General features: G+C 71.7%; 97 protein-coding genes and 1 pseudogene (2 of these 98 running past the window's edge). 47 read left to right on the plus strand and 51 right to left on the minus strand.

Annotated features, from left to right (window positions below; translation table 11 throughout):
• Window positions 1-1,469, plus strand: the 3' portion of a protein-coding gene (locus QI633_RS23800; RefSeq protein WP_282427265.1) for an FAD-binding protein. Its footprint begins 16 nt before the window's first position; the window shows 1,469 of its 1,485 coding nt (coding positions 17-1,485); its start codon lies beyond the left edge, outside the window; it ends in the stop codon at window positions 1,467-1,469.
• 243 nt (window positions 1,470-1,712) lie between these two features.
• Window positions 1,713-4,535, plus strand: coding sequence for an FAD-binding and (Fe-S)-binding domain-containing protein (locus tag QI633_RS23805; protein ID WP_282427266.1), 2,823 nt, complete (start codon window positions 1,713-1,715; stop codon window positions 4,533-4,535).
• A 15-nt stretch (window positions 4,536-4,550) separates the two neighbouring features.
• On the opposite strand, the gene QI633_RS23810 is transcribed toward QI633_RS23805, so the two are convergent.
• Window positions 4,551-5,342: a hypothetical protein gene (locus QI633_RS23810; RefSeq protein ID WP_141797056.1), complete on the minus strand. Its 792-nt coding sequence runs from the start codon at window positions 5,340-5,342 to the stop codon at window positions 4,551-4,553.
• A 90-nt stretch (window positions 5,343-5,432) separates the two neighbouring features.
• Between QI633_RS23810 and QI633_RS23815 the strand changes: the two genes are divergently transcribed.
• Genes QI633_RS23815 through QI633_RS23825 form a run of 3 tightly spaced genes read left to right on the plus strand, consistent with a single transcriptional unit; the run spans window position 5,433 to window position 7,900 of the window.
• Window positions 5,433-6,281, plus strand: a complete 849-nt coding sequence (locus QI633_RS23815; RefSeq protein ID WP_282427267.1) for a TIGR03619 family F420-dependent LLM class oxidoreductase — start codon at window positions 5,433-5,435, stop codon at window positions 6,279-6,281.
• A gap of 10 nt (window positions 6,282-6,291) precedes the next feature.
• Complete coding sequence (locus QI633_RS23820; protein WP_141797054.1) at window positions 6,292-7,053, plus strand: tetratricopeptide repeat protein; 762 nt, start codon at window positions 6,292-6,294, stop codon at window positions 7,051-7,053.
• Window positions 7,040-7,900 carry an alpha/beta hydrolase-fold protein gene (locus tag QI633_RS23825; protein ID WP_282427268.1) on the plus strand — a complete coding sequence of 287 codons (861 nt, stop codon included), beginning with the start codon at window positions 7,040-7,042 and terminating at the stop codon, window positions 7,898-7,900. Before QI633_RS23820 ends, QI633_RS23825 begins: the two co-directional genes overlap by 14 nt.
• Here QI633_RS23825 and QI633_RS23830 read toward each other — a convergent pair.
• The 4 genes from QI633_RS23830 to QI633_RS23845 form a co-directional block, all read right to left on the minus strand.
• Window positions 7,890-8,690: an SDR family NAD(P)-dependent oxidoreductase gene (locus QI633_RS23830; protein WP_282427269.1), complete on the minus strand. Its 801-nt coding sequence runs from the start codon at window positions 8,688-8,690 to the stop codon at window positions 7,890-7,892. The two genes, QI633_RS23825 and QI633_RS23830, sit on opposite strands and share 11 nt — an antisense overlap.
• Window positions 8,687-9,424: an SDR family oxidoreductase gene (locus QI633_RS23835; protein WP_282427270.1), complete on the minus strand. Its 738-nt coding sequence runs from the start codon at window positions 9,422-9,424 to the stop codon at window positions 8,687-8,689. The genes QI633_RS23830 and QI633_RS23835 overlap by 4 nt, the downstream gene beginning before the upstream one ends.
• 127 nt (window positions 9,425-9,551) lie before the next feature.
• A complete protein-coding gene (locus tag QI633_RS23840) occupies window positions 9,552-15,527 on the minus strand; it encodes a sortase (RefSeq protein ID WP_282427271.1) in 5,976 nt (1,991 codons plus the stop codon).
• A gap of 138 nt (window positions 15,528-15,665) precedes the next feature.
• On the minus strand, window positions 15,666-16,961 hold the full coding sequence (locus QI633_RS23845; RefSeq protein WP_282427272.1) for an MFS transporter: 1,296 nt from the start codon (window positions 16,959-16,961) through the stop codon (window positions 15,666-15,668).
• Between the two features lie 120 nt (window positions 16,962-17,081).
• On the opposite strand from QI633_RS23845, the gene QI633_RS23850 reads away from it, so the two are divergent.
• The gene (locus QI633_RS23850; RefSeq protein ID WP_282427273.1) at window positions 17,082-18,914 is read left to right on the plus strand and encodes a LuxR C-terminal-related transcriptional regulator; all 1,833 of its coding nucleotides are present in this window, start codon (window positions 17,082-17,084) and stop codon (window positions 18,912-18,914) included.
• A 31-nt stretch (window positions 18,915-18,945) separates the two neighbouring features.
• Here the strand turns inward: QI633_RS23850 and QI633_RS23855 are convergent, their stop codons facing one another.
• Window positions 18,946-19,137, minus strand: coding sequence for a hypothetical protein (locus QI633_RS23855; RefSeq protein WP_282427274.1), 192 nt, complete (start codon window positions 19,135-19,137; stop codon window positions 18,946-18,948).
• Window positions 19,138-19,201: 64 nt separating this feature from the next.
• On the minus strand, window positions 19,202-19,831 hold the full coding sequence (locus tag QI633_RS23860; protein ID WP_260805739.1) for a GTP pyrophosphokinase family protein: 630 nt from the start codon (window positions 19,829-19,831) through the stop codon (window positions 19,202-19,204).
• A 126-nt stretch (window positions 19,832-19,957) separates the two neighbouring features.
• Here QI633_RS23860 and QI633_RS23865 point away from each other — a divergent pair, with 126 nt between their 5' ends.
• Together QI633_RS23865 and QI633_RS23870 are read left to right on the plus strand one after the other, a co-directional pair.
• On the plus strand, window positions 19,958-20,473 hold the full coding sequence (locus QI633_RS23865; protein ID WP_141797046.1) for a helix-turn-helix transcriptional regulator: 516 nt from the start codon (window positions 19,958-19,960) through the stop codon (window positions 20,471-20,473).
• A gap of 77 nt (window positions 20,474-20,550) precedes the next feature.
• The gene (locus QI633_RS23870) at window positions 20,551-21,360 is read left to right on the plus strand and encodes a helix-turn-helix transcriptional regulator (RefSeq protein ID WP_282427275.1); all 810 of its coding nucleotides are present in this window, start codon (window positions 20,551-20,553) and stop codon (window positions 21,358-21,360) included.
• Between the two features lie 25 nt (window positions 21,361-21,385).
• Here QI633_RS23870 and QI633_RS23875 read toward each other — a convergent pair whose 3' ends face one another.
• Window positions 21,386-22,918, minus strand: a complete 1,533-nt coding sequence (locus QI633_RS23875) for a S8 family serine peptidase (protein WP_141797044.1) — start codon at window positions 22,916-22,918, stop codon at window positions 21,386-21,388.
• Window positions 22,919-23,103: 185 nt separating this feature from the next.
• On the opposite strand from QI633_RS23875, the gene QI633_RS23880 reads away from it, so the two are divergent.
• Window positions 23,104-23,688 carry a phosphatase PAP2 family protein gene (locus QI633_RS23880; RefSeq protein WP_282427276.1) on the plus strand — a complete coding sequence of 195 codons (585 nt, stop codon included), beginning with the start codon at window positions 23,104-23,106 and terminating at the stop codon, window positions 23,686-23,688.
• Window positions 23,689-23,700: 12 nt separating this feature from the next.
• Here the strand turns inward: QI633_RS23880 and QI633_RS23885 are convergent, their stop codons facing one another.
• Window positions 23,701-24,132, minus strand: coding sequence for an SRPBCC family protein (locus QI633_RS23885; RefSeq protein ID WP_141797042.1), 432 nt, complete (start codon window positions 24,130-24,132; stop codon window positions 23,701-23,703).
• 207 nt (window positions 24,133-24,339) lie between these two features.
• Window positions 24,340-25,029: a TetR/AcrR family transcriptional regulator gene (locus tag QI633_RS23890; RefSeq protein WP_282427277.1), complete on the minus strand. Its 690-nt coding sequence runs from the start codon at window positions 25,027-25,029 to the stop codon at window positions 24,340-24,342.
• Between the two features lie 49 nt (window positions 25,030-25,078).
• On the opposite strand from QI633_RS23890, the gene QI633_RS23895 reads away from it, so the two are divergent.
• From QI633_RS23895 to QI633_RS23905, 3 genes are read left to right on the plus strand one after another with little or no spacing between them, the layout of a single operon-like run.
• The gene (locus tag QI633_RS23895; protein WP_141797041.1) at window positions 25,079-26,665 is read left to right on the plus strand and encodes an acyl-CoA carboxylase subunit beta; all 1,587 of its coding nucleotides are present in this window, start codon (window positions 25,079-25,081) and stop codon (window positions 26,663-26,665) included.
• Window positions 26,662-26,916, plus strand: coding sequence for an acyl-CoA carboxylase subunit epsilon (locus tag QI633_RS23900; protein WP_222117723.1), 255 nt, complete (start codon window positions 26,662-26,664; stop codon window positions 26,914-26,916). Before QI633_RS23895 ends, QI633_RS23900 begins: the two co-directional genes overlap by 4 nt.
• A gap of 16 nt (window positions 26,917-26,932) precedes the next feature.
• Window positions 26,933-28,717, plus strand: coding sequence for a biotin carboxylase N-terminal domain-containing protein (locus QI633_RS23905; RefSeq protein WP_282427278.1), 1,785 nt, complete (start codon window positions 26,933-26,935; stop codon window positions 28,715-28,717).
• A gap of 133 nt (window positions 28,718-28,850) precedes the next feature.
• Here QI633_RS23905 and QI633_RS23910 read toward each other — a convergent pair whose 3' ends face one another.
• Window positions 28,851-30,161 carry an MFS transporter gene (locus QI633_RS23910; RefSeq protein WP_282427279.1) on the minus strand — a complete coding sequence of 437 codons (1,311 nt, stop codon included), beginning with the start codon at window positions 30,159-30,161 and terminating at the stop codon, window positions 28,851-28,853.
• 45 nt (window positions 30,162-30,206) lie between these two features.
• Between QI633_RS23910 and QI633_RS23915 the strand changes: the two genes are divergently transcribed.
• The 5 genes from QI633_RS23915 (at window position 30,207) to QI633_RS23935 (ending at window position 33,694) form a co-directional block, all read left to right on the plus strand.
• Window positions 30,207-30,695 carry a helix-turn-helix domain-containing protein gene (locus QI633_RS23915; RefSeq protein WP_141797038.1) on the plus strand — a complete coding sequence of 163 codons (489 nt, stop codon included), beginning with the start codon at window positions 30,207-30,209 and terminating at the stop codon, window positions 30,693-30,695.
• A 16-nt stretch (window positions 30,696-30,711) separates the two neighbouring features.
• The gene (locus tag QI633_RS23920; RefSeq protein WP_282427280.1) at window positions 30,712-31,248 is read left to right on the plus strand and encodes a gamma carbonic anhydrase family protein; all 537 of its coding nucleotides are present in this window, start codon (window positions 30,712-30,714) and stop codon (window positions 31,246-31,248) included.
• 92 nt (window positions 31,249-31,340) lie between these two features.
• The gene (locus tag QI633_RS23925) at window positions 31,341-31,721 is read left to right on the plus strand and encodes a helix-turn-helix domain-containing protein (protein WP_141797036.1); all 381 of its coding nucleotides are present in this window, start codon (window positions 31,341-31,343) and stop codon (window positions 31,719-31,721) included.
• Window positions 31,714-32,979: a type II toxin-antitoxin system HipA family toxin gene (locus QI633_RS23930; protein WP_282427281.1), complete on the plus strand. Its 1,266-nt coding sequence runs from the start codon at window positions 31,714-31,716 to the stop codon at window positions 32,977-32,979. Before QI633_RS23925 ends, QI633_RS23930 begins: the two co-directional genes overlap by 8 nt.
• Before the next feature lie 247 nt (window positions 32,980-33,226).
• On the plus strand, window positions 33,227-33,694 hold the full coding sequence (locus tag QI633_RS23935; protein ID WP_282427282.1) for an OsmC family protein: 468 nt from the start codon (window positions 33,227-33,229) through the stop codon (window positions 33,692-33,694).
• A 17-nt stretch (window positions 33,695-33,711) separates the two neighbouring features.
• On the opposite strand, the gene QI633_RS23940 is transcribed toward QI633_RS23935, so the two are convergent.
• Window positions 33,712-34,929, minus strand: a complete 1,218-nt coding sequence (locus tag QI633_RS23940) for an IS110 family transposase (RefSeq protein ID WP_282426105.1) — start codon at window positions 34,927-34,929, stop codon at window positions 33,712-33,714.
• A gap of 251 nt (window positions 34,930-35,180) precedes the next feature.
• On the opposite strand from QI633_RS23940, the gene QI633_RS23945 reads away from it, so the two are divergent.
• Window positions 35,181-36,419 carry an amidohydrolase family protein gene (locus tag QI633_RS23945; RefSeq protein WP_282427283.1) on the plus strand — a complete coding sequence of 413 codons (1,239 nt, stop codon included), beginning with the start codon at window positions 35,181-35,183 and terminating at the stop codon, window positions 36,417-36,419.
• Between the two features lie 13 nt (window positions 36,420-36,432).
• On the opposite strand, the gene QI633_RS23950 is transcribed toward QI633_RS23945, so the two are convergent.
• Window positions 36,433-37,152 (minus strand): GntR family transcriptional regulator, encoded by a 720-nt coding sequence (locus tag QI633_RS23950; protein WP_282427284.1) that lies wholly within the window; start codon window positions 37,150-37,152, stop codon window positions 36,433-36,435.
• Between the two features lie 37 nt (window positions 37,153-37,189).
• Here QI633_RS23950 and QI633_RS23955 point away from each other — a divergent pair, with 37 nt between their 5' ends.
• Window positions 37,190-37,852 (plus strand): hypothetical protein, encoded by a 663-nt coding sequence (locus QI633_RS23955; protein WP_282427285.1) that lies wholly within the window; start codon window positions 37,190-37,192, stop codon window positions 37,850-37,852.
• Here the strand turns inward: QI633_RS23955 and QI633_RS23960 are convergent.
• Window positions 37,845-39,026 (minus strand): acyl-CoA dehydrogenase family protein, encoded by a 1,182-nt coding sequence (locus QI633_RS23960; protein WP_141797030.1) that lies wholly within the window; start codon window positions 39,024-39,026, stop codon window positions 37,845-37,847. The two genes, QI633_RS23955 and QI633_RS23960, sit on opposite strands and share 8 nt — an antisense overlap.
• A 79-nt stretch (window positions 39,027-39,105) precedes the next feature.
• Between QI633_RS23960 and QI633_RS23965 the strand changes: the two genes are divergently transcribed.
• The 3 genes from QI633_RS23965 to QI633_RS23975 are packed head-to-tail and all read left to right on the plus strand — an operon-like array spanning window position 39,106 to window position 41,867.
• The gene (locus QI633_RS23965) at window positions 39,106-39,708 is read left to right on the plus strand and encodes a TetR/AcrR family transcriptional regulator (protein WP_141797029.1); all 603 of its coding nucleotides are present in this window, start codon (window positions 39,106-39,108) and stop codon (window positions 39,706-39,708) included.
• Window positions 39,709-39,759: 51 nt separating this feature from the next.
• Window positions 39,760-40,620 (plus strand): hypothetical protein, encoded by an 861-nt coding sequence (locus tag QI633_RS23970; protein ID WP_282427286.1) that lies wholly within the window; start codon window positions 39,760-39,762, stop codon window positions 40,618-40,620.
• A 41-nt stretch (window positions 40,621-40,661) separates the two neighbouring features.
• The gene (locus tag QI633_RS23975; RefSeq protein ID WP_222117722.1) at window positions 40,662-41,867 is read left to right on the plus strand and encodes a PLP-dependent aminotransferase family protein; all 1,206 of its coding nucleotides are present in this window, start codon (window positions 40,662-40,664) and stop codon (window positions 41,865-41,867) included.
• Between the two features lie 34 nt (window positions 41,868-41,901).
• Here QI633_RS23975 and QI633_RS23980 read toward each other — a convergent pair whose 3' ends face one another.
• The gene (locus QI633_RS23980; protein ID WP_282427287.1) at window positions 41,902-42,156 is read right to left on the minus strand and encodes a hypothetical protein; all 255 of its coding nucleotides are present in this window, start codon (window positions 42,154-42,156) and stop codon (window positions 41,902-41,904) included.
• A 107-nt stretch (window positions 42,157-42,263) separates the two neighbouring features.
• Between QI633_RS23980 and QI633_RS23985 the strand changes: the two genes are divergently transcribed.
• Together QI633_RS23985 and QI633_RS23990 are read left to right on the plus strand one after the other, a co-directional pair.
• Window positions 42,264-42,599, plus strand: coding sequence for a metalloregulator ArsR/SmtB family transcription factor (locus QI633_RS23985; RefSeq protein ID WP_141797026.1), 336 nt, complete (start codon window positions 42,264-42,266; stop codon window positions 42,597-42,599).
• Window positions 42,600-42,639: 40 nt separating this feature from the next.
• Window positions 42,640-44,325 carry a SulP family inorganic anion transporter gene (locus tag QI633_RS23990; RefSeq protein WP_282427288.1) on the plus strand — a complete coding sequence of 562 codons (1,686 nt, stop codon included), beginning with the start codon at window positions 42,640-42,642 and terminating at the stop codon, window positions 44,323-44,325.
• Between the two features lie 10 nt (window positions 44,326-44,335).
• Here QI633_RS23990 and QI633_RS23995 read toward each other — a convergent pair whose 3' ends face one another.
• Window positions 44,336-45,028, minus strand: coding sequence for an NAD-dependent deacylase (locus QI633_RS23995; RefSeq protein WP_141797024.1), 693 nt, complete (start codon window positions 45,026-45,028; stop codon window positions 44,336-44,338).
• A gap of 34 nt (window positions 45,029-45,062) precedes the next feature.
• A complete protein-coding gene (locus tag QI633_RS24000) occupies window positions 45,063-45,725 on the minus strand; it encodes a TetR/AcrR family transcriptional regulator (protein ID WP_141797023.1) in 663 nt (220 codons plus the stop codon).
• A 58-nt stretch (window positions 45,726-45,783) separates the two neighbouring features.
• Between QI633_RS24000 and QI633_RS24005 the strand changes: the two genes are divergently transcribed.
• Complete coding sequence (locus QI633_RS24005; RefSeq protein WP_282427289.1) at window positions 45,784-47,094, plus strand: FAD-dependent oxidoreductase; 1,311 nt, start codon at window positions 45,784-45,786, stop codon at window positions 47,092-47,094.
• Window positions 47,095-47,103: 9 nt separating this feature from the next.
• On the opposite strand, the gene QI633_RS24010 is transcribed toward QI633_RS24005, so the two are convergent.
• Together QI633_RS24010 and QI633_RS24015 are read right to left on the minus strand one after the other, a co-directional pair.
• Complete coding sequence (locus QI633_RS24010) at window positions 47,104-47,445, minus strand: cupin domain-containing protein (protein ID WP_282427290.1); 342 nt, start codon at window positions 47,443-47,445, stop codon at window positions 47,104-47,106.
• The gene (locus QI633_RS24015; protein ID WP_282427291.1) at window positions 47,442-48,869 is read right to left on the minus strand and encodes an FAD-dependent oxidoreductase; all 1,428 of its coding nucleotides are present in this window, start codon (window positions 48,867-48,869) and stop codon (window positions 47,442-47,444) included. Before QI633_RS24015 ends, QI633_RS24010 begins: the two co-directional genes overlap by 4 nt.
• Window positions 48,870-48,917: 48 nt before the next feature.
• Between QI633_RS24015 and QI633_RS24020 the strand changes: the two genes are divergently transcribed.
• Complete coding sequence (locus QI633_RS24020) at window positions 48,918-49,928, plus strand: LacI family DNA-binding transcriptional regulator (protein ID WP_282427292.1); 1,011 nt, start codon at window positions 48,918-48,920, stop codon at window positions 49,926-49,928.
• Here the strand turns inward: QI633_RS24020 and QI633_RS24025 are convergent.
• A complete protein-coding gene (locus QI633_RS24025; protein ID WP_282427293.1) occupies window positions 49,896-51,470 on the minus strand; it encodes an FMN-binding glutamate synthase family protein in 1,575 nt (524 codons plus the stop codon). The two genes, QI633_RS24020 and QI633_RS24025, sit on opposite strands and share 33 nt — an antisense overlap.
• A 53-nt stretch (window positions 51,471-51,523) precedes the next feature.
• On the opposite strand from QI633_RS24025, the gene QI633_RS24030 reads away from it, so the two are divergent.
• The 6 genes from QI633_RS24030 to QI633_RS24055 all read left to right on the plus strand — a co-directional run bounded on the left by QI633_RS24030 (window position 51,524) and on the right by QI633_RS24055 (window position 62,096).
• Complete coding sequence (locus QI633_RS24030; RefSeq protein ID WP_282427294.1) at window positions 51,524-52,180, plus strand: hypothetical protein; 657 nt, start codon at window positions 51,524-51,526, stop codon at window positions 52,178-52,180.
• Between the two features lie 137 nt (window positions 52,181-52,317).
• A complete protein-coding gene (locus tag QI633_RS24035; protein WP_282427295.1) occupies window positions 52,318-53,214 on the plus strand; it encodes a LysR family transcriptional regulator in 897 nt (298 codons plus the stop codon).
• A gap of 84 nt (window positions 53,215-53,298) precedes the next feature.
• A complete protein-coding gene (aceE, locus tag QI633_RS24040) occupies window positions 53,299-55,944 on the plus strand; it encodes a pyruvate dehydrogenase (acetyl-transferring), homodimeric type (protein WP_282427296.1) in 2,646 nt (881 codons plus the stop codon).
• Window positions 55,945-55,955: 11 nt separating this feature from the next.
• On the plus strand, window positions 55,956-57,236 hold the full coding sequence (aceF, locus tag QI633_RS24045) for a dihydrolipoyllysine-residue acetyltransferase (RefSeq protein WP_282427297.1): 1,281 nt from the start codon (window positions 55,956-55,958) through the stop codon (window positions 57,234-57,236).
• 17 nt (window positions 57,237-57,253) lie between these two features.
• Entirely contained in the window at window positions 57,254-60,664 is a 3,411-nt protein-coding gene (locus tag QI633_RS24050; protein ID WP_282427298.1) for a pyruvate carboxylase, read from the plus strand.
• Between the two features lie 52 nt (window positions 60,665-60,716).
• Window positions 60,717-62,096: an NAD(P)/FAD-dependent oxidoreductase gene (locus QI633_RS24055; RefSeq protein WP_282427299.1), complete on the plus strand. Its 1,380-nt coding sequence runs from the start codon at window positions 60,717-60,719 to the stop codon at window positions 62,094-62,096.
• On the opposite strand, the gene QI633_RS24060 is transcribed toward QI633_RS24055, so the two are convergent.
• From QI633_RS24060 to QI633_RS24075, 4 genes are all read right to left on the minus strand, one after another.
• Window positions 62,077-63,585: an aldehyde dehydrogenase family protein gene (locus QI633_RS24060; protein ID WP_141797012.1), complete on the minus strand. Its 1,509-nt coding sequence runs from the start codon at window positions 63,583-63,585 to the stop codon at window positions 62,077-62,079. The genes QI633_RS24055 and QI633_RS24060 overlap by 20 nt on opposite strands.
• Window positions 63,586-63,695: 110 nt before the next feature.
• Window positions 63,696-64,502, minus strand: a complete 807-nt coding sequence (locus QI633_RS24065; protein ID WP_282427300.1) for a vWA domain-containing protein — start codon at window positions 64,500-64,502, stop codon at window positions 63,696-63,698.
• A gap of 143 nt (window positions 64,503-64,645) precedes the next feature.
• Window positions 64,646-65,551 (minus strand): MoxR family ATPase, encoded by a 906-nt coding sequence (locus QI633_RS24070; RefSeq protein ID WP_141797011.1) that lies wholly within the window; start codon window positions 65,549-65,551, stop codon window positions 64,646-64,648.
• A 9-nt stretch (window positions 65,552-65,560) separates the two neighbouring features.
• Window positions 65,561-66,673, minus strand: coding sequence for an NDMA-dependent alcohol dehydrogenase (locus QI633_RS24075; RefSeq protein WP_141797010.1), 1,113 nt, complete (start codon window positions 66,671-66,673; stop codon window positions 65,561-65,563).
• Between the two features lie 176 nt (window positions 66,674-66,849).
• Between QI633_RS24075 and QI633_RS24080 the strand changes: the two genes are divergently transcribed.
• Complete coding sequence (locus tag QI633_RS24080; RefSeq protein WP_282427301.1) at window positions 66,850-68,460, plus strand: helix-turn-helix domain-containing protein; 1,611 nt, start codon at window positions 66,850-66,852, stop codon at window positions 68,458-68,460.
• Here QI633_RS24080 and mftF read toward each other — a convergent pair.
• From mftF to mftA, 7 genes are read right to left on the minus strand one after another with little or no spacing between them, the layout of a single operon-like run.
• Complete coding sequence (mftF, locus tag QI633_RS24085; RefSeq protein ID WP_141797009.1) at window positions 68,454-69,881, minus strand: mycofactocin biosynthesis glycosyltransferase MftF; 1,428 nt, start codon at window positions 69,879-69,881, stop codon at window positions 68,454-68,456. The genes QI633_RS24080 and mftF overlap by 7 nt on opposite strands.
• Complete coding sequence (locus QI633_RS24090) at window positions 69,878-70,606, minus strand: mycofactocin-coupled SDR family oxidoreductase (RefSeq protein WP_282427302.1); 729 nt, start codon at window positions 70,604-70,606, stop codon at window positions 69,878-69,880. The genes mftF and QI633_RS24090 overlap by 4 nt, the downstream gene beginning before the upstream one ends.
• Window positions 70,603-71,280 carry a mycofactocin biosynthesis peptidyl-dipeptidase MftE gene (gene mftE / locus QI633_RS24095; protein ID WP_141797007.1) on the minus strand — a complete coding sequence of 226 codons (678 nt, stop codon included), beginning with the start codon at window positions 71,278-71,280 and terminating at the stop codon, window positions 70,603-70,605. Before mftE ends, QI633_RS24090 begins: the two co-directional genes overlap by 4 nt.
• A 2-nt stretch (window positions 71,281-71,282) precedes the next feature.
• Entirely contained in the window at window positions 71,283-72,536 is a 1,254-nt protein-coding gene (gene mftD / locus QI633_RS24100; RefSeq protein ID WP_282427303.1) for a pre-mycofactocin synthase MftD, read from the minus strand.
• Window positions 72,533-73,840, minus strand: a complete 1,308-nt coding sequence (gene mftC, locus QI633_RS24105) for a mycofactocin radical SAM maturase (protein WP_282427304.1) — start codon at window positions 73,838-73,840, stop codon at window positions 72,533-72,535. The genes mftD and mftC overlap by 4 nt, the downstream gene beginning before the upstream one ends.
• A complete protein-coding gene (gene mftB / locus QI633_RS24110) occupies window positions 73,840-74,133 on the minus strand; it encodes a mycofactocin biosynthesis chaperone MftB (protein WP_141797004.1) in 294 nt (97 codons plus the stop codon). The genes mftC and mftB overlap by 1 nt, the downstream gene beginning before the upstream one ends.
• Window positions 74,133-74,228, minus strand: a complete 96-nt coding sequence (mftA, locus tag QI633_RS24115; protein WP_282427305.1) for a mycofactocin precursor MftA — start codon at window positions 74,226-74,228, stop codon at window positions 74,133-74,135. Before mftA ends, mftB begins: the two co-directional genes overlap by 1 nt.
• A gap of 121 nt (window positions 74,229-74,349) precedes the next feature.
• Here mftA and mftR point away from each other — a divergent pair, with 121 nt between their 5' ends.
• Window positions 74,350-74,973 carry a mycofactocin system transcriptional regulator gene (gene mftR, locus QI633_RS24120; protein WP_282427306.1) on the plus strand — a complete coding sequence of 208 codons (624 nt, stop codon included), beginning with the start codon at window positions 74,350-74,352 and terminating at the stop codon, window positions 74,971-74,973.
• Here mftR and QI633_RS24125 read toward each other — a convergent pair.
• The gene (locus tag QI633_RS24125) at window positions 74,970-75,551 is read right to left on the minus strand and encodes an adenylate kinase (protein WP_282427307.1); all 582 of its coding nucleotides are present in this window, start codon (window positions 75,549-75,551) and stop codon (window positions 74,970-74,972) included. The two genes, mftR and QI633_RS24125, sit on opposite strands and share 4 nt — an antisense overlap.
• Before the next feature lie 231 nt (window positions 75,552-75,782).
• On the opposite strand from QI633_RS24125, the gene QI633_RS24130 reads away from it, so the two are divergent.
• The 5 genes from QI633_RS24130 (at window position 75,783) to mftM (ending at window position 81,669) form a co-directional block, all read left to right on the plus strand.
• Window positions 75,783-76,376, plus strand: coding sequence for a GPR1/FUN34/YaaH family transporter (locus tag QI633_RS24130; RefSeq protein ID WP_282427308.1), 594 nt, complete (start codon window positions 75,783-75,785; stop codon window positions 76,374-76,376).
• Window positions 76,377-76,621: 245 nt separating this feature from the next.
• A complete protein-coding gene (gene mdo, locus QI633_RS24135) occupies window positions 76,622-77,914 on the plus strand; it encodes an NDMA-dependent methanol dehydrogenase (protein WP_282427309.1) in 1,293 nt (430 codons plus the stop codon).
• 101 nt (window positions 77,915-78,015) lie between these two features.
• Window positions 78,016-79,212 (plus strand): MoxR family ATPase, encoded by a 1,197-nt coding sequence (locus QI633_RS24140; RefSeq protein WP_282427310.1) that lies wholly within the window; start codon window positions 78,016-78,018, stop codon window positions 79,210-79,212.
• Between the two features lie 40 nt (window positions 79,213-79,252).
• A complete protein-coding gene (locus QI633_RS24145) occupies window positions 79,253-80,764 on the plus strand; it encodes a VWA domain-containing protein (protein ID WP_282427311.1) in 1,512 nt (503 codons plus the stop codon).
• Window positions 80,761-81,669: a mycofactocin oligosaccharide methyltransferase MftM gene (mftM, locus tag QI633_RS24150; protein ID WP_141796996.1), complete on the plus strand. Its 909-nt coding sequence runs from the start codon at window positions 80,761-80,763 to the stop codon at window positions 81,667-81,669. The genes QI633_RS24145 and mftM overlap by 4 nt, the downstream gene beginning before the upstream one ends.
• A gap of 37 nt (window positions 81,670-81,706) precedes the next feature.
• Here mftM and QI633_RS24155 read toward each other — a convergent pair whose 3' ends face one another.
• The 3 genes from QI633_RS24155 to QI633_RS24165 are packed head-to-tail and all read right to left on the minus strand — an operon-like array spanning window position 81,707 to window position 85,007.
• The gene (locus QI633_RS24155; RefSeq protein ID WP_141796995.1) at window positions 81,707-82,390 is read right to left on the minus strand and encodes a response regulator transcription factor; all 684 of its coding nucleotides are present in this window, start codon (window positions 82,388-82,390) and stop codon (window positions 81,707-81,709) included.
• Window positions 82,387-83,799, minus strand: coding sequence for a histidine kinase (locus QI633_RS24160; RefSeq protein ID WP_282427312.1), 1,413 nt, complete (start codon window positions 83,797-83,799; stop codon window positions 82,387-82,389). The genes QI633_RS24155 and QI633_RS24160 overlap by 4 nt, the downstream gene beginning before the upstream one ends.
• 14 nt (window positions 83,800-83,813) lie before the next feature.
• On the minus strand, window positions 83,814-85,007 hold the full coding sequence (locus QI633_RS24165) for an iron-containing alcohol dehydrogenase (protein ID WP_282427313.1): 1,194 nt from the start codon (window positions 85,005-85,007) through the stop codon (window positions 83,814-83,816).
• A 248-nt stretch (window positions 85,008-85,255) separates the two neighbouring features.
• On the opposite strand from QI633_RS24165, the gene QI633_RS24170 reads away from it, so the two are divergent.
• The 4 genes and pseudogenes from QI633_RS24170 to acs all read left to right on the plus strand — a co-directional run bounded on the left by QI633_RS24170 (window position 85,256) and on the right by acs (window position 90,502).
• Window positions 85,256-86,392 carry a GAF domain-containing protein gene (locus tag QI633_RS24170; protein ID WP_260805731.1) on the plus strand — a complete coding sequence of 379 codons (1,137 nt, stop codon included), beginning with the start codon at window positions 85,256-85,258 and terminating at the stop codon, window positions 86,390-86,392.
• A gap of 126 nt (window positions 86,393-86,518) precedes the next feature.
• On the plus strand, window positions 86,519-88,042 hold the full coding sequence (locus QI633_RS24175) for an aldehyde dehydrogenase family protein (RefSeq protein ID WP_141796992.1): 1,524 nt from the start codon (window positions 86,519-86,521) through the stop codon (window positions 88,040-88,042).
• 17 nt (window positions 88,043-88,059) lie between these two features.
• A complete protein-coding gene (locus QI633_RS24180; RefSeq protein WP_141796991.1) occupies window positions 88,060-88,455 on the plus strand; it encodes a DUF779 domain-containing protein in 396 nt (131 codons plus the stop codon).
• Between the two features lie 47 nt (window positions 88,456-88,502).
• Window positions 88,503-90,502, plus strand: a pseudogene (gene acs, locus QI633_RS24185) (acetate--CoA ligase).
• A gap of 26 nt (window positions 90,503-90,528) precedes the next feature.
• Here the strand turns inward: acs and QI633_RS24190 are convergent.
• From QI633_RS24190 to QI633_RS24205, 4 genes are all read right to left on the minus strand, one after another.
• Window positions 90,529-91,452 (minus strand): biotin-dependent carboxyltransferase family protein, encoded by a 924-nt coding sequence (locus tag QI633_RS24190; RefSeq protein ID WP_282427314.1) that lies wholly within the window; start codon window positions 91,450-91,452, stop codon window positions 90,529-90,531.
• Window positions 91,449-92,060 carry an allophanate hydrolase subunit 1 gene (locus tag QI633_RS24195; RefSeq protein ID WP_282427315.1) on the minus strand — a complete coding sequence of 204 codons (612 nt, stop codon included), beginning with the start codon at window positions 92,058-92,060 and terminating at the stop codon, window positions 91,449-91,451. Before QI633_RS24195 ends, QI633_RS24190 begins: the two co-directional genes overlap by 4 nt.
• A gap of 105 nt (window positions 92,061-92,165) precedes the next feature.
• Window positions 92,166-92,492, minus strand: coding sequence for a nuclear transport factor 2 family protein (locus QI633_RS24200; protein WP_141796987.1), 327 nt, complete (start codon window positions 92,490-92,492; stop codon window positions 92,166-92,168).
• Between the two features lie 94 nt (window positions 92,493-92,586).
• The gene (locus QI633_RS24205; protein ID WP_141796986.1) at window positions 92,587-93,342 is read right to left on the minus strand and encodes an SDR family oxidoreductase; all 756 of its coding nucleotides are present in this window, start codon (window positions 93,340-93,342) and stop codon (window positions 92,587-92,589) included.
• A gap of 68 nt (window positions 93,343-93,410) precedes the next feature.
• On the opposite strand from QI633_RS24205, the gene QI633_RS24210 reads away from it, so the two are divergent.
• Entirely contained in the window at window positions 93,411-94,130 is a 720-nt protein-coding gene (locus QI633_RS24210; protein WP_282429325.1) for a TetR/AcrR family transcriptional regulator, read from the plus strand.
• Between the two features lie 9 nt (window positions 94,131-94,139).
• On the opposite strand, the gene QI633_RS24215 is transcribed toward QI633_RS24210, so the two are convergent.
• Genes QI633_RS24215 through QI633_RS24245 form a run of 7 tightly spaced genes read right to left on the minus strand, consistent with a single transcriptional unit; the run spans window position 94,140 to window position 104,088 of the window.
• Window positions 94,140-94,856 carry a class II aldolase/adducin family protein gene (locus QI633_RS24215; protein WP_282427316.1) on the minus strand — a complete coding sequence of 239 codons (717 nt, stop codon included), beginning with the start codon at window positions 94,854-94,856 and terminating at the stop codon, window positions 94,140-94,142.
• Window positions 94,853-95,998 (minus strand): iron-containing alcohol dehydrogenase, encoded by a 1,146-nt coding sequence (locus QI633_RS24220; protein ID WP_160158153.1) that lies wholly within the window; start codon window positions 95,996-95,998, stop codon window positions 94,853-94,855. The genes QI633_RS24215 and QI633_RS24220 overlap by 4 nt, the downstream gene beginning before the upstream one ends.
• Window positions 95,995-98,139 (minus strand): hydantoinase B/oxoprolinase family protein, encoded by a 2,145-nt coding sequence (locus tag QI633_RS24225; protein WP_282427317.1) that lies wholly within the window; start codon window positions 98,137-98,139, stop codon window positions 95,995-95,997. The genes QI633_RS24220 and QI633_RS24225 overlap by 4 nt, the downstream gene beginning before the upstream one ends.
• Window positions 98,136-100,292 carry a hydantoinase/oxoprolinase family protein gene (locus QI633_RS24230; protein ID WP_141796982.1) on the minus strand — a complete coding sequence of 719 codons (2,157 nt, stop codon included), beginning with the start codon at window positions 100,290-100,292 and terminating at the stop codon, window positions 98,136-98,138. Before QI633_RS24230 ends, QI633_RS24225 begins: the two co-directional genes overlap by 4 nt.
• 33 nt (window positions 100,293-100,325) lie before the next feature.
• Window positions 100,326-101,873, minus strand: coding sequence for a sugar ABC transporter ATP-binding protein (locus tag QI633_RS24235; protein ID WP_282427318.1), 1,548 nt, complete (start codon window positions 101,871-101,873; stop codon window positions 100,326-100,328).
• A gap of 5 nt (window positions 101,874-101,878) precedes the next feature.
• Entirely contained in the window at window positions 101,879-103,021 is a 1,143-nt protein-coding gene (locus tag QI633_RS24240; protein ID WP_282427319.1) for a substrate-binding domain-containing protein, read from the minus strand.
• 41 nt (window positions 103,022-103,062) lie between these two features.
• On the minus strand, window positions 103,063-104,088 hold the full coding sequence (locus QI633_RS24245) for an ABC transporter permease (protein ID WP_282427320.1): 1,026 nt from the start codon (window positions 104,086-104,088) through the stop codon (window positions 103,063-103,065).
• Between the two features lie 176 nt (window positions 104,089-104,264).
• Between QI633_RS24245 and QI633_RS24250 the strand changes: the two genes are divergently transcribed.
• Window positions 104,265-105,056, plus strand: a complete 792-nt coding sequence (locus QI633_RS24250) for an IclR family transcriptional regulator (RefSeq protein WP_141796978.1) — start codon at window positions 104,265-104,267, stop codon at window positions 105,054-105,056.
• Window positions 105,057-105,087: 31 nt separating this feature from the next.
• On the opposite strand, the gene QI633_RS24255 is transcribed toward QI633_RS24250, so the two are convergent.
• Window positions 105,088-106,602: an aldehyde dehydrogenase family protein gene (locus QI633_RS24255; protein ID WP_282427321.1), complete on the minus strand. Its 1,515-nt coding sequence runs from the start codon at window positions 106,600-106,602 to the stop codon at window positions 105,088-105,090.
• A 294-nt stretch (window positions 106,603-106,896) separates the two neighbouring features.
• Here QI633_RS24255 and QI633_RS24260 point away from each other — a divergent pair, with 294 nt between their 5' ends.
• Window positions 106,897-107,895 carry a calcium-binding protein gene (locus tag QI633_RS24260; RefSeq protein WP_282427322.1) on the plus strand — a complete coding sequence of 333 codons (999 nt, stop codon included), beginning with the start codon at window positions 106,897-106,899 and terminating at the stop codon, window positions 107,893-107,895.
• Window positions 107,896-108,170: 275 nt separating this feature from the next.
• Here the strand turns inward: QI633_RS24260 and QI633_RS24265 are convergent, their stop codons facing one another.
• Together QI633_RS24265 and QI633_RS24270 are read right to left on the minus strand one after the other, a co-directional pair.
• Entirely contained in the window at window positions 108,171-110,189 is a 2,019-nt protein-coding gene (locus QI633_RS24265; protein WP_282427323.1) for an MFS transporter, read from the minus strand.
• A 3-nt stretch (window positions 110,190-110,192) separates the two neighbouring features.
• Window positions 110,193-111,614 (minus strand): aldehyde dehydrogenase family protein, encoded by a 1,422-nt coding sequence (locus tag QI633_RS24270; RefSeq protein ID WP_282427324.1) that lies wholly within the window; start codon window positions 111,612-111,614, stop codon window positions 110,193-110,195.
• Between QI633_RS24270 and QI633_RS24275 the strand changes: the two genes are divergently transcribed.
• Window positions 111,592-112,194 (plus strand): hypothetical protein, encoded by a 603-nt coding sequence (locus QI633_RS24275; RefSeq protein ID WP_282427325.1) that lies wholly within the window; start codon window positions 111,592-111,594, stop codon window positions 112,192-112,194. The genes QI633_RS24270 and QI633_RS24275 overlap by 23 nt on opposite strands.
• A 93-nt stretch (window positions 112,195-112,287) precedes the next feature.
• On the opposite strand, the gene QI633_RS24280 is transcribed toward QI633_RS24275, so the two are convergent.
• Both QI633_RS24280 and QI633_RS24285 read right to left on the minus strand, forming a co-directional pair.
• Window positions 112,288-114,249: an acetoacetate--CoA ligase gene (locus QI633_RS24280; protein WP_282427326.1), complete on the minus strand. Its 1,962-nt coding sequence runs from the start codon at window positions 114,247-114,249 to the stop codon at window positions 112,288-112,290.
• A gap of 525 nt (window positions 114,250-114,774) precedes the next feature.
• Window positions 114,775-115,343, minus strand: partial view of an NAD(P)/FAD-dependent oxidoreductase gene (locus QI633_RS24285; protein ID WP_282427327.1) — the final stretch only. 1,375 nt of this gene lie beyond the right edge of the window; only the last 569 of its 1,944 coding nucleotides appear in the window; its start codon lies beyond the right edge, outside the window; its stop codon occupies window positions 114,775-114,777.

A 115,343-nucleotide genomic window follows, 5' to 3' on the forward strand; every position in this document is an offset into this window, starting at 1 on the left:
CCAACGCTCCGGCCGGCCTGACCCTTCCCGACGTCCTCCCGGCCACCGTGCTGGCCGACGCCGAGCACTACGACGTCGTCGTGGTGGGCTTCGGCATCGCCGGCGGCTGCGCCGCACTCGAGGCCGCCCGCGCCGGCGCCCGGGTGCTGCTGCTCGAGCGGGCCGCGGTGCACGGCGGCACGTCGTCCATGTCGGGCGGGCACTTCTACCTCGGCGGCGGTACGGCGGTCCAGCGCGCCACCGGCCACGACGACTCGGTCGAGGCGATGGTCGGCTACCTGATGGCCTCGACCAAGGACCCGGACGAGGTCAAGATCCGTGCCTACTGCGAGGGATCGGTCGCGCACTTCGACTGGCTGGAGTCCCTGGGTTTTGAGTTCGAGCGCTCGTACTTCCCCGGCAAGGCCGTGATCCAGCCCGGCACCCAGGGACTGATGTTCACCGGCAACGAGAAGGTGTGGCCCTTCCGCGACCAGGTCGCGCCCGCGCCGCGCGGCCACAAGGTGCCGGTGCCGGGCGACACCGAGGGCACCAGGATCGTGATGGACCTGCTGCGCACCGCGGTCGAGGAGGCCGGCGTCGAGGTCCGCTACGAGACCGGCGCGAGCAACCTCGTCGTCGACGGCTCGCCCACGTCGGGGCGCGTCGTCGGCGTGGGCTGGCGCTCCTTCGACCAGCACGGCGTGGTCTCCGCCGGCGGCGTGGTCATCGCGGCCGGCGGGTTCGTGATGAACCCCGACATGGTCGCCCGCTACACGCCCGCGCTGGGCTCGAAGCTGTTCACCCTCGGCTCGACGTACGACGACGGGCTCGGCATCCGCCTCGGCGAGTCCGTCGGCGCGGCGCTGGAGAACATGGAGGAGCCGTTCATCACCGCGCCCTTCTACCCGCCGTCGTCGCGCTGCAAGGGGATCATCGTCAACAAGGACGGCGAGCGCTTCGTGGCGGAGGACAGCTACCACGCGCGGACGTCGTACCACGTGCTCCAGCAGCCGGATGCCATCGCGTACCTCATCGTCGACAGTGAGCACCTCGGCGAGGACCACATGCCGCTGGTGCCGCTCAAGGACGGCTTCGAGACCCTCGAGGAGATGGAGTCCGGCCTCGGCATGCCCGCCGGCACGCTGGTCAAGACGATCGAGACCTACAACGAGAACGCCGCCCACGGCAAGGACCCCGACTTCCACAAGCACCCCGACTGGATCGCCCCGCAGACCGCCGGCCCCTGGGCCGTGCTGGACCTCTCGCTGGGCGTCGCGCTGTACGCCGGCTTCACCATCGGCGGGATGGCGACCACCGTCGACGGCGAGGTACGTCGTACCGACGGCTCGGTCGTCCCCGGCCTGTACGCCGCCGGCGCCTGCGCGTCGAACATCGCCCAGGACGGCGCCGGCTACTGCTCCGGCACCCAGCTCGGCGAGGGGTCGTTCTTCGGCCGCCGGGCTGGGCGGCACGCCGCCACCCGCTGACCCGGCTCGAACGGGCTCCTGAGATCCGCCGACCCGGCTCGAAATAGCTCGCAGATCACGTCGACCCGGCAGAAAGTGTGCGCACGCCCGAACACTTTCTGCCGGGTCGGCGCGGTTCGGAGGACACTTTCTGCCGGGTCGGCGCGATTCGGAGGACACTTTGTGCCGGGTCGGCGCAAGCGAGAGGTCCAAGCCCGGCCCGCGCCGCCTCGACCGTGCCGCCCGCCCGATAGATTGCAGCCCGTGTCCGGCATCGCTCAGCAGCTCCAGCGCCACGGAGCGGGCGACGTCAGCGACGACGCCGCGGTCCTCGGCGCATACTCCTCCGACGCCTCGCTCTACCGCATCCCGCCCGTCGCCGTCGCGTTCCCGCGCTCGGCCGACGAGGTGGCCGCAGTACTGGCAGCGGCGCGCGCGGAGGGGCTGACGGTCACGGCCCGCGGCGCGGGTACGTCGGTCGCGGGCAACGCGATCGGGCCCGGCGTGGTCGTGGACTTCAGCCGGCACATGGACCAGATCGTGTCGATCGACGCCGAGGCCGAGACCGCGGTGGTGCAGCCGGGCGTGGTCCAGGCGGTGCTGCAGAGGGCGGCGGCGCCGTACGGCCTGAAGTTCGGGCCGGACCCCTCGACCAGCACCCGCTGCACCATCGGCGGGATGATCGGCAACGATGCGTGCGGGGCGCGGTCGCTGGCGTACGGCCGGACGTCGCACAACGTGCGCGCGGTGCAGGCGCTGCTCGCGGACGGGTCCGGGCTGACGACGGGGTACGACGCCGCCGGCGCGCCGGTGGCGACGGCGGACGGGAGCGACGTCGTCGAGCGGCTGCGGAAGGTCGTCGCGGGCGACCTGGCGACCGTGCGGACCGAGTTCGGCACCTTCGGGCGGCACGTGTCCGGCATCGCGCTCGACCACCTCGCGCCGGAGCGCGGCTTCGACCTCACCCGCACCCTGGTCGGCTCCGAGGGCACGCTGGCCGTGCTCACCGAGGCGACGGTGCGGCTGGTCCGGGCGCCCGAGGCCGCGATCATGGTGGTGCTCGGCTTCCCCGACTTCCCGACGGCGGGCTTCGCGACGCCGGAGGTGCTCGCCTTCGAGCCATCCGCCTGCGAGGGCCTGGACCGGCGCATCGTCGAGGTGATCCGCGAGCGGCGCGGCGAGAACGCGGTGCCCCCGCTGCCGGCCGGTGACGCGTGGATGTTCGTCGAGCTGTCGGGCACCGACCCCGACGACGTACGGCGCCGCGCGGACCTCCTGGCCGCCGCCGGCCTCGGCGTCTCGGCGCAGGTGATCGACGACCCCCGGACGGCCGACCGGCTCTGGAAGATCCGCGCCGACGGCGCCGGTCTCGCCGGGCGCGCGCCCTCGGGCAAGCCCGCATGGGCCGGCTGGGAGGACGCCGCCGTACCGCCGGACCGGCTCGGCACCTACCTGACCTCGTTCGAGGACCTGCTCGCGCGGCACGAGCTGACCGCGATGCCCTTCGGGCACTTCGGCGAGGGCTGCATCCACGTGCGGATGGACTTCCCGTTCGACCGGCCCGACGGGGCCGAGGCGTTCCACGCGTTCCTCGAGGACGCCGCCGACCTGGTCACCTCGCTCGGCGGCTCGCTGTCCGGCGAGCACGGCGACGGACGCGCGCGCAGTGACCTGCTGCCGCGGATGTACTCCCCCGCCGCGCTATCCCTGATGGCCGCCGTCAAGGACGTCTTCGACCCGACCCGCATGCTCAACCCGGGCATCCTCGTCGAGGCCGCCTCGAGCGCGGCCGACCTTCGCTACTCGGCCTCGTCCAGACTCACCAAGGGGCTGGCGCTCGCGTACTCCTCCGACGGCGGCGACTTCGGCCAGGCCGTGCACCGCTGCACCGGCGTGGGCAAGTGCCGCGCCGACAACAGCGGCTCGGGCGGCGTGATGTGTCCGTCGTACCAGGCGACGCGCGAGGAGATCCACTCCACCCGCGGCCGGGCACGGCTGCTGCAGGAGATCGTCAACGGGTCGAGTACGACGACGTGGAGCTCGCCCGAGGTGCACGAGGCGCTCGACCTGTGCCTGTCGTGCAAGGGATGCGCGTCGGACTGCCCGACCGGGACCGACATGGCGTCGTACAAGGCCGAGGTGCTGCACCAGACCTACAAGCGCAAGCTGCGCCCGCGGTCGCACTACTCCGTCGGCTGGCTGCCCAGGTGGGCCAAGGTCGGCTCCGCGATGCCGCGCTTCGCGAACAGGTCGATGGACCTCGCGCCACTGCGGAAGATCGCGCTGAAGGCGGCCGGGGTCGACACGCGTCGGCGGATGCCGGCGTTCGCGCGACGGACCTTCCGGCGCTCGTTCGCGGGCGCGGCGGGGACGGGTACGCCGGTCGTGCTCTTCGTCGACTCGTTCACCAACCACTTCGCGCCGCGCGTCGCCGAGGCGGCGGTCGCGGTGCTGCGCGACGCCGGCTACGACCCGAGGATCACCCGCCAGCAGGAGTGCTGCGGCCTGCCGTGGATCAGCACCGGCCAGCTCGACGGCGCCGCCCGCCGGCTGGGCGGGATGGTCGCCGCCCTGGCCGCGGACGCGCGGGCCGGCGTACCGATCGTCGGACTGGAGCCCTCCTGCACGGCGGTGCTGCGCCACGAGCTGCGCGAGCTGGTGCCGGGCGAGGACGCGGCGGCGGTGGCTGCGGCGACCACCACCCTGGCCGAGCTGCTCTCGCGTACGCCGGGCTGGACCCCGCCCTCGCTCGCCGGAGTGCGCATCGTCGCCCAGCCGCACTGCCACCACCACGCGGTGATGGGTTGGTCGACCGACCAGGCGCTGCTGGAGCGGGCCGGGGCCAGTGTCGAGACGGTGCCCGGGTGTTGCGGCATGGCCGGCAACTTCGGCGTCGAGCAGGGGCACTACGAGGTCTCGGTCGCGGTCGCCGAGGCGAACCTGCTGCCGGCAGTCCGGTCGTCGGCCGACGAGCCGGGGCGCGTCGTCCTGGCCGACGGGTTCTCGTGCCGCACCCAGCTCGACGAGCTGGCTCCCGACGCGGAGCCGGTCCATCTCGCCGAGCTGCTGGCGCGCGGGCTCAGCTGATCCCGCTCGGCGTGCTCACCAGTCCTGCCACGGGATGATCGTGCGCAGCGGCGTGCTGAGCAGGACCTCCTCGGAGGCGACGGCCTCCTCGCTGAGCTCGGCGGTCAGCTCGGCGGTGGTCTTCTCGATGGCCTCGGTGGTCGGCAGCGGGTCCTGGTCGAGGTAGACGAGCCGGATCCGCAGTGACCCCGGCGCGTCCGCGGTCTCGGTGGCGAGCGGCAGCGACGGGTGCGCCTGGTGGCGGGCGAAGGAGAAGGTCCACGCGCCCGCGACGCCGTCGAGGTCGAGCAGCGCGGGGATCAGGCTGCGGTCCTGCCAGGTGAAGTGCTCGTGGGTGGCGCCGCTGTGGTGCTCGGCGTGCCGTGACAGCGTGAGGTGGAGACCGCGGTTGGGGCGGTACGGGATCACCTCGGGCGACACCAGCGCCGACGCGGCGGCGTACCCCTTGACGGGTCGGTAGAACGACAGCAGCTTGCGCCGCACGCCCGGGATGAGCGGCCCGCGGCCCCACTGGAACGAGTCCTCGCCGAGGTCGGACCACTCCTGGAGACCGCGCTCGACGGGGTCGTTGAACCAGTACATGGCGATGTAGTCGGTCGGCGCGTGCTCGTCGGACGCGACGCCGCCGCGGTACTCGACGGGGCGGGCCCAGCGGTCGCCCCACGCGACGCCGGGCAGGGCGAGGTTCTCGGGGCGGTGGTCGAGCTGGTGCCACTCGTTGTAGGCGTGATGCTCCTCGGGCCCGGCTCCCTCGAGGGTGACGAAGGAGAAGAAGACGAGGGGGCTGTCGTTGAGCGGGCTGGTCACGGCGGGCTCCTGCGTGATGGGGGTAGGGTTCGGATAACCAAGCAAGCACTTGGTCTATCAGACGGACGCGGACGAGGAAAGAGGCGTGACGTGAGGATCGGCATCAACAGCCCCGTGGTGGTGCAGCTGCCGGGGTCGTTCTCCCCGTGGGAGGCCGACGCCGGCATCGCCGAGCTCGGCGCGATCGCCGAGGCCGCGGACACCCTCGGCTTCGACTTCCTCACCTGCAGCGAGCACGTGATGGTCCCCGCCGACATCGCCACCCAGCGCGGCGGCACGTACTGGGACCCGCTCGCCACGTTGGGCTACCTCGCCGCCCGCACCTCCCGGATCCGGCTCGCCACCCAGGTCCTCGTCCTCGGCTACCACCACCCGCTCGCCATCGCCAAGCGCTACGGCACGCTCGACCTGGTCAGCGGCGGCCGGCTGGTCCTCGGCCTGGGCGTCGGCTCGCTCGAGGAGGAGTTCGCGCTGCTCGGCGCGCGGTTCGAGGGGCGTGGTGCCGCCGCCGACGACGCGTTGCGGGCGCTGCGGGCCGCGCTGTCGACCCGGGCGCCGTCGTACGACGGGCCGCACTTCTCCTTCTCCGACGTGGTCGTCTCGCCCCATGCCGTGCAGCCGCACGTCCCGTTCTGGATCGGAGGCCGCACCCCGCGCTCCCTGCGCCGGGCGGTCGAGCTCGCCGACGGCTGGGTGCCCTTCGGCCTCGCGCCGGCCGAGCTGGCGGCCATGCTGGCTCGGGCCGACGTACCGGAGGGGTTCGAGGTCGTGCTCACTCCCGACATCGCCCTCGACCCGTCCTCCGCTCCGGACGCTGCGGCCGCTGCGCTCGGGGTGCTGGAGGAGGTCGGCGCGACCGCTGCCTCGGTGCGGATCACCGCGGACTCGGCGGGTCACTATGTCGAGCAGTTGCACGCGCTGGCGGAGCTGCGGCGCTAGATTCCGGGGCATGCCACCCAGCGTCGACCCCTCCGACGAGGAGGCGCTGATCGAGACCGGGTGCGAGCTGGCGGAGATGGGGCGTACCGAGGCGGCCATCGACTGCTTCCGGATGGCCGATGAGCTCGGCTCGGCGCTGGGCTCCTACAACCTGGGCAACGCGCTGTCCGAGCTCGGCCACTGGCCGGAGGCGTTGGCCGCGTTCGAACGCGCGGAGGCGGCCGGCGACGAGGACGCGATCTTGCAGGTCGCATTCGCGCTGCGCGAGCTGGACCGGCGGGACGAGGCGCTGGAGACGGCCGAACGGGCGGCCGCGGCCGGCGACACGACCGCCGCGGCGGTCGTGGCCTGCTGGCGGTGGTGCACCTCGTGGGACCCGTCCCTGGAGGACGACCTGCGCGCCGGCGCCGAGCTGTACGCCTCGGCCCGAAGCGATCTCGGCAGTCTGCTCATCCGGTCCGGGCGCGTCGAGGAGGGCCGGGCGGTGCTGGAGCGCGGAATGCTGATGGGCGAGGTCGAGAGCATGCTCCCGCTCGGCAACCTGTACGCCGACGCGCTCGGGGACCCGATCGCGGCGGAGGCGGCGTACCGGGCCGGGGCCGAGCTCGGCGACGCGCATGCCCACCACAATCTCGCCGTCCTGCTCGACGAGCAGGGCGACATCGAGGGCGCGATCGAGCACTTCCGGCTCGCTGCGGCCGGTGGCGACACCCTGGCCGCGCAGGCACTGCGCGACCTCGAGCAGGAGCTGCGCGACGATGACGACGAGTGACCGCGGACCTCGCCGCCTCTCCCGCCGCGGACTGCTCTTCGCCGGCGGTGGCGCGGTGACCCTCGGCGGTGCGGGAGCAGCGGCGTACCGGTACCGGACCGACGACGGACCCGCTGGCCCGGTGCCGGACGTCCGGGGCACGGAGGTCACCTCGGGCAGCTTCGTGTCGCAGGCCCGGAAGGGCGCGCAGTGCGGGTGGTCGATCGCCGCGCCGGCGGACGGGCTTCCGGTCGTGGTGGTGCTGCACGGGAGGCGCAACGACCACCGGTCGGCGTTCGCGCGCTCGCACCTGGCGCTCGACCGGTTCCTGGCGGCCGGGATGGCCGACGGGATGCCGGCGTTCGCGATCGCCAGCGTCGACGGAGGCGACACCTACTGGCACGAGCGGAGCAGCGGCGAGGATGCCGGAGCGATGGTGGTCGAGGAGTTCCTGCCACTGATCGCGAAGCGTGGCCTCGACACCAGCCGGGTCGCGTTGCTGGGCTGGTCGATGGGCGGGTTCGGCGCGCTCCACCTGGTGCCGGCGCTGGGCAGCGCGCTCCAGGGCGTGGGGGTGATGAGCCCCGCGCTCTGGCACCGGTACGCCGACACCAGTCCCGGCTCGTACGACGACGCCGCCGACTTCGCGCGGGTGACGATCTTCGGTCGCGAGGAGACGCTCGCCGGCGTACCGCTGCGGGTGGACTGCGGCAAGGGCGACCCGTTCTACCCGGCGACCCGCGACCTGGTCGCCGACCTGGCTCCGCGGCCGGCCGGCGGGTTCAGTCGGGGTGGACACGACGTCGGGTACTGGCGGCGGGTGGTGCCCGGCCAGCTGCGATTCCTGGCCGACGCCCTCACCGCCTAGCGGCCAGCCACGCCTCCGTCGTCGCGGCGAGCTCGGCCCGCGCCTCGAGGTCGCCGGCGGCCGGGGCCGGGTCGAGGGGCCGGCTCTTGCGGTAGTAGCCCGATGCGGCCGACGGATCGGTCGCGATCCGGACCAGGTGAGCGGCCGACTCCTCGGGCGTCATCAGGGTGCGCCGCTCGAGGGGCAGGGCGAGGCTGCGCAGCCGGCGCAGCAGCGGGCGGGTCTCGAGGCCCCGGTCGGCGATGTTCGTCGACACCGCGCCGGGGTGCACGGACAGGGCGCGGAGCCCCCGGTCGCCGTACCGCTCGGCGAGGAGGGCGGCGTGGTGGACCAGGCCCAGCTTGGAGGTGCCGTACGACGCCCACGAGTCGTAGTCGACCGGCCGGCCGAGCAGCTGGTCGGTGGTGCCACGCTCGTGCAGCTGGGAGACGACGTGCACCACGGTGCCACCGCCAGCGGCGAGGAGCAGTGGGAGCAGCGCCGTCGTCAGGTCGACGGTGCCGAGGTAGTTCGTGCGCCAGTGGATCTCGTGCCCTTCGAGCAGCTGCGGCTCGGTCCACCGCGAGCCGAGGTCGAGGTGGATGCCGGCGCTGTTGACCAGCAGGTCGAGGCGGTCGGCCTGCTCGGCGTACGACGCAGCGAAGGCCGCGACCGACGCCCGGTCGGCGAGGTCGAGGGTGTCGCGGCGGGTGACCGTGACGTCCCAGCCGTCGGCGAGCAGCGCGTCGGCGACGGCACGACCGATCGAGCGCGGCCCCGCACCGGTGACGACGGCCCGGCGAGTACTCACCAGACGACGCCGCGGTCGACGACGAGGTTGGCACCGGTGACCGACGCGGCGGCGTCGGAGGCGAGGTAGAGCAGCGCTTCGGCGACGTCGGCGGGCGGCATGAAGCCGGGGATGACCGAGGTGCTGCGGGCGACCAGGTCCCAGTTGGTGTCGGCGGGCAGCCCGGCGGCCGCGGCCTCGACCATCGGCGTCGCGATGCCGCCCGGGGACACGCAGTTGACCCGCACGCCCTTCGTGCCGAACTCGACGGCAAGGGCCCGCATGCCGAGCAGGAGCGCGGCCTTCGAGGAGCAGTACGGCGCGTTGTAGGGCTGGCCCATCACGGCCGAGATCGAGGCGACCGAGACGACATTGCCCTTGCTCGCGACGAGCGCGTCGGCGCAGGCCTGGGCGAGCATGATCGGCGCGAGGGCGTTGACGTCGAAGTGCTTGCGCAGCAGGTCGGCGGTGATCGCGCCGACCTCGGCGAACTTCTGGATCCCGGCGACGTTGCACAGCACGTCGAGGCCGCCGAGCTCGGCGAGGGCGTCGGCCACGAACGCGTCGCGGGCGGCGTCGTCGGACAGGTCGCAGGCCACGACACCGTCGGCGGCGACCACGTCGGTGGCGACCACGGTCGCGCCCTCGGCGCGGAACAGCCCGGCGACGACCTGCCCGAGGCCGCCGGCGGCACCCGTGACGACGACCCGGCGGCCGGTGAAGCGCTGGGGGCGGTGAGCGGGCTGGTCGGTCATGGGTCCTCCTGGAGTTCGCGGCAGCATGCCGAGGACACCATAGAACCTGTTCTAGATCTGCGTACGGCAGTCGACGTCTGGACCCGGTCCCGTCGGTGAGGACGGGACCGGGTCGCGACGCGCTCCGCTACCCGATCGGGGTCGCGACGACGACGAGGTTCTTCGTGTAGTGGTAGCGGCCGTTGGGATAGGTGACCTTGCCGGTGCAGGTGACCAGGGTGAGCTGGTGGGGGCCCGTGGTGCTGACCGGATCGCCGGTGAAGCCCCTCGTGCGCAGCTGCGTGTAGATCCGCGCGATGCGGTACCTCTGCACCGTGCCGTCCGCGCCGCGCACGGTGATCACCTGTCCCTTGCGCGCCTTCGTCAGCTTGCCGAACGGACCCCGACGGTCGTGCCGGTCGGAGACGTGGCCGGCGATCACCGTCGCACCGATCGCCTCGCCAGGTGCGGCCGAGCTCGCCAGCCAGCCGCCCTTGGCAACGTTCTTCGGGATCACCATCGAGCTCTTGCGCACACCGACCGTCTCGAGCCTGGCCCTCATCCCGAGCGCCGGGATGGAGATCCGGGCAGCCTTGGCCCGGCGCGCGGTCGCCGGAGCGGTCCCGGAGAAGCCGGTCTCGATCCTCACCTTGTCGACATCGGCCCGGTGCACGAGCGTCGTCTCCTCGGCGAGACCACAGGCGTGGCTGGCCGCCTCGTTGCGGCGGTCGGCACCGGTGCTCACGACCCAGGTGTAGTAGCCGGGCTCGGTGACGGCGACCGAAGGCGTCCGGGTCGTGCCGTTGACGGGCGCGAAGCCGACCGTGGCGACGGCCTTGGCCGGGACGCACATGGCGGCCGACGGTTGGGACACGGGACCGTAGAGCGTGGCGGTCCCCTGCGCGTCGCCACCCACCTCGAACCCGTTCAGCGTCACCACGTCGTGCAGCTGGACGGCGTTCGGTGTGCCGTTGCTGCGAACCGACATCGCGACCTTGCGGTCCGAGGCAGCCGTCGTGATCGCCGGCGCCCCCAGGCCCCCAGTGGGGGTCGTCACCTGGTTGGAGTCGACCTCGACGGGCGCCGGGGTCACGCCACCGCGGACGGGACCGCGGAAGGTCGCGGTGGCCGTGTTGTCGATGCTTCCGCGCTTCACGTCGGCCCGAGTGACCCGGTACGTCGCCGTGAACTCCGCCTCGGCACCGGGTGCGAGGCTGGCCACGCCCGCCGGTGAGACGGTGCTGAGACCCGGCAGGGCGTCGGTCACCGTGACGTCGAAGGCGGTCGCCTTGCCGTCGTTGCGGACCTTGAACGTGTAGGTCACCACGTCGTCCACGTCGGCCTTGCCCTGCACGTGCTCGTCGAGCGTCAGCTCCGCGGACTTCACCACCGTCACGTCGGGGTGCGCCTCGACGGTGTCGACGTCGTCGACGTCGTCGCCGTTCACCGGCACGCCTCCGGGCGCCGTGCCCGCGGCGGACGCCACGTTGTGCACGACCCCGTCGTCGACGTCACCCTGGGTGACGACGTACGGGTCGGAGGTGAAGGTCGCCGTGTCGCCGGGGGCGATCGTCGCGCTGGCGGGAGCGATGCCCGCGACCTCCGGGTCGGTGACGCTGACGCCGCTCACCGTGACGTTGCCGGTGTTCTCGACCTCGAACGTGTAGGCGATCTCCTCGCCGGCGTCGGCCTTTCCGTTGCCGTTGGTGTCATCGAGCAGGGACTTCTTGTCCAGCGCGATCCCCGGTGCGCCCGGCACGAGGTTCGTGTCGGTCGTGTCGGGGTCCGAGGTCAGGGCGACCGCGCCGGGCGCGGTGCCCTTCGCGACGGCGGAGTTGTGCACCGTCCCGCCGGTGTCGACATCGTCCTGGGTCACCGCGTAGGTCGCCGAGAAGACGGCGTCGTCGCCGGGTGCCAGGATCGCCACGGACGCAGGCGTGATCGCCGAGAGACCGTCCAGCGGGTCGCTCACGGTGACGCCGGTGAGGGTCACGTTGCCGGTGTTCTGCGCCGAGAACGAGTACGTGATGACCTCGCCCTCGTCCGCCGCGCCGTTGTGGTTGGTGTCGTCGAGCACGGCGGTCTTGTCGATCGCCAGTCCCGGTGTCGGCGGAGCCACGTCGGTGTCGGTGGCGTCCGGCAGAGACGTCGCGGTCGCGCCGCCGGGCGCCGTGCCCCTGGCCACGGCGGAGTTGTGGATCGGCGCGCCACCGTCCACTTCTGCCTGGCTCACGACGTACGTCGCGGTGAACGTCGTACTAGCGCCCGGTGCCAGCGACGCCACCTGCAGCGGCGAGGTCGGCGAGAGGCCGGGGAGGGCGTCGACGACGCTCACCGCGGCGAGGGTCACGTTGCCGGTGTTCTCGACCTCGAAGGAATAGGTGATCACGTCACCCGCGTCGGCCTTGCCGGCGACCCCCTCGTCCGTCGTGATCGCGGCCGACTTGTCGATCGCGATGCCCGGGGTGCGGGTCGCCGTGTCGGTCGACGTCGTGTCGTCCGGGGAGGTCACGTCGCCGCCCGCGGGGTCGGTGCCGCTCGCCGACGCGCGGTTGACGATCGGGCCGCCGCCGTCGACGTCGGCCTGGGTCACCGTGTAGAGGCTCGCGGTGAACACCTGGTTGGCGCCCGGCGCGATCGTCGCCGAGGCCGGGGTGATGCCGGTGACCATCGGGTCGTCCACGGTGACGCCCTCGAGGGTGACGTTGCCGTTGTTGCGGACGGTGAAGGTGTAGGCGATCTTCTCGCCCTCGTCGGCCTTGCCGTTGCCGTTGGCGTCCTGGAGATCGGCCTCCTTGTCGGTCAGCAGGCTCGGTGCCGCGGCGACCAGCGTCACGTCGGCCGAGGCCGGCGGCGAGGTGACCGGGCCGTCCGGCCCGGTTCCCTGCGCGGTGGCGGTGTTGCGGACGACGCCACCGTTGTCGACGTCGGCCTGCGTGACCGTGTACGTCGCCGTGAACTCCTGGACATCACCCGGCGCGAGCGTCGCGACGCTCGCCGGCGTCACGGCGGACAGGCCGGGCAGCTCGTCGGAGACGGACACGTCGGCGACCGCGATGTTGCCGGTGTTCTCGACGCTCACCGTGTAGGTGATGACGTCGCCCGCATCCGCCACGCCGTGGGTGCCGCCGTCGGTGGTGAGCACGGCCGACTTGGTCGTCGCGAGGGAGGGCATGCCCGCCTCACGCGTGACGCACACCGGGAGCGGCTCGACGGGAAGCGTCGCCGCGGAGTCCGCCGCGACGGTGTTGCACGCGACCTTGTTGGCGGGGGAACCCGGTGCCACGGCGGCGACGAGCACGACCGACGCGTTCTGGCCCGCGCCGAGACCACCGGGGACCGTCAGCCGGATCGCCTTCTTGCCCGCGGCGCCGGCACCCCAGTCGTTCACGGTGCCGGTGGCGGTCGGGTTAACCTCCGGCCGGGCGGGGTTGGTCGAGGCGGAGAACGCCAGGTCCGCGTTGGCGGTGCTCGACTCGACGGAGTCGATGAGCAGGTCGAACTCCGAGCCGCGCGGGTCGGGGTCGGCCAGCAGGCCGGTGTCACCGACGTGCGGCATGACGTCGTAGGCGACGACGTCCTGCAACGCGGTGTTGCCGCCGTTGGTCAGGGTGATCCGGTACTTCACACTCGACTCCGAGGCCGGGATCTCGTGCACCTGCGAGGGGTCGGAGACCCAGGTGCAGCCGTCCGTCGCGTCCGGGTCAGGGATGCAGAGCGACTTGACGACGGTCAGGCCGTCGGACGCCGCGACCGCGAGGTTCGGGTACGCCGTCGTCACGGCGGCGTACTCCTCGGTCGTGTTGCCGTCGCCATCGACGTCCGGGGCGTCCACGCCGAGCGCGCTGACCCGGAACTGGTCGGGTCCCGAGACGTACGCGTTGCCCGTGGCGTCCGTCCAGCTCTCGCTCTGGTCCCCCGCCCACACGGTGGCCGAGGGGGTGGCACCGGGAACGGCTGCTGCCGTCGGCCGCGCGACCACGCTGAGCGTGGGCCAGTAGTCGTTGGTCGCCGAGCTCAGCGCCACGGGTCCCGGGTACGTCGCGACCGCGACGCTGCGCGGGACGCCGTTGAGGGTCACCGTGCGGTACTCGAAGGTGACGCCGGCGGGAGCCGTCGCCGTGTTGCCGGTGCCCGCCGCCACGAAGGCCGCCGAGCCCGGCACGACCTCCCAGTTCTCGGGGGCGATGAAGACCAGCTGGGGCTGGACCGACGTCCCGGGCCAGACGTTCGACGTCAGGGCGCGCAGCCGGAAGGTGACCTCGGTGCCGGGGATCGGCGTCCCACCGCCTGACACGACGGGGTTGCCGGACCAGCCGGGAGCGAGCGTGGCGAGCGGCTGGGTGTACCTCACGGTCCGCGAGGGTTGCGAGGAGACCTGGCGGGTCGGCAGCGGCTGCCCCTGCAGGTTGACGTAGTCGTCGGGCGTCCCGTCCCCGTCGGCGTCCGCGGGGTAGGTCAACGAGACGTCCGCGGTGTTGGTGCGCTGCTCGCCGAGGAGCGGTACGGCACCGTCGTCGACGCGGAAGCGGTAGCCCATCTGCATGGTGGTCGCCGTGCTGTCCGTGGGGAGGATCCGGCCGGCCTCGAGTGGCGCTGTCGTCCGCGCGCTCACGAACCAGCGACCCGCGGCAGCATCGACGAAGCCATTGGTCGCGAGCTGTGAGGTACCGCTGACACCGGTGTTGTCCACCCACTCGACCGCGGCGCGCCAGGTGGACGGCGCACCGGCGTAGGCGAAGGCCGTGATCCGGTGGACCTTGACGTGGTCGAGGTCCAGGTTCGGCTCGTCGATCACCGCGGTGGCATCGACGTTGCCCTGGTTGGAGGCCGCCACCCGCCACTCCCGCACACCGGTGTCGGTCTCGCCCGGCGCGGGCACGTTGACGGCGTAGACGCCCCCGCCGAGATCGCCGTCTCCGAAGGCACTGGTGGCACCGCCCACGACCGTCTTCGAGGAGGTCCCGCCACCGAACGGCGTGGTGCAGGCGACCTTGTTGGTCTGGGTGCGGCTCAGCGTCTTCTGCGTGCGTGCCTGGTCGAGGTAGTTCACCGTGACGTCGAGGGTCGAGCTCACCTGCTCGTTGAAGTTGCAGCCGTCGGCATCCGCCGACGGGAAGTTCTCGCCGAGGAAGCGCACCTTGACCGTGCGCGGGCTCCAGAAGGCGTCGTCGTCGTCACCGACCAGGGAGTTGTTCGACGCCGCGCCGCCACTGTTGAACCCGCTGAGGGCCGCGATGCCGAAGCCACCGCGGGCGCCGTACGACGGGCTGGCGAGCGAGCCCTTGGTCCAGGTGACCGTGTGGTTGGCGTTGTCGACCACACCGCCGTGGCTCGCCTCGTCGATGACGGCCTGGGCCGGCACGGTGTAGACGATCCGGTAGTTGCCGGTCGCCACGTAGTCGGCCGCACCGGCCACGTTGGACCCCGGGTTGGTCTTCATGTTGCCGGGGTTGACCGCGATGGAGAAGGTCTCCTGCAGGTCGGTGTCGAAGGTGCCGTTGTTCGGCGCGAGGTTCGCCGACGGGGCGTTGGGCGTCCCGATGTGCCACGTCACCGCGGTGTCCGAGGTCTTCGGAGCGGTGGCGGTGGCCGAGCTGATCGTGGCCGACATGGGGACGTCGAAGCCGTTCGTGTAGAACGAGCCGTTGGGGACCTCCCGGTTGCGCGAGGACTGGTAGCCGTAGGTCACCGAGAACGTGCCCGACGTGCCGGCTGCGAGGTTGCCGAGGTCGACCACCTTGCCGGTCGCGTCGGTGCCGCCGATCGTGCCGCCGCCCGCGGCGGGCGCGACCCAGGACGCGTACTGGAGGATGGTCTGCCCGGCGGGGAGCAGGCCCCACGGGTCGACCGGCGGGGTCGAGAACTGCACCTGGGTGCTGTCACAGGCAGCCGTGGTGCAGGAGTACTGCACCCGGTAGGTGACCTTGTTGCCGTGCGCGCCTTCCTGGATGTCCGTGATCGTCGAGCCGTCGCTCAGGTCGACGGGTGTGACGACGATGTTGAGCACGCCGCTGCCAGCCGCCGCGGCCGAGGTCGGGAGCAGGACCCCGACACCGGAGGCGATGAGGGCGAGCACCAGCGCCACGAGCGCCGGGACGCGTGCGGCCAGGATGCGATTCACGGGGGGGACCTTCCGAGTGGGGGCACGAGACCGAGGACGACAGGACCCCCAGGGGGACGGGGTCCTGCTCCTCGCTTCGTGAGCATCGGGGCTCACTCGGTCCGACGTGCGCAGGATGAGGGAACCTCACCCCACGTCTCATCCCATCGAGTCGCGCTCCGGGAGCGTCATCCGGGTCAACAGCACCAGCGCCACCGCCGCGAGAGCGCTGCCGAAGACGAAGAAGGCGAAGTAGTTGCGGGACGGGTCGACGCCGACGAGGTCCCCGCTGCCGATCGCGAGGAACGCGGGGCCCAGGGCGGGGACGACGGTCTGCGGCAGCGTCCGGGCGATGTTGAAGTAGCCGAGCAGGCGACCGTTCGCGCCGTGCGGCAGCACGGCCAGCGCCACGGCGAGGTCGAGTGCGACGTAGGTGCCCAGGCCCGCGCCGGCGCAGAGCAGGGCCAGGACGTACGCCGGCGTCCCGGTCGCCGTGGTGAGTACCAGGTTGGCGCCGAGCAGCAGCAGGATCCCGCCGGCCATGACCGGCCGGTACCCGACTCGCCGGGCCAGTGCCCGGGCGCCGCCGATCGCCATCACCATCCCGGTCGCAGCACCGATCGCGGTCACCAGGGCGACCAGGGAAGCGGCGTCGTGCGGCTCGCGGCCCACCCGCCGGATCAGGAAGAACACGCCGTAGACGGTCAGGCAGCTGTACGCGGCTTGCGCGAACAGGCGCTGCAACCACAGCCACCAGTAGGGCGCCCCCGCTCCCGCCAGCACGGCGACGAGCCCTCGCGGACCGTCCGCGGGACGTCGTACCGGCGCGGGCTCGTGCGGGAACGGCTCGAGCGTGCGCAGGTGCCACGCGGCGACGGCGGCCACCGGGACCGCGACGATCGAGAGCAGCACGAACGACGCACGCGGCTCCCGGAGCACCGCGCCGAAGTGACCGCTCAGCAGGGCGTACCCGATCAGGCCGCCCAGCGCGATCGCACCGGTCGCCGCCGCGGCGAACCAACCCGACACCCGGGTCCGGTCGGCCGGTGGTACGACGTCCGAGAGGGTCCCGTAGAGCGCCGCGAAGGTCGCGCTGTAGGACGCCTGGGCGCAGGCCCAGACCGCGACGAGCAAGGGCAGGTTCGGCATGAAGGTCGCGGTGACCGCGAAGGCGCAGCCGCAGACCGTGCCACCGACGATCCACCGCGTGCGGTCCCCGCCCCGCCGGACCCGGCGGTCGCTGAGCCAGCCCCACACCGGGTTGAAGGTCATCCCGGCCAGCGCCCCCGTGGTCTCCACCCAGCTCAACCGCGTCTCCGGCGCGAGGCCGGAGTCAAGCTCGCGCACGAGCAGGCTCAGGCCCACGACGAGCGGGACCACCAGGGCACCGAGGGCGCAGAGCTCGGTGACGCAGAGGGCGGCGACACTCGCCGGACGCAGACGCTGCACGGGCACGACAGGACTCCTGGGAGAGAGGGGGCAGCGGCACGTTAGCCTTGTCGGCGTCTGGGGCGGCACCGGTCCCGGCTGCCCCCACGACGGCTCGGAGTGGGACCGGCATCCGAGGAGCTCCCGTTGCTGGACGTCGACCCCGCACACCACGACGTCGTCGAGATCATCGCGGTCCTCGGCCCGACCGAGATCGCCGAGCTCGACGACCTCGGCGGCCCCGGCACCACGACCGCGGCCCAGGACGCCATCGACGCCGGTCACCTCGCGCTGCGCGCGGAGGACGCCGCCGTCACGCTCGCCTCAGGGGTCCGTGCGGCGCGCGTGTGCGACGCGCTGCGCCGCGACCAGCCCGACCGGGTCGCCCAGCTGCTGCGGCGGCAGGCCGACCTGCGCCTGGTCTCCGGACGACTCGACGCCGGGCTCACGGCGGCTCGCACCCTCGGCGACCTCGAACGGACGGCCCGGATCATCGACCGGTGGGGCGTGGACCTGGCCCACGGTCCGTACGCCGCGGCGATGTACGCGGCCACCCTCGACCTTCCGGTCGAGCTCGCCGCCGACCTGCCCGGCCTGGCGTTCCGGCTCGAGGACATCGGGCGACTGCCGGTCGGCACCACCCCTGTGCGCCTGCCCCCCACCGCCGACGAGGCCGAGGCCGAGTTCGCCCGCAACGGCGACATCCGGCTGCGCCAGGCGTTGCTGCCTCTCGTCACCCGCCGCCGGCTGGGCCGTTTCGAGGAGGCGATGGAGATCGTCCGGGCGGCCGCGCCCCTGGCCGAGGCCAGTGTCTATCCCTGGTACGGCGACCGCGGCCGGATCCTGCCCTACTGGCACCTCCAGGCCGGGATCACCGCCCAGGTCGCCGGCGACCTGACAGCCGCGCGGACTTCGTTCCTCACGGCCTGGACGCACCGGGAGCGGGATCCGTACGGCTTCGTCGCCCGGGGCACCGCCGGCAAGCTCGCCCTGGTCGAGGCGCTGCGGGGTGCGTACGCCGCCAGCGTCGGCTGGCTCGACGAGGCGGCGCGCGCCGGACGCCGTCCCGACCTGTGGGTCGACGGCTTCGTCGAGTCCAACCTCACCGCGGTGCGGGCCCTCCACGCGATCGACGGGCTCGATCGGGAGGCCGAGCAGCACGTGCGTGCGATGCCCCACCCCAGCCAACGCGGCGAGCAATGGGTGGTCCACCTGTGGATCCAGGTGCGACACGCGCTGACCCGCGGCGACACCGCGTACGCACGCCACGTCGTCGAGGACTCGATGGCGGCGCAGCGCACGGCACTGACCCGGGCCGGCCTCGCGGCCGCAGTCGTCCCGCTGCTGTGGTCCGACGTCCACCTCGCGACGGGACAGGCCAATCGCGCACTGGCCGCGCTCAGCGGCGTACCGGACCTCGCGGGCACGGGCCGCGTCCTCCGCGCCCGGACGCTGCTCCTCACCGGTGAGCACGAGGCGGCCCTCGCCGCGGCCGGGACCGTCGTCCAGGACAGCGCCGCGAGCCGCCGGTCGGTGACCGAGGCCCTGCTGGTGATCGCGGCTGCCCGGCACGCGACGGGTGACCGGCCGGGCGCCGTCGAGGCTGCCCAGCGCGGCGTGGCCCGCGCTCAGGAGCAGAACGCGCCGCGCGCCCTCGCCACGGTCCCCCGGACCACCCTCGACGACCTCGTCACCGAGGTGCCCGGCCTCGCCGACCTGCTCGACGTCCTCGACCGGCGCGGGATCACCGACATCTATCCCAAGTCGGTCGATCTGGTGAGCGTGACCAGGCGCGAGCGCGACCTGCTGGAGGACCTCGCCTCCGGCCTGTCGCTGCCCGAGATCGCGAAGGCCAACTTCGTCTCGGTCAACACGGTCAAGACCCACCTGGCCAGCCTTCGTCGCAAGCTCGACGCACGCTCCCGCGACGCGGTGGTGCTCAGGGCGCGGCTCCTCGGGCTGCTCGACCCGACCGACTGACCGAGCCCTACGGCGACCACAGGCTGCGCCGTCATCGGCTCTCCAGGCGCTCGCCCAGCCCGGCGAGCACGGTGCACAGGTGGGTCAGGACCTCGATCTCGGGCTCGTCGGCCAACCGCGAGCGGGCTGCGTCGATCTCGGTGCGCAGGCGCTGCAGACGGAGCTCGACGAGCGCGTCGAACTCCGTCGTGCGTCGTACGACGATCGGGAGCCTGCTGTGCATGTCCCTGATTCTGGGTGCGGCACGGGCGGGCTCGGGGGTCCCGAGCCCGATGTCACCCCCGAGTTCACCCGTGCACGATGCGGTGCAGCTCGCCCATCCGGGTGTCGAGGTCGTGGGCGACCCGGGCGGCGGCGGAGAGCTCCTCGACGAGCTCGGCCGGCACGTCCTTGGCGTACTTGTAGTAGATCTTGTGCTCGACGCTGGCCCAGAAGTCCATCGCCACCGTGCGGATCTGGACCTCGATCGGCACCGCGTGGGTCGTGTCGGACAAGAAGACCGGGATCTCGACGATCGCGTGCAGGCTCCGGTATCCGTTGGCCTTGGGCTGCGCGACGTAGTCCTTGACCTGGCGCACCGTGACGTCAGGCTGCGAGGTGAGCATCTCGAGGACCCGGTAGACGTCGGAGATGAAGCTGCACACGATGCGGACGCCGGCGATGTCGCGGATCTGCTCAGCGATCGCGTCGAGCTCCAACGGACAGCCGATCCGCTCGGCCTTCCGGCGCAGGCTGTCGATGGTCTTGATCCGCGAGGTGACGTGCTCGATCGGGTTGGCCCCGTCGCGGAAGGTCATCTCCTCGCGCAGGATGTTGATCTTGGTCAGGATCTCGTCGAGGCCGAACTTGTAGTTCAGGTGGAACAGCCGGAGCTCACGCAGGAAGCCCGACTGCTCCTCGGGGACGATGGCGCTCACGCGTCGAGTGTGCCCGGTGCCCGATGACCGGAGCAGGTCCGGCCCTTCACATTCGAGGACACGGCGCGTGAAGCCCACCTCCCTAACGTGCTGCCCGGAGCGGAGGACACCGGGAGAGGGGCTTGCATGTCGGGCACGCACGAGGGAACGCGGGACTGGCCGGCGACGGTCGCGGCGGCGGCCGTCCTGGCAGGGCTCGCCGAGAGGAACCACCCGGCGGGGTGGCTGCTCCTCGCCGCGCTCGAGGCCGACCCGCCGGCCGACGGGGACGACCCGCTGGGCTGGGGTCCGACGCTGGCCCGGGTGGCGTACCGGCCGTGGTCCACCGAGACCGACCCCGCCACCGAGGAGGTGCTCCGGGCGGCCGATCCCCGGGTCCGGCGCGCGGTCGAGGAGTTCCGTCGGGCCTGCCAGCAACGTGAGTCGGACCGCGAACGGGCCGCGGTCGCGGCGGAGGTACGCCGGATCGTGGCGATGAGCGGCCTGAGCCAGCGCGCGTTCGCGGCCCGGGTCGGTACGTCGGCGTCGCGGCTGTCGAGCTACGTGCACGGGCACGTCGTACCGTCGGCGACCATGATGCTGCGGATCAAGCGGGTCGAGCGCCACTTGCGGCTGGGCGGGGAGGTCCCGCGCGCGTCCTGAGGGCTGTTGGTTAGGGTCGCCTCATGCGGAGGGGCCCGTTCTCATTGGCCTTCGACCGGGCTCTCTCGGACCGTGCGATGAGCTTGAGCGCGCTGCACCGCGTGCTGAGCGCGCGCGGTGCCGGCGTCAGCCTGGCGACCCTGAGCTACTGGCGCTCCGGCCAGCGCGAGCCCGAGCAGGAGCGGTCGCTGCGCGCGCTCGCCCAGGTCGAGGAGGTCCTCGGCCTCGAGCCGGGAGCCCTGGAGGCGCTGATCGAGGGGCGCCGGCGCCGGGTCGCGCCCGACCTGCTGTCCGACCTCAGCGACGACGCCGACCGGATCCAGGTCCTCCTCGACGACCTCGGCTTCCTGTCGCCGTCCGACCGGCTGATCGACCAGGAGGTGACGCTGAAGTACATCATCGGGCCGGACCGCTCACCCCTGCGGATGACCTACATCGTCGTGGTCGAGTCGGTGCGCGTGAATGCCGACCGGCGGGCCTTCATCCTGCGGGTGCGGCCCGGGGCGCTGACCCCCGGCGTGACCTCGCTCGGCGGCTTCCGGCTCGGCGAGATCACCCACGACGAGGAGCGCGGCATCGTCGTCGGCGAGATGATCCTGGACCGGCCGCTGGGGCCCGGCGAGAGCACGCTGCTCGAGCAGGAGGTCGTCTACCGGACGCCCGACCCCGACGACAACAGCTACTTCTACTGGGCCGTGCGCAAGATGCGCTCGATCAGCCTGTGGATCCGGTTCGACCCGGACGACATGCCCACGCACTGCGAGTACTACACGATCGTCGACGGCCACGAGGAGGTCGTCGAGCTCGAGACCTTCGGGACCAGCGTGAGCCGCACGGTCACGTCCTTCGGCCCCGGGACGCTGGGCATCCGCTGGAGCTGGGACTGAGCCCAGCCCCAGCGGAGCCCGGAGCTCAGCTGACCGCGTCGAGGGCGTCGACCATGCCCTCGCCGTAGTAGCTGTTGTCGGCGTCGGTCCCGACGCACGGGGCACCGAAGTCGCCGCCGCCCGGCGGCGTCTCCTGGACGGTGCACGGGTGGTCGTCGGCGTCGGCGCGCAGCTTGGCGACCATCTGCGCCGGGGTGAGGTCGGGGTGGGCCGACTTCATCAGGGCGAGGACGCCGGCGACGTGCGGCGAGGCCATCGACGTACCGGACTTCAGGCCGTAGCCGTTGCCGTTGACGATGGTCGACAAGATGCTGCGTCCCGGCGCGGCCACATCGATGACGCCGAGGCCGCGGTTCGAGAAGTAGGCCAGGATGTCGTTGCGGTGGCTGGCCGAGACGGTGACCACGCCCGGGAGCTCGGTCGGAATGTCCTGGCAGCCGCTGTTGAGCGTGCGCGTCACCGGGGTGCCGTCGTCGGGGCTGCCCTCGTCGAGGAAGGACGACTTGTCGGCCAGGTCGTGGCCCGAGTTGCCGGCGGCCGCGGCGTGGACGACGCCCTGGTCGGTGGACCAGGCGACCGCGCGACGCACGGCCTCCTTGGCGGCGTACTGGTCGGGCTGGTCCTCGCAGTAGAACTCGAACGGGTCGACGTAGTAGCTGTTGTTGGTCACGTCCATGCCGTGCATGCCGGCCCAGACGAAGCCGCACACGGCGTACTCCGGGTAGATGAACCCGTCGTCGTTGACGACCTTGACCGACGCCATCCGCACGTTGGGCGCCACTCCGACGATGCCGGTGCCGTTGCGCGCGGCGCCGATGGTGCCCGCGACGTGGGTGCCGTGGTCGCTCGTGGTCGGGTACCAGCCGGTCGGCGAGGTGTCCGGGCGGCCCGCGTTGCTGCAGTTGACCGAGTCGGCGACGTCGATGTTGGCGACGAGGTCCGGGTGGTCGGGGTCGATACCGGAGTCGAGCACGCCCACGACGACGTCACGGGAGCCGTCGGTGATCGCGTGCGCCTGGTCGGCCTTGATGACCTGCATGTCCCACTGCTCGGTCTCGCGCGGGTCCGCGGCCGTGACGGTGTTCTCGGTGTCGTCCTGCTGGGGCGAGGTCTGGTCCTTGCGGACCTGGCCCTTGCCCGGACCCCACGGGGCCTGGACGCCGGCCGGGGTTCCCTCGGTCACCGGCACGGTGCGGGTGGCGCCGACCGACTCGAGCGCGTTGCCGGCGTACGCCTGCACGTCGGTGCGGAAGGCGGCCCGGTCGCTGTGGGCGACGACCACACCGATCTGCGGCCAGGTCTGGACGACCACGCCGCCGGCCTTGGCGACCGCGCGCTCGAGGAGCCGGGTCTGGCCGGGGTTGGCGTGCTTCGCGTTGAGGATGTACGCCGACACGACCCCGTCAGGTGTGCTGATCGGGACCGGGGTGGAGACGGGCTCGCCGCCGGCCGCGGGGGCGGCACTGGCGCCGGTGCCGGTCACGGAGAGACCGGCCAGGGTGAGGCCGGTCGCGACCGTGAGGACGGCGGCACGGAGCCGCCGGTGGTGCTGTGGCATGGATCAACCTTTCCGAGAGGAAGGACGCGGGATGTGCGCCAGGCCACATCCTGTCCTCCCCGACCCCTGCTTGGCGAGAGGATCCCCGGTGAAGTTTCCGGGCGACGAGAGCTTTGTGCGGCCTCGACTCGTCGGCATGCGCCTGGGTACCGGTGCCGGACGAGACCGAACGCGAGGAGCGCGCCATGAGACGACCCTCCGACCCGCTGGTGGCGACACTGGCGGCGGGCACCTACGTGGCCCTGTGCGTTCGGCACCGGGACCGGCCCGGCCGGCTCGAGATGCGGGCGTTCCGGGCCGTCAACGATGCGCCGGACCGGCGCTGGCTGCGGGTTCCGCAGCAGCTCGGGACGCCGTGGACCCTGCCGGCGACCGCGGCCGCGCTGGCCGCGCGGAGGCGCTGGGCCTGGGCGGTGGCGGCACTGGTGGCGGTGCCCGCGGAGAAGGGCGCCGAGGTCGCCACGAAGAAGGTCCTGCGCCGGCCGCGCCCCGTCGCGGTCGCGCCGACCGCGCTGCGCGACGACGCCCCGACGCGAGGAGGGGCGCTACCCTCCGGACACGCGGCGATCGCGGCGTCGGCGGCGTACCTGCTCGCCCGCGGCACCGGGTCGCGCGTCCTCGGCGCCGCCGCAGCGGGCGGCACCCTGCTCGCGTCGTACGTGCGCGTGCACCAGGGGGCACACTGGCCCGCGGACGTGGCCGCCGGCGCTGCCCTCGGCGTCGCCGTCGGCGCCGGTCTCGCGGCGGTCGTCGACGCCACGACGCGCTAGAGCGCTAGAGCACTAGAGGAGGAGCAGGCGCTCCTCGATCTTGTCGGCGACCTGGTTCGCGAGCAGCTCGAGGCCGCCCTTGACCAGGGGCGCCGCGAGCTTCCCGGCTCCGCGGGGCGTGATCTGCGAGCGGTAGGTGACCGTCGTGGCGCCGGCGTCCTCGGCGAACCGGATCGTGTCGCGCAGGTCGACGCCGGACGCCGTCCCGGTGAGCTCGAACAGCTCGTGCGGCACGCAGGCGACGACGCGGTACTCGACCTCGGTCTCGTGGCCGAGGAAGGAGGAGACGTTCCGGTACGTCGTACCGACGTCGCCGTCGCCGGAGGTGCGCACCGTCGTGACGGTGGGCGGGTCCCACTCCTCGGTGGTGGTGAAGTCGGTCAGGTAGTCCCAGACCTTCCCCAGGGGACGGGGGACGACGATGACACGCTCGACGCTCGGCATGGACGCGTCGGTACCCCGGCGCGGCGACGACAGCCGCTCAGCCTCGATTCACCGTTTTGCCGCGTCGCGAGCGTCACGAGATGGGTGCGGCGCCAAGGCGCCCGGCGCGAAGCCAGACTGGGCGTCTGTCGAGCGTCGGCAACGCAGGCGACGCTCCATCTGGTGGCGCGGAGCAGCCGGAAATCGGTGAATCGAGGCTCAGGCCGGTCACTGCGACCGGAGCTGCTCCGCGAGCGCCGCGAGGTCCTGGTCGGTGCGCACGACGAGGATGGCGCCGGGGGCTGCGGGGGCCGTCGCGGGCGGCGCCGCCGGCGCGGCGAAGAGCGCATTGACCTGCGCCATCGCCTCGTCGATCTCGACGTGCGGGTCCTCGCACTCCTCACGCAGCCAGCGCCGCAGGACCCGGTTGTGGGCGGCGACCACGGCGGCCGCCATCAGCTCGCCGCGCCGCTCCGACTCCTCGGAGCCGTCGCCCCAGGCGCTGATGTACTGCCGGAACAGCTGCTGGTAGCGAGCACCGCTGATCAGCTCGCGCTCGCGCAGCGCGGGGACCGTGGAGGTCAGCTGGTAGCGGCGCCGGGCCAGCGGGCCCTCGGCGATGTAGTGGAACAGGACGACGCGCACCGCGTCGGAGACCGCGAGGATCGCGCTCTTCTGGGTGGAGGCGGCCAGGCGCTCCTCGACCGCGGCGAGGATCGCGTCGTGGTCGGGGAAGATCACCATCTCCTTCGACCCGAACAGCCGGAAGAAGGAGCTGCGGCTCACGCCCGCGGCGGCGGCGATGTCGTCGACGCTGGTGGCGTCGTACCCGTGCTCGGCGAAGAGCCGGAAGGCGGCGTCGACGATCGCCGCGGCAGCGGTCCGGCCGCGCCGGTCGTCCTCACGCGATTGCGTCACACCCCACCCCCCTTGTGAACTCCAGTATCAATGGATGATACTCAGTTTCATGACCGAGATCGACCTGCACACGACGGCGGGCAAGCTGGCGGACTTCGACCGCCGCACCGACGAGGCCGTGCACGCTCCCGCCGCCAAGGCCCAGGAGAAGCAGCACGCCAAGGGACGCAAGACCGCCCGCGAGCGCATCGAGATGCTCTTCGACGAGGGCAGCTTCGTCGAGCTCGACGAGTTCGCCCGCCACCGCTCGACCGCCTTCGGCCTCGAGAAGAACCGCCCGTACGGCGACGGCGTCATCACCGGCTACGGCACCGTCGACGGTCGCCAGGTCTGCGTGTTCTCCCAGGACTTCACGGTCTACGGCGGCTCGCTCGGCGAGGTCTACGGCGAGAAGATCACCAAGGTCATGGACCTGGCGATCAAGTCCGGCTGCCCCATCATCGGCATCAACGAGGGCGCCGGCGCCCGCATCCAGGAGGGCGTGGTCTCGCTCGGCCTTTACGGCGAGATCTTCAAGCGCAACGTGCACGCCTCCGGGGTCATCCCGCAGATCTCGATGATCATGGGCAACTGCGCGGGCGGCCACGTCTACTCCCCCGCGGTCACCGACTTCACGATCATGGTCGACCAGACCTCGGCGATGTTCATCACCGGTCCCGACGTCATCAAGACCGTCACCGGCGAGGACGTCTCGATGGAGGAGCTCGGCGGCGCCCGGGCCCACAACACCAAGTCGGGCAACGCCCACTACATGGCCTCCGACGAGGAGGACGCCTTCGAGTACGTCAAGGCGCTGCTGGCGTTCCTGCCGCAGAACAACCTCGACGAGGCGCCGTCGTACGACGACGCGGCGGACCTCGAGCCGACGCCTGCGGACCTCGCGCTCGACACGCTGATCCCGGACTCGCCGAACCAGCCCTACGACATGCACGACGTCATCGCGACGATCGTCGACGACGGTGACTTCCTCGAGGTGCAGCCGCTGTTCGCGCCCAACATCATCGTCGGCTACGGCCGGGTCGAGGGCCGCTCGGTCGGTGTCGTGGCCAACCAGCCGATGCAGTTCGCCGGCACGCTCGACATCGACGCGTCCGAGAAGGCCGCCCGGTTCGTGCGGTTCTGCGACGCCTTCAACATCCCGGTGCTGACCTTCGTCGACGTCCCGGGCTTCCTGCCCGGCGTCGACCAGGAGCACCTCGGCATCATCCGCCGCGGCGCCAAGCTGATCTACGCGTACGCCGAGGCGACGGTCCCGCTGGTCACGATCATCACCCGCAAGGCCTACGGCGGCGCGTACGACGTGATGGGGTCCAAGCACCTCGGCGCCGACATCAACCTGTCGTGGCCGACCGGCCAGATCGCGGTGATGGGCGCGCAGGGCGCGGCCAACATCGTGCACCGCCGCACCCTCGCCGAGCTCGAGGCCGCCGGCGGGGACGTCGAGGCCAAGCGGGCCGAGCTGATCGACGAGTACGAGACGACGCTGGCCAACCCCTACATCGCGGCCGAGCGCGGCTACGTCGACGGCGTCATCAAGCCGTCGGAGACCCGCGCCGAGGTGGTCAAGGCGCTGCGCCTGCTGCGCAACAAGCGCGAGGTGCTGCCGCCCAAGAAGCACGGGAACATCCCGCTGTGAGCGCCGAGACCGTGACCGATCAGGAGACCGTGGCGCCCGCCGCTCCCCTGCTGCGGGTCATCACGCCGGGCACCACGCCGGAGGAGGTCGCCGCGATCGTCGCGGTGCTCTCCGCCCTCGGCGGTGGCGCGCCCGCGCCCGAGGCACCTCGCTCGGAGTGGACCAACCCGGCCCGCCGCCTGCGTCGTACCGCCAGCTCCCACCCGAACCCCGGACGCGGCGCCTGGCGCGCCAGCGCCCTGCCCCGCTGAACTGGAAGGCCACACCATGTCGTTGAAGAAGGTCCTGATCGCCAACCGCGGCGAGATCGCGGTCCGGGTCATCCGTGCCGCCAAGGACGCGGGTATCGGCTCGGTCGCGGTGTACGCCGAGCCGGACGCCAACGCGCTGTTCGTGCGCCTGGCCGACGAGGCCTACTCGCTGGGCGGCTCGACGCCGGCGGAGACGTACCTCGACATCGCCAAGATCATCGAGGTCGCCAAGCAGTCGGGCGCCGACTCGGTCCACCCGGGCTACGGCTTCCTCGCCGAGAACGCCGCGTTCGCCCAGGCCGTCCTCGACGCGGGCCTGATCTGGATCGGCCCGTCCCCGGAGGCGATCGACGGCCTGGGCGACAAGGCGAAGGCGAAGCAGATCGCGCTCGCCGCCGGCGCCCCGCTGGCCCCCGGCCTCAAGGACCCGGTCAAGGACGCCGACGAGATCATCGCGTTCGCCAAGGAGCACGGCCTCCCGGTCGCCATCAAGGCGGTCTTCGGCGGTGGCGGTCGCGGCCTCAAGGTCGCCCGCACCCTCGAGGAGATCCCCGAGCTGTTCGAGTCCGCCACCCGCGAGGCGATCGGCGCGTTCGGTCGCGGCGAGTGCCTGGTCGAGAAGTTCCTCGACAAGCCGCGCCACGTCGAGACCCAGTGCCTCGCCGACTCCCACGGCAACGTCGTGGTCGTCTCGACCCGCGACTGCTCGCTGCAGCGGCGCCACCAGAAGCTGGTCGAGGAGGCGCCCGCGCCGTTCCTCACCGACGAGCAGAACGCGCGTCTCTACGAGTCCTCGAAGGCGATCCTGCGCGAGGCCGACTACGTCGGCGCCGGCACCTGCGAGTTCCTCGTCGCCGCCGACGGCACCATCTCCTTCCTCGAGGTCAACACCCGCCTCCAGGTCGAGCACTGCGTGTCCGAGGAGGTCACCGGCATCGACCTGGTCCGCGAGATGTTCCGCATCGCCGCGGGCGAGGAGCTCGGCTACGGCGACCCGGAGATCCGCGGCCACTCGATCGAGTACCGGATCAACGCCGAGGACGGCGGCAACAACTTCATGCCGGCCCCCGGCACGCTGACCGCGTGGAACCCGCCGCAGGGCCCGGGCGTCCGCGTCGACGGCGGCTACGAGGTCGGCGAGACCGTCCCGGGCGCGTTCGACTCGCTGATCGCCAAGCTGATCATCACCGGCTCCTCGCGGACGCAGGCGATCGAGCGGTCCCGCCGGGCGCTCTCGGAGTTCGAGGTCGACGGCATGCCGACCGCGATCACCTTCCACGAGGTCATCGTCAACGACCCCGCCTGGGTCGGCGCGTCCACGCCGTCGGGCGAGGGCTCCTTCGACGTCTACACCACGTGGATCGAGACCGACTTCGACAACCAGATCACGCCGTACGGCGGTGCCGCGGGCGAGGCCGACGAGGCCGGCGAGAAGCAGAAGGTCGTCGTCGAGGTCGGCGGCAAGCGGATCGAGGTCGTCCTCCCGGCCGGCCTCGGCGGACTCTCCGTCGGCGGTGGCGGCGGCACGAAGAAGCCGAAGCGCGCGGGTGGCAAGAAGGCCGGCGCCGCGGCGTCGGGCGACTCGGTCGCATCGCCCATGCAGGGCACCATCGTCAAGGTCGCGGTCGAGGAGGGCCAGGCGGTCGAGGAGGGCGACGTGGTCGTGGTCCTCGAGGCGATGAAGATGGAGCAGCCGCTCAAGGCCCACAAGGCCGGCACCATCACCGGCCTCACGGCCGAGGTCGGCGCCACGATCGGCAACGGCGAGGTCGTCTGCGAGATCAAGGACGCCAGCGCCTGAGCTTGCGAAGGCGCTGAAGGCGTCCGCAGGTCGAGGAGCGCCGGCGCGCTCGCGCCGCGAAGCAAGCGAGGTCGCGGCGCGTCACGAGACCAACGTGAGGTGATGCCGGAACTGTCCGTGGACAGTCCCGGCATCACCTCGCGGCGTCTCGAGACGGTCGCTGCGCGACCTCCTCGACGACCGAGGCCCTCCCCGTCACGCTGACTACGGACAGCACCGCGGCGAGAGCGCACAGGGCGGCGCCGCCCCACCACGCCCAGGTGTAGGTGCCGAGCTGGTCGCGGATGACGCCGGCGCCGAGGGCGGCGACGGCGGCGCCGAGCTGGTGGGAGGCGAAGACCCAGCCGAAGACGATGGTGCCGCGCTCGCCGAACGCCTCGCGGCACAGCGCGGCGGTGGGCGGGACGGTGGCGACCCAGTCGAGGCCGTAGATCACGATGAACAGCACCATGCTGGGGTGCACGGCGTCGGCGAGCAGGCTCGGCAGCAGCAGCAGGCCGAGGCCGCGGAACAGGTAGTAGGCCACCAGCAGGGCCCGCGGGTCGAAGCGGTCGGTGAGCCAGCCGGACGCGATGGTGCCGACGATGTCGAAGACGCCGACCACGGCGAGCAGGCCGGCCGCGGTGGTGGCGGACATCCCGTGGTCGTGGGCCGAGGGGATGAAGTGGATGCCGATCAGGCCGTTGGTGGTCGCGCCGCAGATCGCGAAGGCGCCGGCGAGGGCCCAGAACGCCCGGTGCCGGGCGGCGTACGTGAGGCCCTCGACCGCCCGCCGGGTGGCTCCGCCCTCCGCCCGGGCCGGGGGCGTCCAGCCGGCGGGCGCGCCGTAGGGCGCCACCCCACGGTCCTCGGGATGGTCGCGGACGACCAGCCACACCACCGGTACGACGGCCAGCGCGGCCGCCGCGATCACCAGGGACGCCGGGCGCCAGCCCGCGCCCTCGGCGAGCGCCGCGACGATGGGCAGGAAGACCAGCTGGCCGGTCGCCGAGCCGGCGGTGAGGATGCCCATGACCAGGCCGCGGCGCTGGTCGAACCAGCGGTTCGCGATGGTGGCGGCGAAGACCAGCGCCATCGAGCCGGTGCCCAGCCCGATCAGCACCCCCCAGCACACGAGGAGCTGCCAGGACGCGGTCATCAGCACGCTGCCGCCCGACCCGAGCGCGACCAGCGAGAGCGCGGCGGCGACCACCCGTCGTACGCCGAAGCGGTCCATCAGCGCCGCCGCGAACGGCGCGGTCAGGCCGAACAGGACGAGGTTGATGCTGACCGCGAGCGACATGACGCTCGTCGACCAGCCGAACTCGTCGTGCAGCGGCACCATGAGCGCGCCGGGTGCGGCGCGGAAGCCGGCCGCGCCGACCAGCGCGAGGAAGGCGACCGCGGCCACCAACCAGGCGGGATGGACGCGGCGGCGGGTGACCGGTGGGGCGGAGATCGTCATCGAGCAGGCTTTCTTGAGCGAAGTCAGACCGGTACGCTAGCACGCATGGCCCTGCGCTCCGACTGGTCGACCGACTACTGCCCGGTCCGCCGATCCCTCGACGTGCTCGGGGACCCGTGGCTGCTGCTGATCGTGCGCGACGTGCTCCACGGCAGCGGCCGCTTCGAGCAGCTGCGCGACAACCTCGGCATCTCCGAGGCCGTCCTCAGCCGGCGCCTGCGGGCGATGCGCGAGGCCGGGCTGCTCGACACCGTCGACTACGTGCGCGACGGCCGCACCCGCCAGCGGTACGTCGCCACCGAGGCCGCCGCCGACCTCCTCCCCCTGCTCCAGCAGCTCGCGATCTGGGGTGAGAAGCACACCCGGCTGCCCGAGGGCGGCTCGCACATGGGGCTGCGGCACGAGACCTGCGGCCAGGAGACCACGCGGGCCGAGACCTGCAGCGCCTGCGGCGAGCCGCTGCGTCCCGAGGACATGACCTGGGTCAAGCCGTGGCGCGGTGCCGAGCACCGGCTGCGGGCCGCCGGCAGCTGACCCCTACGGTGGAGCCGTGTTGCTCTACGAGTTCGAGGGCCGGCGGCCCCAGGTCCACCCCGAGGCGTTCGTCGCGCCGACCGCGACCCTGATCGGCGACGTACGCATCGAGAAGGGCGCCAGCGTCTGGTACGGCGCCGTCCTCCGCGCCGACATCTGCACGATCATCGTGCGCGAGGGCTCGAACATCCAGGACAACTCGGTCGTCCACGGCGCGCCCGACGTCGTCGTCGACATCGGCCCGAACGCCACCGTGGCCCACGCCTGCGTGTTCCACGGCGACACCATGGGCGAGAAGTCGCTGCTCGGCAACGGCAGCACCGTCCTCGACCACGCCACGATCGGCGCCGGCTCGCTCGTCGCCGCCGGCGCGGTCGTCACGCCGGGCACGAAGATCCCCGACGGCGTACTCGCCGCCGGCGCCCCGGCCGAGACGAAGCGGCCGATCGAGGGCACCGGCGCTCACTTCTGGGCCGAGACCAACGCCGCCTACTACGCCGAGCTGGCTCAGCGGCACCGCGCGGGCGTCGTACCGGTCGACGGCATGTCCTGACGGACCTCGTCCTCGTACGAGGACATCTTGACTTTGTCTTCGTACGAGGACAAATGGATAATGTCCTCGTACGAAGACAACGGAGGGCCCGGATGACCGACATCGAGATTCCCGACTGGACCAAGCTGGGCTCCACGATCCGCTCGGAGCGCAAGCGTGCCGGCCTCAGCCAGCAGGCACTCGCCTCACGCGCCTCCCTCTCCCGTTCCTGGCTCGCGCGCTTGGAGGCCGGCCATCGAACGGCCGAGCTCGAGAGCGTCATGCGCCTGCTCCGCGCCCTCGACCTCACTCTCGTCCTGCGCCGCGCGGACGACGCCGACGACCACCCCCCTGCCCACCGGGCGACCACTGCCGACGACCCGGCATTCACAGCTGCCTTCGAGTCCCTCTTGGACCAGCACCGGCGCGCCTCGGACACCCGATCGCAGACCTGGACCGACTCGCTTGCCGACGGTGGGCGTGACCGTGACTGAGCGACTGACCGTCGTTCTCTACGGCCAGCCCGTCGGGCACCTCGAGCGCACCGGATCCGACGACCCGAGCTTCACCTACAGCGCCGAGTACGCCGCAACCGGCCGCACCCCCGTGTCCTCCCGGCTTCCCATCGCGCCCCAGACCTATCGGTCCGATCGCGTCCTCCCCTACCTCCGCGGACTGCTTCCCGAGAACCTCCAGACCCGCCAGCAATGGGCGGCCCGCCTCGACACCACACCCGACGATGCCTTCGGCCTCCTGGCAGCGATGGGCTGGGACTGCCCCGGTGCCGTCCAGTTCACGCCCGAGACGCAGATCGAGGACCTCCGGCTCCGCGGGGCCGAGCTGACCCCGCTGACCGAGCACGACATCGCCGAACGCCTGCGCACCCTGCAGGACCGGCCCGCATCCTGGACGCTGCCGGGAGAGCACTGGTCGCTCGGCGGCCAGCAGGAGAAGTTCGCCCTCACCTGGATCGACGGCCAGTGGCACGAGACAGGAGGATCCGCGGCGACGACGCACATCGTGAAGCCGGGCATCAGAGTCCTGCACCACCAGGCCATGGTCGAGCACGTCACCATGCGTGCGGCCGCGGCCACTGGCGTCAGCGTCGCGGAGAGCCGACTGCTGCGGTTCGAGGACCAGTGGGCCATCGTCGTCGACCGATTCGACCGCATCACCGCGGCCGCCAGGATCTTCCGGCTCCACCAGGAGGACTTCTGTCAAGCGCTGGGCCGGTTGCCGGAGAGGAAGTACGAGTCGGCCGGCGGTCCGCGTCTTCGCGACATGGCCGATCTGGTCCGCAGGCAGATGACGCAGCCCGCCGACGACCTCCGCGCCCTCGCGGACTTCGCCGCGGTCAACCTGGTTGCCGGCGCTCCCGACGGCCACGCCAAGAACATCTCCTTGATCCTCGGCCCCGACGGCAGCCGCTGGGTCGCTCCGCTCTACGATCTCGCCACCGGGCTGACCTACGATCCCGAGGCAGTCGAGCGCAGCCTCGCGCTGTCGATCGGCGGCGAGCGGATCTTCAACAGGATCCGCGGCAAGCAGTGGGCGAAGGCCGCCGAGGTCCTCGGCCTCGCGCCCGACCTCCTTCTCCAGCGCGTCGCCGCCATGGCATCCGCCTTCCCGCCGGCGTTCGAGAATGCGCTCGCCGACATCGGCGACGCCCCGGGTGCGACCGAGGTGGCCGAGCGCACCCTGCCCGTCCTCCAGAAGCACTGCAGTGAGGTGGTGGCCCGACTCACGGAGTGACGGCCCCGATCACGAAACTCCAGCTCCCAGCATGTCGCGGAGCAGGTCGATCGCCGCCGCGACCAAACAGGAGCCACACCGCACGCTCGGGCAGGACGGCCGAGCACCGGCGAATCCTGACCCGAACGCCCGCGCCGGCTCGTCGACACCTGACGAGACGGGCCGTCGGCATGCCCCGGGCCCTTGACACATGTCTGACAGGTGAGGAACGTCCTGTCTGACAGATCACGGACCCCGGGAGGACCCCATGACCGCAACGACCCACGCGTCGGCCAACCGCGATGTCGTCGTCCACAGCCTGACCGACTTCGCCTCGCTCGCCGTCGTCGGTGGCGAGCACACCGTCGTCATCGACGAGCCGCGCGAGTTCGAGGGCGGCGGTACGGCGCCCAACCCGTTCGGCCTCGTCCTGTCGGCGCTCGGCGGCTGCATGGCCGGCACCCTGCGCGGCGTCGCGCGACAGCACGGCTTCGACTACGACCGCGCCGAGATCCGGCTCTCACTGCGGATCAACCGGCCGACCTCGGGGCCGCTGGACCCCGGCGAGCGGGAGCTGCGGATCTCGCGGATCATCGCGGAGGTCACGGTCCACGGCGACCTCACCACCGAGCAGCAGGAAGCCCTGCGCAACGGCATCGAGACCTGCCCGGTCGGCAACACGCTGCGCCGCGGGCTCACCCTGCAGGACTCGATCGCGTTCGAGGCCGCGGCGTGAGATTCCCTAGGTCAACCTCAGGCGGCTTGAAGTTGCATGGCGCCTCCGTGGAGTTCGGGGTTGTAGGCGGTGTGGTCTTGCCAGCAGCGCCAGATCACGCGGACCCATGCGCGGGCCAGGATGCGCACGGCGTGGGGGTGGCGTTTGCCGCGGGCGATGGCGTCGGCGTAGATCTTCGCGGCCCATGGGCTCGCGTTGCGGGAGTCGTCGGCGAAGTCGATGAGTGCGTTGCGGAGCTTCTTGTCCGCGGCCCAGCGGAACCCGACGGTGTGGAGCTTGCCGCTGGCCTTGGTGACGGGCGCGACGCCGGCCAGGGCGGCGAGGGATTCCTCGTCGGGGAACCGGGCGCGGACGTCGCCGATCTCGGACAGCAGCAGGGCTGCGCGGACGCCGTGTCCGGCTTTGGGCAGGGACGTGAAGATGTGCGCGTCGGCGTGGGCGTCGAGGCGTTCGATGATCTCGGCCTCGAGTTCGCGTTCCTCGTGGCGGGTGGTCTCGATGGTGCGCAGCAGGGCCAGCACGCACACGGCTCGTCCTTCGGCTTCGGTCGCGGACAGGCCTGCGGATGGGGCGTCGGCGATGCGGGCGTAGAGCTCGTCAACGGGCTTGCGGCCGCAATAGGCGATGCGGCGCAGGAACGCAGCGAACCGGGCCGGAGTGAGCCGGCTGGCCGCATGCTGGGTGGGGTAGCGACGCAGGAAGGCGATGGTGACGTCGCTGTCGAGTCGCGAGAACAGTCCGATCGCTGCGGGGAAGCAGCGTTCCAGCTGGGCATGGAGCTGGTTGACCAGTCCGACGCGGGACTCGACCAGCTGCTTGCGGGTGCGCGAGAGGGATCGCAGTACCTGGGTGGCTTCACTGTCTTGGGTCAGCGGGGTGAGGCGGTGGCCGTCGGTGCGCAGCACGTCTGCCAGCAGGTAGGCATCACCGGCGTCGGACTTGGCGCCGGAGCCGGTGTAGCGGCTGCGCAGGCCTTTGACCTGGCGTGGGGTGATGACCACGACGCGCAGCCCTGCGTCGAGGAACGCCTCGACCAAGGGCCCGTCGCAGCGTTCGATGGCGACTCCTTCGACATCGAGCTTGCTCAGGCGCTTGACCAGCCCGGTGAAGGTCTTGTTGGTGTTGGGGATCTCGAAACGCACCTTGATGGCGCCTTGATCGTCGACCACGCAGACTGCGTGGGTCTTGGTGGCCCAGTCGATGCCAGCGAACAGCCGGCCTTGATGTGTGGACATTCGTCCGGTCCTTCCGGTGATGATGGATGTGGCACCGTCGGTGTCGAGAAGCCGTGCCGGATGCTCATTGCGTGGCGGTCCAACCCGCATATCCCTAGCGCCGGTTGTGGCTTCCCGGCCCGGCGGCTGCCGCAGATCTCACGCTGGTCCTCGAGGGACAAGCGCGCTGGGCGGTCAGCCACCGGCCGGCGGTTCGTCAGGAAGCCTCATCCCGCACCATCCATCACCGCTACCGAAGGGATGGTGCACCAATGAGCGCGCCGTACGACCTGCTCGTCACCGGCGCCCGCCTGGCCGACGGATCGCCGGTGGCGCTGGGGATCCGCGACGGTCGCTACGCCCACGTCGGCCCGCAGGCACCGCACGGCGCGACCGCCACGACGACCATCGACGCCGCGGGCGGGCTGGTGACGGAGTCCTTCGTCAACGGGCACATGCACCTGGAGAAGGTGCACACCCTGGACCGCGCGGGTGACGGCGCACTGGCGGCGTACACGTCCGGGAGCATGGGCGCGGCACTGCGCTCGATCGTGCGGGAGGCGAGCGGAGTGAAGCGGCAGTACGACCGGGCCTGGCTCGAGCCCAACATCCGCAGGGCGCTCGACGCCGCACTCGCCCACGGGGTGCTGCACCTCCAGGCCTTCGTCGACGTGGACACCACCGCGCGACTGGTCGGGATGGAGGCGGTGCTGGCGGTACGCGAGGAGTACCGCGACCTGCTCGACATCCAGGTCGTGGCCTTCCCGCAGGACGGGCTGCTGCGCGACCCGGGAGCCGCGGCACTGTGCGAGGAGGCACTGCGGCTGGGGGCCGACGTGGTGGGCGGGATCCCCTGGATCGAGATGACCGACGCCGATGCGAAGGCACACGTGGAGTGGGCATGCCGGCTGGCGGCCGCGCAGGGCAAGCGGGTGGCGATGCTCGTCGACGACGCCGGCGACCCGGGGTTGCGTACGACGCAGATGCTGGCCGAGGCGATGATCGAGCACGACCTGCGCGGACGCGGCGTGGCGTGCCACGCGCGGGCCCTGGCGACGTACCCGCAGCCGACGCTGCAGCGGCTGATGGACCTCGCCCACGCGGCCGGACTGGGCTTCGTGTCCGACCCGCACACGGGGCCGCTGCACCTGCCGGTGCGGGACTTCCTCGAGGACGGCATCCCGGTCGCGCTGGGCCAGGACGACATCGAGGACGCGTACTACCCGTTCGGCCGGCACAGCATGCTCGAGGTCGCCTTCCTCGCCGCCCACACCCTGCGCTTCCTGACCGCCGCCGACCAGCGGTTGCTGCTCGAGCTGATCACGACCCGGGCGGCCGACGTGCTCGGCGTCGCGGACCACGCGATCGCGGAGGGCAACCCGGCGAACCTGTGCGTGCACGCCGACAGACGGTTGCGCGACGTGCTCACCGAGCACGCCCGGCCACGCTGGGTGATCCGCGAGGGTCGGGTCGTCGCCGAGTCGGAGACCACGACCCGTCTCCAGCGCTGAGCCTGGCTACTGGCTACCAGTCGGCGCGACGCACCATCGCGTAGCGGAACGCGCCGCGCACGTGCACCTCACGGGTCCAGTAGCAGACCGTGCCGGTGCGACCGATCCCGGTCGCCTCGAGGGTCATCGCCGCCTCACCCTCGGGGCGTCCGGTCAGCCCGGCGTCCACGGCCGACAGGCCGTCGGCGCCGGGCCACACCAGCTCCCAGCCGACCTGCTCGCCGGCCAGCTCCCGCGCCAGCGCGGGCATCGGCGCCGCAGGGTCGAGGCCGGCCGGGTCCACCCCCGTCAGGATCGGTACGACGTCACGCGCCACCAGCACCGGCTCACCGTCGGCGGACCACACCTTGGTGGTGCGCAGCACGCCCTGGCGCGGCGATACGTCGTACGCATCGGCCTCGTCGAGGCTCACCTCGCCGACCTCCACGGACACGACCTCGAGCGACGGCGTGCGGCCCATCGCGGCGATCAGCTCGGCACTGTCGAGGCGCTGCTCGAAGCGGGCGGGGATACCCAGCAGCGAGCTGTTGACCGTGGTGTCGGCGCCCTTGCGGCGGTGGATGAAGCCGCGCTCCTCCAGCCGGACCAGGGCCTCGCGCACCGCCGGCCGGCTGATCTCCAGCGACGCGGCGAGCGTGGTCTCCCCCGGCATCGGCCCGCCCCGCTCGGCCGCGTCCGCCCAGAGCCTCTGCAGCCGGCGCTCGACCGGCTCGGGCAGGTCGGCGTCGCTCACGGCGCCACCCTAGATGAGACTGCTACCTTCCCGGACCATGGTCGGACTGAGTGTGCTGGTCGGCGGTGGTCGTGACGAGACGCAGGTACGCGCGCTGCTCGCGCCCTTCGTGGCCGCCCTCGCGGGCGGTGAGGCGGCCTGCGTGGTCGTCGACGACGGCGAGGGCGTCGACCTCGACCGCTGGCGCGGCGTGCTCGCCGACGCCGCGGCGGTGCGCACCGTCGTCCTCGAGGAGGGACGCCCGCTCATCGCCGAGGACGTCGCCGGCAGCGCCGGGGTGTTCGTCGCCGGCGGACTCACCCCGCTGTACGCCGAGCTCGTGGTCCCCGCCCGCGCCGCACTGGCCGCCCTCCCCTACGCCGGCTTCTCGGCCGGCGCGGCGATCGCGGCCGAGCGCGCGATCGTCGGCGGCTGGACGTACGACGCTCGCCAGGTCGCGCCCGAGGACGCCGGCGAGGACCTCGACGACCTGACCGTGGTCGCCGGCCTGGGCCGGGTCGACTTCGCCGTGGACGTCCATGCTGCCCAGTGGGGCACCCTCCCGCGCGCGGTCGCAGCGGTCCGCGCCGGGCTGGTCACCCAGGCCCGGGCGATCGACGAGCACACCGCGGTCGTCGTACGAGACGGCGTGGTCGAGGTCGTCGGCGCCGGGTCGGCGCTGCAGGTGCGGCCCGCCGAGGGCGGCGTCCTCGTCAGCTGAGTCGGCCGACGGAGACGATGGCGCCCTGGCCGGCCTCGCGGTCGAGCGAGCGGCCGATGACCATCCGCTGGATCTGGTTGGTGCCCTCGAAGATCTGCATCACCTTGGCCTCGCGCATGTAGCGCTCGACCGGGAAGTCCTTGGTGTAGCCGGCGCCGCCGAGCACCTGGACGGCGTCGGTGGTCACCTTCATGGCGGCGTCGGTGGCGACCAGCTTGGCGATCGAGGCCTCGCGGGAGAACGGCAGGCCGAGGTCCTTGAGGCGGGCGGCGTGCAGCACGGTGGCGCGGGCGGACTGGATCGCGGCCTCCATGTCGGCGAGCACGAAGGCCAGGCCCTGGTGGTCGATGATCCGCTGCCCGAAGGCCTCGCGCTGCTGGGCGTAGGCGACCGCGCGGTCGAGCGCGCCCTGGGCCAGGCCGGTCGCGACGGCGGCGATGCCGAGACGACCGGCATCGAGGCCGGCGAGGGCGATCTTGAGCCCCTGGCCCTCGGCGCCGAGGCGCTGCTCGACGGGGACCCGGACGTCCTCGAAGCGCACCGTCGCGGTGGTCGAGCCCATCAGGCCCATCTTGTCCTCGGGGGCGTCGGCCGACAGGCCGGGGGTGTCGGCACGGACCAGGAAGCAGGAGATGTCGCCGCGGCCCTCGCCCGTGCGGGCCATGACCTTGTAGAAGTCGGCCTGGCCGCCGTGGGTGACCCATGCCTTGGCGCCGTTGATGACGTACGCGTCGCCGTCGAGCCGGGCGCGCGTGCGCATCGCGGCCGGGTCGGAGCCGGCGTGCGCCTCGGAGAGGCAGTAGGCGCCGAGGAGGTCACCCCCGAGCATCTCCGGGAGCCACGCCGCGCGCTGCTCGTCAGTCCCGGCGGTGGCCAGGCCGAAGCAGCTCAGCGCGTGCACCGAGACGCCGACGCCGACGCTGGACCAGACCGAGCCGATCTCCTCGAGCACCTGAAGGTAGACCTCGTACGGCAGCCCGCCGCCGCCGATCTCCTCGGGGTAGGGCAGGCCGAGGAAGCCGGCCCGGCCGAGCAGCCGGAACACCTCGCGCGGGAAGGTGCCCGTCGCCTCGGCCTCCGCGGCGCGCGGCAACAGCTCGTCGGTGGCGAGCTGGCGCGCCAGGCGGAGCAGGTCGGCGTACTCCTCGGACGCCATCAGGCGACGTGCGGGCATCGGGTCCTCCGTGATCTGAGTACTGAAATGGTGATCCTGGTACGGACTACGGTACGCCTTTCGTTGCTAACCTGCCAGCGTGCAGCAGCAGCGAACCCTCCCGGCGCGCACCCGCCAGCGCCGTGACGCGCTGCTCGACGAGCTGGTCGACCTGTTCCTGGCCGAGGGCTTCGCCGCCTTCGGGATCGGCGAGCTGGCCCAGCGGCTGTCCTGCTCACGCAGCACGCTCTACCTGGTCGCGCCCAGCAAGGAGCAGGTGATCACCGCGACGGTTCGGCAGTTCTTCAAGCGCGCCGCCGAACGGATCGAGGAACGCGTCGAGGCAGCCCCCGACCCGGCGGACCGGCTCTCGACGTACCTCACCGCGGTGGCCGACGAGCTCGCCCCCGCCTCGCCGCAGTTCTACGCCGACCTCGCCGGCTTCCCGCCCGGGGCCGAGGTCTACCGCGCCAACACCGCGCAGGCCGCCGCACGCGTGCAGGCGCTGGTCACCGAGGGCGTCGAGGCGGGCACCCTGCGCCAGGTCAACGCGACCTTCGTCGGCGCCGCCGTCGCCGAGGTGATGGACGCGATCGGCGACGGCCGCATCGGTACGGCGACCGGGCTCGACGACGCGCAGGCCTACCAGGCGCTGGTCGACCTGGTCGCCACCGGCCTGCGGGTCGGGCGACCCGGCGGGTGATCTTGCGCCGAAGCACCAGTACCGGTGAACCATCACCACTACGGTGCCGGCATGCGCCTCCCCCACAAGGGCAGCGGCCCGGCCGCGCTCGTGATCGCCCTCCTCGCCCTCCTCGTCGCGGTGTCCGGCAGCTCGTACGCGGCGGTGACCGCGCACCGCAACTCCGTCGACACCGCCGCCCTGCAGCACCATGCCGTCACTCGCGGCAAGATCGCCCAGGGCGCCGTCGGCTCCGGCAAGGTGCTCGACGGCAGTCTGCGCGCACGTGACTTCCGCACCGGCGAGCTCCCCGCAGGCACGCCCGGCGCCGCCGGGGTGAACGGCCTGCCGGGCCAGCAGGGCCAGCAGGGCGCTGCCGGCGCGCCTGGACCCGTCGGCCCCCAGGGACCCGCCGGTCCGGTCGGCCCCATCGGACCCATCGGCCCGGTCGGCCCCCAAGGCGTGGCCGGCGCGGACGGCACACCGGGGAGCGCCTACACGGCCTACGAGTGGAGCGCAGCCAACGCCATCGCGATCCCCATCCTGGTGGCCAACACCCCGCAGAACGTCAGTGGCGTCGAGTTCACCAAGCTCGGCGACGGACCGGCCTTCCTCGGCGGCCCCACGGGACTGTCGTTCACCCGCACCGGCACCTACCGGATCAGCTACGGCCTGGACCTCCAGCCGCCGCTCGCGCTGGTGACCATGTCCGCCTTCGCCACCAAGGGCGCCGACGGCCTGCCGACCGACCCGGTCGTGCCCGGCAGCCAGGTCAGCCGGACCGTGAGCAACGCGGTCCTCGCCCCCGAGCGGATCAGCCAGGACTTCCTGGTCGAGGTCAGCGCCGGCCAGACCGTGACCGTGTACGTGCAGACCAACCTGCTCGGCGTCGTCCGCACCAGCCAGCAGGTCGACGTGGAACTGGTCAGCTGAGGTTGACCGTGCGCGCGGCCTGAGCCGTTCACACTGGGCAGGTGACCGACCTGATCGCACCCCTGCTCGCCGCCCGCGCCGGCGGCTTCCGGCCCTCCCCGGTCCGGGACTTCTGGGAGGTGTCGATGGAGCCCGGGATCATCTCCCTGGCCGGCGGCAACCCCGACCTGTCGGTCCTGCCGCTCGGCGAGCTCGGCGAGGTGGCGGCGCGGGTGATCCGCGACCGAGGCCTCGAGGTCCTGCAGTACGGCGGCGGCACCGGCGCGCCGGGCACTCGCGAGGCCGTCGCCCGGACGATGGCCGCCGAGGGCATCCCGGTCGACCCCGCGGACGTGCAGGTGACCGCGGGATCCCAGATGGCGCTCGACCTGGTGGTCAAGCTGCTGTTCGACCCGGGCGACGTGGTGCTGGCCGAGGGGCCGTCGTACGTCGGGGCGATCGGGCTGTTCGTCGGCATGCAGGTCGACGTCGTGCACGTACCGATCGACGACGACGGCCTGGTGCCGGCCGCGTTGGAGGAGACCGTCGCGCGGCTGCGCGCGGAGGGCCGCCGGGTCAAGGCGCTGTACACGATCCCGAACTTCCACAACCCGAGCGGCGTGACGCTCGCGGCACAGCGGCGGCCCGACGTGGTGCGGATCTGCCGCGACGCGGGGATCACCGTCATCGAGGACAACCCGTACGGGCTGCTGTCCTTCGACGGCGCGTCCCTGCCGAGCCTGCGCTCGCTCGACCCCGACAACGTGGTCTACCTGGGATCGTTCTCCAAGGTCGTCGCCCCCGGCCTCCGGGTCGGCTGGGCGGTCGCGCCCGAGCCGCTGCGCCGGCCGCTGCAGCTGGCCTCGGAGGCCACCGTGATCTGCGCGTCGGTGCTGAGCCAGGCCGTCGTCGAGGAGTACGTCCTGCGCCACGACTGGCTCGCCGTCCTGGCCCGGGCCCGGCGGCTCTACGAGTCCCGCGCGGGTGCCGTGCTCGACGCTCTGGCCGGCGCGGGGCCCGGCGTCAGCTGGTCGGTGCCGCGCGGCGGCTTCTTCACGTGGGTCACGCTGCCCGCCGGCAGTGACGTGCACGGGGTGCTCGACGCCGCCATCGAGCGGCGGGTCGTGTTCGTGCCCGGGTCTGCGTTCCACGCCGACGGCGGCGGCACGAACCAGCTGCGGCTGGCGTTCTCGCTGGAGAAGGAGGACGTCCTCGCCGAGGGGGTACGACGCCTGCTGGATGCGATCGCCGAGGTGGCCGCGGCCTGAAGCCCGGATCCAGCCTGAGGCCGTCAGGTTCGGGTCAGGTGTCCTCGGGCGCCGGGTCGCGCGGCGCCGGCGCCGGTCCGTGCCGGGTGACAGCCTGGTGCAGGGGCAGGGCGATGTGGCCCCGGCGGCGCACACCGGTGGCCGCGTCGACGACGTAGAGCCACACCACGCCGGGGACGGCGGAGCGGGCGAGCTGCACCCGGCACCGGTTCGAGATCCCCGGCAGCGTGACGACGTCACCGGGTTCGAGCTGGGCGGCGGTGACGGTCTCGTCGGTGCCCTCGTCCATGCGGCCTGTCCGCTCCTTCGTTCGGTCCCCGTGTGGATGACGATATGAAGACTTCTTCAAGTGATGTATCATAGCGGTTACAGCGACGACGAGAGGAAGGCGGGGCGATGGGAGTGCCGCTCTACCAGACCAAGGCCGAGTTCTTCCGCACCCTCGGCCACCCGGCCCGGATCCGGATCCTCGAACTGCTCTCCGAGCGCGACCACGCGGTCCACGAGCTGCTCGAGCAGATCGCGATCGAGCCGAGCAACCTCTCGCAGCAGCTCGCGGTGTTGCGTCGTACGTCGCTCGTCGTGTCGCGCCGCGAGGGCACCGCCGTCGTCTACTCCATCAGCGCGCCCGAGGTGCGCGACCTGCTGCTGTCGGCGCGCAGGATCCTGGTCGGGCTCGCCGAGACCCGCACCGACTTCGAGGACGAGCTGATGGTGCCGGGCACCCGATGACCACCCGATGACCACCCGATGACCACCCGATGACCACCCGATGACCACCGTGCTCGCGCGCCTGCGCCAGCTGGCGCCGCGCCGCGCCGACTGGGCCCAGGCCGACCTGCGCCACGACCTCACCGCCGGGGTGATGGTCGCCCTCGTGGCACTCCCACTGGCACTCGGCTTCGGGGTCAGCTCGGGTGTCGGCGCCGGCGCCGGCATCGTCACGGCGGTCGTCGCCGGTGCCGTCGCCGCGGTCTTCGGCGGCAGCCACGTCCAGGTCAGCGGACCGACCGGCGCGATGACCGTCGTCCTCATCCCCATCGTCGCCGCGCACGGCGCCGACGGCGTCCTCGTGGTCGGGCTGCTCGCCGGACTGATGCTGCTGGCGCTGGCGCTCACCGGCGCCGGCCGGGCGATCAGGTACGTCCCCGTGCCGGTGATCGAGGGCTTCACCGCCGGGATCGCCGTGATCATCGCGCTGCAGCAGCTGCCCGCCGCGCTCGGCGTCGACGTACACGCCGAGAGGATCCTGGTCCTCGCCGCGGACGCCGTACGAGCGTGGGCCCAGGCCCCGACCTGGGGCGCGCCCGCAACCGCGCTCGGCGTCGCGGCCCTCATCGTCGTGCTCGCCCGGGTGCGCGCGGGCTTCCCCGTCGCTCTCGTCCTCGTCGTGGCCGCCACCGTGGCGAACGCACTGCTGGCCGACCGCGGTGGCGATCGCCCACTCGCCACGATCGGCGAGATCCCCTCCGGCCTGCCCGCGCCGCACCTGCCCGGGGTCCCCTGGGGCGACCTCGACACCCTCGTGCTGGCCGCGGTCGCCGTCGCGGCCCTGGGGGCGCTGGAGAGCCTGCTGTCCGCCACCGTCGCCGACGCGATGAGCGTCGGGCAGCGGCACGACCCCGACCGCGAGCTGCTCGGGCAGGGCCTGGCCAACCTCGCCAGCCCGTTGTTCGGCGGCATCCCCGCCACCGCGGCGATCGCGCGTACGGCGGTCAACGTGCGCTCCGGAGCCCGCTCGCGGCTCGCCGCCCTGACCCATGCCGTGCTGCTGCTGGCCGTCGTGCTGGTGGCGGCACGCTGGGTGGGCCAGATCCCGCTCGCCGCACTCGCCGGCGTACTGATCGCCACCGCGGTCCAGATGGTCCGGGTGTCCAGCCTCGCGCCGCTCCTGCGCGCGACCCGCGGCGACGCCGCGACCCTGGTCCTGACCGCGGTCGCCACGGTCGCCCTCGACCTCGTCCAGGCCGTTCTCGTCGGCCTGGCGGCCGCGGGCTTCTTCGCCCTTCGCCACACGGCCGCGACGGCCCGGCTGGAGGAGGTGCCGCTCGACGAGAGCGACCATCACGACGAGGAGCGCCGCCTGCTCGACGAGCAGATCGTCGCCTACCGCCTCGACGGCCCGCTCTTCTTCGCCGCCGCCCACGACTTCCTGCTCGAGCTCGCCGAGGTCAGCCGGGTCCGGGTCGTCGTGCTCCGGATGTCGCACCTGACCGCCGTCGACGCCACCGGCGCCCACGTGCTCGCCGACACCATCGGCCGCTTGGAGCAGCGTGGCGTCACCGTCCTGCTCTCCGGCACCCGCCCCGAGCACGTCGCCGTCCTCGAGCAGCTCGGCGTGCACCGCCAGCTGGCCCATGAGCGGCACCTGTTCGCGACGACACCGGAGGCCATCGAGCACGCGCGCCTGCACGCCGCGCGGGTCGCGCACGAGCCGGGTCAGGCGGCCCGCCCCTAGGCCGTCGGCGTCAGGTCCAGAGCACCTCGCGCGCCCACAACGGCACCAGGTCCCCGGCCCGGCCCTGCCGGGACTCGTGGAAGAAGTGGCTGCCCTCGCTGGGCTCGAGGTTGAGCTCGAGGGTGCGGGCGCCGTGGCGCCGGGCGTGCTGGACGAACCCGGCCGCCGGGTAGACCGCGCCGGAGGTGCCGATGGACACGAAGATGCTGGCCTCCGAGAGGGCGTCGGCGATCCGGTCCATCTCGTAGGGCACCTCGCCGAACCAGACGACGTCGGGCCGCAGCTCGTGGGCGCCGCAGCCGGGGCAGGCCGGCTCGTCGAGGAGGGTGCCGGTCCACGGAGAGGCGACCCCGCAGGAGCGGCACAGCGCCTTGAGCAGCTCACCGTGCATGTGGATCACGTTGCGCGACCCCGCACGCTCGTGCAGGTCGTCGATGTTCTGGGTGACCACGAGCAGGCCGGTGCCGAGGGTCTCCTCGAGCTCGGCCAGGGCGTGGTGGGCGGCGTTGGGCTCGACGGTCTCCAGCGCGGCGCGGCGCTCGTCGTAGAACCGCTGCACCGTCGCCCGGTCCCGCTCGAAGCCCTCCGGCGTCGCGACGTCCTCGACGCGGTGCCCCTCCCACAGCCCGTCGGCGTCGCGGAAGGTCGGCACCCCGCTCTCGGCGGAGATGCCGGCACCGGTCAGGACGACGATCTGAGGCACGTCGGGAGGCTACCCGCCCGTGCCGTGACCAGCGTCACCCGTCCACGAGTTCGGGGCGCAGGACACTGGCCCGGGTCGCGCGAGCCAGCCAGTCGGCGTACTTCCTGGGGGTCCAGCCGCGCTGCCGCACCAGGAGGTCGTACGGCGCCGGGTCGGTCATCAGCCACAGCAGGTCCGCCGCGGCCGGTACGCCGAGCCCGCGGCGCAGGCCGCGCAGGTCGTGCAGCTGGCGGGCCATCATCGTCATGCCGAACAGCCGCTGCCGCCGCACGTCCTCGAGCAGCGCGACGGCGTCGGGATCACCGGACGCCGCGGCGGCCTCGACGGCCAGCGCGATCGGCGCGACCCGCGGCATGGTCTCGGCGAGATGGGCGGCATACCCGTCGATGACCTCGACCGGGTCGGTCGAGGCGCGCAGCCGCTGGATGACCGGTCGCTCCATCATCGGGACGTCCTCGTCGTCGCCGGCGACCGCCCAGTCGAACGCGAGCTTGACCAGCACGACCTTGCCGCCGACGGCGGTGAACACGGTCTTGCGACTCACCCCGGCGGCCCTCGCGACATCGTCGATCGTGGTCGCGGCGTACCCGTGGGCGGCGAACAGCTCGCCCGCGGCCGCGACGATCCGCTGCCGGGTGGCGCGGGCCTGCTCGGCACGCAGGTCGGACGAGTAGGACCTCTTGCCGGTCTCAGTCATTGGAGTTACTCTCGATGTAACGAATACGTCTCGGGTCACCACAATACAGGGGGTAGCCATGAAGGTGACGATCGTGGGCGCCGGCCCGTCGGGAACGACGGCAGCGCTGCTGCTGGCCCGGACCGGTCATCAGGTGACGCTGGTCGACCGCGACCCCGGGCCGCGCGCGGACGGGACCTGGGACCGGGTCGGCGTCATGCAGTTCCGCCTGCCGCAGGGCCTGCGCGGCCCCGGCCGACTGTTCCTCGAGTCGCGTCTGCCCGACGTGCACCAGGCGCTGCTCGACACCGGGGCGGCGTACGCCGCCGTGCCGCACGGGGCACCGCCGTTCACCGCCGGCCTGCACCTGCGCCGGTCGACGATGGAGCGGGTGCTGTGGTCGTGCGCGGACCGCGAGCCCGGGATCATGCGGCGGACCGGCCACGTCGATGCCCTGGTGCGCGCGGGCGACCGGGTCACGGGCGTCGTCGTCGACAGCGAGCTGGTGCGCTCCGACCTCGTCGTCGACGCGGGCGGCAAGGCCGGCCACCTCGGCCATGACCTGCGCCCGCAGGCACAGGAGACGGCGGCACCGTTCGCGTACGTCGCCCGCGAGTACCGGCTGCTGCCCGGGGCCGGGCCGGGCCCGGTCGAGCCCGGCCCGGGCCTCGCGATCCCCCACGACGGCTTCATGGAGATGGTCTTCGTCCAGGACGCCGACACCTTCCAGACACTCGTCGTCCGTCGCGCCGAGGACCACGAGCTCGCCCTGCTGCGGGAGGAGGCGGCCCATGACGTCGCCTCGGCGATGCTCCCCGGCATCGCGACGTGGACCGCTCCCGACCGCGCCGAGCCGATCGGGCCGGTGCGCGCCGGCGCCGGCCTGGTCAACCGCTTCCACCGCCAGCCGTCGTCCGCGACCGGCCTGCTCGCCATCGGCGACGCCCTGCTCGTCACCAACCCGATGGCCGCGCGCGGCCTCAGCCTCGGCATGGCGGCGGCCGGAAGGCTCGCCGACGTCGTCGACAGCCTCCCGGACACCGAGTGGGCCGGCGCGATGGACGCGTGGGCGGAGGCCGAGCTGCTGCCCTGGTACGACGACCACTGCGCCGTCGACGCGACCATGCATGCCCGCTGGCGCCATGAGCCCGTCGCCGCCGACGGCCCCGTCGGCTGGGACGTCATCGCCGACGCGGCGCACGACCACCCGGACTGGATGCCGGTGATCGGTCCTTACTTCGGGATGTTCGCATTGCCGACCGTCCTCGAGCCGGTGCGCGAGCAGGTCCGCGCGCAGCTGCGCGAAGGCTGGCAGCCGCGGGTCCCCGGAGGGGTCACGCGCGACGAGCTCGCGGACGCCGTTCGGAGTGCAGTGGCGGTGCCGGCCTGAGCCTGACTCCTACGCGAGGTAGACCTTCCGCAGCCGGGTGCGGATCGTCCACTCGGTCCGCTCCCCCTCGTGCAGCCGCACGATGGCCCCGGGCACCAGCTCCACCTCGCTGCCGTCCTCGAAGCGCACCGTGCCCTCGCCCTCGAGTACGACGAACAACTCGTCGGCCTCGACGTCGCGGACCACACCGGTCGTGATCTCCCAGATCCCCAGCTCGACCTCCTTGAAGGTGCCGAGCTCGACGACCCCGACGCTCGGCGTACCGGACACGACGCCGTCGGCGGGCTCGTGCTCGACGGCGAGCGCGGTCGCGTCGACGAGGCGGGCGACGGGGAGGTCGGGGACGGTCACGAGTCGAACCCCAGTCCGAGGGCGTCGAGGGTACGCAGCCAGGCGTTGCGGCGGCCGCCGCGGTGATCGGCCCGGTCGAGCGCCCAGCGCGTGGTCTGGATGCCGATCGAGGCGACCGGCTCCGGCGGGAAGGGCATCGGCATCCGGCGCACCATGTCGAGGCGGGTGCGTTCGGTGTCGAGGCCGGCGAGGCGGTCGAGCATCACCTCGGCCGCGAACCGGGACGCCCCCACCCCGAGGCCGGTGAATCCGGCGGTGTGGGCGACCCGGCCGTTCATGGCCCTTCCGTGGAAGGCGCAGAACCGCGTCGAGGTGTCGATCGCGCCGGCCCACCGGTGGCCGAAGCGCAGGCCCTCCAGCTGCGGGAAGGTGGTCAGGAAGTGCTCGGCGAGGCGGCGGTAGGTCTCCGGGCGGTGCTCGTATGACGGCCGGACCTTGCGCCCGTAGTGGTAGATCGCGTCGTACCCGCCCCACAGGATGCGGTTGTCGCGGCTGAGCCGGTAGTAGTGGAACTGGTTGGCCAGGTCGCCGACGCCCTGGCGGCCCTCCCAGCCGATCGATGCGAGCTGTTCGGCGCTCAGCGGCTCGGTCATCAAGGCGTAGTCGTAGACCGGCACGGTGTGCATGCGATAGCGCGCGAGCAGGCTCGGGAAGACGTTGGTGGCCAGCGCGACCCGACGGGCGCGGACGGTGCCGGTCGTGGTCGTCACCGTGACCGGCCCTTGCCGGCCGTCGCCGGAGATGCCCGTCGCGCGGGTGCCCTCGAAGATCTCGACCCCCAGGTCGGTGGCCACGCGGGCCAGCTCCTGCGCCAGCTTGGCCGGGTGGACCAGCGCGACGTCGGGGTCGAGCACGCCGGCGAGGTACGTCGGGCTGGCGACCAGCCTGCGCAGCGCGTCCGCCTCGATGACCTCCGCACCGCTGGCCCGCAGGTCCTCGACCTGGTGCGGCTCGGTCGCCACGTCCAGCTCGCCGGTGCGCTCGTAGTCGCAGTCCATGGCGTACTCGCCGACGGTGGCCTCGATGGCGTCCAGGTTGGCGATCCCGAGCCGCTCCAGCTCGTCGTACTGACCGGGCCAGCGGGACCGGCCGTTCTCCTCGCCGTGGGTGATGCTCGCGGCACAGAAGCCGCCGTTGCGGCCCGACGCCGCCCAGCCGATCCGGGCGGCCTCGAGGAGAACGACCCGACGGCCGGGCTCGCGCTGCTTGGCGACCACGGCCGTCCAGAGGCCGGTGTAGCCGCCGCCGACCACCAGCAGGTCGGTGTCGATCGCGCTCCTCAGCTGCGGATGGTCGGCTCGGCCGGGCAGGTCCTCGATCCAGAAGCAGGCGTCGCGCACGCCGGCGAGCGCGTGGTCGACGGCGGCGGCGTCGACGGCGGTGCGCGAGAAGACGGTCCCGGGGCGGGAGGAACGGATGGGCATGGGCAGTACCGTGGGTGATTAATCCATTAACCACAAGGGGTTCCGCAGATGAGGCCGACCGCCCTCGACGTCGCCCGCGCCGCCGGGGTGTCCGTGGCGACGGTGTCCAACGCCCTCAACGACACCGGCCGCGCCTCGGCCGCGACCCGGACCCGGGTGCGCGAGGTGGCCGCGTCGATGGGCTACCGGCCCAATGCCGCTGGCCGCACCCTGCGCACGGGCCGCACCGGCGTCCTGGCCCTGGCGGTCACCACCTTCGGCGAGCAGACCTGGAACTTCGCCGAGGTCGCCTATTACGCCCAGATGGTCGCCGCCGCCACGTCCGCGGCGCACGCCCACGGCTACGCCCTCACCGTGCTGCCCGCCAGCCTCGACGTCGACGGCTGGCACGCGGTGGCGGCCGACGGCGTGGTCCTGCTCGACTCCCCTGAGGGCGACCCCGCGGCCGAGGTGCTGCGTGCCCGCGGCATCCCAATCGCCTTCGACGGCCAGCCCCACCAGCTCGGCCCCCGCGACTCCTGGGTCGACAACGACCACGCCGCGACCATGGCGAAGGTGCTCGGCCACCTGCGCGAGCAGGGCGCCCGGCGGATCGCGCTGCTCGCGCAGAACACCTCCGACCACTACACGCGCGACTGCGTGGCGGCGTACCGCGCCCAGGTGCGCACGCCGCGGATCGCCCTGCTCGACAGCACCGACCCGGTCGGTCGCGCCGAGGCCGAGCGCCTGCTCCGCGAGGGCGCCGACGCGGTCTACGGGCTGCTCGACGACAGCGGACGCGGCGTCCTCGCCGCCGCCGACGCCCTCGGGCTCCGGGTGCCCGACGACGTGCTCGTCGTCACCGCGAGCGAGGACCCGACGTACGCCTCCACGTCGCCGCCCATCAGCACCGTCTCCCTGCGCCCCGCCGAGACGATCACCGCCGCGGTCGACGCACTGGCCGCGACGCTGGCCGGCGCCCCTCCCACGGTCCGCGCCGACCTCGCGACCGACCTGGTGGTCCGGGCGTCCTCGACGCGACGGCCCTCAGCCGGTCGCGGTGGGCGACTCAGGTCGTGAGCCCCCGCTCGGCGCGCCGGCCATGAGCGCGGTGATCGCCGCCCGGTCCCGCTCGGAGACGCCACCCCAGCCCGGCTCGTAGCCGACCAGCTCGCGCAAGGAGAGGGTCTCGCGCTGCGCGAACAGGATCTCGATGTCACCGGCGTCGATGAGGCCCGGGTGCACGACCCCGCACGTCTCGCTGACCTTCAGCAGGTCGCGACGCAGCGTCTTCACGTAGTTGGCGTACCGAACCGACTTGAGGGCGGGGTCGAGGCCGTGGGCCAGCCAACGGTTCTGCGTCGCCACCCCGGTGGGACAGGTGTCGGTGTGGCACTTCTGTGCCTGGATGCAGCCGATCGACAGCATCGCCTCCCGCCCGACGTTGACCATGTCGCACCCGAGCGCGAGAGCGACGACGGCGTTGTCGGGAAGGCCCAGCTTGCCCGACCCGACGAAGGTCACGTCGTCGGCGAGACCGGCACGCGCGAACGCGGCGTACACCCGCGGGAAGCCGAAGCGGAACGGCAGCGACACCGAGTCGCTGAAGATCATCGGCGCGGCGCCGGTGCCGCCCTCGCCGCCGTCGACGGTCACGAAGTCGACTCCCCTGCCGGTGCTGCCCATCTGGGCGACGAGGTCCTCCCAGAAGTCCATCACTCCGACCGCTGCCTTGATGCCGACCGGGAGCCCCGTCTCGGCGGCGATCAGCTCGACCCAGTCCAGCAGGCTGTCGACGTCGGAGAACTCGGCGTGCCGCGAGGGGCTCACGCAGTCCTTGCCCTGTTCGATCCCGCGGATCTCCGCGATCTCCGCCGTCACCTTCGCCCCGGGCAGGAGGCCGCCGAGTCCGGGCTTCGCTCCCTGGCTGAGCTTGACCTCGATCGCCCGTACGGGCGCACCGGCCACGACGTCCTTGAGCCGCTGCAGGTCGAAACGGCCGCGGCTGTCGCGACAGCCGAAGTAGCCGGTGCCGATCTGCAGCACGAGCTCACCGCCGTTGCGGTGGTACAGCGACAGCCCGCCCTCCCCGGTGTTGTGCAGACAGTCGGCCAGGGCCGCGCCGCGGTTGAGGGCCTCGATGGCGGTGTGCGACAGCGAGCCGAAGCTCATCGCCGAGATGTTGACCAGCGACTCCGGCCGGAAGGCGGCCGGACGCCCGCGGGCCGCGCCGAGCACCTTCGCCGACGGCAGCGGTGTCTCCTCTCCCGCGTGGGTGTGGGAGGGCGGCGCCATGTCGCCGAAGGTGCGGTGCTTGATGATCGTGTAGCCCTCGGTGTGCTCGACGTCGTTGTCGGTGCCGAAGCCGAAGTAGTTGTTCTCCAGCTTCGACGAGGCGTAGATCCAGCGCCGTTGGTCGCGGGAGAACGGTCGCTCCTCGTCGTTGCCCGCGACGACGTACTGCCGCAGCTCAGGACCGATCGCCTCCAGCAGGTAGCGCGCGTGGCCGAGAACCGGGAAGTTGCGCAGCAGCGCGTGCTTGCGCTGCCTGAGGTCACGAGCCGCCACCCCAGCCACCCCGGCGACCACCGCGGCCGGGATCGCCCATCCGCTGGCCTTCATGGGCATGCGCTACCCGGGACGGAGCCTGCCAGCCTCTGCGGCAGAATCCAGGCGTGCAGCTGCGCCACGTCACCGGCTCGATCGCGGACTTCCACGCCCGGGTGATCCCGGACGACCTCGCCGAGGCGGAGGTGTGGTCCTTCGAGCCCTCCGCCCCGGCACTGGTCCTCGGCAGCGCCCAGGACCACACGACCGCCTCGGCGGAGGCGACGGCCGCCGCTCACATCGACGTCGTACGACGACGCAGCGGCGGCGGCGCGGTCCACGTCGACCCTGCGCGGTCGGTGTGGGTCGACGTCGTGGTGCCGCGCCACGACGAGCGGTGGAGCGACGACGTGCGGGAGTCGGTGTACTGGCTCGGCGAGGCGTGGCAGCGGGCGCTGGCGCGCCTGGGGATCGACTCCGAGCTGTACCGCGGCGGGCTCGAGCAGACGCCGTGGGGTCGGCTGGTCTGCTTCGCGGCGCTCGGCCCGGGCGAGGTGCTCGTCGGCGGCCGCAAGCTGGTCGGCATCTCCCAGCGCCGCACCAAGGCCGGAGCGCGGTTCCAGTGCATCGCCTACGACCGCTGGGACCCGTACGACGTCCTCGACCTGCTCGACCTGACGACTCCCGACCGGGCGGCCGCCGGCGCGGACCTGGTCGACCGGGCCACCGGGGTGGGCGACCGCCTGGCCGAGCTGCGCGCCGCGATCCTGAACGAGCTCACCTGAGGTCGGGCCGGGTTCTCTCGGCGCCCCATACGAATTGGCTGCGAACTCGCGCGGCACGCGACCAGAACGTAGGGGGCGCCGGAGAACCCGACACCGTGGACCTGGCCGGCAAACCCATGCGCTGAGAACATGGGTTCATGGAGCTGGACACCATCCGCGCATTCCTTGCCGTGGCCGACGGCAGCACCGTGACCGAGACGGCCGAGCAGGTGCACCGCACCCAGCCCGCCGTGTCCCGCGCACTGGCCCGGCTCGAGCGCGAGGTGGGCACGCCGCTGTTCCAGCGGGTCGGGCGCGGCCTGGTGCTGACGCCGGCCGGCCGAGAGCTGGCCCTCCATGCGCGGGAGACGATCGAGTCCTACGAGCGCGGGGTGCGCTCGGTGCAGGACATCACCGCGCCGGACGGGGGCTTCGTGCCCGTCGCCTTCCTGCACACGCTCGGCACCTGGCTGGTGCCCGAGCTGATCCGCGAGTTCCGCGCCAAGCGGCCCCAGGTGCGCTTCGACCTGCGCCAGCACGGCGACGAGGGGCTGATCGACGACCTGCTCGGCGGCGCGGTCGACCTCGCCATCACCGGCGACCGGCCGGGCCTGCCCCAGCTGGAGAGCCGGCGGCTGTTCCTCGAGCCGCTGCGGCTCGTCGTACCGCCGGACCACTGGCTCGCCCGTCGCCGTACGGCTCGCCTCGAGGACGTCCGGGACGAGCAGTTCATCGTGCTCAAGCCCGGCTTCAGCCTGCGCACGGTCACCGAGGACCTGTGCGCCGAGGTCGGCTTCGCACCGCGGATCGGGTTCGAGGGCGAGGAGGTCGAGACCCTGCGCGGCCTGGTCTCGGCGGGCCTCGGTGTCGCGCTGCTGCCCGAGCCGCGCGGTGGCGCGTCCCCGGCCGCACCCTCGATCCGGGTCAAGGACGTGCGCGCCTCGCGCGAGATCGGGCTGGCCTGGGTCCGCGACCGGAGCCTGCCGCCGGCGTCCGCGCACTTCCGCGAGCACGTGCTTCGGACGAGCCGGAAGATCCATGTTGCTGATGCATAGATCAACCGAAAACTAGGCATTGGACGCATTCCAGCCGGGATCAGAGGATGGTGACGGCCATCACCACCGACCCGAGGACCTCCGTTGACCGACATCGATCCTGCCGAGACCCAGGAGTGGCGCGACGCGCTCGCGGCCGTCCTGGAGTTCGAGGGCGAGGCGCGCACGAAGTACCTGCTCGACCAGGTGCTCGAGGAGGCCCAGCGCCTCGGGTCCCGCGTGCCGTTCGTGGCGACCACGCCGTACGTCAACACCGTCCCGGCCGACGACGAGCCGACCCATCCCGGTGACCGCGCGGTCGAGCACCGGATCCGCTCCGCGATCCGCTGGAACGCGCTCGCCATGGTGCTGCGCGCCAACAAGGACTCCACCGAGCTCGGCGGCCACCTCGCCAGCTTCCAGTCCGCCGCGACCCTGTACGACGTCGGCTTCCAGCACTTCTGGCACGCCCCGACCGAGAAGCACGGCGGCGACCTGGTCTACGTCCAGGGCCACCTCTCCCCCGGCATCTACGCCCGCGCCTTCCTCGAGGGCCGGCTGACCGAGGCGCAGCTCGACAGCTTCCGCCAGGAGACCGGCGGCAACGGGCTGTCGTCGTACCCCCACCCGTGGCTGATGCCCGACTTCTGGCAGTTCCCGACCGTCTCGATGGGCCTCGGCCCGCTGATGGCGATCTACCAGGCCCGCTTCCTCAAGTACCTCCGCGCCCGGGGCCTCGCCGACACCGCGGGCCGCAAGGTCTGGGCCTTCCTCGGCGACGGCGAGACCGACGAGCCCGAGTCGCTCGGCGCGATCTCGATGGCCGCGCGGGAGAAGCTCGACAACCTCGTCTTCGTCGTCAACTGCAACCTGCAGCGCCTCGACGGCCCGGTGCGCGGCAACGGCAAGATCATCCAGGAGCTCGAGGGCGTCTTCCGCGGCGCCGGCTGGAACGTCATCAAGGTGATCTGGGGTTCCGGCTGGGACGAGCTGCTCGCCAAGGACACCACCGGCGCGCTGAAGCGACGGATGATGGAGTGCGTCGACGGCGAGTACCAGACCTTCAAGTCCAAGGACGGCGCCTACGTCCGCGAGCACTTCTTCGGTGTCGACCCCGAGCTGGCGCAGATGGTGGCCGGCTGGAGCGACGACGAGATCTGGCGGCTCACCCGCGGCGGTCACGACCCGCAGAAGGTGTACGCCGCCTACGCAGCCGCGAACGCCCACACCGGCACGCCCACCGTGATCCTGGCCAAGACGGTCAAGGGCTACGGCCTCGGCTCGGCGGGCGAGGGCATGAACATCAGCCACCAGGCCAAGAAGGTCGCCGAGCCCGCCCTGCGCGCCTTCCGCGACCGGTTCTCCATCCCGATCGCCGACGAGCAGCTCCTCGATCTGCCCTACCTCTCCTTCCCGGAGGGGTCGGAGGAGCACGCCTACCTGCACGCGCGGCGCAAGGAGCTCGGCGGCTACCTGCCCGAGCGCCGTCGTACGTCGACCGCGCTGAACGTGCCCGGTGTCGAGGCCCTCGGCCAGACCGGCGGCTCCAACGGTCGCGCCATCTCGACGACCATGGCGTTCGTCCAGATCCTGACCAAGCTGCTGCGGGACAAGGAGATCGGGAAGCGGGTCGTCCCGATCGTGCCCGACGAGGCGCGCACCTTCGGCATGGAGGGCCTGTTCCGGCAGGTCGGGATCTTCTCGCAGAGCGGGCAGCTCTACACGCCCGAGGACGCCGACCAGCTGATGTTCTACAAGGAGGACGCCAGCGGCCAGATCCTCCAGGAGGGCATCAACGAGGCCGGCGCGATGTCGTCGTGGATCGCCGCCGCGACGTCGTACTCCAGCAACGACACCGCGATGATCCCGTTCTACATCTACTACTCGATGTTCGGGTTCCAGCGGATCGGCGACCTCGCCTGGGCCGCCGGCGACATGCGCGCCCGCGGCTTCCTGCTCGGCGGCACCGCCGGCCGGACCACGCTCAACGGCGAGGGCCTCCAGCACGAGGACGGGCACAGCCACCTGCAGGCCGCGATGATCCCCAACTGCGTCGCCTACGACCCGACGTACGCCTACGAGCTGGCGGTCATCGTCGCCGACGGCCTGCGCCGGATGTACGCCGAGCAGGAGGACGTCTTCTACTACCTGACCCTGATGAACGAGAACTACGAGCACCCGCCGATGCCCGAGGGCGCCGCCGACGGGATCCTCAAGGGGATGTACCTCCTGCAGCCCGGCAAGGGCCGCGGCGCCGCCAAGGTCGACCTGCTCGGCTCGGGCACCATCCTGCGCGAGGTGATCGCCGCCGCCGAGCTGCTCGCCAAGGACTTCAAGGTCAAGGCGAACGTCTGGAGCGTGCCGAGCTTCACCGAGCTGCGGCGCGACGGCCTGGCCGTCGAGCGGTGGAACACCCTGCACCCGCTGGAGGAGCCGCGGACGTCGTACGTCGCGCAGTGCCTCGGCTCCGCGTCGGGGACCGTCGTGGCCGCGACCGACTACATGAAGGCGTACGCCGACCAGATACGCGGGTTCGTGCCCGGCAGCTACACCGCACTGGGCACCGACGGCTTCGGCCGCTCCGACTACCGGCGCAACCTGCGCCGGCACTTCGAGGTGGACCGGCACTTCATCGCCGTCACCGCCCTGCGCCGCCTGGCCGACGAAGGCGTCGTCACCCCCGACGTCGTCGCCGAGGCGATCGAGAAGTACGGCATCGACCCCGACCGGGCCGACCCGGCCCACGCGTGAGGACAGCAGAAGTGGACAACCGCACCGACATTCGCGTTCCCGACATCGGCGACTTCTCCGACGTACCCGTCATCGAGGTGCTCGTCGCTCCCGGCGCCGTCGTGCGCGCCGAGGACCCGCTCATCACCCTGGAGACCGACAAGGCCACCATGGAGGTGCCCTCCCCCGTCGACGGCACCATCGTGTCGGTCTCGGTGAAGGTGGGCGACACGGTCAGCCAGGGCACCGTGATCGCGGTCGCGGAGATGGCTGTCGCGGAGGCCGCGCCTGCCGCTCCGGAGGTCGAGGAGGTTGCGCAGCAACCGTCACGAGACCCCGGAACCTCCGCCGACGGTCCCAGCACCACCTCACCGGGTCTCGTGACGGGCGCTAGCGCGCCCTCCTCGACCTCCGAGGACGGCCTGCGGGCCACGCCGCTGGTACGACGCCTCGCCCGCGAGCTCGACGTCGACCTCACCACGGTGAGCGGCAGCGGCCCGAAGGGCCGGGTCACCAAGCAGGACCTGCTCACCCACTACGACCGCGCCGTCGCACCCGCGGCCGGCGGATCCCCCGCAGGTGCGGGGATCCCGGCCGTCCCCGAGGTCGACTTCTCGAAGTTCGGCCCGGTCCGCCGCGTCCCCCTCTCTCGGATCAAGAAGATCTCCGGCCCGCACCTGCAGCGGTCCTGGCTCAACGTCCCCCACGTCACGCACTCCGACGAGGCCGACATCACCGACCTCGACGCCTACCGCCGCGAGCTCGACGAGGCCGCGAAGGCCGACGGCTACCGGGTCACCCTGCTCAGCTTCCTGCTCAAGGCCGCGGCCGCGACGCTGCGGAAGTACCCCGAGGTCAACAGCTCGCTGTCCGGCGAGGAGCTCGTGCTCAAGGACTACGTGCACGTCGGCGTCGCCGTCGACACCCCCGACGGCCTGGTCGTCCCGGTCGTGCGCGACGTCGACCGCAAGGGCATCCTCGAGATCAGCCGCGACCTCGCCGACCTCTCGTCCCGGGCGCGCGACGGCAAGCTGACCGCGACCGACATGCAGGGCGCGACGTTCACGATCAGCAGCCTCGGGGGCATCGGCGGCACCGCGTTCACGCCGATCGTCAACGCACCCGAGGTGGCCATCCTCGGCGTCGTACGCTCGAAGATGGCACCGGTCTGGGACGGCGAGACCTTCGTCCCCCGGCTGATGCTCCCGCTGTGCCTCTCCTATGACCACCGGGTGATCGACGGCGCGCTGGCTGCCCGGTTCACCGCGCACCTCGCCCACCTGGCCGCCGACGTACGCCGCCTCTCGCTCTAGATCCCGCAGGAGTCCCGATGTTCTCGAAGGTCCTGGTCGCCAACCGTGGCGAGATCGCGATCCGTGCCTTCCGTGCGGCCTACGAGCTGGGGGCGGCGACGGTCGCCGTGTTCCCCCACGAGGACCGGGGCTCCGAGCACCGGTTGAAGGCCGACGAGGCCTACGAGATCGGCGAGCGCGGGCACCCGGTGCGGTCCTACCTTGACCCCGAGGCGATCGTGGCGGCGGCGGTGGCCTGTGGGGCGGACGCGATCTACCCGGGCTACGGCTTCCTGTCGGAGAACCCGGCGCTGGCCGAGGCGTGTACGGCGGCCGGCATCACCTTCGTCGGTCCCTCGGCCGAGGTGCTGACCCTGACCGGCAACAAGGCGCGGGCGATCGCGGCCGCCAGGGCGGCCGGCGTACCGACGCTGCAGAGCGTGGACCCGTCGACCGACGTCGACGCCCTGCTCGCGGCGGCCGAGGCGATCCCGGCCCCGCTGTTCGTCAAGGCGGTCGCCGGTGGCGGCGGGCGAGGCATGCGCCGCGTCGACGACCGGGCCCAGCTGCGCGAGGCGATCGAGACCTGCATGCGCGAGGCCGAGGGCGCGTTCGGCGACCCGACGGTCTTCATCGAGCAGGCGGTGGTCGACCCGCGGCACATCGAGGTGCAGATCCTGGCCGACGGCACCGGCGAGGTGATCCACCTCTTCGAGCGGGACTGCTCGGTGCAGCGGCGGCACCAGAAGGTCGTCGAGATCGCCCCGGCACCCGGCCTCGATCCGGAGCTGCGGGAGCGGATGTGCGCCGACGCGGTGCGCTTCGCCCGTGAGATCGGCTACTCGTGCGCCGGCACCGTGGAGTTCCTGCTCGACCCGGCGGGCAACTACGTGTTCATCGAGATGAACCCGCGGATCCAGGTCGAGCACACGGTGACCGAGGAGGTCACCGACGTCGACCTGGTCCAGGCCCAGCTGCGGATCGCGTCCGGCGAGACCCTCGCCGACCTCGGGCTGGCCCAGGACTCCGTGCGGTTGCGAGGTGCCGCGCTGCAGTGCCGGATCACGACCGAGGACCCCGCCAACGGGTTCCGTCCCGACACCGGCACCATCACGGCGTACCGCTCCCCGGGTGGGGCGGGCGTGCGGATCGACGGCGGCACCACCTTCACCGGCGCCGAGGTCAGCCCACACTTCGACTCGATGCTCGCCAAGCTCACCTGCCGCGGCCGGACCTTCGAGGACGCCGTCGCCCGCGCGCGACGCGCGGTGGCGGAGTTCCGGATCCGTGGTGTGGCCACGAACATCCCGTTCCTGCAGGCGCTGCTCGACGATCCCGACTTCGCGGCCGCCTCCACCGGCGCCGTGACGACGTCGTTCATCGAGACCCACCCACAGCTGCTGACCGCCCGCGCGTCGGGCGACCGCGGCACCCGGCTGCTCACCTACCTGGCCGACGTGACGGTCAACCAGCCGCACGGTGGCATCCCCGTCTCGGTCGCCCCGGTCGCGAAGCTCCCTTCTCTCGACCTCGCGGCCGCCGTGCCGGACGGGTCGCGGCAGCGGCTGCTCGCCGTCGGCCCGGATGCCTTCGCCGCGGAGCTGCGCGCCCGGACCGGCGTGGCCGTCACCGACACGACCTTCCGCGACGCCCACCAGTCACTGCTCGCCACGCGCGTGCGGACCCACGACCTGGTCGGCGTGGCCGGGCACGTGGCCCGGATGACGCCCGAGCTGTGGTCGCTGGAGTGCTGGGGCGGGGCGACGTACGACGTCGCGCTGCGCTTCCTCTCCGAGGACCCCTGGGACCGGCTGGCCAAGCTGCGCGCGGCCGTGCCGAACATCTGCCTGCAGATGCTGCTGCGCGGGCGCAACACGGTCGGCTACACGCCGTACCCCACCGCCGTGACGGACGCCTTCGTCGAGGAGGCCGCCGCCACCGGGATCGACGTGTTCCGGATCTTCGACGCCCTCAACGACGTCGAGCAGATGCGGCCCGCGATCGACGCGGTGCGCGCCACCGGGACCGCCGTCGCCGAGGTCGCGCTCTGCTACACCGGCGACCTGTCGTCGCCGGGCGAGGACCTGTACACGCTCGACTACTACCTGCACCTGGCCGAGAGGATCGTCGACGCCGGCGCGCACGTGCTGGCGATCAAGGACATGGCCGGCCTGCTCCGCGCCCCGGCCGCGACCACCCTGGTGACCGCGCTGCGCGAGCGGTTCGACCTGCCGGTGCACCTGCACACCCACGACACCGCCGGCGGCCAGCTCGCCACCCTCACCGCCGCGATCGCGGCCGGGGTGGACGCCGTCGACGCCGCGACCGCGTCGATGGCCGGCACCACCTCCCAGCCGCCGCTGTCCTCGCTGGTCGCGGCCACCGACCACTCGGAGCGCTCCACGGGGCTCTCCTTGGCAGCCGTCAACGCGCTGGAGCCCTACTGGGAGGCGGTCCGCCGCCTCTACGCGCCCTTCGAGTCCGGGCTGCCCGCCCCGACCGGGCGCGTGTACCGCCACGAGATCCCCGGCGGCCAGCTCTCCAACCTGCGCCAGCAGGCGATCGCGCTCGGCCTCGGCGAGAAGTTCGAGCAGGTCGAGGACATGTACGCCGCCGCCAACGACATCCTCGGCCGCGTCCCCAAGGTCACCCCGTCCTCCAAGGTGATCGGCGACCTGGCCCTCGCCCTCGTGGCCAACTCCATCAACGCCGGCGCGGACCCCATCCAGACAGCAGAGGCGTTCGCGGCCGACCCGTCGTCGTACGACATCCCGGCGTCGGTCATCGGGTTCCTCCACGGCGAGCTCGGCGACCCGCCGGGCGGCTGGCCCGAGCCCTTCCGCTCCCGCGCGATCGAGGGCCGCCCCTGGACCCCGCCCGCCGAGGAGCTGTCGCCCGAGGCAGAGGCGGGGCTGGTCTCCGACCGGCGCGGGACGCTGAACGAGCTGCTCTTCCCCGGCCCGACGCGTGAGTACGCCGAGGCGCGGGCCCGCTGGGGCGACCTGTCCGTCGTACCGACGGCCGAGTTCCTCTACGGCCTCCAGCCCGACACCGAGCACGCCGTCGACATCGACGAGGGCAAGCGTGTCCTCGTCGAGCTCGAGGCGATCGGCGAGCCCGACGAGCGCGGCTACCGCACCGTCCTGGCCCGCCTCAACGGCCAGATCCGCCCGATCTCCGTGCGCGACCGCTCCGTGTCCGCCGAGGTCGCCGCCGCCGAGAAGGCCGACCCCGCGAAGCCCGGCCACGTCGCCGCCCCGTTCCAGGGCGTCGTCACCGTCACCGTCGCCGAGGGCGACGAGGTCGCCGCCGGCGACACCGTCGCCACCATCGAGGCGATGAAGATGGAGGCCTCGATCACCGCGCCGGTGGGCGGTGTCGTCGAGCGGCTCGCGATCCGCGGGACGAACCCCGTCGACGGCGGGGACCTGGTGCTCGAGCTGGGGTGACGCGTAGTAGCCAGCCGTCGGTGGATCGGGCTGGGTCGCCTAGCCTCGGCTCATGAGCGACATCGACACCGTCGTGGTCGGGGCGGGGGTCGCGGGCCTGACCGCGGCCCGGCTGCTGGCCGCCGCCGGCCAGCGCGTGGTCGTGCTCGAGGCCCGCGACCGGGTCGGCGGACGGACCCACTCGCAGCGGAGCGACGGTCTCGTGACGGACCTCGGTGCCTCGTGGATCCACGGCATCGATGACAACCCGCTGTTCGCCGCGGTCCGAGCGTTCGGCATGCCGACCGTGGAGCTCACGGTCGGCAGCTACCAGCCCGACAGCCGCCCGATCGCCTACTACGACCCCGAAGGCGTCCGTCTCGACCAGGCGCAGGTGGACCGGTTCGCCGCCGACGTCCACGCCTTCGACGAGCGACTCGCCACGGCGGTCGCGGCCTCGAGCCACGGCACGTCGTACGAGACCGTGGTCGAGACGACGCTGGCGGAGCTGGCGTGGCCGGCCGATCGTCGAGAGCGCGTGCGCGAGTTCCTGCGGCACCGCACCGAGGAGCAGTACGGCGTGTGGATCGGCGACCTCGATGCGCACGGCCTCGACGACGACCAGGTCGAGGGCGACGAGGTCGTCTTCCCCGACGGCTTCGACGCCCTCGCCAGGCGCCTGGCCGAGGGTGTCGACGTGCGTCTCGAGCAGGTGGTGACCCGGTTGCGGTGGAGCACGGACGGCGGCGTCGTCGTCCGCTGCGGCGACCGCGACCTGGCTGCCCACCGGGCGATCGTGACCGTCCCGGTCGGGGTGCTGAAGGCCGGGGCACTCGTCATCGAGCCGCCCCTGCCCGATCCCCTGGCCGGCGCCCTCGACCGGCTCGAGATGAACCACTTCGAGAAGGTGTTCCTGAGCTTCCGCGAGCGGTTCTGGGCGCCCGACGTCTACGCGATCCGCCGCCAGGGACCGGCCGCCGCCTGGTGGCACTCCTGGTACGACCTCACCCCGCTGCACGGCGTGCCGACCCTGCTGACGTTCGCGGCAGGTCCGTGCGCACAGGCGATCCGCGGCTGGACCGACGAAGCGATCACCGCATCCGTGTTCGCTGCGCTGCGCGAGATCCACCCCCACGCCGACATCACCCCCACGGCGGTCGAGGTGACCCGCTGGCGCGACGACCCCTTCGCCCTCGGGTCCTACGCCTACATGACCGTCGGCTCCACGACCGAGGACCACGACGTGCTCGCCACACCAGTCGGCGGCGTCCTGCACCTGGCCGGCGAGGCGACCTGGACCGAGGACCCGGCAACGGTCACCGCCGCCCTCCGGTCGGGACACCGCGCTGCCGAGAAAGTGCTCGGTCGGTCGGTGGCGATCGAGACGCTCTGGGCGGCGGTCGTGGACCGATCCGCCGCCCAGGCGAGTCGAGTCACGCGAGCAGCGCGTTGACCGACTTCTGCTCGGTGTAGGCGTCGATCGCCGAGGCGCCGAGCTCGCGGCCCCAGCCGGACTGCTTGTAGCCACCGAAGGGCATCGCGGCGTCGAAGGCGTTGTGGCAGTTGATCCAGACCGTGCCCGCCTTGATCTGGCGGGCGGTGCGGTGCGCCTTGGTGACGTCCCGGGTCCAGACGGAGGCCGCCAGTCCGTACGGCGTGTCGTTGGCCGCCGCGGCCACGCCCTGCTCCGCGTTGAACGGGGTCGCGACGACGACCGGGCCGAAGATCTCCTCGCGGTAGACGCTGAACGAGGAGTCGACGTCGACCAGGACGGTGGGCTCGACGTAGTAGCCGGTGTCGCCGTGCCGGCGGCCGCCGGTCAGCGCCCGGGCGCCGTCGCGCAACCCGGCGTCGACGTACCCGAGGACCCGGTCGAGCTGGGTCTGCGAGACGAGGGGGCCGACCTCGCTGGTGGGGTCGAGGCCGGGACCGAGCTTGCTGGCGGCAGCGACCTCGGCGACGCCCTGGGTGAACTCCTCGAAGATCTTGTCCTCGACGAGCAGCCGGGTCCCGCTGGTGCAGGTCTGGCCGTGGTTGAACAGGAAGCCCGAGGCGGTGCCCGGGATCGCGAGGTCGAGGTTCGCGTCGGCGTACACGACCTGGGGGCTCTTGCCGCCGAGCTCGAGGCTGACCTTCTTCAGGTTGCCCTTGGCGGCGTCGACGATCAGCTTGCCGACCTCGGTCGAGCCGGTGAACGCGATCTTGTCGACATCGTCGTGGGCGGCCAGCGCGGCCCCGGCCTCGCCGTACCCGGTCACGACGTTGAAGACGCCGTCCGGCAGGCCGCACTCGGCCATGATCTCGGCGAGACGGAGAGCGGTCAGCGGGGTGTCCTCCGCCGGCTTGAGGACCACCGTGTTGCCGCAGGTGAGTGCGACCGGGATCTTGAAGGCGGCCATCAGGAGCGGGAAGTTCCACGGCACGATCGCGCCGCAGACGCCGACCGGCTCGCGCAGCGTGTAGGCGTGCCACTGGGTGCCGGGCGCCCACGGGACCGAGACGGGGATGGTGCGGCCCTCGATCTTGGTGGCCCAGCCGGCGTAGTACTGGAACAGCTCGGCGACCCAGGTGACGTCGACGGCCTGCGCGACACCGGCGGACTTGCCGTTGTCGAGCGCCTCGAGCTGGGCGAGCTCCTCGGCGTGCTCGTAGATCGCCTCGCCGATCCGGAACAGCAGGCGCTGGCGCTGGGCCGGCGTCCACAGCGCCCATTCGCCCTCGAAGGCCCGGCGGGCGGCGCGGACGGCGCGGTCGACGTCCTCCGCCTCGCCGCGCGCGACCTCGGTGAGCACCTGGCCGGTGGCCGGGTCGCGGGTCTCGAAGGTGCGGCCGGAGGCGGCGTCGGTCCACGCCCCGCCGATGAACAGGCCCTTGGGGCGCGACAGCCACTCGCGTACCTGCGGCAGCACGGCGGTGTCGGTGGGGACGAGCAGGTCGGTCATGTTTCCTCCGTCAGGGGTGGTCGATCGTGCGGTGCGAGCGTCGTCCGCCCCGCCGTACGGCGGTGTTCAGCTTCTGGACATTCCGCGTCAGCCTCAGCCTGATTGCAGGCTCAGGGCGCCAGCAGCCGATCCAGCACGACCGGCAGCTCCGCGAGCGCGTCGAGCGAGGCCATCCGCGCTCCGGCCTCGCGGGCGAACCGCCGGGCCTCGTCGTCGTCCGACGCCGGCGCGACGACCAGCAGCTCGTCGAGTCCGCGCGCGGCCGGGATCGGGTCCACGTCGTCGGTGACCCGGCAGTCCGAGAGCAGCAGCGTGATCCGGCGCCGGGCCCGGGCGCCGGACAGCTGATCGCGCGCCGCCCGCAGCGCTGCGTCGAGCGAGGTCATCCCGTGGCCACGCAGCCCGAGGACCCGTTCGACCGTACGGCGGGCCGGGCTCGCCGTACCGAGCGCGACGACCGTCTCTGCCCGGCGGTCGAAGGCCACCACCGCGAACTCACCACCGGAATCGGCCGACCTGAGGGCGCAGGCAGCGGCAGCCATGGCCGCGGTCGCGAGCCGCCGGCCTTCCATCGAACCGGAGCGGTCGACGAGCAGGCACAGCGCGGTCGCCGGCCTCTCCCACACCGACGCGGTCAGCTCGTCGAGGGCCGGCGGGCGTCCCTCGCCGCGGGCCACGGCGACCGCCTCCAAGGAGGCGTCGAGGTCGAGGTCGCCCCCGCGGTCGGCGCGGGTCGGCCGCAGCCGGCCGGCACCGATCCGGCCGTGCGGACCGCTGCGTGCCCGCTCGATGACCAGCCGCGGCACGAGCGCCTGGACCCGCGCCCGCAGGGCGGGGTCGGTGGCGCGACTCATCAGCGCGAGCAGCGGCAGCACGTCGTCCGGGTCCTCGGCGACGGCCGCCTCGACGGCCGCCACGTCGAGCTCGCCGACCTCCGGCGAGAGCTCCTCGAACCGCGGGTTGCGCGCCAGCTCGCAGCGGCCGTTCGTGCGCTCGGGCCGCCCACGGCGCGAGGTCGCCGGGGGCGGCGGGGAGGTGCCCGCCCCGACCGGGGGCGGGCTCAGGCTTCCCCCGGGCGCGGCTCCTCCGCAGCGTCGCCTCCGGAGGAGGGCGGCGGTCCGAAGTGCGTGGTGTAGAGCTCGGTGATGATCTCCTCGGGCCGCCGGGTGGACGCCTCGTCGACGCGTACCCGCCCGCTCAGCGCGACCAGGGCCGCGTCGAGCCCGGCCTGCCAGTCGTCCTCGGCGACGTCCCGCGCCCGGGTCAGCTGGTGGTTGATCCCCGCCAGGTCGATGGTCCCGCGCACCGACGAGCCGACGCGGAGCTCGGGGTGCTCGCGGGTCGCCCGCACCAGCGCGACCGCGCGGTCGCGCCAGTCGTCCGAGGGGACCGGTGCCCGCTGGGCGACGATCCGCGCCTCGGCACCGGCGGACTGGTAGCCCATCGCGATCCGGCAGGTCCGGTCGTAGACGGCCGAGGAGACGCGGGCGGTGCCGACGGCGTCGTACGGGTTCATCGCCGCGACGACCGCGAAGCCCGGCGCCGCACGGACCAGGCCGAGCCGAGGTACGACGATCTCCCGCTCCGACATCACGGTGAGCAGCGTGTTGAGGGTCTCCTCGGGCACCCGGTTGAGCTCCTCGACGTACAGCAGGCCGCCCTCGCGCATCGCCGTGAGCAGCGGCCCGTCGACGAAGACGTCGGGCTGGTAGCCCCGGCTGAGCACCAGGGCGGGGTCGAAGTGGCCGACCAGCCGGGCCGGGGTCAGCTCGGCATTGCCCTCGACGAGGGCGAACGAGCGGTCCCGGCCGGCGGCGACCCGGCGCAGGAGGGTGGTCTTGCCGGTGCCGGGAGGCCCCTCGAGGACGACGTGGGCGCCACTGGCCAACGCCGCCTCGAGGAGCTCGGTCTCCCGTGCCCGGTCGACGACCCCGAGGGCCGCGAGCTCCGACAGCACAGCAGTCATCAGCCCTCGTCAGTGCTCGTGGACGACGACGCCGCGCACGTTCTTGCCGTTGAGCAGGTCGTCGTACCCCTCGTTGACCTGGTCGAGGGTGTAGGTGCGGGTGAGGATCTCGTCGAGCTTGAGGTCGCCGGACTGGTAGAGGCCGAGGATCCGCGGGATGTCGACGGTCGGGTTGCAGTCGCCGAAGAGGCTGCCGCGCAGCTCCTTGCGGAACAGCGTGAGGATCGAGCCGGGCAGCTGGATGTTCGTCTCCTCCAGCTTGTTGAGGCCGGTCAGCACGACCTTGCCGCCCTTTCCGACCGCGTTGAAGCCGTCGGCGACGATCTCGGAGGTCATCAGCCCGGGCGTGAGGATCGCCGAGTCCGCCATCTGCCCGCGGGTCAGGTTGGTGATCGTCTCCATCGCGAGCTCGGCGGACTCGAACGCGTGCGTGGCGCCGAGCTCCATCGCCTTCTCGCGCTTGTTGGCGAGCGGGTCGATCGCGATGACGTTCTTGGCGCCGGCGAGCGCGGCACCCTGGACGGCGTTGATGCCGATGCCGCCGATGCCCATGATGACGACGGTGTCGCCGGCCCTGACCTCGGCGGTGTTGACGGCCGCGCCCCAGCCGGTGGGTACGCCGCAGCCGACCAGGACCGCCTTCTCCAGCGGCAGGTCGTCATCGACCTTCACGCACGAGTTCTGGTGGATGACGCCGTACTGGCTGAAGGTGCCGAGCATGCACATGGCGCCGTACTGGCCTGCGGGCCCGGTGATCGGGAACCGCTCGCCGGGCAGGTAGCCGTCGAGGATGGTGGCACCCATGTCGCAGATCGACTGCTGCCCGTTGGCGCAGTAGCGACAGCTGCCGCAGTTGGGGATGAACGAGCAGACGACGTGGTCGCCGACCTTGACCCGGCTCACGCCGGGGCCGACCTCCTCGATGATGCCGGCACCCTCGTGCCCCAGGACCATCGGCAGCCGCGCCTCCAGGTCGCCGTGGGCGATGTGCACGTCGGAGTGGCACAGCCCGGCGTGGGTGTAGCGGATCAGCACCTCGCCCTCGCGGGGCTTGTCGAGGGTCAGCTCCTCGATCACGATCGGCTTGCCGGTCTCGTAGACGACTGCGGCCTTGGTCTTCATGAGGGTTCTCCTGGAGTGGGGCGCCGGGGCGTCGGCGACGGGGACGTGACGCCGGACACACTCGCAACGCGGCGGCCCCTTGGTTGTTCAGAAACTGGACAACCGGCTGCCAACCCCGTGGCGTTTACTGTGACCGCGGTCACGAGGCCGGTTGACGGCAGGTTGAGGAGAGACGCGTGGCGACTGGAACCGAGGAGCTCCGCGACCCGATCGCGCAGTCGTGGCAGCGCGCCGCGATGGCCGGGCTGACCCCGGGCAGTGCGCTGGACCACGTGACCTACAGCGACGTCGACACGTCCGGTCCCCTGCTCTCCGCGGCATCGGAGGTGCTCGACGACCTCAACGACCAGCTGCAGGGGACGATGTTCTCCACGTTGCTGGTGGACCGCGAGGGCCGGATCGCCCAACGCTGGTGCGGCGACCGCGGCGGCCGCCGGGCCTTCGACCACCTCGGGCTCGACGTGGGCGCCTCGCTCCTGGAGGAGGCCGTGGGCACCAACGCCCTCGGCACCGTGCTGGAGACCCGGACGAGCATCTCGATCAACGGCAGCGAGCACTTCGCGGTCCCGCTGCGGCGGTTCAGCTGCTACGGCCACCCGATCTTCCATCCGACCACGCGCCGGATCGAGGGAGTCCTCGACATCACCGCGCTGATGGAGGAGGCGAGTCCCCTGTTGCCGCCCCTCGTGGCTCGCGCGGTCGCCGACATCGAGCAGCGACTGCTCGACCGCAGCCGCGTCTCCGACAAGCAGCTGCTCGCAGCCTTCCAGGCGGCCGGGACCCGGCGCCGCGCGGTCGTGGCGATCGGGCAGGACCTCTTCATGTCGAACCAGGCGGCCTCCGACCTGCTCGGCTCGACCGACGTCGCCCTGCTGCGGATGCTCGTCGGCGACCTGCACGACAACGCCGACGTCGACCTGACCCTCGAGTCCGGGTTGGAGGTCCGGGTCGAGGCCAGTCGGGTCGGCGGGGCCCGCGGAGGTGCGCTGCTCCACGTCGAGCCGCGCCGCGAGCTCCGGGTGGCCCCGCACCCGTTCCGTCCAGACCTCGCCCACGCGCCCGTGCTGGTCTCCGGTCCCCCCGGGTCCGGCCGCTCCACCGAGGCGCGCCGCGCGAGCGAGGTCCAGCCGGTCACGGTCCTCACCGCCGCCTCGGCGCTGCTCGACGGCGCCGAGGCGTGGGCGCGGAACTTCGGCGCCCTGGTCCGCGCCGGTCAGGGAACCGTCTGCGTCGACGGCGTCGACCTGCTCCCCGACGACCTCGTCGACCTCGTCGCCTCACACCTCGCGGAACGACGGGCCCCGCGGCTGGTGCTGGTGTGCGGCCCCGTCGACGGCCTGTCGGGGAGGGCCGCCGCGCTCGCCGGCGAGTGCACCGAGCGTCGGGTGCTGACGTCCTTGTCGAGTCGGCCGCACGAGCTGCCCGAGCTGGTCCGGCGGATGCTCAGGGAGCTCGGTGCGGACCCCTCGCTGCACTTCACGCCGGGCGCGCTGCGCGCCCTCTCGGCCCAGCCGTGGCCCGGCAACCTGCGCGAGCTGCGGGCCGTCGTCGACCACGTCGCCCGCCACCAACGCACCGGCGCGGTCGTGCTCGACCAGCTGCCCGAGGCCTACCGGGCCCAGGAGCCGACCAAGCGGCTCGCCCCGATCGAGCACGCCGAGCGGGCCGTCATCGTCGAGGCACTGCGCGAGCACGGCGGCAACAAGGTGAAGGCGGCGCAGTCGCTGGGCATCTCGCGCACCACCCTCTACGCGAAGATGCGGGCGCTGCGGATCACGGTCTACTGAGCCGGGCGTCCGGTCGCGCCCGGTCGGCGCACGAGGAGACAGCGCGGACTGCGCCGGCGGATCGCGCCCCACCACAGGCCGCTGCCGTAGGCGAGGTCGTCCAGCCGCCGGGCCACGAGCGCGGTGAACGGGTCGATGCCGGTGCGCTCGCGGAGGAAGACGGCGAGGTCGATCACGACCGCGGTGGCGAGCGCGCGACGGACGGAGCGGCTGAAGGGAGCGGCGAGTGCGGCGAGCGGCCACCAGTGCCGGAGCAGGAGACCGGCTTCCTGGCGCACTGCCCATGCGGTGCCCTTCGCGGCGAGCCGGGCAGCGACCACGGTCCGGCCCTCCTCGACCGGCAGCTGCGGGGCGAGCCGACGGGCGGTGACGGCACCCGCGACGACCGCCACGGGGAGCGACCACCGACGTCGCTGCAACAGCGCCCAGCCGCTGAGGGCCATCATCGGCGACAGCACGGCGGGGGCGACCTTGTCGCCGTGACGCGCGGCGAGGTCGGCGCCGCCGGTGCCGTAGAAGAACTTGCGGCCCAGCCAGGTGCGCACGGTGCCGCGGACGTCGTGGTCGGCGCGGACGCCGGGGTCGTAGCGGACGACATGGCCGGCGTCGACGAGCCGCCAGACCAGGTCGACGTCCTCGGCGACGCGCCACCCGTCCTCGAACCCACCCGTGTCGCCGGCAAGGAGGTCGGTGCGGCCGACGAGGCAGGCGGAGGGGAGCCAGCCGGTCGCCGCGCCGGGCCGGACCACGCCGCCGGTGCTGCCCAGGTCGAGCGAGGAGGCGGCGGCGTCGTACCGCTCGAACCAGCGGGCCCGACGACCGGGTGCGGTGCGCACCTTGCCGACCACCTGCGGACCGACCAGTGCGACCTGCGGGTCGGCGCAGTGGCGGGCGAGGTCGAGCAGGCGAGAGGCGTCGATGGTCACGTCGGAGTCGACGAAGGCGACGAGCGGGGTCCGGACGAGCCGCAGGCCCGCGTTGCGCGCGCCGGCAGGACCGACGTTGGTGGTGAGCCGGTGTACCCGGGCGCCGTGCCGGTGGGCGACCTCGGCCACCCGGTGCGGCTGCTCGGAGTCGTCGTCGACCACGATCACCGGCAGCGGCACCAGCGCCGCCAGGCAACGGGCCAGCTGCTCGCTCCGGTCACGCACGGGTACGACGACGGTGAGCTCGGTCAGCGGGACCTCGACATCGCCCAGCAGGGGGTTCGCGAGGTTGCCGTCGAGCAGGCGGCGGGCCAGGCGCGCCGTGGCCTGGTCCTCGACGACCAGGTCGCCGCCGGCCAGCAGGCTGCGGGCCCGGTCTCCGAGCCGGACCGCGCGCACCGGGGAACCGCCGACCAGCAGGCGGCCGCCGTCCGTGAACACCACGTCGTCGCGCAGGCGGACCCGGAAGCCGTCGGCGAGGGTCGCGGTCGTCATGGCGCGAAGCCTCCGTCGGCGCGCACGACCGACCCGTTGAGCACCGCCGCTTCGCTGCTGCAGCAGAACACGAGCGCGGCGGCGACCTCCTCGGGCTCGAGGATGCGCCGGAGCAGCTGGTTGTCCGCGAAGGTGTCGACGTCGTCGAGCCCGTAGAGCGCCGCGGTGGCCTCCAGCATCGGCGTCCGGGTCGAACCGGGTGACACGGCGCACGCCGTGACGCCGGTGCCGACGAGGTCGGCGGCCAGGCCCTTCACGAGTCCGATGACGGCGTGCTTGGCGGCGTTGTAGGCGGCGAGGTGGTGCAGGCCGTGGTGGCCGGCGGCGGAGGCGACGGCGACGAAGCGGCAGCCGGACGGGTCGGGGCCGGCGAGCATGGCGGGGACGGTGACGGCTGCGGTGTTCCACACGCCCTTCACGTCGACGTCCCAGAGCAGGTCGAGGTCGGCCTCGGGTGTCTCCCAGAGGGGCCGGCCGCCGGCGACGACCGCGGCCGCGGCGACGGCGGCGTCGAGCCGGCCCCACGTCTCGATCGCGAGGTCGACGGCCGCGGCCAAGGCGGACCGGTCCCGGACGTCGGCGACGACCGGGAGCACCTGAGGGTCGGTCTCGGCGATGGTGAGCTCGTCGACCGCGACGACGCGGTTGCCCCGGGCGACGAGGCGACGTACGGTCGCGGCGCCGATGCCGCGCGCCGCCCCGGTCACCAGGACCACCCGGGTCATCGTCGGACCGCGTCCACGACGTCTGCGACCATCGACGCGAGCGCCGCTGCCCCCTCCTCGGCGCTGGCTCCCGTCGGGTCGCCGAGGACGCCGTTGGGCGAGACCGCCTTGACCCCACCCGCCATCATCAGCGGGAGCAGCTCCGCGAGGGTCCCGGTGTTGCCGGCCTCCGCGCGGTCGAGCCAGACGTTCCACGGCGCGATGTGCAGCATCAGCGAGGTCTCGGTGCGGCCCGCGTGCAGGTCGACCTCCTCGGTCGCGCAGGCCGCCCAGTCGACGTCGTGCCCCTCGTCCACCAGCCGACGTACGGCGCCCCGCAGGGCCACGACGTTGCCACCGTGGGCGTTGACGAACACGATCCGCGACGCCCAGGTGGACATCGACCGGGTGAGCTCGACGAGGACGTCGTGAAGGACGGTCGTGCCGATCGAGCTGGTGCCGGAGAAGTCCTGGTGCTCCCCGCTCGAGCCGTAGGTGAGCGCGGGCGCGACCAGGACCGACGTGCCGGCCGCCGTCATCTGCTCCGCGGCGCGCGAGGCCACCGTGGTCGCGATGATCGTGTCGGTGTCGAGCGGCAGGTGCGGACCGTGCTGCTCGATCGAGCCGACCGGGACCAGCACCGTGGGTCCTGCCGGGATGGCGGGCGAGGTCGCGGACGCCAGCTCGGGGGCCATGGTCAGCTCCCGAAGCCCACCGGCTGCGAGTCCGGTACGCCGAGCGCCCGGTCGAAGCCGTCGGGGATCAGCAGGTGCTCGGGGCGCAGCTCGGCGGTCGAGGCGAGCGCGAGCCCGCGCAGTGCGGAGTCGACGCCGCCGGAGAGGACGTCGAGGACGTTCTCCACGCCGGCCTGGCCGTTCGCGGCCAGCCCCCACAGGTAGGCACGGCCGATCATGACGGCCTTGGCGCCGAGCGCGAGGGCCTTCACGACGTCGGAGCCGCGACGGATGCCGCCGTCCATGACCACGTCGATCTGCTCGCCGACGGCCTGCGCGATGGGGCGGACCATGCGGATCGCGGCCGGGGTGCCGTCGAGGTTGTTGCCGCCGTGGTTGGACACCGAGATCCCCGCGACACCGACATCCACCGCGCGCAGGGCGTCGTCGACGCGGCACACGCCCTTGAGCACGAAAGGCGTCCCGGAGATCTGCGCCCAGGTCTCGCGCATCCACGCCACGTCGTCCCAGCTGGGCGGCGGGGTGGTCATCCACTCGTAGTAGGCACCGAAGAACGTCGGCCCGGTCGTCTCCCCGGGTGCGGCGAGGTTGGGGGCGGTCAGGTCGGGCAGCTTCCCCGTCTCGCGGAACTGCTGGCCGAACTGCCACAGCCACCGCGGCTTGGTCGCCACCTTCGGCGCGAGCCGGACCATCGCCTTGAGGTCGACCTTCTCCGGGATCTCCGGGCTGCCCCAGTCACGACCCATCGAGAACGACCAGTCCAAGGTGGCGATCAGGCCACGTACGCCGGCGGCGTGGGCGCGCTGCATGCGCTGGACCATCGTGTCGCGGTCCCCGGTCCAGTACATCTGGAAGAAGGTCGTCGCACCCGTCGCGGTGACGTCCTCCACGGACTTCGAGGCGAAGTTCGACAGGCCCATGATCGTGCCCCGGGCGGCGGCCGCCCGGGCGACGGCGACCTCGCCGTCCGGGTGGACCGCCTGCACGCCGGTCGGGGAGATGATCACCGGCAGCCCGATCTGCTGGCCGAACACCGTGGTCGCCTGGGAGCGCTCGGGGAGCTGGCCCACGACGTGCGGCGCCAGGCCGAGCTCGGCGAACGCGGCCTGGTTGTCCGCGACCGACTGGCCGCGCTCGGAGCCGGCCACCAGGGCGCCGTACAGCGGTTGGGGAAGGCGCTTGCGAGCTCTCTCCTGCGCGACCGCGACCGACTCGAACCAAGGGTTCTGCTTCCAGGGGTTCTCGATCTTCTTCATGAGCAGCAGCCTCCGTTGTCCCCGGTGGTCGAGGAGGTTGCGCAGCAACCGTCACGAGACCCCGGCTGGGCGAGTGGGTCGAATCCGGCCAGCGGGCTCTCGGCACACGCCGAGACGGGCGGCGCAGTGAGGAGCTTGAGCATCACCGGCTGGTTGCGCGTGGGGTTGGCCTTAGAGTGGTCCTGGCTGGGCGCGGGGATGGTGCGGTCGCCGGCGAGGGCGTGCTCGCCGTACCCCTGCACGCACTCGGGGTCCGGGCCGTCCAGCGGCAGCCCGGTGAAGAACTTCGCAGCCATGCAGCCACCGCGGCACGAGTCGAAGAACTGGCACGACGAGCAGGCGCCACCGGTCTGCGGCGAGCGGAGCTCGTTGAACAGTGCCGAGTCCTGCCAGACCTTCTGGAAGCCGCCGTCGGCGAGCAGGTTGCCGGCGAGGAAGTTGTCGTGGATCGCGAACGGGCAGGCGTAGACGTCGCCGATCGGGTCGATCAGGCACACCACGCGCCCGGCGCCGCACAGGTTGAGGCCCGGCAGGGACTCACCGAAGGCCGCGAGGTGGAAGAACGAGTCCCCGGTGAGGACCTCCTCCCCGTCAGCGGTGTGGGCCATCAGCCAGTCGTAGAGCTCGCGCTGCTGCTCCGGCAGCGGGTGCAGCTCGTCCCACACGTCCGCGCCACGGCCGCTGGGACGCAACCGGGTGAGGCGCAGCGTCGCGCCATACTCGTCGGCCAGCGCCTTGAACTCGTCGAGCTGACCGATGTTCTCCCGCGTGCAGACCACGGAGATCTTCGCGTCCGCGAACCCGGCGTCCTTGAGGTTCGCCAAGGCACGCAGCGCGGTGTCGTAGGAGCCGGGGCCGCGGACGTAGTCGTTGACCTCGGCGGTCGCGCCGTCGAGCGAGATCTGCACGTCGACGTAGCCGTTGCACGCCGGGGAGGCCAGGAACGCCGCACGCTCGGGGGTGATCCGCACGCCGTTGGTGGAGAACTTCACGCCCACCTGGTGGTTGACGGCGTACTCCAGCAGCTCCCAGAAGTCGGGGCGGATGGTCGGCTCACCGCCGCCGATGTTGACGTAGAACACCTGCATCCGCTGCAGCTCGTCGATCACTGCCTTGCACTGCTCGGTCGACAGCTCACGCGGGTCACGCCGGCCCGACGAGGACAGGCAGTGGGCGCACTCGAGGTTGCAGGCGTAGGTCAGCTCCCAGGTCAGGCAGATCGGGGCGTCGAGGCCGTACTCGAACTGCTGGACCAGCGATCCGGTCTCGGGACGCTGCATCGGTCGGTCGGGTGCGATCGTCATCACGCAACCTCCTCGGCGGTGACGGTGGGGCGGGGGCGGATCATGTCGGTCGCGGCCAGGCCGCGCAGGGCGGCCGCATAGGCCGCGTGCTGGGAGGCCGGGACACCCGCGGTCTCGAGCGCGGTCCGCACGTCCGCAGCCTCCCCCAAGGCCCGGACGACGGCGACCAGCTCGGGCCGCTTGAGGAAGGTCAGCTTCCGGTTGCCGAAGTGGTAGGCCAGCGCCCCGAACGGCTCGGGTCGCAACGCCACCGACGGCGAGAGCATCCACGGCTCTCCCAGCAGGGCGTCCATCAGTAGACGCCGCACATGCCGTCGATCGAGACCTCCTCGATGAGGTCCTCGGCGGCCAACTCGACGGTCTGGTCCTGCTCGATCTCGGGGTTCATCATCTCTCCTCCAGCTCGTGCCGATGTGGTAGCCGCCACACTAAATGCACCAATGGCAGAAAGTCACCCCTCCGTTCGGCGGGGGTTCGACCTCGACCCTCGGGCGGTAGGTTGACGGCCCATGACCGGAGAGCGGAACGAGGGCGGGCGGAGCAGCGCGCGCGGGCGTCCCGAGGCCACCTCCCACGCCGCGATCGAACAGGCGGCGTTCACCCTCTTCGCCGAGCGCGGCTTCGCCCGGACCACGCTCGACGCGATCGCCGAGGCGGTCGGCGTCAGCCGGCGCACGCTCTTCCGCTACTACCAGTCGAAGAACGACATCCCGTGGGGCCAGTTCGACCGGACGCTCGACCACTTCCGCGACCTGCTCTCCGAGCAGGCCGACGACCTCCCGGTGCACGAGGCCGTCCACCGCGCGGTCGTGGAGTTCAACCGCTTCCCTGCGGACGCCCACCCCCCGCACCGCGAGCGGATGCGCTTGATCCTGACGACACCCGAGCTCGAGGCGCACTCGGTGCTGCGCTACGCGGAGTGGCGCCAGGTCATCGCCGAGGACGTCGCCCGGCGCACCGGGGCACGGCCCGGGGACCTGGTCCCCCAGGTCGCCGGGCACGTGTCCCTGGCCATCTCGCTCTCGGCCTATGCGGCGTGGCTGGCAGAGCCCGACGCCGAGACCGTCCCCCTGCTCGACATCATCGACGCGGCCATGGCCGGGCTCCGGTTGTACCTGGGCGTCGAGACCTAGGAACCTGCTGACGACTTCGCCACCAGCGCAGACAGGATGCGCTCGGCCACCACGTCCACCGGGCCGAGGCCGTCGACCGTCGCCAGCAGCCCACGCTCGGCGTACTGCGCCGCGAGCGGCGCCGTCTCGGCGGCGTAGACCTCCAGCCGGCGGCGGATGACCTCGTCAGTGTCGTCGACTCGACCCTGGGCCTCCGCCCGGAGCATGAGCCGGCGCACCAGCTCACCCGGGTCGGCCTCGACGAGCACGACCGCATCGAGCGCGGTGTCGCCGCGCTCAAGGATCGCGTCGAGCTCGTCGACCTGCTGCAGCGTGCGCGGGTAGCCGTCGAGGAGGAAGCCGTCGGCGCAGTCGGGGTCCGACAGCCGCCCGGCCACCATCGCGTTGGTGACCTCGTCGGGGACGTACTCGCCCGCATCCATGTACTGCTGGGCGGTACGTCCCAGCGGGGACTGCTGCGCGACGTTCGCACGGAAGATGTCTCCCGTCGAGATCGCCGGAATGCCGAACCGCTCGGCGATCGCGACGGCCTGGGTGCCCTTGCCGGCACCGGGCGGACCCATGAGGAGAAGACGCATGCGCAGGAGGACCTTTCGTCGTCGACGCGGGTCCGCCCCAGCTCACGGACCCGTCGTCGCGCAGGCTAGGCCGCAGCCCGCTGCAGCTACGTTGCACCGGGCCGGGCCCCACCGTCGGGTGGGTCGAGCCCGTCCGACCGGGCAGTCCCAACTGCGACCTGCTCGCAGGGTGCGGACCCGACCGCACCGTCGGCACAGTGACCGGGACCACATCCCCTCTGGAGGTATCCCATGTCCACTGAAACCCCTGTCCCCGACGGCAACCCCGGCCTGATCGGAGTCCCGACCTTCCTCGTCGGCTCGGTCGCCCTCGGCCTGGTCCTGGTCGGCTTCGTCCCCTCCAGCGCCGGCTCGGCGTCGATCCCGATCATCGCGACCGCCACCGCGTTCGGCCAGGCCGTGGCGGCCGTGTGGGCGACGCGGCTCAACCAGAACGCCGTCGCCGCCATCTTCGGCATCTTCACCGGCTTCTGGTCGAGCTACGCGGCGCTCGTCCTCGGCCTGACGCACAACTGGTTCGGGATCCTTCCCGCGGACGCCGTGCGGACCCAGGAGCTGTTCCTCGGCTCCTGGCTCGCCGTCATCGTCCTCCTCACGCTGGCCACCCTGCGCCTGCCGCGTGCGTTCACGATCCTGTTCGGCCTGATCGACCTCGCCCTGCTGCTGGTCCTGCTCGGCACGGCCCAGGCCAGCACCGACCTGACCCGGCTCGGCGGCTACACCGTGTTCGCCTTCGTCAGCGTCGGGGCATACCTGTTCCTCGACGCCATGTCGCAGGCCACCGGCGGCCGGGCCCTGCCCCTCGGCGCGCCGATCCGCGCCTGATCACCGACGGGAAGCGCCGGTTGGATCCGGGGCTGTGGCGGAGTGCCGGACGGCGCTCCACCGCAGCCCCTTTCCCATGGGCCTGCCGGAAGGACGACCGGCCTCTCCGACCGGGCAGGTCGGAGCCGAACCATCCGTTCAGGAGCCGCTCCTCACAGCGGATGGTTTGCGTTTCCCAGCCTCCCCGCCGGGGTGTGACCAGCCTTACGTTCCGGTGGTCAGCACGTCCCACCAGGAGGTTCCTCATGCAGGTTGACGAACTGCTCAAGCCGTTCCCGATCAAGGAGTTCCACCCGTTCCCACGGGCCCTCATGGGCCCCGGAGCGCACGAGCTCATCGGTCCCGAGGCCATCAAGCTCGGCTTCACCAAGCCGCTCGTCATGACGTCGGGCCTTCGCGGCACGAACGTGGTCCAGAAGATCGTGGACTCGCTCAAGTACCACGGCCTCGAGGCCGTCGTGTACGACAAGGTCGAGTCCAACCCGAAGGACTACAACGTCATGGACGCGGTGGCCCTGTACCAGCAGAACAAGTGCGACTCGTTCATCTCGATCGGTGGCGGCTCCTCGCACGACGCGTGCAAGGGCGCGCGCATCTCGGTCGCCCACGACGGTCGCAACGTCAACGACTTCGAGGGCTTCAACAAGTCGGAGAACCCGAACAACCCGCCCCACATCGCCGTCTCCACCACGGCCGGCACCGGTTCGGAGACCTCGTGGGCCTACGTCATCACCGACACCACGACGGACCCCGACAACCCGCACAAGTACGTCGCCTTCGACGACGCATCGGTGGCCACCCTCGCCATCGACGACCCGGTGCTCTACTTCGACTGCCCGGTCGACTACACCGCGCAGTGCGGCTTCGACGTTCTCGCGCACGCCTCTGAGCCCTACGTGTCGCGGCTCAACTTCGAGCCGTCGCTGGGCAACGCGATCCGGGCCATCAAGCTGACCGCGGAGAACCTGCGCGAGGCGGTCTGGAACGGCCAGGACCTCAAGGGTCGCGAGGGGATGATGTACGCCCAGTACATCGCCGCGCAGGCGTTCAACTCCGGCGGCCTGGGCATCATCCACTCGATCTCGCACGCGGTCTCGGCGTTCTACGACACCCACCACGGGCTCAACAACGCGATCGCGCTCCCCCGCGTGTGGGCGTTCAACATGCCTGCGCAGTACGGCCGGTTCGCCGACATCGCCGAGGCGATGGGCGTCGACACGCACGGCATGACCAAGCCGCAGGCAGCCGACGCCGCGCTCGCCGCCGCGATCCGGCTGCTGCGCGACGTGGGCATCCCCGAGAACTTCGTCTCGGTCACCCAGGACACCTACTCCAAGAACCGGCTCGGCCTGGGCCCGACCAAGTACTACGAGAACGCCAAGGTGATCAAGGGCGACGCCGTCGATGTCGACCGCATCACCAACCACGTGCTCGGCGACGCCTGCACCCCCGGCAACGCCAAGGAGTGCACGTTCGAGACCGTGCGCCCCGTCGTGGACCACTGCATGACCGGCGATCTGGACGACCTCCTGTCCTGAGCCACCGTGACTCGGTCCGGCTCGGGTGAGCCGGGGCACGCGCCCCCGGGCCGGACCGATCCACACCCCCATCCACCGCCCCGTCGCCCCAGGAGGCACCCATGTCCGCCCGACCCCTCGACGCCGTGCGCGACCACGCCGGCTTCACCGACGTCGCCGACGTCATCGACCAGTTCGCCGAGCACGGCTACCTCGCCGACGAGCGCCTGGCGACCACCGTCTTCCTGCAGGCACACCTGGAGAAGCCGATCCTGCTCGAGGGCCCGGCGGGCGTGGGCAAGACCCAGCTGGCGAAGTCGCTGGCCGAGGTCACCGGACGGCGACTGCTGCGCCTGCAGTGCTACGAGGGCCAGGACGAGACGACGGCCCTGTACGAATGGGACTACGGGAAGCAGCTGCTCTACACGCAGCTGATGCGGGAGAAGGTCGGCGCCCTGGTCGCCGACGCCCCCGACCTGGCCAGCGCCGTGGACACCCTCGCGGGAGAGGAGAGCGTCTTCTTCTCCGAGCGTTTCCTCGCCGCCCGTCCGCTGCTCGAGGCGATCCGGTCCGAGGACCCGGTGATCCTGCTCGTCGACGAGGTCGACCGCGCCGACGAGGCGCTCGAGGCCGTCCTGCTCGAGCTGCTCGCCGAGTACCAGGTCTCCGTCCCGGAGCTGGGGACCTTCCGGGCCCGGCACACGCCGTACGTGATCCTCACGTCCAACAACACGCGTGATCTCTCGGCCGCGCTCAAGCGGCGCTGCCTCCACCTCTTCCTCGACTACCCCGACGCGGAGCGAGAGCTCGACATCATCAGGTCCAAGAGGACCGGGCTGTCCGACGAGCTCGCCCGCCAGCTGGTCGGCGTCGTGCGCGGCCTGCGCGAGCTCGACCTGCGCAAGGCACCGAGCATCTCCGAGACGGTCGACTGGGCCCGCACGCTCGCGGTCCTCGGCGCCGAGGAGCTCACGGCGGAAACGCTGTCGGCGACCGCCAACGTCGTGGTGAAGTACGAGCGCGACCTGCGCCGCGCGCTCGAGGCACTGCCGCGGATGGTCGACCCGAACGCGGTCGTCCCCGGCCACCTGCACGACCACGGCCACGGTCATGGACATGGCCACGGGCACGGACACGGACACGACCACGGGACCACGACCGGTCCCGACGAGCCCGACGGGGCCGAGGTACGCCGTGCGAAGGACCTCCCGGGGCGGCATGACGAGGCGTACTACGGGACCGGTTCCATGGGGCCCAGCCGTCCCGTTCCTGCCGGCCAGGGTGCCCGCTCGTTCGGCTCGCGCCGCCGCCCCTTCTGAAGCCGGGGTCTGTGCCATGGACGGCGCCCTTCACCGATTCGTGCGTCTGCTGCGACTACACGGCATCCGGATCGGGATCTCCGAGGTAGTGGACGCGTCGCGCGCTGCCGGCGCCCCCGGAGTCCTCGACGACAGAGAGCTGCTCCGCAGCGCGCTGCGCGTGACGTTGGTCAAGGACCAGCGGGACGAGGCCGCCTTCGACCGGGTCTTCGACCGCTTCTTCCGGCTGCGCGCCGTGCTCGACTCCCCTGAGGAGCACGGGCACTCCCACGCCCACGACGACCTCTCGGACGACGGCGAGCTCGACGAGTTCGTGCTGTCCGAGGAGCCCGGTCGCACACCCAGCCAGGGACACAGCCACGGCAAGCCCCAGGACATCCGTGACTTCTTCGACCCCGAGGACCTCGCCCAGCAGTACAACCTGCACCAGGAGGCGAACAAGCTCGACATGGCCGCGATGACCGACGAGATCGTGCTGTCCAACGACGGCGCCGGATCCGCCACGAACGCCGCTCGCGTCCAGCTCGACACCTCACGGCTGCACAACCCGGGCCGGCCGGGGAGGATCGCCGACCGGACGGGCACGCGGCTCGACTCGGAGCTGACGGTCGCCGAGGAGATGGCCCTGCTGGCCTGGCTCGACGAGGGCGACGACGAGACCGTGGAGGGCAGCACGGTCGGGACCGATGACCTGGCCGCGCTGCGAACGGCACTCTCCGGTCTTCTCGACGGTCTCCCGGCGGCACTCCAACGCCACCTCGAGGAGCTGCTGGCCACCGAGGCCGCCATCGAGTCCCGCGAGGCCCGGGCCCGCGAGATCGACCGGATCGGCGAGGTCGAGCGGGCCACGCTGGAGGAATCGCTGCGCAGACTGGTTCGCAGCCTCCACGGGGCGCCGAGATCGCGGCGTCGCGAGGCCGCCCGGGGCAGCATCGACGGCTCACGCACCATGCGCCGCAACCTCCGCAACGACGGCGTGCCGTTCCGCCCGGTGACGGTCGCGAAGGTGACCGACAGGCCGCGCCTCGTCGTGCTGGCGGACGTCTCCCTCTCCGTCAGGGCCGCAGCCCGCTTCACGCTGCAGCTGGTCCACGGGCTGCAGGGCATCGCCTCGCACGTACGCACCTTCGCCTTCGTCTCCGACCTGGTCGAGGTGACCGATCACTTCGCAGAGCACCCGATGGAGGAGGCCCTGTCCCTGACGCTCTCCGGGCTTCCCGCCGGTGGCGTGCTCGACGTCGACACCGACTCCGACTACGGCTCGGCCTTCCGGCAGTTCCTCGACGAGTTCGGGGGCGGGCTCAACCGGCGGACCACGGTGGTCGTGCTGGGCGACGGGCGCGGGAACGGCAACGACGCGGCCGTCGGGGTGTTCGAGGAGATCACCCGACGGGCCCGCGAGACGATCTGGATCACACCTGAGCCGCGGTACTCGTGGACCCTCGGCAGCTGCGACCTCCCGGCGTACGCCGCCCACTGCGACCGCGTCCACGTCGTCCGCGACCTGGCCGGGCTGGACCTGGTCACCTCCCACCTGACCGAGATCCGATGACCGTCACGGCCGCGGCCCCGATCGACCCGCTGCGAAGCGAACGGCCCGGTGTCTACTCCGACGCGCTCGTCGAGGTCGTGCGGGGCGCCGCGGCTCCGGACCACGCGACCCGCACGTGCTCGTTCGCCTTCTGGAGCGACCGGGAACGCATCCACCTGGTCCACGACCTGCCCGACGACCTCATCGACAACGACCTCGCCGGGCTCGTCGCCGGCGAGCTCTTCGCGCCGGGCTGGCTGGACGGGAGCGAGCTCTTCGAGCGCGTGGTCACCGGCATCGTGGTCAGCACCTCGCCGGATCCGCTCGCCGCCTGGACCCTGTTCTATCGCAACACCCTCGACCGCCTCGCCGAGTCCGGCGCACGGGGCAACGAGGACCCGGGCGGTGGCCACGACCTCGTGGAGGGCTCGCTCGCCGGCTATGCCCCGGTCTACCGCCGCGCCCACGAGCTGATCGGCCCCGGCTCGATGCTCGAGCTGGGCAGCTGCTTCGGCTTCTTCAGCCTGCTCAGCGCCGGACATCTCGAGGTGACCGCGAGCGACCTCACGCCCAACACCGTCGGCCTGCTCGCGCGGGTCGCGCCGCGGCTGGGACGTCGGCTCGACACCGTCGTGTGCGACGCCGCCCGCGTGCCACGCCCCGACGCTTCCTTCGACACCGTCGTCGCCCTCCACCTTCTGGAGCACCTGCCTCCCGAGCACGGCCGAGCCGTCCTCCAGGAGATGCAGCGGGTGGCCCGGCGCCGGGTCGTCGTCGCCGTCCCCTACGAGGACGAGCCGACCGCGGCCTACGGCCACGTGCGGACGTTCACCCCGGGCGACCTCGCTGACCTGGGTCGTCGCGGCGGCTGGCAGTGGCACGTCCACGACCACCACGGGGGATGGCTGGTCCTCGACCGCCCGTGACGCGCGCCCCCGCGCGCCGTACCGTCCGGGCGAGGGCTCAGATCAGGCCGTCCTTGCTCGCGACGTACACCGCTTCGGCACGCCGGCTGACCTGCAGCTTGCGCATGATGTTGCTGACGTGGAACTTCGCGGTCGTGTCGGAGATGAACAGCTGCCGCCCGATGTCGCGGTTGGACATCCCCCGCGCGAGCAGCCGCAGGACGTCCTGCTCGCGATCGGTCAGACGACGGTTCTCGGCGGCGGTCTCCGCGTTGATGCCGCGCACCATCGCCGCCGCGCTACGCGAGTCGAAGGCGCTATCGCCGCGGTGCACGGCCCGGATCGCACGGACCAGCTCGGTGGTGTCGACCTCCTTGACGACGTAGCCGCGCGCCCCCTGGTGGATCGCCTCGAGGACGAGCTGGTCGTCGATCACGGTGGTGAGCACGAGCAGAGCGACGTCGGGATGCGTCTGGTGCAGGCGGGCACACAGCTCGATGCCCTCGTTGTCACCCGACGGCGAGAGCCGCAGGTCCAGCAGGACCACGTCGGGCCGGGACGCCGCGACGACGGCGAGAGCCTGGGCGGCGGTCGCCGCCTCGCCGACGACGCGCAGGTCCGCCTCCCGTTCCAGCACGGAGCTCAGGCCCTGGCGGACGATCGCGTGGTCGTCGACCAGCACCACCCCGATGGCATCCGAGGACTCGGCGCTCCGGGCAGGTTCGATCGTGGATGCACTCATGTGCTTCTCTCCTCCGACGTTGGGACGGCGCCGAGCACTGCGCCGCAGAGCGGGACACGGGACTCGATCGCCACGCCGCCGGCGCGGGACCGCCTGATCGACAGGCTTCCGCCCAACCCTTCGGCGCGCAGTGCCATGCCGACAAGGCCGCGGTGCCGACCGTCGGCCGCGCCTCGGCGAGCGAGTCGCATGGTGCGGCGCATCGCCGCCGGGTCGCCGTCGCCGTCGTCGCTGATCCGCAGGACGACGGAGTCCTCGAGGTAGCGCAGCCGGACCAGTGCCCGAGCCGCGTTGGAGTGCATGGCGACGTTGAAGAGCGCCTCGCCGGCGGTCCTCGCCAGGGCGTGCTCGGCCGCCGTTCCCAGGGGCACCGGGCTTCCCTCGAGCCGCAGCCGCACGTCGAGGTGGGGCCGGTGCTGGGCGGCCACCTCGGCCAGCAGCTCGGGCAGGCTCGCCACGTCCTCGGCGACCCGCTCGTGGTGCAGCGCGTAGATGACCGACCGCAGCTGCTCGGTCGCCTTCGCCATCAGGTCGCGCGCACGGTCCAGCTCCGGGACGACCGGGCCCTGGGGCGCGGCTCCGCTGCCGAACTCGCCGCGCAGGACCTCCACGACCAGGCCGGCACTGAGCACCGTCTGCGCCACGCTGTCGTGGAGCTCCAGGGCGATGCGGCGGCGCTCCCTCTCGAGGAGCTCCCTCTGGTCGGCCACCCTCAGCCGCTGCTCGGCGGCGCGGAGCTCCTCCGTGCGCGACGACAGCGTCCGTGCCTGCTCGGACACCTCGTCGAACAGCTGTTGGGCCCGACGCTGCTGCGCCAGGCCTGTCCGGTACAGGTCGCCGGTGTGCAGGGAGACGGCTGCGAGGTTCGCCAGGATGTGGAGGACCGACAGGTCGGGGGACTCGAGCGGAAGGTCGCGGCGAGGTGCGGCGGCCAGGCCACCCATGACGCTGCCGTTGATGAGCATCGGCACCACCACCCGGGTGGGGCTGTCGACGGCCCGGGGCGGCAGAGCGCCCGCGGCGATCTCTCCGACGGTCTCCCGTGCGTCGCCCGGCAGGTCGTCGACACGGTCGCCGACCCGGCCGGCGGCATCGACTGCGAGGAAGCGCGGCCTGGTCGACGGCAGCGCGTGGGAGCCCAGCGCGAGGACGGTCCACCGGGCGTCCAGGTGGACAGCGGCCACCCGGACGATCTTCTCCAGCAGCGCCCGGGGCCCTTCGACCGGGTGGACCAGGGCTCTGGAGATGGAGTCCATCGCCGTCACCGTGCGTTGGAGGCGCTCGTTCGACCGCTGGTACGCCGAGTAGTAGGTCTGCTTGCCCGACCGGACACCCGTCAGCGCGGCCAGGTCCGGCGGCGCCGGCAGGTCGGGCCGGTCGGCGCCCGGCTGGCCCGTGCCCTGCGCCACCTGCGCCCGTGTCGTCACAACGACTCTCGGAAGATGCCCGCGATGTCGTCCCGGTCGGCCGGGCGCGGATTGGTCGCGAGGCATGCATCCCGCGTCGCCGTCACCGACATCCGGTCGACGTCGGCGGCGGTGACACCCAGCGCGCCGAGGCGCCGGGGCGCGCCGACCGACTCGGCGAGGTCCTGGACGTACGCGGCCAGCAGCTCGGCCGCCTCCTGGTCGGGCATGCCCTGCACGGAGAGGCCCATCGCCGCGGCGAGCATCGCGAACCGCTCCGGCACCACCTCGGCGTTGAACCGGATGACGTGCGGGAGCAGGACGCCGTTGACGACACCATGGGGAAGGTCGAGGAGTCCGCCGACCTGGTGGCTCATCGCGTGGGTCGCGCCGAGGATGCTGTTGGAGAACGCCAGACCTGCCTCGAGGCTGGCCTGGGCCATCCACAGCCGCGCCCGCTCGTCCCCGGGCGCCTCCACGTTGCGCCGCAGGGCCTTGCCGACCAGCCGCGCCGCGGACAGCGCATGCCCGTCGGCGAGCGGGTTGTGGCCGAGCGAGACGAAGGACTCGACGGCGTGGGTGAGGGCGTCGAGCCCGGTCGCGGCCGCCAGGTCGGGCGGCATGGTGGTGAGCAGTCGCGGGTCGGTGACGGAGATGTCCGGCACCACTGACCGGCCCATGATCGTCATCTTCACGGCGTTGACGGTGTCGGTGACGATGCAGAACTGCGACACGTCGGAGCCGGTGCCGGCTGTCGTGGGGATCATGAGCAGCGGCGGGATGGGCCGCGTCACCAGGTCGACGCCCGCGTAGTCGAGGATCGAACCACCGTTGCCGCTGAGGATCGCGACACCCTTGGCCGCGTCCAGCACCGATCCGCCCCCGATGCCCACGATGACGTCGGCGCCCTGGTCGACGTAGGCCTCGTGGGCCGCCGCGATCTCATGGTCCTTGGGGTTCGGGCTGACGTGGGACCACACCTGCGGGTCGAGCCCGACGTCGCACAGGTGGCCCAGAAGCTCGATCACCCAGCCGGCCTCGATGATGCCCGGGTCCGTGACCACGAACGGCCGGCGCGCGCCGAGACGGCCCGCGCAGAACCCCGCCTCGGCCAGCGAGCCGAGCCCGAACACCATCTCCGGCACGTGGAACTTCAACAGTCGGTGGTCGTCGCGGGCGGCGGCGGCCGGTGGTGCGGGCAGGGTGAGCACTCGAAGGACCTCCTGAGTCCCGCCATTCGCTCGGTTCCGAGTGACGGTCGCCACACCGTAGGAGGATCAAGGTTGCAATGTGGTTGCACCCCTCGCCTGCCGGCAGGCGCACGGCCGGACCGTCCGGCCGGGGGCCACGCCGTACGGATGCAACCTTCTTGCAACGTGACTGGTGTCACAGTGCAGGGATGGACGCCGGCATGCGGGCAGAGGTCGCTGCGTCATGGCACCGGTCGGCAGCAGCGGGGGTGCCAGCCGACGAGGTGGCAGCGCCGATCACGCTCGACGACGGCGACCTGCGCTCAGCGCGCGCACAGCACCCGCTCGCCCAGGTCTTCCCCCTGCTCGATGACGTCCTCGGCCAGGCCGCCCGGGACTGCGATGCGACCATGGCGGTGGCCGACGAGTCCGGCCAGCTGCTCTGGGTCTGCGGATCCGGCGCCGCCCTGCGCCGAGCCGAGTCGATCGGCTTCGTCGAGGGCAGCAACTGGGACGAGCGCCTGGCGGGAACCAACGCGCCCGGCCTGGCACTGCGCCTCGAACAGCCCTCCAGCGTGGTTCGCGGGGAGCACTTCCGCCATGCGGTGCGCGGGTGGAGCTGCGCAGCCGCCCCGATCCACGACCCGGCAAGCTCCCGGCTCCTCGGCGTCCTCGACGTCACCGGCGGCGACGAGATCGTCGTCCCCCAGACCATGGCCCTGGTCCGCGCGACGGTCCGCCTCGCGGAGGCGGAGCTGGCCCGGGACCGCCTCGTCGGCCGTGACCCCGTCGAGCACCACGGCCGGCCGACGGTCCGGATCGAGGCTCTCGGTCGCAACGACGCGCTGCTGACCGTGGACGACGATCGCGGCCACACGGGGCGGATGCGCCTGTCCCCCCGTCACAGCGAGCTGGTCCTGCTGCTCGCCAGCGCACCCCGCGGCCTGTCCGGGGACGAGCTGAGCGTCCTGGTCTACGAGGACGAGAGCGGGTCCTCGACACTCCGCGCGGAGCTCAACCGGCTGCGCCACCTGCTCGGCGAGACCTTCTTCGGCTCCCGTCCCTACCGCCTGCTGTCGGGCGTCAGCGGCGACTGGCTCGCGGTCGAGGCGATGCTCGCATCCGGAGACATCGCGGGTGCGGTGCGCGCCTTCCGCGGGCCCCTGCTGCCCCGCTCGAGCGCGCCAGGAGTGGTGCGTCTCCGCGAGGCCCTCACCGCGCAGCTGCGCGCCGCCGTCCTGCACGCGGGCCAGCCCGACCTGATGTCGTCCTGGACCCGGTCGGCATGGGGCGCCGACGACTACGAGATGTGGACCCGGCAACGCGACCTGCTCCCTCCCGGGTCGCCCCTGTGGGCGCTCGCCAGCGGACAGCTGGCGCGGCTCGACGCCGAGTTCGCCAGCTGAGGCCGGCCGCCCGGCCGCCATCCGGACACCGCGGGAGAACGGCAACGTGGCTGCAACGTGACCGCTCCTACCGTGCTGTGAACGGCGTCACAGAGGGCGTCGAGTCCCACCATCAGGAGCATTCAGATGACCATCTACGCAGCCCCGGGCCAGCCCGACTCCCTTGTCGACGTCCAGAGCCGCTACGGCCACTACATCGGCGGCGAGTGGGTGTCCCCGGCCAAGGGCCAGTACTTCGAGAACATCTCGCCGGTCAACGGCAAGCCGTTCACCGAGATCGCCCGCGGCACCGAGGAGGACATCGAGGCCGCGCTCGACGCGGCGCACGCGGCGTTCCCCGCGTGGAAGAAGACGTCCACCACCGAGCGCGCGAACCTGCTCAACAAGATCGCCGACCGCCTCGAGGAGAACCTGGAGGCGATCGCGGTCGCCGAGTCGTACGACAACGGCAAGCCGGTGCGCGAGACCCTCGCCGCCGACATCCCGCTGACCATCGACCACTTCCGCTACTTCGCGAGCGCCATCCGCGCTCAGGAGGGCTCGGCCGGCGAGCTCGACGAGAACACCGTCGCGTACCACTTCCACGAGCCGCTGGGCGTGGTCGGGCAGATCATCCCGTGGAACTTCCCGATCCTGATGGCAGCCTGGAAGCTCGCCCCGGCACTGGCCGCCGGCAACTGCGTCGTGCTCAAGCCCGCCGAGCAGACCCCGTGGTCGATCCTCAAGGTGATGGAGCTGATCGGCGACCTGCTGCCGGCCGGCGTGCTCAACGTCGTCAACGGCTTCGGTGTCGAGGCCGGCAAGCCGCTCGCGACGTCGAGCCGGATCGCCAAGGTCGCGTTCACCGGCGAGACCACCACGGGGCGGCTGATCATGCAGTACGCCGCGGAGAACATCATCCCGGTCACGCTCGAGCTCGGCGGCAAGTCGCCCAACATCTTCTTCGACTCCGTCGCCACCGAGAAGGACGCCTTCTACGACAAGGCGCAGGAGGGCTTCACTCTCTTCGCCCTCAACCAGGGCGAGGTCTGCACCTGCCCGTCGCGCGCCCTGATCCAGGACTCGATCTACGACGAGTTCCTCGCCGACGCCGTCGTCCGCACGGAGAAGATCGTGCAGGGCAACCCGCTCGACACGACCACGATGATCGGCGCGCAGGCCTCGCTCGACCAGCTCGAGAAGATCCTGTCCTACATCGAGATCGGCAAGGCCGAGGGAGCCAAGGTGCTCACCGGGGGCGAGCGCAACGTCCTCGAGGGCGACCTCGCCGGCGGCTACTACGTGAAGCCGACGATCTTCGAGGGCCACAACAAGATGCGGATCTTCCAGGAGGAGATCTTCGGCCCGGTCGTCTCGGTGGCGCGCTTCGCCGACGAGGCCGAGGCACTCGAGACCGCGAACGACACGCTCTACGGCCTCGGCGCCGGCGTGTGGTCCCGGGAGGGATCCCAGGCCTACCGCGCCGGCCGCGAGATCGAGGCGGGCCGGGTCTGGACGAACTGCTACCACCTGTACCCGGCCGGTGCGGCCTTCGGCGGCTACAAGCAGTCCGGCATCGGCCGCGAGACCCACAAGATGATGCTCGACCACTACCAGCAGACGAAGAACCTCCTGGTGTCGTACTCCCCCGACGCGCTCGGCTTCTTCTGACAGGCGTTGGCCCGGTCATGCCCTCCCTTCCGCACCGGGTCGACCTCACCGGTGAGGCTGCGGACCTGCTCCGCAGCCTCACCACCGAGCACGGCCCCGTCATGTTCCACCAGTCCGGCGGCTGCTGCGACGGGTCGGCGCCCATGTGCTACCCCGACGGCGAGTTCCGGCTCGGCGGCTCCGACATCCATCTCGGCGACCTGGACATCGGCCTGGACCGGGACGTCCCGGTCTGGATGTCCAAGGCCCAGTTCGAGTACTGGAAGCACACCCACCTCACCATCGACGTCGTGAAGGGTCGTGGCGCCGGCTTCTCCCTCGAGGCGCCGCGCGGCTCCCGCTTCCTGATCCGCTCCCGCCTGTTCACCGACGAGGAGTACGCGGCCCTGGAGGCCGCTGCCGGCCTCGGTTGACGGTTCACCACCCCCGCACCCGCAGAGCCCAGAAAGCAGGATCCCGCATGTCCACCGGAGCCGACGTGACCCAGCAGCGCCGCTTCGCGCCGCCCGCCGTACTCGCCGCGAACGCCAACGTCACGGCCGACGCCTACGAGACCGCCGACAGCGACTGGCTCGGGTTCTGGGCCGAGCAGGCGCAGCGACTGAGCTGGACCGAGCCGTTCACCGATGTGCTCGACTGGTCCGACCGGCCGTTCGCGAAGTGGTATGTCGGCGGCCGGCTCAACGCCGCCTACAACTGCGTCGACCGGCACGTCGAGGCCGGCCGCGGCGACAGGGTCGCGTTCCACTTCGTCGGCGAGCCCGGCGACACCCGCGACATCACCTACGCGGACCTCAAGGACGAGGTGTCGCGTGCCGCGAACGCGTTGACCGACCTGGGTGTCACGAGCGGTGACCTGGTCGCGATCTACCTTCCGATGATCCCCGAGGCGATCGTCGCGATGCTGGCCTGCGCGCGCATCGGGGCGATCCACACGGTCGTCTTCGGCGGCTTCTCCGCCGAGGCGCTGGCGTCACGGATCGAGGACTGCCGGGCGAAGCTGGTGATCACCGCCGACGGCGGCTACCGCCGTGGCGCGCCGTTCGCACTCAAGCCGGCGGTCGACGACGCCCTCGCCAAGCTCGGCAAGGACAGCCCGGCGGACCACGTGGTCGTCGTCCGCCGTACCGGACAGCACGTGTCGTTCGACGACGCGACCGACATGTGGTGGCACGACGTCGTCGACACCGCCTCCACCGAGCACGCGCCGATGGCGTTCGACGCCGAGCACCCGCTCTACGTCATGTACTCGTCCGGTACGACGGGCAGGCCCAAGGGCATCCTCCACACCACGGGCGGCTACCTCACGGGGACGTCGTACACCCATCACGCCGTGTTCGACCTGAAGCCCGACACCGACGTGTACTGGTGCACCGCCGACATCGGCTGGGTCACCGGCCACAGCTACATCGTCTACGGCCCGCTCACCAACGGCGCGACCCAGGTCCTCTACGAGGGCACCCCGACAGTCCCCACAAGGGCCGCTGGTGGGAGATCATCGAGCGCTACGGCGTGACGATCCTCTACACGGCCCCGACCGCTATCCGGACCTTCATGAAGTGGGGGCGGGAGGTCCCCGACGGGTACGACCTGTCCTCGCTGCGCATCCTCGGCTCGGTCGGCGAACCGATCAACCCCGAGGCCTACCTGTGGTACCGCGAGGTGATCGGCGGCGACCGCTGTCCCGTCGTCGACACGTGGTGGCAGACCGAGACCGGCCAGATCATGATCTCTCCGCTGCCCGGCGTCACCGCGGGCAAGCCGGGGTCCGCGATGCGCCCGCTACCCGGCATCGGCGCCGACGTGGTCGACGAGGGTGGCCGCCCGGTCCCGGCCGGTTCCAGCGGCCTGCTGGTCCTCACCAGGCCGTGGCCGGCCATGCTGCGCACGCTGTGGAACGACGACGACCGGTTCGTCGAGACCTACTGGTCGCGCTTCAGCGCCCTCGGCCACTACTTCGCCGGCGACGGGGCGAAGAGGGACGAGGACGGCGACCTGTGGGTCCTGGGCCGGGTCGACGATGTCATGAACGTCTCCGGGCACCGCCTCTCCACCAGCGAGATCGAGTCGGCGCTGGTCTCCCACCCGCGGGTCGCCGAGGCCGCCGTCGTGGGCGCCGCCGACCCGACCACAGGTCAGGCGGTCTGTGCCTACGTCATCCTCAGGGACGGCGACGGCCCCGACGCCGCCGCGGGCGACGCCCTGGTCCAGGAGCTGCGCGGCCATGTCGCCCGCCAGATCGGTGCGATCGCCAAGCCACGCCAGGTCACGATCGTCCCCGAGCTGCCGAAGACCAGGTCAGGGAAGATCATGCGCCGGCTGCTGCGTGACGTCGCCGAGAACCGCTCGATCGGTGACACCACCACCCTCAGCGACCCGGCGATCATGGCGCTGATCGCCGAGCGCGACGAGAGGGCCGTGGCGACGTCACGGTGCAGCGGGAGGTCCGCAACGCGCTGACCTGCGCCAGCACCTTCCGGCAGCTCTCACGCCCATCCCAACGCGTTCGGTCCGGTCAGCTGCGGTTTCTGACGCGCCGCTGCCGCTCGCGACGGCCGGAAGCGAATCTTCTGTCCCGGAACGGCCTGACCGGCCGCGTCGATCGCACCGGAGTCGACGACCGCGACGACGGGATATCCGCCGGTGACAGGATGGTCGGAGAGGAACAGGATCGGTTGGCCTTCGCGCGGCACCTGGATCGCCCCCTGCCCCAGGCCTTCGCTGAGCAGCTCTCGATCCGAACGGGTCTCGAGTGGCCTGCCGGAGAGCCGCAGCCCGATGCGGTTCGACGTGGGCGTGACCGTCCACTCGGTGTCGAGCAGGCGCTCGCGTGACTCACTGGTGAGCCAATCCGCCCGCGGTCCCCAGGTCAACGGCAACTCCAGGGTCGTGTTCGTGAGGCGAGGTCTCGGCGCGAGGTCGATCGATGGAAGGTTGACCGGCGACGTTCCGACCCGGAGCACGACGCCGATGGAGAGCGGTGCGGGGCCGAGCCCGGACAGGACGTCGGTCGAACCGGACCCGAGCACCAACCCGGGTAGCAGGCCACCGCGTACGGCCAGGTAGGTGCGGACGCCGGCGCGTGGGGCGCCGAGAGCGAGGACATCACCATCGGCCAGCCGCACGATGCTGTTGTGTGCGACGCGCTGGCCGTTGCGCCGCGCTTGCGCAGGTGCGCCGGTGAGAGCGATGGTCAGCGGGCCTCGAGCGCGAACTCTCAGGCCACCGAAGGTGGCTTCGATGCCGACGCAGGCCTCGGGATTGCCCACCAGCCTGTTGGCGAGTCGCAGGCTGTCCCGATCTGCCGCACCTGACCGGGGGACGCCCATGCTCATCAGGCCCGGGCGGCCGAGGTCCTGCGTCGTCGCGAGCGGACCCGGATCGATGATCTCCAAGGCGGAGGCCGTCATGTCTCCTCCCTGAAGCGAACGCGGTAGCCGGCGGGAATGAGCGCCGGGGACTCACGCTCGAGGTCCCAGAGCACGACGTCGGTGTGTCCGATGATCTGCCAGCCGCCCGGCGACTCGCGGGGATAGATGCCGGTGAACGGTCCGGCCATCGCGACGGCGCCGGCGGGTACGGCGACGCGGGGCGAGGATCGACGCGGGATCTCCCACTCGTCTTCACCGACGAGGTAGGCGAATCCGGGTGCGAAGCCGGTGAACGCCGCGGTCCAGGTCTGCGCGGCATGACGTCGTACGAAGTCCTCGACGCTCAGGTCAACCGCGGTTGCGGCGTCGTCGAGGTCGGGGCCGTCGTACCGGATGGGGACCTCGACCAACGGCGTCGGTCGGTCGGCCTCCGGTGGGAGCGGGCTCAATGCCGACACCTCTTGTACGACGTCATCGAGCGCACGAAGGGACACGTCGACCTTGACGAGAATCGTCCGGGCGGCCGGGACGAGTTCGACGATCGCGGGAGGTTCTGCGGCGAGGATCGCGGCGTGATGTCCGATGACCTGCTGGACGTCGTCGAACTCGAGCATGAAGGCCTGGTCGCCGTAGGGAAGAACGCGCATCACACCATGCTCCGGCATTCGATGCTCATTTCGGTGAGAGCTGCGACGACGGAGGACGCGATTCTATTGCTTGGGCGGTGTCGCTGTGGACACGGTGCGTCACGCTCACCCTTCGCGGATCGTCACGGAGGCGACCCGGTCGCCGTCGACGGCGAAGGTGAAGCGGCTCGGTCCATTGGCGTAGTCGCTGCGCCAGTCGCCGACCACGACGACCTCGCTGCCGTCGGTCGTCACCGACGACACGCTCAGCGTGCCGCGGGCGCCGATCAACTCCTTGGCGCTCCAGCCGTCGATGGCCGCACGACCGCGGAAGACGCGGCCCCAGTCGTCGACGTACCCGTCGTGGGTGAACGAGTCGAGGAAGGCCTCCTCGTCGTGGCCGTTGACGGCGGCGACGAGGCTGGCGACGGGCTCGGGCATCTCGCTGGTCATGGATCTTCTCCTCGGGTCAGCTCGCAAAGGTGCGAGAAGGTCGGCCGGGTCCTTGCCGGCGTAGGGAGGGAACACGTCGATCGCGTCCAGGGGCTCAGCGGGTGGTGTAGCCGCCGTTGGCGAAGATGGTCTGGCCGGTGATCCACCAGCCCTCGGTCGCGAGGAACCGGACGATCGGGGCGATGTCCTCGATCTTCGTGAGCTGTCCGCCCAAGGCCTGCGACTTGTGGTAGTCGACGCGCTCAGGCGTCTCCTGGCCGTAGAAGAACGGGGTGTCCATCGGACCGGGTGCGATCGAGTTGACCGAGATGCCCCGCGCCGCGAACTCCTTGGCGGCGGCCCGCGTGAAGTGCTCCACCGGCGACTTGCCGCCGGCGTACGTCGAGTAGCCGTCGGTGAACGCGGCGAGCAGCGAGGTCAGGATCGTGATCACCTTGCCGTTGTCGGCGAGATGACGACCGGCCTCACGCAGGAAGAAGTACGCCGACTTCGCATTCACGTCGAGCATGTCGTCGTACTCCGCCTCGGTGGTGTCGACGATCGGCTTGCGGAGCACCTTGCCGACAGTGTTGACCGCGATGTCGATCGGGCCGAGCGCCGCGGCCGCGTCGGCGAAGAGCCGCTCTACGCTCTCGACCTTGGTGAGGTCGCCGGTGAGCAGGACGCCCTTGCCGCTGGCGGCCTCGACCGCGGCCAGCGTCTCCTCGGCCGCGGGGCGGGTTGCCTCGGAGTTGTAGTGGATGGCGACGTTCGCACCGGCCTCGGCGACCTGGCGGCTGATCAGCCCTCCGAGGTTCTTGGCGCCGGCGGCGACGAGGACGTTCTTGCCTTCGAGAGTGGGGACGGACATGCGCCTCTTCCTTCGTGTTGTACCGATACACGTTCCATATATCGCTGTTCCAGACGTACTATATCGATGTGATAGCAGAACGCAAGAGCGATACACGATCGGATACGCGGCAGGAGCTCCTCGAGGCGGCCGCAGCGCTGATCAGCGACGCCCCCGGTCAGGACGTGCCTCTACGCGCCATCTGCGACCGCGTCGGCGTGAAGCTGCCGACGCTCTACCACTTCTTCGGCAGCAAGGACGGCCTGCTCGCGGCCGTCGTCGAGTACGGCTTCGCGAGCTACCTCGCACTCAAGCAGGCGACCGAGCCCTCCGGCGACCCCATCGAGGACATCCGGCACGGCTGGGACACCCACGTCCGCTTCGGTCTCGACAACGCCGGGTTCTACGCGCTGATGTACGGCCAGGTCACCCCGCGACGCCGGCCCGAGGCAGCCGCGGATCCTCACGCCGCGCTGATGAGGCTGTGCCAGGAGGCCGAGGCGCAGGGCCGGCTGGCGGTTCCGGCCGCCGTCGCTGCCGATCACGTGCTGGCCGCGAACGTCGGCGTGACGCTGTTCCTCATCACCGCGGAGGAACCGGACCTCGCCCTGGCCGGCCAGGTCCGCGACGCGACGATCGCCGCGATCACCGGACTCCCCGGCGTACCTGCGGGCGACGCGGCGGACGGTGCTGCCTTGGCGCAGCGCCTCCTCCACTCGCTCGGGGGTGCGGAAGACACGATCGGCGAGGCAGAGGTGACGTTGCTGCGCAAGTGGCTGGGAAGGCTGGCCGCCGGCGCGTCGAGCTGAGACGCGCACTCAGCCTGCGCGGAGACCTTGCTGTCGCGCGGCGGCCAGCCGGCGCCACATGTCCCACGCCCGCCCGACCTGCCCCGCGTTCGTGTCCGCCGCGGCTCTGCCCTCGCCGACCGTGAGCTGCACGGTGTCGCCGAGCGGCATGCTGCGCAGCTGGAGCGCGGCGTTCTCCTCGGCATAGACAGCGCGGTAGACCGCGAGCGGGAGGGAGGGAGCGACCGCCACCGAGCCGTGCCCGCGCATCAGCGCGAACGGGGCCTCGCCCAGCGAGGCAGCGAGCGCGGCACCCAAGTCGGCATCACGGACGAGGAGGTCGGTCGCGTCGCCAGCCACGTCCCGGATCTCGAAGCGGGCGATGCCGTCAGCCAGGAATCCGGCCATGTGGAACAGCGGGCGCATCGGCGTCGAGGACAACCCGAACGGGATCACTGAAGCCGAGTGGCTGTGCACGACAGCCTGGACATCGGGGCGCGCCCGGTAGATCTCGGCGTGGATGAACCGCTCCAGGTAGGACGGTGCGCGGTCGCTCGTCCGCCCGTCGAGGTCGTACTCCTGCACGTCCTCGGCCGTGACCAGGACCGGAGCCATGTTCCGGGCCAGCAGGAACCGGTCGGGGCGCTCGTCGCTCCGGACGCTCACGTGTCCGAAGGCGTCGAGGACGCCCTGGTCGAACAGGATGTGGTTGGCCTCGACGAGTTGCGTGCGCAGGTCTTGGGTCATCGGCTCTCCTCGGGGAAGGTCGCTCCGGCAGCGCGGAGCAGGTCCACCAGGTCGGCGTCCGTGGTCGGGCGCAGGTTGTTGGCACGGAACGGATTGCGGGCGCTCGCCTCGAGCATGCGCCAGCCGTCGACGGTGCCCGCACCGGAACGCGCGTCGAGGGCGGCGAAGGACGCCACCAGCCTCAGCTCGTCGTACAGGTGCTCGACGAGAGGCAGCAGGGCACGGGCCTCCGGCGCCAGCACGTCCGCGTTGAAACGTGCCACGTGCGGGAGCAGGACGGCGTTCTGCAGGCCGTGCGGAACCCGGACGGACGGCGAGGAGGAGAGAGCGTGGACCAGCGCGAGACCGCTGTTGCCACAGGCCATGTTGGCCGCGCAGCTCGCCTCGAGAAGCTCCTGGAGCACGACGTCGTTGGCGCCTGCTGCGCTGCTCCCGTCGTCGGCCCCGGTCGCCGCTGCGGGCAGCAGCTCGATGATCGAGCGCGCCGCCGGGATCGCGGTGGCTGTGGTGAAGTAGCTCGCTCCCCGCGCCCACAGGGCCTCCAGCGCGTGCGAGAGCGCGTCGAGGGCGGAGTGGACCAAGGGTGTGCGCGGCAGTGTGCGCAGCACCGTCGCGTCGAGCACGGCCGCACGCGGTGCGCAGAGCTCTCCGCGGACGACGATCTCGTTGTCTCGTCCGGCCTCGTGGAGCACGAGGGCATTGGAGACTTCACTGCCGCTGCCCGCGGTCGTCGGTACGGCGATGGTCGGCGCCGGCTGCTCGCCGACCTTGTCGCGACCCTCGTAGGCATCGATCCGCTGGTCGTTGGTGAGCCGGATGCCGACGGCCTTGCCGACGCCCAGAGCGGAGCCGCCGCCGATCGCGAGGACGCAGCGCGCGCCCGCCGCGCGAGCCTGTGCGGCGGCCTGCTCCACGACCTCGATGTCGGGGTCCGGGTCGACGAGGGTCTGACTGACGACGATCGCCTCAGGCGCGTGCCCCAGCACGCGGGCGAGGACCCCTGCCGGCTCAAGCGCGGTGTCGGCAACCACGGCGACCTCCCGGTGGCCGAAGCCGGCGACGAGGGCGTCGAGGTGGGCCAGGCTGCCGAGGCCGGTCACCACCTCGGTGCGCACGGCGAACCGCGGGAACGCCGTGCTCACGTCAGCTCCGAGGTGATCAGGTCGGCCGCCCCGATGCGGCAGACGCTGGACTCCAGCAGTCTCGCGCACGAAGGACAGACGTACTCGCGCAGCTCCAGCTCCTCGTGCAGTCGCAGCAGCGGGCCGTGCGCCTGCGCCGGAACAGTGCGACGCTTCGCGGACTGCTTCCAGTCCGGGCCGGCGCCGAGGTCGTGGCCACAGCTGCAGCGCACGTGGCCGTCCGCCGCGACGCTCAGGTCGGGCGTGAGGCGCCGGTCCCCCGCGCTCTCGGCAACACCCACCGCCGCGACAGGGGCAGCTCCGAGCCGTTCGGCCCGGATCGCGGCGCGCCGCGCGTCGGTCGCGGACGCGTCCATGGTGAGGTCGCCGTCCAGCACGACGCCATAGATCTCCGATGCGGTGGCGACGCTGACCTGCCGAGTCGCCACGTCCTCGGCGACGAGCGCGGGATCACGGTCGATCGGGTCGCCGTAGCCGCCACCGCCCTGGAAGCTGTAGGACACGACGTCGCCGCGTCGCAGCGTGAAGAAGCCCGGCTTGGCGTTCATGATCTCCCGCTCACCGACCCACGACGCGTGGTCGGCCGCTGAGTGCACCAGACCGACCGGCGAGACGCCGTCGACGCGGTGCAGCAGCTCGTTGCGGTTGCAGGATCCCTCCATGCCGCCGAAGATGCCGGCGCTGTTGGGCACCTCGACCCCGTGGCCGACGAGCATCGCCTGGAGCTGGTCGGTGCCGTGCGGCGTGAGCGCGAGACCGACGGTCGAGCCACCGCGCTGACGGCCGGGCCCCGACGAGTCGGGCACGATCCCCCGGTAGAGGAAGAGGATCTGGCCGTCGGCCTCGTGCGACTCGACGTTGGCGATCGCGGGACGCGGGACGCAGAAGTCGCCCGAGGCGGTCAGCCCGTCGTGGTCGCGGTAGGCGCCGCCGCCGCCGGCGGTCGAGTCGAGCAGGAAGTTCCCGTAGGGGTCGCCGTCGGGGTACAGGCCGCTGAGCACCATCACGCTCATCGACCCCTTGGTCACACCGGCGCCGTGCCGCGCCACGTCGGGGGCGGTGGTGACGAGCCGGGACAACGCGCTGAAGGACACATTGGTGACCACCCAGACAGCGGACACGGTGGCGCTGGAGACCGGGGCCGGCCAGTTCGCATTGGCGACCGTGCCCTTGGGTGCGGTGATCGACACCGGGCGCAGCAGGCCCTCGTTCCACCGCAGGTTCGGCGCGAGCGTCGGCAGCAGCGCGGTGAAGACGCCGGCGACCAGGCCGGAGTACGTGCAGTTGATGAAGCCGGGCGCCTGCTCCGACGTGCCGGTGAAGTCGAAGTCCAGGGAGTCGCCGGTCTTGGTCACCGTCAGCCGGAACTCGTACAGCTTGTTCTCGTGACCGTCGTGCTCGATCCAGTCGACGGCCCGGAAGACGCCGTCGGGCAGGCTGCTCAGCACCTGGCGCAGCTCACGCTCGGAGTGGTCGAGCTCGTGGCCCATCACCTCGAGCACCGTGTCGAGGCCGTAGCGCTCGAAGAGCTCGGTGAGGCGGCCGGCAGCGACATTGTTGGCGGCGACCATCGCCTTGAAGTCGAGGCCGACCGTCGTGGGCATCCGGGTCATCCCCATCAGCATCGACCACAGGTCGGCGCGGATCTCGCCGGCCTCGACCAGCTTGATGCCGGGCAACAGCATGGCCTCCTCCTGGATGCCCCGCGCCGCGAGGCTCCAGCTGCCGAAGTTCATTCCGCCGACGTCGATCTGGTGCGCGCAGGCACCGACCCACGCGACTCGGCGGCCCTCGGCGAAGACCGGGGCGACGAAGGTGACGTCCATCTGGTGCAGGGCGCCCTTGTAGGGGTCGTTGAGGACGAACATGTCGCCCTCGCGGATCCCGGGGTTGTCCTCGCAGTCGGTGATGATGTTGCGCACGACGCTGGCCATCGATCCCGAGTGGAAGAGCACCTGGGGGCCCATGGTCACGACCGAGCCGTCGCCGAGGTAGATGCCGACGTTGAAGTCAGTCGCCTCGGTCACGACCGGCGACCCGGACACGTTCTTGAGGGTGGTCGCCTGCTCCTCGGTGATCGCCGAGAGCTTGTTGCGGATCACCTCGAAGGTGATCGGGTCGAGTGCGGCGGTGGTGCTCATGCGTCTGCTCCTGTCTGGGGGGTGATCAGCAGGTTGCCGATGGTGTCGACGTGGACCCGCTGGCCGTGGGCCACGTAGACGGTGGTGGTCGGGTGCTCGACGACGACGGGGCCGGTGAGCTGCTGGTCGGGCTGCATCGCGCCCCAGTCGACGACGACTGCCTCGCACCAGTCGCCTGCGAGGACGTCGAAGACCGGCCGTGTGCGCGTCGCCGCACCAGGAGTGGGGGTGAAGGCCCGGAAGGACGGCTTGACCGTGCGACCGATGCCCGCCACGCGGAAGGTGGTCAGCTCGATGCCGGCCTCGCGGAACCCGGAACCCTTGCCGTAGGTCTCCTCGTAGGTGCGCTCGAACAGAAGCACCAGGTCGTGCAGGCAGTCGGGATCGGCGAGGTCGCCGGTGACCGGGATGATGAGCTCGTGGGTCTGGCTGCGGTAGCGCATGTCGACCGACCTGACGATCACGGTGTCCGCCTCGGCGACGTCGTCGCCGGCGAGTTTGGCCAGCACCTCCTCCTCGAGCTCCTTGAAGATCGACTCGATGTGGGTGCGGTCGAACTCCTCCCAGGGCGCGGTGCTGCCGCGGGAGCTGCGCAACGACTCCGAGCGCTCGGCGCCGTGGTGGATGTCGGCGCTCAGTGCGCCGTACGCGCTGTGTGCCATCGACGTGGCCGGTACGACGATCGAGGCCACCCCGAGCTCGGCGCCGAAGCCGGCGCAGTGCATCGGGCCAGCACCGCCGTACGCGTAGAGGACGAAGTCGCGCGGGTCGTGGCCCCGCCCGACGGTGAGCTCGCGCAGGGTGTCGGCCATCCGGGCGTCCACGATCTCGCGGATGCCGGCGGCGGCCTCGACGACGCTGATGCCGAGCGGTTCCGCGATCTGGGTGCGGATGGCCTCCTCCGCGGCGGCCTTGTCGATCGTCATCCGGCCACCGAGGAAGTTGTCGGGGTCGATCACGCCGAGCGCGACGTCGGCGTCGGTGACGGTCACCTGGGTGCCGCCGCGCTGGTAGCAGACCGGGCCGGGGTAGGAGCCGGCGCTGGCCGGGCCGACGCGGAGCTTGCCGTTGACGACGGTGGCGATCGACCCACCGCCGGCGCCGATGGCGGTGATGTCGACCATGGGCGTGGCGACGTGGTACTTGGCGACCTCGGTGACCGCCTTGACCACGGGCTTGCCGTCGACGACCAGGCCGACGTCGAAGCTGGTGCCGCCCATGTCGGAGGTGATGATGTTGCGGTGGCCGAGCTGCGCGGCGAGGTGGTGGGAGCCGAGCACGCCGCCGGTCGGCCCGCTGCCGAGAAGCAGGACGCCGCGCTGGGCAGCGTCGCGGGCGTTCATCACGCCGCCGATGCTGTTGAGCACGCTGAACCGGCCGGAGAGGCCCTCGGCACGCAGCCGTGCCTCGAGGCTCTCGAGGTAGCGCTCCACGACCGGGCCGAGGTAGCTGTTGAGCACGGTGGTCGCGGTCCGCTCGTACTCGCCGAGCACCGGGTTGACCTCGCTCGACAGGCTGACGTACGCCGAGGGCCCTGCCAGCTCGCGGACGATCTCCCCGATCCGCTGCTCGTGCGCGGGATTGCGGAAGGACCAGAGCAGGCACACGGCGAAGGAGGTGATGCCCGCGTCGACCAGGCGCTGGACCTCGGCGCGGACCGCCGCCTCGTCGAGAGGTACGACGACCTGTCCGGCGTGGTCGACGCGCTCGGGTACCTCGGCGATGAGGTCGCGCGGGACGATCGGGTCGGGGTAGGACCGCTCGCTGAAGTCCCCGAGCTTCTCGACGGGCACGCCGGCGGTGAAGCCCATCAGCCGCTGGATGATGAGGGTGTCGCCGAAGCCCCGGGTGGTGAGCAGCCCGGTCGGGCGGCCGCGGCGCTCGATGAGCGCGTTGGTGGCCTGGGTGGTGCCGTGACCGAAGGTGACCACCTTGCCGAGCAGCTCGGTGACGCTTTCGCCGCGGTGCTCCGCGACCAGGGCGAGGGCATCGAAGACGCCGACGTCGAGCGAGTCCGGCGTGGTGGGCGCCTTGGTGGCGTAGACGCCGCCCTCAGCATCCATCACCACGATGTCGGTGAAGGTGCCGCCGGTGTCGACGCCGATGTAGAGGTCCTGGCTGGCGCCGGTCCCGGTGTCGTGATGAGTGGTCATGATGGTTCCTCGGGTTTCCTTCGATTCCTTAGTTCAACGCATGGAGGCCGGCTCGGGGAGTCCTTCGACTCCTGAGCGGTAGGCGGCGGTTGCCAGCGATTCCGGGCTGAGCGCGTCGCCGGAGAGCTCGGCGACGACGCGTCCCGCGCCGACGACGAGGACCCGGTCGCAGAGGTGGGCGAGGTCGTCGTACTCGACGCTGACGATGACGGCGGCCATCCCTTCGGCGGCGGCGTCGGCGAGCAGCTTGAAGATCTCGGCCTTGGCGCCGACATCGACGGCCTGGGTGGGCTCGTGGACGACCAGCACCCGGGGTCGGGTCGACATCCACTTGCCGATGACGACCTTCTGCTGGTTCCCACCGCTGAGGTTGCCGGTGATCACCCGTGCGTCAGCGGGCGACACGGCGTAGTCGCGCACCACCCCGTCGGCCAGGTGGTGCTCCGCCCGGGCACTGAGACCCGACCAGGTCCGGAACCGGCGCAGGTGCGGCAGCCCGACGTTGCCCGTGACCGACACCGACGTCGCCAGCGCTCGACGCTTGCGGTCGGCGGGGACGAGGGCGAGACCGGCCTGCACCCGCGTGCGCACAGGTGTTCTCGCGACCTGGATCTCGCGACCTGCCACCGTCAACGCACCGCGAGCGCCGGCTCGCGGGTCCATGAGGAGGTACGGCAGGTCCTCGAAGCCGGAGCCGGGGAGGCCGGTGACGCCCAGCACCTCTCCCGCCGCGACAGTGAACGAGATGCCCCGCACCTCGCCACCGCGGAGGTCGCCGACCTCGAGGACAGGCATACCGGTGGCGCCCTCGCGCTCGGGGTAGTAGGCATCGATCGCGTGGCCGACGATCTGCTCGACGAGCCTGTCGTGGTCGAGCTCGGCGACGAGCGTGTCGGCAACGATCCGGCCGTTGCGCAGCACCGCCACCCGGTCCGCGGTCGCGAGGATCTCCTCGAGACGGTGCCCGATGAGAAGGACGCCGACTCCGCGACCGCGGGCCAGGGCGCGCACCCAGTCGAGCATCTCGGCCGCGTCGTCGCGGCCCAGCGCCGCGGTGGGTTCGTCCAGGATCAGGGCCCGCAGGCCGGTGTCGCTCTCCGGTCCCGCGGCGCGGGCGATGGCGATCTTGGCCGCGTCTGCGAGGGAGACGGTGCCCGCGTCCTCGCGGACGTCGACCGTGATGCGGTGCTCGTCGAGGAAGGCCTGTGCCCGTCTCCGCTCGGCCGGCCAGTCCAGCCGGCCGAGCGATGCGGTGCCGAGGCGGTCGACGAGGAGGTTCTCCAGGACCGACACCCCCGTCACCATGCGCGAGTCCTGGTGGACGAAGCGGACTCCTGCCGCTCGGGCCTGCGCCGGGTGGATGTGGCCCTCCATGATCTGGTCGCCGAAGCGGACGCGCGATCCACGGTCCGGCTCGTGGTAGCCGCTGAGGATCTTGACCAGCGTCGACTTGCCGCTGCCGTTGGCGCCGACGAGGGCGGTCACCTCGCCGGCCCGGACGTCGAGGTCGACACCCTGCAGCACCGGAATGCCCGACACGTACGACTTGCGCACGTCACGCAGCTCGATGACCACCCCCATCGGACTCACTTCTCCCAGAGGCCGGCGAACAGGTCGGCGTAGGCGCCGCTGCCGGCGTACCACGAGCCGTCGTCGGCCGCGGCCGCGTCGAGCCTCAGGTCGCCGACGTTGCCCCTGTCGAATATCCGCACCGGCGCGACGATGTCCAGCAGGGTGTCCTGGCCGGTCATGGCGCGCAACAGCTGGTCCGCCTCGAGGTAGGCCAGCGCATCGAGGTCGATGCCGACCATCGCCTTGATCGGCGAGCCCTTCGCCAGCTCCTGGAGGAAGGGCAGGTTGCCGTTCACCGTCACGACCTTCAGGTCGCTGCGTCCGGCCTGCAGGATCGCGGGGTTGGTGAACTGGGTCATCGGGTCGAAGGCCGGCACGACATAGGTGATCTTCGGGTTCTTCACGAGCTCCGAGCTGGTCGTCGTACCGAGGTCGTTGGCCCAGTTGGCGAGGGTCACGCCCTTGACGGTCAGCGAGCAATCGGGGCAGGTCTCCTCGATGCGAGCCTCGAACGCCTTCTGCTCCGAGACCGAGCCGACGACGTCGGGGGTCGTGAGGAACAGGACGTCGGCCTTGCCACCGGAGTCCTTGACGATCCAGTCGGCGGCCAACTCGCCGGTCAGCCCGAACGGCTGGCTGGTCTGTCCGGCCAAGCCGTCGGCGAGGTCGGTGGTGGTGACGTCGACCGCGGCCCCGGAGAGCACCGGGATGCCCGCCTTCTCGGCGGACGCCAGCGACTCGGCGTACGTCGCCGGCTCGGGGCCGTCGACCTGGATGGCGTCGGCACCCTGGGCAATGCCCTGTTGGATGCAAGCGTTGGCGTCGACGGGGTTGCCCTTGCCATCGCAGGTCGTGACCTTCACGCCGACGCTGTCGAGCGCCTCGGTGAGGTTGCGGCCGATGCTGGCGAGGAACGGGTTGCCGGCGTACTGCGTCACCCACCAGACCCGCTTGCCCCGCAGCGCGCCGACGTCGAAGGCCGGTCCGGCGTACGACGCCTCGAGCGGTCCGGCGTGCGCGGCGACGTTGTCGGTGACGCTCTTCGGGACGTCGCCGGAGCCACCGCCGGAGGTGCTGTCGGCCGGGGTGGTGCAGGCAGTCAGCGCGGCGGTCAGACCGGCAGCGGTCAGGGCCGCCGCGAACTTGGGGACGGACATCGACTTCTCCTTGGGATTCAGGGGTGAGGTGGAGCCCGAGCTCACGGACGCCCCGCCGAGGGGGCGGCCATCGCGGCGAGGCGCGAGACGGTGACGGCCACGACCACAGCGGCGCCGTAGAAGACGTCGCGGATCCACGGATCCAGGCCGACCAGGACCAGGCCGCTGATCCCGGTGGCGAGGAAGAGGACGGCGACCATCGTGCCGATCGGGTTGGACGTGCCGGGCTCGATGATCGCCGAGCCGAGGAAGGCAGCAGCGAAGGCCGGCAGCAGCAGGGTCTGCAGGGACGTCGGCTGGAGGCCGCCGGCGATGCCGATGACGAGGATGCCCGCGGCACCGGCCAGGAAGGCCGTGCCCACGAAGCTGACCACCTTGATCCGGGCGACCGGCAGGCCGGAGAGGCGTGCCACCTCGGCGTTCTTGCCGACGAACACCGCTCCCCGGCCGAAGACGGTGTTGCGGTAGACGAACCACATCGCCACGCCGACACCGATCGCCAGGAAGAACGCGGTGTTCACGCGTGCCAGCTGGGTGTTGAGCAGGTTGCCGAGCTCGGGCGAGACGCCGCTGATGGTGAGCGAGTTGCTCAGCCAGACCGAGATGCCGACCAGCAGGGTGCCCATGCCGAGGGTCACGATGATGCTCTCCACGCCCACCTTCACGGTGAGGAAGGCGTTGACCAGTCCGACCGCGACCGCAGCGCCCAAGGCGACAGCGACGGCGAGCCACACGTTGAGTCCCTCGACCGCGTTGAGCTGGGCTGCGGTCGTGGCCGCGACCGTCATGGTGCCTGCGATCGACAGGTCGATCTCGCCGGTGACCAGCGTCGGCACCAGCGCCAGCGCGAGCAGGAGGAGAACGGCCTGCGAGCTGAGCAGCGAAGTGATGTTGGCAGCGGTGGGGAACGTGTCCGGTGCGAGGACCGCGAACACGACGACCTCCACCGCCCAGACCGCGACGATCCCGTACCGGTAGCCGAGGGATCGCCAACCGGCCGTGCGTCGACGCGGACGCGCCACGGACCGCGTGCGCTGGCCTCGCCGCTGCAGGGTGGTGTCGGTCATGGCGCTTCCTTTCCTGGACACGGGAGGTCGTCCACCCGTGGTGGTGGGATCCCGAGAGAGCGTGCCGCGGGCTTGTTGCGAACCCGGCTCGATCGGCCGGTCCGGCGGGTGACGCCCGTCACGCCTTGTTCCTCAACTGTGTTGCTTTGCAGAAACAAGGACCAGATACTTCTGGGATGCAGAAGCCGGAGAAGTCGCGCGAGGTTCCGGCCTACATGGTGTCCTCGGTCGACCGCGCACTGCGGCTGATCCAGATGCTGCGTGACCACGGCGAGCTCCGGCTGCGCACCGCCGCACGCGACCTCGACGTCGCAGAGTCGACCGTGCACCGGCTGATGTCGATGCTCGTCTTCCACGGCTTCGCCGTGCAGGACGAGTCGAAGGCCTACCGCCCCGGGCCGGCGCTGGGCGTCGGCCCGGTCGGACTGTCGTGGACCCGACAGCTGCGCGACGTGGCGGTGCCACACCTGGAGCTGCTGTCCAACCGGACGGGCGAGACGGCCAACCTGGTTGTCCGGGTGGGCACGAAGATCCACTTCCTGTTCAGCCAGGAGGGCAACCGGACTCTGCGCATCGTGTCGCGCATGGGAGCCGTGCTGCCGGCCAGCACCTCCGCAGGGGGCAAGGCACTGCTGGCCGACCTTCCGGACGACGGGTTGCGCCAGCTCTATCAGAGCCCGGGCGCCACGGCGATGGGTGACGCCCTCAGCGACAGGCAGCTCGGCTCCCTTCTGCGCGAGATCAGGGCGTGCCGGCGCAACGGCTTCGCCACCACCAACCAGCAGACCGAGAAGGGCGTGAGTGCGGTCGCGGTTCCGCTGCGAGACGGCACGGGCCGAGCTATCGCGTCGATGTCGATCTCTGCGCCCTCGGCCCGATTCGCCGAGCTGCTGGCGCCGGAGTCGATCCAGCTGATCATGGCCAGTCAGCACGACCTGCAAATGGACGTGGCCGCGCTCGGGCTCTGAGGAGCACGGCGCGGCCACACAGGCGCAGCGGTCACACCATGATGTTGATGACCTTCTCCTCGGTGTAGGACAGCAGCTCCTCGAGGCACTCCTCCTTGCCGCCGACACCGGACGCCTTCACGCCGCCGTACGGGACGTTGAGGAAGTGCTGGCTCGAGCCGTTGACCCACACGAAGCCCGCCTCCAAGGCACGGGCGACGCGCACTGCGCGGTCGAGGTCCTTGGTCCAGACACTGCCGGTGAGGCCGTAGTCGACGCCGTTGGCGATCGCGACCGCTTCGGCCTCGGTGTCGAACGGGATGACCGAGAGCAGCGGCCCGAAGACTTCCTCGCGGGCGATCCGGGTGTCCGGCGCCACGTCGACCAGCACTGTCGGAGCCACGAACAGCGAGTCCTCGAAGGCCGGACCGTCGGGGCGGCCGCCGCCTGTGCGGACCACCGCGCCGTCGGCGAGGGCCACGTCGACGTACGACATCGACTTGTCGAACTGGGAGCGGTTGATCATCGTGCCCTGCTCGGAGCCCTCGTCGAGCGGATCGCCGATGGTCCGGGCCTCGACCAGCTCGACCACGCGGTCGACGAGCTCGTCGTGCAGCGAGCGATGCACGAGGAGGCGGGAGTTGGAGCCGCAGGACTGGCCGGACCAGGTGAAGTTCATGCCGGCGACCGCGCCGGCCGCCGCCTTCTCCAGGTCGGCGTCGTCGAAGACGACCATCGCGTTCTTGCCGCCGAGCTCGAGGGTCACGTGCTTCACACCGCTCTCGGCGGCTGCACGCTGGATCGCCCTGCCGGTCGGCTCGGATCCGATGAAGCCGATCCGGCGCACTGCTGGGTGCCGGACCAGCCGGTCCGGGACCTCAGGGCCGTTGCCGACGACAACGTTGACCACCCCCGGGGGAAACACCTGGTTCGCGAGCTCCGCCAGTCGCAGGGTCGACAGGGGCGCCGCCTCCGGCGGCTTGGCCACGACCGGGTTGCCGGCGACGAGCGGGGCCGCCATCCGGCAGGCGAACATCAAGGGGTGGTTGTAGGGGAAGATCTTCGCCACCACGCCGACGGGCTCCCGCACGGTGAGGTGCAGGTTCTCGCTCGCGGGGATGGTCGCGCCCTTCATCTCGAGCGCGAAGCCGGCGTACATCCGCATCTGCCCCAGCGCGATCTCGACGTCGAAGCGGGCGTTGGAGATCGGGGACCCGGCATCGATCGTGTCGAGCAGGGCCAGCTCCTCGCCGTGCTGCTCCACCAGGTCGGCGAACCGGCGCACCAGCTCGGCACGCTGCAGCGCCGGTGTCGCGCGCCAGCCGGCGAGCGCCGCCTCGGCCGCGGCGACCGCCCGGTCGACGTCCGCGAGTGAGGCGTCGGGTACGTCGACGATCGGCTGCTGCGTGAACGGGTCGCTCACCGTGAACCTCGCCCCGGCCTCGGCCGGCACCAGCTCACCATCGATCAGGAGACGCCAGTCGCGCTCGACCAGGGTGGCGATCTCGGCGGCCCGGGCGGCGCGCGCGGCGGTGCCGCTGTCGGCGACGGTCAACGATCGGTTCATCTCTACCTCCACGGCGGGGCGCGGGGCCGGGTGCCCGGCGCCGCGTCCACTCTCACGCAGAACAGAATCTGAACGGGAGGACTTTCCCCAGTACAGAAGTTCGGTCGACCGGGGCTGGTTCCAGCTAACCGAGCCGCCACGAAACCGGGGGGGCGATTCACCTCGAGTGGTTCCATTCCACCGCGTCGGACCCGACAGGGATCCAAGCCGCGTCCCCGTCACCCTGTTCTCCTGGTGGGTGATCGCCTCAGCCAAGCGCGGTTTGGCCTTGGCAGGCCGGGGCAGTTTCGCTTCGTGAATGTCACCAGCCTGCGCGCACCCGGGAAGGTCCTCGCGGTCGCGGTGATCGCCTCCGCAGCCGCATTGGTCGCCCCTCCGTCATCATCGATCGCCGCGCCGACGGCCGTGCCGTCCGACGCGTTGTGCTCGGTGGTCGATGATCACCTGGTCGTGCAGGGTGTGGACACCGGCGTGGTGACCCAAACCGGAGCCGGCAACGTCCTCGGCACGCCAGGCGACGACCGGATCGCGGTCACGGGTCCCTCGATGGTGTCTGCAGGGGCAGGCAACGATGTCGTGTGCGCCGTCGGTGGAGGCGCGAGGGACGCACAGATCCTCAACGGCGACGACGGCGACGACTTGTTGGTGGGTGGCGACTTCTCCGACTACCTGCTCGGGGGGAGCGGTTCCGACACGCTGCTCGGCGGGCTCGGGAACGACTACATCTGGCCAGGCATCGGTGACGCCGACGTCGCGGACGGCGGGTCGGACGGCGGCACCGTTCAGTACGCCAACGCAGCGGTCGGGGTCATCGTGCAACTCTCCTCACCGGGGTCATCCACGCACGGCTGGAGCGTTGCCAGGGGCGACGGACCGGACAAGACCGATGTCCTGATCTCCATCAACAACGCCTCTGGCAGCCGCCACGATGACGTGATCACAGGTGACGCTGGCCGCAATGTGATCGACGGCTACTACGGCGACGACCTGATCAACGGCGGCGACGGCGACGACAGCATCAATGGCGGCTACGGAGAGGACACCCTGCGTGGCCAGCGGGGAGCGGACTCCCTCGACGGCTACCTCGGCGCGGACGTCATTGTCGGAGGCCGGGGGTCCGACATCCTCCGCGGGAGCCGCGGGAACGACATCCTGCGAGGCGGGAGGGGCCGAGACCGGCTCCGCGGTTTCACGGGCGTCGACCGTCTCGACGGCGGGCCACATCACGACGTCTGCCGCGGCGGCCGGGAGCGGGACACCGCGGTGCGCTGTGAGGAGCAGTCCAGTATCTGACCCTTTCGCCGGCCGGCCAGCCCGGAGCCGGTTGTGGGCCGCACCGGCCAGGATCTCGAGCGTCCGCCCTCTGCGCTCTTGCCGGTCTCCGCAAGGGAGAGGATGAACGCCGTCACCCTGGCGGTGGAGGGCCACGAGGGGGCAGCAGGACTGTCCACTCGGCTCCACGCCTTGCGCCACTTCTACGCCTCGCGCCTCATCGCCTCCGGCTGCGATGTCGTCGCCGCCCAGGGCAGCGATGGGTCACTCAACGGCGACGACGACCCTGGACATGCTCACACCCGTGGCCCACGGCAGAGGACCGGACCCGCAACGCGGTCTCCCAGCTGGCGAAGGCCATCTTGGGGACTCAATGGGGACAGCGAGCGCCAGTCAGGGCTCTGACCTGGGCGAACAGCGGCCTCTAGTAGTACCAGGGGGAGGATTCGAGGGATTTCTGGGTCTTGGTGACTGATGCTGGCAGTTGCGGAACTCCGCGCCTGACCTGCGCAAACGCCGATTCCGAGCCGCTTGTAGATGCTGGACACAGCGTGCGACTTCGGAACAATTTGCGGACTTTTTGCGGACCGTGTGCGGCTGGCGGGCGGTCTGCTCGCGTCGACTCTCGAGCCTGGCTGGCGGCGGGCTGTGTGAGCACCTACGCCGCTGGACGACCTTCTGATCCGTAGTCTGAATCGATCCAATTCGAGTTCGTCTCGCGCCGACTCGACGCGCTTGGGGCCGACGCTCACTGACTCCCAAGTTAGCAGGTCAGCGGCACCTCCCGGAGGCACGTCGCCTCGGGTCGACGCCCGTCGGTTCAGCTCGCCACGCCGGCTCATTGACCGACGTTTTGAGCCGAGTTCGAGCCGCGTCGAATGACGCGACGTCGCCTCGCGCAGGCAGGTGGACTGAGGGGAGGGAGCCGAGCGACGCATATCCACAGCCACGAGCGTTCGGCGCGTCCGGTTGTTCGGGGCCCCGCTTCGAATCGCCGAACCCGCCGCCCGCTCGTACCGGAGCCGGCACGGGGCTCGCCGAGCCTGGTCGGCCTGGCACCAAGCCGGCCCGGGAGTCCGCTGCCACCGGTCATCATGGCATTGACGTTGGCGAAGCCAACTCTTCCGACCGGCGGCGGTCGTCGTCGATGTGGGACATGACATGCCTGGGCAACCGGGCGCGAGCAGCAGGCCCGGCATCACGACCACCGACATCGTGGCCAGCGCCAGGTAGGGGTTGCCGAGGGCTGCCTGTACGACCAGCACCAGCACCACTCCGCCCAGGTTGCCGGCGAGCAGCAGGAACCCTGTGGCCGTGCCGGCTCGATCGGGACCCGACTGCAGCTCCGACCAGTCCAGCGCCACTGGCAGGCCTGAGAGGAGCACGAACCCGACGAGCGCCAGCAGGACGGCGACGAGCAGCACGCCGGGCACCACGGCGAGAGCAAGGGCAATGGCCAGGAACGCAACGGCGCTGATCAGCGTGGTCGTGAGCAGCAGCGCGCGTCGCCGGCCGCGGCGCGCGGCGAGCCCTGGCAGCACGACGGCGCCGCCGACACCGGAGATCGTCATCACCGCAAGGAGGGTGCCGGCCGCACCGGGGTGACCCAGGTCAACGAGGATCGTGTCCAGCCAGGTGGCCACGGCGTTGAACACGCCGACCCCGATGAAGAGCAGGCCGGCCAGACGCAACATCAGCGGATCGCGGCGCAGCCACCTCAGCGACGTTTCGCCGGTTGCGCCGAGCGCGTACGAGGCGGGCACACGGCCCGCCACCAGCACTGCCGCAGCCGCCGTCACCGCAAAGCCTGCCTGGAGGTGGAGCACCAACCCGAGGCCACCGGCGTCCACCAACGCCCCTCCGGTCAACGCAGCGACCAAGATGCCGCCGAACTGGGCGGCACTGGCGACCGAGATCGCCGCGGTCCGCTCGAGCGGTGGGAAGTAGCGAGCGGCCACCTTGGTGCTGGCGTTGAGCACGAACGGCTGTCCGAGGGACATCACCAGTTGACCGACGAAGATCGTTGCGTACGACGAGGTGTCGACCATCCGAAGCACGGCGCCGATAGCGGTGAGCAGCGCTCCGGCGGCCAATGCGGTGCTGAACCACCGGTCCAGCCAGCGCCCAGCCGGGATCGCGAGCAGGACGAAGACCAGCGGGTTGATGATCGCGAGGTCGCCGACCGCTCCCTCCGAGACACCGAGCGCGTCGTGGGACTGCCGGGCTATCGGGGCGAAGGTCAGCCAGAGGATTTGGGTGGCGCTGACCAGCAGGGCGAAGGCAGCGAGCACGAACCAACGGCTGGCACGGGGCACGCCTCAGTCCTCCTTGATCCGGGTGCGCAGCCAGGTCACCTTGGGCAGGGTCCACTGGTCGAAGGCCACGAGTGACTTCTCGGCTCCGCCGAAGCCGGACTGCTTCCAGCCACCGAACGGGGTGGTGATGTCGCCCTCGCTGTAGCAGTTGACCGAGACCACTCCCGCCTCCACCCGCCGGGCGACCCGCAGTGCCGTGTCGACGTCGCGGGACCACACCGAGGCGGCGAGCCCGTACTCGGTGTCGTTGGCAAGGGCGATGACCTCGTCCTCTTCGCGGAAGGGTGACACGGTGACGACAGGAGCGAAGAGCTCCTCTTGGGACACTGCACAGTCACGCGGCGCGTTCGCGACGACGGTTGCGGGCAGGTAGTGGCCACCTGGCACGACCGGCACCGCGGCGCCACCGGTGAGCAGGGCAGCTCCCCGCGTCACGGCGTCGCTCACGGCGGCCTCCGCGCGTTCGAGTGCGGCGCGGTTGATCAGCGGCCCCATCTGGGTGCGAGGGTCGCCCGGGTCGCCGAGGACCAGCTTCTCCGCGGCCGTGACGAAGCGTTGGACGACTTCGTCGAAGATTGCGGCGTCCACGTACACCCGTGAGCCCGCTGTGCAGTTCTGGCCGCTGCTGAGGAATGCGGAGACGGCCATCTCCTCGAACAGCTCTTCGCCGAACGAGAGAGCGTCGCGCATCAGGATCTGGGGGCTCTTTCCTCCCATCTCGAGCGAGACCCGCTTGAAGTTCGAGGCCGCGGCGCCGGCCAGGATCTGTCGCCCGGTGATCTGCGAACCGGTGAACGAGATCGCGCGGACCAGCGGGTCCTCCGCCAACGCTCGGCCTGTCACCGCTCCGTGTCCGGGTAGCACGGTGAGGACTCCGGTCGGGAGGCCGGCATCGGCCGCGAGCGCGGCAAGGTGTTGCACCGAGCGAGGTGTGGCCTCGGCCGGTTTCAGCAGCAGGCAGTTGCCAGATGCCAGGGCGGGTCCGATCTTCCAGGCCGCCATCGCCAGCGGGTAGTTCCAGGGCACGACGGCCGCAACCACGCCGATCGGGTGCCGCGTGGTGATGCCCAAGGCACCGCCGTCAGTGGGTGCGACCGACCCAGACACCTTGTCTGCGGCCTCGGCGAACCAGCGGATCGCCTCGATGGCGCTGGGTACGTCGCCGCTGACGCAGTCGGTGACTGGCTTGCCGCCGTCCTCGGAGTCCAGCCTCGCCAGCAGCTCTGCGTCGCGCCCCATCAGTCGGGCCAGCTCGGCCATCAGCTCGCCTCGCGCCCGCGGATGCAGCGCGGCCCAGGCTGGGGCTGCCTCGGCGGCGACCGCGACCGCCTCCCGCACGCCATGCTCGTCGACGGTGCGGTACGTCCCGACGGCAGCCCCGTCCGCGGGACGTCGCAGAGTGATGAGCTCCGGATGCGAAGGCATCGGCAAAGGCATCGGTGCCGAAGATGGGGAACCAGGTCAGCCGGGTGGAGAACAGGTAGATGAGCACGAGCGCGACGGCGAAGGACGGCGCACCCATCGCCACCGTCGCGACGGTCGTGATCGAACGTCCCAACCACCCGCCACGGACTGCGGCGACGACACCAGCCACGACGCCCAGTACGACGATCAGGATCGATGCATAGGCGACCAGCATGAGCGTGGTCAGGCTCCGATCGACGATCAGCGGCCGCACCTCGGCCTGGAAGCTGGTGGAACGTCCGAGGTCGCCCGTGACCGCGCCTCCCAGCCATTCCGCGTACTGGACGACGAACGGCTCGTCGAGCTGGTACTCGGCGCGGACCTCGGCGAGCGCCTCAGGGCTGGCGTTCCTCCCGGCGAGCAGCTGGGCAGGGTCGCCGGGCGCGACCGAGACGCCCGCGAAGACGGCAAACGAGGCGATCAGCAGGGTGAGGATCAGGCCGATCATGCGCCGGAGGACCAGGACCGCGATGCTCATGCTGTCCTCGAAACTTTGTGCGGCACGTGCTTCCTTCCGCGGCGTGGTGCTCGACACACCTGAGTTCATCGAGCCTAGGTTCCGGATCGGGGCCGCGGCCACGATTTCCGCGTAACAGAAAGGACGCTCAGTCAAGTCCAGGAAGGCACGTCGAGGTCACCGCGTGCTCTCGTCGCGGAAGGCGGCGAAGGCGTCGAGGGCGCCCGGGTCGAGCAGCGCACCGGCGGAGGCGACCGTGTCGGGGTCGCCGCCGCGCAGGATCCGCTTGACCGGGACCTCGAGCTTCTTGCCCGTGCGGCTGTAGGGAACGGCCGGTACGGCGACGATCTCGTCGGGCACGTGCCGCGGTGACAGCGCGGTGCGCAGGGTGGCCGCCAGGTGTCGGCGGAGGCTGTCGTCGACCTCGACCCCGGCGGCCGGGACCACGAACAGCAGCAGCCTTCCGAGTCCGCCCTCGGGGTCCTCGAGGTGCACGACGACGCTGTCGGTGATCTCGGGGACGTCCTGCAGGGCGCGGTAGAACTCCGCGGTGCCGAGCCGGACGCCGCCGCGGTTGAGGGTCGCGTCGGAGCGGCCGGTGATCACGCAGGAGCCGACCTCGGAGAAGCGGCACCAGTCGCCGAACTGGAAGACGCCCGGGAACGTGTCGAAGTACGCCGCCCGGAACCGCTCGCCGTCCGCATCGCCCCAGAAGCCGACCGGCATCGACGGCATCGGGGAGGCGATCACCAGCTCGCCGACGTCGCCGACGACCGGGCGCCCGGCGTCGTCGTACGCGTGGAGGTCGACGCCGAGGCTCGGGTAGGTCATCTCCCCCACCCAGACCGGCTGCAGCGGCGAGGCCTGGACCAGGCCGGTGCACACGTCGGTGCCGCCGCTGCCGACGTTGAGCAGCACCCGGTCACCGAACTGCTCGGCGACCCAGCGGAATCCCTCGGCGGGAAGAGGGCTCCCGGCCGCGCCGATCTGGCGCAGCCGCGACAGGTCGAGCTCCTCGGCCGGGCGGACGCCGTCCTTGCGGCAGGCCATCAGGTAGCCCGGGCTCGCACCCATCAGGGTCGCGCCGGTCTCGGCGGCGAGCCGCCACTGCTCGCGCAGGTCGGGGTGCAGCGGGTTGCCGTCGATCATCACCACCGACGAGCGGACGAGCAGCGCGGAGACCAGGGTGTTCCACATCATCCAGGCGGTGGTGGTGAACCAGAGCAGCCGGTCGTCGGGGCCGAGGTCCCAGTGGAAGGCGTGGTTCTTGAGGTGCTCGAGCAGGATCCCGCCGTGGCGGTGCACGATCGCCTTCGGCTTCCCGGTGGTGCCCGAGGAGAAGAGGATGCACAGCGGGTGGTCGAACGGGACCGGCGCGAAGGCGAGCGCTTCGGCGGTCTCGACGGTGAGCTCGGTCCAGGGCGTGCTGTCCGGCAGGACCTCCGGGCCGTAGGGCACGTGGACGACGTGCTCGACGGTGGGCAGCGCGGCCCGGATCTCGGCGACCTCGCTGCGCCGGTCGACCGGCTTGTCGCCGTACGTGTAGCCGGCGACGGCGAGCAGCACCTTCGGCTCCACCTGCGCGAACCGGTCGGCCACGGCGAGCGCGCCGAACTCCGGGGCGCAGCTCGCCCAGACCGCGCCGAGGCTGGCGGTGGCGAGGAAGGCGACGAGGGTCTCGGGGATGTTGGGGAGGTACGCCGCCACCCGGTCACCCGGACCGACGCCCAGGCGCTGCAGGCCGGCGCGCACACGTCGTACCTCGTCGGCGAGCTGGGCGAAGGTGACCTCGCGGCGCTCGCGGGTCTGGCTCACGGCCACGACCGCGACGCGGTCGGCGTCCTCGGGCAGGCCGAGGCAGTGCTCGGCGTAGTTGAGGCGGGCGCCGGGGAACCACTGCGTGCCGGGCATGGTGCGCTCGACCAGCACGGCGTCGTACGGCGCGTGCGCGCGGACGCCGAAGTAGTCCCACACCGCCGCCCAGAACTGCTCGAGCTCGGCGACCGACCAGGCGTGCAGCTCCTCCCAGGTGGCGAGCGTCGTACTGCGTTCGGTGGCGAGCCAGTGCAGGAAGCCCTGCACCCGTGCGCGTTCCACGGCCTCGGGCGTGGGACTGGTCAGCAGCTCGGGCGTGCTCATCGGACGTCGCTCCCAGCGTTTGCAGTCATCCGTCCGCGCCTTTCTCGTGGTCGGTTGCCCGGCCTGCGCAGCGCGCCAAGTCGTGGCGGATGCGGGCTGCGAGACGGCTCGAGGACGTCGACGCTGGTCATCCGCCGGCGGCGGCCCGGACATCGCGTGACGCTACGGAAATCTGGCCGTCCTGATCGCCTCATTCCGTGACGCGGAAACGGACCCAGCGGTGGCCGCCGAACGAGCCTCGCGCCTCGCGTCTCTGCCAGCACTCGCCTCTGCCCGCTACCTCTCCATCTCCTCCTCGATCTCATCCCCGTCCGCTGCCGGCCTTCATCTGAATCGCCCCTCGGCGTGGAAGTTCAGGCTGCCGCCGTTGATGTTGGTGACCTCCCCGACCTCGGGGTCACGCGCGGCGGCGGCGAGACCGGTGCGGTCAACATCCTGAGCCGTTGATCTCGTACTCGGAGGCTCGAGAGCTGCGTGCATCCTGGTATCGCCGTCCCGAAGAAGCCCGCTCTCGACGAGCTACAGTCAGCCCAGCATCTGCGCGAACTCGTCGTCGGTCGCGGGCTCGAGGACGAAGTCATCGGCGTTGACCTCGCGAGTCATGTTCCAGTAGTCCACGACACGCCATGGCGAGTTGGTCACGATCCGGCCTGCGGAGTTGCGGTACCAGGTGTCCATGCCCCGATGGCTCCAGATCATCCGCGCGTGCTGGGCGTCGACCCGGGCGTTGTAGTCATCGTGCACGTCCCTGCGGACCTCGAAGGACGCCATGCGGCGCTCGGTGAGGATCGCGCACATCTGAGCGATGTACCTCGCCTGGCACTCGCCCGCGAACATGTAGCTGCCGCCGTGACCGAGATTGAGGTTCGGGCCGTACATCACCATCAGGTTGGGGAAGTCCGGGACAGTCAGGCCCAGGTATGCCTTGGCGTCCTCGTCGCCCCATCGCTCGCGGATCGACACGCCGTCACGGCCCCGGATGTCCATCGGATACAGCATCTTCTTTGCCTCGAAGCCGGTGGCGTAGACGATGACGTCGAGCTCCACGTGCTGACCTGCGGTCGTCGTGAGGCCGGTCTCGTCGATGGACGCGA

This window comes from Nocardioides sp. QY071 (genome assembly GCF_029961765.1).
Lineage (GTDB): Bacteria > Actinomycetota > Actinomycetes > Propionibacteriales > Nocardioidaceae > Nocardioides.

Bases quoted from the DNA above. Each gene is read 5' to 3' on its own strand.
- QI633_RS23820 (WP_141797054.1), top strand. From the start codon at position 6,292: ATGCCACCCAGCGTCGACCCCTCCGACGAGGAGGCGCTGATCGAGACC.
- QI633_RS23825 (WP_282427268.1), top strand. From the start codon at position 7,040: ATGACGACGAGTGACCGCGGACCTCGCCGCCTCTCCCGCCGCGGACTG.
- QI633_RS23835 (WP_282427270.1), bottom strand. From the start codon at position 9,424: ATGACCGACCAGCCCGCTCACCGCCCCCAGCGCTTCACCGGCCGCCGG.
- QI633_RS23855 (WP_282427274.1), bottom strand. From the start codon at position 19,137: ATGCACAGCAGGCTCCCGATCGTCGTACGACGCACGACGGAGTTCGAC.
- QI633_RS23865 (WP_141797046.1), top strand. From the start codon at position 19,958: ATGTCGGGCACGCACGAGGGAACGCGGGACTGGCCGGCGACGGTCGCG.
- QI633_RS23870 (WP_282427275.1), top strand. From the start codon at position 20,551: ATGAGCTTGAGCGCGCTGCACCGCGTGCTGAGCGCGCGCGGTGCCGGC.
- QI633_RS23875 (WP_141797044.1), bottom strand. From the start codon at position 22,918: ATGCCACAGCACCACCGGCGGCTCCGTGCCGCCGTCCTCACGGTCGCG.
- QI633_RS23880 (WP_282427276.1), top strand. From the start codon at position 23,104: ATGAGACGACCCTCCGACCCGCTGGTGGCGACACTGGCGGCGGGCACC.
- QI633_RS23885 (WP_141797042.1), bottom strand. From the start codon at position 24,132: ATGCCGAGCGTCGAGCGTGTCATCGTCGTCCCCCGTCCCCTGGGGAAG.
- QI633_RS23895 (WP_141797041.1), top strand. From the start codon at position 25,079: ATGACCGAGATCGACCTGCACACGACGGCGGGCAAGCTGGCGGACTTC.
- QI633_RS23905 (WP_282427278.1), top strand. From the start codon at position 26,933: ATGTCGTTGAAGAAGGTCCTGATCGCCAACCGCGGCGAGATCGCGGTC.
- QI633_RS23910 (WP_282427279.1), bottom strand. From the start codon at position 30,161: ATGACGATCTCCGCCCCACCGGTCACCCGCCGCCGCGTCCATCCCGCC.
- QI633_RS23915 (WP_141797038.1), top strand. From the start codon at position 30,207: ATGGCCCTGCGCTCCGACTGGTCGACCGACTACTGCCCGGTCCGCCGA.
- QI633_RS23925 (WP_141797036.1), top strand. From the start codon at position 31,341: ATGACCGACATCGAGATTCCCGACTGGACCAAGCTGGGCTCCACGATC.
- QI633_RS23935 (WP_282427282.1), top strand. From the start codon at position 33,227: ATGACCGCAACGACCCACGCGTCGGCCAACCGCGATGTCGTCGTCCAC.
- QI633_RS23940 (WP_282426105.1), bottom strand. From the start codon at position 34,929: ATGTCCACACATCAAGGCCGGCTGTTCGCTGGCATCGACTGGGCCACC.
- QI633_RS23945 (WP_282427283.1), top strand. From the start codon at position 35,181: ATGAGCGCGCCGTACGACCTGCTCGTCACCGGCGCCCGCCTGGCCGAC.
- QI633_RS23955 (WP_282427285.1), top strand. From the start codon at position 37,190: ATGGTCGGACTGAGTGTGCTGGTCGGCGGTGGTCGTGACGAGACGCAG.
- QI633_RS23960 (WP_141797030.1), bottom strand. From the start codon at position 39,026: ATGCCCGCACGTCGCCTGATGGCGTCCGAGGAGTACGCCGACCTGCTC.
- QI633_RS23970 (WP_282427286.1), top strand. From the start codon at position 39,760: ATGCGCCTCCCCCACAAGGGCAGCGGCCCGGCCGCGCTCGTGATCGCC.
- QI633_RS23980 (WP_282427287.1), bottom strand. From the start codon at position 42,156: ATGGACGAGGGCACCGACGAGACCGTCACCGCCGCCCAGCTCGAACCC.
- QI633_RS23985 (WP_141797026.1), top strand. From the start codon at position 42,264: ATGGGAGTGCCGCTCTACCAGACCAAGGCCGAGTTCTTCCGCACCCTC.
- QI633_RS23990 (WP_282427288.1), top strand. From the start codon at position 42,640: ATGACCACCGTGCTCGCGCGCCTGCGCCAGCTGGCGCCGCGCCGCGCC.
- QI633_RS24000 (WP_141797023.1), bottom strand. From the start codon at position 45,725: ATGACTGAGACCGGCAAGAGGTCCTACTCGTCCGACCTGCGTGCCGAG.
- QI633_RS24005 (WP_282427289.1), top strand. From the start codon at position 45,784: ATGAAGGTGACGATCGTGGGCGCCGGCCCGTCGGGAACGACGGCAGCG.
- QI633_RS24015 (WP_282427291.1), bottom strand. From the start codon at position 48,869: ATGCCCATCCGTTCCTCCCGCCCCGGGACCGTCTTCTCGCGCACCGCC.
- QI633_RS24020 (WP_282427292.1), top strand. From the start codon at position 48,918: ATGAGGCCGACCGCCCTCGACGTCGCCCGCGCCGCCGGGGTGTCCGTG.
- QI633_RS24025 (WP_282427293.1), bottom strand. From the start codon at position 51,470: ATGAAGGCCAGCGGATGGGCGATCCCGGCCGCGGTGGTCGCCGGGGTG.
- QI633_RS24035 (WP_282427295.1), top strand. From the start codon at position 52,318: ATGGAGCTGGACACCATCCGCGCATTCCTTGCCGTGGCCGACGGCAGC.
- QI633_RS24050 (WP_282427298.1), top strand. From the start codon at position 57,254: ATGTTCTCGAAGGTCCTGGTCGCCAACCGTGGCGAGATCGCGATCCGT.
- QI633_RS24055 (WP_282427299.1), top strand. From the start codon at position 60,717: ATGAGCGACATCGACACCGTCGTGGTCGGGGCGGGGGTCGCGGGCCTG.
- QI633_RS24060 (WP_141797012.1), bottom strand. From the start codon at position 63,585: ATGACCGACCTGCTCGTCCCCACCGACACCGCCGTGCTGCCGCAGGTA.
- QI633_RS24070 (WP_141797011.1), bottom strand. From the start codon at position 65,551: ATGACTGCTGTGCTGTCGGAGCTCGCGGCCCTCGGGGTCGTCGACCGG.
- QI633_RS24075 (WP_141797010.1), bottom strand. From the start codon at position 66,673: ATGAAGACCAAGGCCGCAGTCGTCTACGAGACCGGCAAGCCGATCGTG.
- mftF (WP_141797009.1), bottom strand. From the start codon at position 69,881: ATGACGACCGCGACCCTCGCCGACGGCTTCCGGGTCCGCCTGCGCGAC.
- QI633_RS24090 (WP_282427302.1), bottom strand. From the start codon at position 70,606: ATGACCCGGGTGGTCCTGGTGACCGGGGCGGCGCGCGGCATCGGCGCC.
- mftE (WP_141797007.1), bottom strand. From the start codon at position 71,280: ATGGCCCCCGAGCTGGCGTCCGCGACCTCGCCCGCCATCCCGGCAGGA.
- mftD (WP_282427303.1), bottom strand. From the start codon at position 72,536: ATGAAGAAGATCGAGAACCCCTGGAAGCAGAACCCTTGGTTCGAGTCG.
- mftC (WP_282427304.1), bottom strand. From the start codon at position 73,840: ATGACGATCGCACCCGACCGACCGATGCAGCGTCCCGAGACCGGATCG.
- mftB (WP_141797004.1), bottom strand. From the start codon at position 74,133: ATGGACGCCCTGCTGGGAGAGCCGTGGATGCTCTCGCCGTCGGTGGCG.
- mftA (WP_282427305.1), bottom strand. From the start codon at position 74,228: ATGAACCCCGAGATCGAGCAGGACCAGACCGTCGAGTTGGCCGCCGAG.
- mftR (WP_282427306.1), top strand. From the start codon at position 74,350: ATGACCGGAGAGCGGAACGAGGGCGGGCGGAGCAGCGCGCGCGGGCGT.
- QI633_RS24125 (WP_282427307.1), bottom strand. From the start codon at position 75,551: ATGCGTCTTCTCCTCATGGGTCCGCCCGGTGCCGGCAAGGGCACCCAG.
- QI633_RS24130 (WP_282427308.1), top strand. From the start codon at position 75,783: ATGTCCACTGAAACCCCTGTCCCCGACGGCAACCCCGGCCTGATCGGA.
- mdo (WP_282427309.1), top strand. From the start codon at position 76,622: ATGCAGGTTGACGAACTGCTCAAGCCGTTCCCGATCAAGGAGTTCCAC.
- QI633_RS24140 (WP_282427310.1), top strand. From the start codon at position 78,016: ATGTCCGCCCGACCCCTCGACGCCGTGCGCGACCACGCCGGCTTCACC.
- mftM (WP_141796996.1), top strand. From the start codon at position 80,761: ATGACCGTCACGGCCGCGGCCCCGATCGACCCGCTGCGAAGCGAACGG.
- QI633_RS24155 (WP_141796995.1), bottom strand. From the start codon at position 82,390: ATGAGTGCATCCACGATCGAACCTGCCCGGAGCGCCGAGTCCTCGGAT.
- QI633_RS24175 (WP_141796992.1), top strand. From the start codon at position 86,519: ATGACCATCTACGCAGCCCCGGGCCAGCCCGACTCCCTTGTCGACGTC.
- QI633_RS24180 (WP_141796991.1), top strand. From the start codon at position 88,060: ATGCCCTCCCTTCCGCACCGGGTCGACCTCACCGGTGAGGCTGCGGAC.
- QI633_RS24190 (WP_282427314.1), bottom strand. From the start codon at position 91,452: ATGACGGCCTCCGCCTTGGAGATCATCGATCCGGGTCCGCTCGCGACG.
- QI633_RS24195 (WP_282427315.1), bottom strand. From the start codon at position 92,060: ATGCGCGTTCTTCCCTACGGCGACCAGGCCTTCATGCTCGAGTTCGAC.
- QI633_RS24200 (WP_141796987.1), bottom strand. From the start codon at position 92,492: ATGACCAGCGAGATGCCCGAGCCCGTCGCCAGCCTCGTCGCCGCCGTC.
- QI633_RS24205 (WP_141796986.1), bottom strand. From the start codon at position 93,342: ATGTCCGTCCCCACTCTCGAAGGCAAGAACGTCCTCGTCGCCGCCGGC.
- QI633_RS24215 (WP_282427316.1), bottom strand. From the start codon at position 94,856: ATGACCCAAGACCTGCGCACGCAACTCGTCGAGGCCAACCACATCCTG.
- QI633_RS24225 (WP_282427317.1), bottom strand. From the start codon at position 98,139: ATGAGCACCACCGCCGCACTCGACCCGATCACCTTCGAGGTGATCCGC.
- QI633_RS24230 (WP_141796982.1), bottom strand. From the start codon at position 100,292: ATGACCACTCATCACGACACCGGGACCGGCGCCAGCCAGGACCTCTAC.
- QI633_RS24235 (WP_282427318.1), bottom strand. From the start codon at position 101,873: ATGGGGGTGGTCATCGAGCTGCGTGACGTGCGCAAGTCGTACGTGTCG.
- QI633_RS24240 (WP_282427319.1), bottom strand. From the start codon at position 103,021: ATGTCCGTCCCCAAGTTCGCGGCGGCCCTGACCGCTGCCGGTCTGACC.
- QI633_RS24245 (WP_282427320.1), bottom strand. From the start codon at position 104,088: ATGACCGACACCACCCTGCAGCGGCGAGGCCAGCGCACGCGGTCCGTG.
- QI633_RS24250 (WP_141796978.1), top strand. From the start codon at position 104,265: ATGCAGAAGCCGGAGAAGTCGCGCGAGGTTCCGGCCTACATGGTGTCC.
- QI633_RS24255 (WP_282427321.1), bottom strand. From the start codon at position 106,602: ATGAACCGATCGTTGACCGTCGCCGACAGCGGCACCGCCGCGCGCGCC.
- QI633_RS24275 (WP_282427325.1), top strand. From the start codon at position 111,592: ATGAGCTCCGGATGCGAAGGCATCGGCAAAGGCATCGGTGCCGAAGAT.
- QI633_RS24270 (WP_282427324.1), bottom strand. From the start codon at position 111,614: ATGCCTTCGCATCCGGAGCTCATCACTCTGCGACGTCCCGCGGACGGG.
- QI633_RS24280 (WP_282427326.1), bottom strand. From the start codon at position 114,249: ATGAGCACGCCCGAGCTGCTGACCAGTCCCACGCCCGAGGCCGTGGAA.